Origin of the sequence: Kitasatospora sp. GAS204B, from assembly GCF_029892155.1 — a bacterium.
GTDB lineage: Bacteria > Actinomycetota > Actinomycetes > Streptomycetales > Streptomycetaceae > Kitasatospora.
In genome coordinates this window covers 1-113649 of the sequence record NZ_JARZAG010000024.1, presented here as the reverse complement: position 1 = coordinate 113649, position 113649 = coordinate 1, and the positions used below count along the sequence as shown (strand labels likewise).

102 protein-coding genes and 4 tRNA genes (1 of these 106 only partly in view) are annotated in these 113649 nt (G+C 71.2%); 72 read left to right on the top strand and 34 right to left on the bottom strand.

The genetic code is table 11. The features are described 5' to 3' along the window. Together P3T41_RS28185 and P3T41_RS28180 are read right to left on the bottom strand one after the other, a co-directional pair. Window positions 1-308 carry the 5' portion of a rodlet layer protein gene (locus P3T41_RS28185; protein ID WP_280693340.1) on the bottom strand. 31 nt of this gene lie to the left of the window's left edge, so 308 of the gene's 339 nt are visible here — the first part of the coding sequence; the start codon lies at window positions 306-308; the stop codon falls past the left edge of the window. A 94-nt stretch (window positions 309-402) separates the two neighbouring features. Then, a complete protein-coding gene (locus P3T41_RS28180; protein WP_280693339.1) occupies window positions 403-741 on the bottom strand; it encodes a rodlet layer protein in 339 nt (112 codons plus the stop codon). A 372-nt stretch (window positions 742-1113) separates the two neighbouring features. Between P3T41_RS28180 and P3T41_RS28175 the strand changes: the two genes are divergently transcribed. Continuing rightward, window positions 1114-1794 (top strand): hypothetical protein, encoded by a 681-nt coding sequence (locus tag P3T41_RS28175; protein ID WP_280693338.1) that lies wholly within the window; start codon window positions 1114-1116, stop codon window positions 1792-1794. An 89-nt stretch (window positions 1795-1883) separates the two neighbouring features. Here the strand turns inward: P3T41_RS28175 and P3T41_RS28170 are convergent, their stop codons facing one another. The 4 genes from P3T41_RS28170 to P3T41_RS28155 form a co-directional block, all read right to left on the bottom strand. Continuing rightward, window positions 1884-2258: a hypothetical protein gene (locus P3T41_RS28170; RefSeq protein ID WP_280693337.1), complete on the bottom strand. Its 375-nt coding sequence runs from the start codon at window positions 2256-2258 to the stop codon at window positions 1884-1886. A gap of 100 nt (window positions 2259-2358) precedes the next feature. Beyond that, window positions 2359-2625, bottom strand: coding sequence for a chaplin (locus P3T41_RS28165; RefSeq protein WP_280693336.1), 267 nt, complete (start codon window positions 2623-2625; stop codon window positions 2359-2361). Between the two features lie 32 nt (window positions 2626-2657). Next, a complete protein-coding gene (locus P3T41_RS28160) occupies window positions 2658-2900 on the bottom strand; it encodes a chaplin (RefSeq protein ID WP_280693335.1) in 243 nt (80 codons plus the stop codon). 166 nt (window positions 2901-3066) lie between these two features. Then, window positions 3067-3306, bottom strand: coding sequence for a chaplin (locus tag P3T41_RS28155; protein WP_280693334.1), 240 nt, complete (start codon window positions 3304-3306; stop codon window positions 3067-3069). Between the two features lie 254 nt (window positions 3307-3560). Between P3T41_RS28155 and P3T41_RS28150 the strand changes: the two genes are divergently transcribed. From P3T41_RS28150 to P3T41_RS28135, 4 genes are all read left to right on the top strand, one after another. Further along, entirely contained in the window at window positions 3561-3800 is a 240-nt protein-coding gene (locus P3T41_RS28150) for a chaplin (protein ID WP_280693333.1), read from the top strand. Window positions 3801-4018: 218 nt separating this feature from the next. Continuing rightward, window positions 4019-5662, top strand: coding sequence for an RICIN domain-containing protein (locus tag P3T41_RS28145; RefSeq protein WP_280693332.1), 1644 nt, complete (start codon window positions 4019-4021; stop codon window positions 5660-5662). A 634-nt stretch (window positions 5663-6296) separates the two neighbouring features. Further along, window positions 6297-10136, top strand: a complete 3840-nt coding sequence (locus P3T41_RS28140; RefSeq protein ID WP_280693331.1) for an amino acid adenylation domain-containing protein — start codon at window positions 6297-6299, stop codon at window positions 10134-10136. Between the two features lie 108 nt (window positions 10137-10244). Next, window positions 10245-10691, top strand: coding sequence for a luciferase family protein (locus P3T41_RS28135; RefSeq protein WP_280693330.1), 447 nt, complete (start codon window positions 10245-10247; stop codon window positions 10689-10691). Between the two features lie 59 nt (window positions 10692-10750). On the opposite strand, the gene P3T41_RS28130 is transcribed toward P3T41_RS28135, so the two are convergent. Continuing rightward, the gene (locus P3T41_RS28130; protein WP_280693329.1) at window positions 10751-11935 is read right to left on the bottom strand and encodes a low temperature requirement protein A; all 1185 of its coding nucleotides are present in this window, start codon (window positions 11933-11935) and stop codon (window positions 10751-10753) included. Between the two features lie 310 nt (window positions 11936-12245). Between P3T41_RS28130 and P3T41_RS28125 the strand changes: the two genes are divergently transcribed. Next, entirely contained in the window at window positions 12246-13256 is a 1011-nt protein-coding gene (locus tag P3T41_RS28125) for a zinc-binding dehydrogenase (protein ID WP_280693328.1), read from the top strand. 50 nt (window positions 13257-13306) lie between these two features. On the opposite strand, the gene P3T41_RS28120 is transcribed toward P3T41_RS28125, so the two are convergent. Beyond that, window positions 13307-13789 (bottom strand): hypothetical protein, encoded by a 483-nt coding sequence (locus tag P3T41_RS28120; protein WP_280693327.1) that lies wholly within the window; start codon window positions 13787-13789, stop codon window positions 13307-13309. A gap of 414 nt (window positions 13790-14203) precedes the next feature. Between P3T41_RS28120 and hemL the strand changes: the two genes are divergently transcribed. The 8 genes from hemL to P3T41_RS28080 all read left to right on the top strand — a co-directional run bounded on the left by hemL (window position 14204) and on the right by P3T41_RS28080 (window position 21882). Continuing rightward, entirely contained in the window at window positions 14204-15538 is a 1335-nt protein-coding gene (gene hemL / locus P3T41_RS28115; RefSeq protein WP_280693326.1) for a glutamate-1-semialdehyde 2,1-aminomutase, read from the top strand. Next, window positions 15535-16236, top strand: a complete 702-nt coding sequence (locus P3T41_RS28110) for a histidine phosphatase family protein (protein ID WP_280693325.1) — start codon at window positions 15535-15537, stop codon at window positions 16234-16236. The genes hemL and P3T41_RS28110 overlap by 4 nt, the downstream gene beginning before the upstream one ends. Before the next feature lie 116 nt (window positions 16237-16352). Next, window positions 16353-16955 carry a TlpA disulfide reductase family protein gene (locus tag P3T41_RS28105; protein ID WP_280693324.1) on the top strand — a complete coding sequence of 201 codons (603 nt, stop codon included), beginning with the start codon at window positions 16353-16355 and terminating at the stop codon, window positions 16953-16955. Next, entirely contained in the window at window positions 16952-17728 is a 777-nt protein-coding gene (locus tag P3T41_RS28100) for a cytochrome c biogenesis protein CcdA (RefSeq protein WP_280693323.1), read from the top strand. The genes P3T41_RS28105 and P3T41_RS28100 overlap by 4 nt, the downstream gene beginning before the upstream one ends. Window positions 17729-17730: 2 nt before the next feature. Continuing rightward, the gene (locus tag P3T41_RS28095; RefSeq protein WP_280693322.1) at window positions 17731-19515 is read left to right on the top strand and encodes a cytochrome c biogenesis protein ResB; all 1785 of its coding nucleotides are present in this window, start codon (window positions 17731-17733) and stop codon (window positions 19513-19515) included. A gap of 6 nt (window positions 19516-19521) precedes the next feature. After that, on the top strand, window positions 19522-20682 hold the full coding sequence (ccsB, locus tag P3T41_RS28090) for a c-type cytochrome biogenesis protein CcsB (protein WP_280693357.1): 1161 nt from the start codon (window positions 19522-19524) through the stop codon (window positions 20680-20682). Between the two features lie 223 nt (window positions 20683-20905). After that, window positions 20906-21310 carry a hypothetical protein gene (locus tag P3T41_RS28085; protein ID WP_280693321.1) on the top strand — a complete coding sequence of 135 codons (405 nt, stop codon included), beginning with the start codon at window positions 20906-20908 and terminating at the stop codon, window positions 21308-21310. A gap of 74 nt (window positions 21311-21384) precedes the next feature. Further along, window positions 21385-21882 (top strand): GNAT family N-acetyltransferase, encoded by a 498-nt coding sequence (locus P3T41_RS28080; protein WP_280693320.1) that lies wholly within the window; start codon window positions 21385-21387, stop codon window positions 21880-21882. Here the strand turns inward: P3T41_RS28080 and P3T41_RS28075 are convergent. The 3 genes from P3T41_RS28075 to P3T41_RS28065 all read right to left on the bottom strand — a co-directional run bounded on the left by P3T41_RS28075 (window position 21860) and on the right by P3T41_RS28065 (window position 24595). Further along, complete coding sequence (locus P3T41_RS28075; RefSeq protein WP_348533702.1) at window positions 21860-22069, bottom strand: acyl-CoA carboxylase epsilon subunit; 210 nt, start codon at window positions 22067-22069, stop codon at window positions 21860-21862. The two genes, P3T41_RS28080 and P3T41_RS28075, sit on opposite strands and share 23 nt — an antisense overlap. Before the next feature lie 62 nt (window positions 22070-22131). Then, the gene (locus P3T41_RS28070) at window positions 22132-23715 is read right to left on the bottom strand and encodes an acyl-CoA carboxylase subunit beta (RefSeq protein WP_280693319.1); all 1584 of its coding nucleotides are present in this window, start codon (window positions 23713-23715) and stop codon (window positions 22132-22134) included. Window positions 23716-24139: 424 nt separating this feature from the next. Next, window positions 24140-24595 (bottom strand): PLD nuclease N-terminal domain-containing protein, encoded by a 456-nt coding sequence (locus tag P3T41_RS28065; RefSeq protein WP_280693318.1) that lies wholly within the window; start codon window positions 24593-24595, stop codon window positions 24140-24142. Between P3T41_RS28065 and P3T41_RS28060 the strand changes: the two genes are divergently transcribed. The 3 genes from P3T41_RS28060 (at window position 24594) to P3T41_RS28050 (ending at window position 27436) form a co-directional block, all read left to right on the top strand. Then, entirely contained in the window at window positions 24594-26051 is a 1458-nt protein-coding gene (locus P3T41_RS28060; RefSeq protein ID WP_280693317.1) for a menaquinone biosynthesis decarboxylase, read from the top strand. The two genes, P3T41_RS28065 and P3T41_RS28060, sit on opposite strands and share 2 nt — an antisense overlap. Next, window positions 26048-26959 carry a menaquinone biosynthesis prenyltransferase MqnP gene (gene mqnP, locus P3T41_RS28055; RefSeq protein WP_280693315.1) on the top strand — a complete coding sequence of 304 codons (912 nt, stop codon included), beginning with the start codon at window positions 26048-26050 and terminating at the stop codon, window positions 26957-26959. The genes P3T41_RS28060 and mqnP overlap by 4 nt, the downstream gene beginning before the upstream one ends. A gap of 96 nt (window positions 26960-27055) precedes the next feature. Continuing rightward, complete coding sequence (locus P3T41_RS28050; protein ID WP_280693314.1) at window positions 27056-27436, top strand: VOC family protein; 381 nt, start codon at window positions 27056-27058, stop codon at window positions 27434-27436. A 7-nt stretch (window positions 27437-27443) separates the two neighbouring features. Here P3T41_RS28050 and P3T41_RS28045 read toward each other — a convergent pair whose 3' ends face one another. From P3T41_RS28045 to P3T41_RS28035, 3 genes are all read right to left on the bottom strand, one after another. Further along, a complete protein-coding gene (locus P3T41_RS28045) occupies window positions 27444-28154 on the bottom strand; it encodes an MOSC N-terminal beta barrel domain-containing protein (protein WP_280693313.1) in 711 nt (236 codons plus the stop codon). 69 nt (window positions 28155-28223) lie between these two features. Continuing rightward, the gene (locus P3T41_RS28040; protein ID WP_280693312.1) at window positions 28224-28655 is read right to left on the bottom strand and encodes a PH domain-containing protein; all 432 of its coding nucleotides are present in this window, start codon (window positions 28653-28655) and stop codon (window positions 28224-28226) included. 35 nt (window positions 28656-28690) lie between these two features. Continuing rightward, window positions 28691-29437, bottom strand: a complete 747-nt coding sequence (locus P3T41_RS28035) for a cyclase family protein (RefSeq protein ID WP_280693311.1) — start codon at window positions 29435-29437, stop codon at window positions 28691-28693. A 41-nt stretch (window positions 29438-29478) separates the two neighbouring features. On the opposite strand from P3T41_RS28035, the gene P3T41_RS28030 reads away from it, so the two are divergent. The 6 genes from P3T41_RS28030 to P3T41_RS28005 all read left to right on the top strand — a co-directional run bounded on the left by P3T41_RS28030 (window position 29479) and on the right by P3T41_RS28005 (window position 35257). Further along, on the top strand, window positions 29479-30138 hold the full coding sequence (locus P3T41_RS28030) for a UbiX family flavin prenyltransferase (protein ID WP_280693310.1): 660 nt from the start codon (window positions 29479-29481) through the stop codon (window positions 30136-30138). Between the two features lie 150 nt (window positions 30139-30288). Beyond that, a complete protein-coding gene (locus P3T41_RS28025; RefSeq protein ID WP_280693309.1) occupies window positions 30289-30750 on the top strand; it encodes an Lrp/AsnC family transcriptional regulator in 462 nt (153 codons plus the stop codon). 3 nt (window positions 30751-30753) lie between these two features. After that, complete coding sequence (locus P3T41_RS28020) at window positions 30754-31710, top strand: threonine/serine dehydratase (RefSeq protein WP_280693308.1); 957 nt, start codon at window positions 30754-30756, stop codon at window positions 31708-31710. Window positions 31711-31868: 158 nt separating this feature from the next. After that, entirely contained in the window at window positions 31869-33032 is a 1164-nt protein-coding gene (gene mqnE, locus P3T41_RS28015; RefSeq protein WP_280693307.1) for an aminofutalosine synthase MqnE, read from the top strand. Between the two features lie 118 nt (window positions 33033-33150). After that, the gene (locus P3T41_RS28010) at window positions 33151-34128 is read left to right on the top strand and encodes a L,D-transpeptidase family protein (RefSeq protein WP_348533701.1); all 978 of its coding nucleotides are present in this window, start codon (window positions 33151-33153) and stop codon (window positions 34126-34128) included. A gap of 184 nt (window positions 34129-34312) precedes the next feature. Next, window positions 34313-35257 carry a beta-ketoacyl-ACP synthase III gene (locus P3T41_RS28005; protein WP_280693306.1) on the top strand — a complete coding sequence of 315 codons (945 nt, stop codon included), beginning with the start codon at window positions 34313-34315 and terminating at the stop codon, window positions 35255-35257. A gap of 186 nt (window positions 35258-35443) precedes the next feature. On the opposite strand, the gene P3T41_RS28000 is transcribed toward P3T41_RS28005, so the two are convergent. Continuing rightward, window positions 35444-36091, bottom strand: a complete 648-nt coding sequence (locus P3T41_RS28000; RefSeq protein WP_266296667.1) for a TetR family transcriptional regulator — start codon at window positions 36089-36091, stop codon at window positions 35444-35446. Between the two features lie 426 nt (window positions 36092-36517). Between P3T41_RS28000 and P3T41_RS27995 the strand changes: the two genes are divergently transcribed. Beyond that, window positions 36518-39037 carry a PQQ-binding-like beta-propeller repeat protein gene (locus P3T41_RS27995; RefSeq protein WP_280693305.1) on the top strand — a complete coding sequence of 840 codons (2520 nt, stop codon included), beginning with the start codon at window positions 36518-36520 and terminating at the stop codon, window positions 39035-39037. Between the two features lie 221 nt (window positions 39038-39258). Continuing rightward, entirely contained in the window at window positions 39259-40296 is a 1038-nt protein-coding gene (locus P3T41_RS27990; RefSeq protein ID WP_280693354.1) for a trypsin-like peptidase domain-containing protein, read from the top strand. Between the two features lie 34 nt (window positions 40297-40330). On the opposite strand, the gene P3T41_RS27985 is transcribed toward P3T41_RS27990, so the two are convergent. Beyond that, window positions 40331-41542, bottom strand: a complete 1212-nt coding sequence (locus P3T41_RS27985; protein ID WP_280693304.1) for a sensor histidine kinase — start codon at window positions 41540-41542, stop codon at window positions 40331-40333. A gap of 230 nt (window positions 41543-41772) precedes the next feature. Here P3T41_RS27985 and P3T41_RS27980 point away from each other — a divergent pair, with 230 nt between their 5' ends. The 13 genes from P3T41_RS27980 to P3T41_RS27920 all read left to right on the top strand — a co-directional run bounded on the left by P3T41_RS27980 (window position 41773) and on the right by P3T41_RS27920 (window position 54470). Further along, window positions 41773-42189: an NADH-quinone oxidoreductase subunit A gene (locus tag P3T41_RS27980; RefSeq protein ID WP_280693303.1), complete on the top strand. Its 417-nt coding sequence runs from the start codon at window positions 41773-41775 to the stop codon at window positions 42187-42189. Then, window positions 42180-42806: an NADH-quinone oxidoreductase subunit B family protein gene (locus P3T41_RS27975; protein WP_280693302.1), complete on the top strand. Its 627-nt coding sequence runs from the start codon at window positions 42180-42182 to the stop codon at window positions 42804-42806. Before P3T41_RS27980 ends, P3T41_RS27975 begins: the two co-directional genes overlap by 10 nt. Next, the gene (locus P3T41_RS27970) at window positions 42803-43726 is read left to right on the top strand and encodes an NADH-quinone oxidoreductase subunit C (protein WP_348533700.1); all 924 of its coding nucleotides are present in this window, start codon (window positions 42803-42805) and stop codon (window positions 43724-43726) included. Before P3T41_RS27975 ends, P3T41_RS27970 begins: the two co-directional genes overlap by 4 nt. A gap of 2 nt (window positions 43727-43728) precedes the next feature. Continuing rightward, window positions 43729-44685 (top strand): NADH-quinone oxidoreductase subunit H, encoded by a 957-nt coding sequence (locus tag P3T41_RS27965; protein WP_280693353.1) that lies wholly within the window; start codon window positions 43729-43731, stop codon window positions 44683-44685. Window positions 44686-44735: 50 nt separating this feature from the next. Beyond that, the gene (locus P3T41_RS27960) at window positions 44736-45221 is read left to right on the top strand and encodes a 4Fe-4S binding protein (RefSeq protein WP_280693352.1); all 486 of its coding nucleotides are present in this window, start codon (window positions 44736-44738) and stop codon (window positions 45219-45221) included. Then, entirely contained in the window at window positions 45218-45859 is a 642-nt protein-coding gene (locus tag P3T41_RS27955; protein ID WP_280693301.1) for an NADH-quinone oxidoreductase subunit J, read from the top strand. Before P3T41_RS27960 ends, P3T41_RS27955 begins: the two co-directional genes overlap by 4 nt. Window positions 45860-45865: 6 nt before the next feature. Further along, the gene (gene nuoK, locus P3T41_RS27950) at window positions 45866-46243 is read left to right on the top strand and encodes an NADH-quinone oxidoreductase subunit NuoK (RefSeq protein ID WP_280693300.1); all 378 of its coding nucleotides are present in this window, start codon (window positions 45866-45868) and stop codon (window positions 46241-46243) included. After that, window positions 46240-48243, top strand: a complete 2004-nt coding sequence (locus P3T41_RS27945; RefSeq protein WP_280693299.1) for an NADH-quinone oxidoreductase subunit L — start codon at window positions 46240-46242, stop codon at window positions 48241-48243. Before nuoK ends, P3T41_RS27945 begins: the two co-directional genes overlap by 4 nt. 58 nt (window positions 48244-48301) lie before the next feature. Next, window positions 48302-49861 carry an NADH-quinone oxidoreductase subunit M gene (locus P3T41_RS27940; protein ID WP_280693298.1) on the top strand — a complete coding sequence of 520 codons (1560 nt, stop codon included), beginning with the start codon at window positions 48302-48304 and terminating at the stop codon, window positions 49859-49861. 3 nt (window positions 49862-49864) lie between these two features. Continuing rightward, entirely contained in the window at window positions 49865-51421 is a 1557-nt protein-coding gene (locus P3T41_RS27935) for an NADH-quinone oxidoreductase subunit N (protein ID WP_280693297.1), read from the top strand. Window positions 51422-51571: 150 nt separating this feature from the next. Continuing rightward, window positions 51572-52429 carry a zinc metalloprotease HtpX gene (gene htpX, locus P3T41_RS27930; protein ID WP_280693296.1) on the top strand — a complete coding sequence of 286 codons (858 nt, stop codon included), beginning with the start codon at window positions 51572-51574 and terminating at the stop codon, window positions 52427-52429. Between the two features lie 40 nt (window positions 52430-52469). After that, a complete protein-coding gene (locus tag P3T41_RS27925) occupies window positions 52470-52766 on the top strand; it encodes a YciI family protein (protein ID WP_280693295.1) in 297 nt (98 codons plus the stop codon). Between the two features lie 222 nt (window positions 52767-52988). Continuing rightward, the gene (locus P3T41_RS27920; RefSeq protein WP_280693351.1) at window positions 52989-54470 is read left to right on the top strand and encodes a CehA/McbA family metallohydrolase; all 1482 of its coding nucleotides are present in this window, start codon (window positions 52989-52991) and stop codon (window positions 54468-54470) included. A 16-nt stretch (window positions 54471-54486) separates the two neighbouring features. On the opposite strand, the gene P3T41_RS27915 is transcribed toward P3T41_RS27920, so the two are convergent. The 6 genes from P3T41_RS27915 to P3T41_RS27890 form a co-directional block, all read right to left on the bottom strand. After that, window positions 54487-55500 (bottom strand): MASE1 domain-containing protein, encoded by a 1014-nt coding sequence (locus P3T41_RS27915; RefSeq protein ID WP_280693294.1) that lies wholly within the window; start codon window positions 55498-55500, stop codon window positions 54487-54489. Window positions 55501-55548: 48 nt separating this feature from the next. After that, window positions 55549-56382 carry a PP2C family protein-serine/threonine phosphatase gene (locus P3T41_RS27910; protein ID WP_280693293.1) on the bottom strand — a complete coding sequence of 278 codons (834 nt, stop codon included), beginning with the start codon at window positions 56380-56382 and terminating at the stop codon, window positions 55549-55551. Window positions 56383-56493: 111 nt separating this feature from the next. Then, complete coding sequence (locus P3T41_RS27905) at window positions 56494-58110, bottom strand: LCP family protein (protein ID WP_280693292.1); 1617 nt, start codon at window positions 58108-58110, stop codon at window positions 56494-56496. Further along, window positions 58103-58567 carry a DUF6542 domain-containing protein gene (locus tag P3T41_RS27900; RefSeq protein WP_280693291.1) on the bottom strand — a complete coding sequence of 155 codons (465 nt, stop codon included), beginning with the start codon at window positions 58565-58567 and terminating at the stop codon, window positions 58103-58105. The genes P3T41_RS27905 and P3T41_RS27900 overlap by 8 nt, the downstream gene beginning before the upstream one ends. A 108-nt stretch (window positions 58568-58675) precedes the next feature. Further along, on the bottom strand, window positions 58676-60004 hold the full coding sequence (locus tag P3T41_RS27895; protein WP_280693290.1) for a nitrate/sulfonate/bicarbonate ABC transporter ATP-binding protein: 1329 nt from the start codon (window positions 60002-60004) through the stop codon (window positions 58676-58678). An 11-nt stretch (window positions 60005-60015) separates the two neighbouring features. After that, entirely contained in the window at window positions 60016-61752 is a 1737-nt protein-coding gene (locus tag P3T41_RS27890; protein ID WP_280693289.1) for an ABC transporter permease subunit, read from the bottom strand. Between the two features lie 266 nt (window positions 61753-62018). Between P3T41_RS27890 and P3T41_RS27885 the strand changes: the two genes are divergently transcribed. After that, a complete protein-coding gene (locus P3T41_RS27885; RefSeq protein WP_280693288.1) occupies window positions 62019-62543 on the top strand; it encodes a DUF4142 domain-containing protein in 525 nt (174 codons plus the stop codon). Window positions 62544-62644: 101 nt separating this feature from the next. Further along, window positions 62645-63049, top strand: a complete 405-nt coding sequence (locus tag P3T41_RS27880; RefSeq protein WP_280693287.1) for a YccF domain-containing protein — start codon at window positions 62645-62647, stop codon at window positions 63047-63049. 74 nt (window positions 63050-63123) lie between these two features. On the opposite strand, the gene P3T41_RS27875 is transcribed toward P3T41_RS27880, so the two are convergent. Beyond that, a complete protein-coding gene (locus tag P3T41_RS27875; RefSeq protein WP_280693286.1) occupies window positions 63124-64305 on the bottom strand; it encodes a citrate/2-methylcitrate synthase in 1182 nt (393 codons plus the stop codon). A 116-nt stretch (window positions 64306-64421) separates the two neighbouring features. On the opposite strand from P3T41_RS27875, the gene P3T41_RS27870 reads away from it, so the two are divergent. Then, window positions 64422-65666: a citrate synthase gene (locus tag P3T41_RS27870; protein WP_280693285.1), complete on the top strand. Its 1245-nt coding sequence runs from the start codon at window positions 64422-64424 to the stop codon at window positions 65664-65666. 23 nt (window positions 65667-65689) lie between these two features. On the opposite strand, the gene P3T41_RS27865 is transcribed toward P3T41_RS27870, so the two are convergent. The 5 genes from P3T41_RS27865 to P3T41_RS27845 all read right to left on the bottom strand — a co-directional run bounded on the left by P3T41_RS27865 (window position 65690) and on the right by P3T41_RS27845 (window position 70723). Beyond that, window positions 65690-66691 carry an NADP-dependent oxidoreductase gene (locus P3T41_RS27865; protein ID WP_280693284.1) on the bottom strand — a complete coding sequence of 334 codons (1002 nt, stop codon included), beginning with the start codon at window positions 66689-66691 and terminating at the stop codon, window positions 65690-65692. A 137-nt stretch (window positions 66692-66828) separates the two neighbouring features. After that, complete coding sequence (locus P3T41_RS27860) at window positions 66829-67950, bottom strand: aminopeptidase P family protein (protein ID WP_280693283.1); 1122 nt, start codon at window positions 67948-67950, stop codon at window positions 66829-66831. A gap of 98 nt (window positions 67951-68048) precedes the next feature. Next, window positions 68049-68618 (bottom strand): G/U mismatch-specific DNA glycosylase, encoded by a 570-nt coding sequence (gene mug, locus P3T41_RS27855; RefSeq protein WP_280693282.1) that lies wholly within the window; start codon window positions 68616-68618, stop codon window positions 68049-68051. A gap of 42 nt (window positions 68619-68660) precedes the next feature. Beyond that, entirely contained in the window at window positions 68661-69923 is a 1263-nt protein-coding gene (locus tag P3T41_RS27850) for a phosphatase PAP2 family protein (RefSeq protein ID WP_280693281.1), read from the bottom strand. A 311-nt stretch (window positions 69924-70234) separates the two neighbouring features. After that, window positions 70235-70723 (bottom strand): YajQ family cyclic di-GMP-binding protein, encoded by a 489-nt coding sequence (locus P3T41_RS27845; protein ID WP_280693280.1) that lies wholly within the window; start codon window positions 70721-70723, stop codon window positions 70235-70237. 192 nt (window positions 70724-70915) lie between these two features. On the opposite strand from P3T41_RS27845, the gene P3T41_RS27840 reads away from it, so the two are divergent. The 3 genes from P3T41_RS27840 to P3T41_RS27830 all read left to right on the top strand — a co-directional run bounded on the left by P3T41_RS27840 (window position 70916) and on the right by P3T41_RS27830 (window position 73342). Next, window positions 70916-70996, top strand: a tRNA-Tyr gene (locus P3T41_RS27840). Between the two features lie 354 nt (window positions 70997-71350). Continuing rightward, window positions 71351-72703 carry an EVE domain-containing protein gene (locus P3T41_RS27835; protein WP_280693279.1) on the top strand — a complete coding sequence of 451 codons (1353 nt, stop codon included), beginning with the start codon at window positions 71351-71353 and terminating at the stop codon, window positions 72701-72703. Window positions 72704-72826: 123 nt separating this feature from the next. Further along, a complete protein-coding gene (locus P3T41_RS27830; protein WP_280693278.1) occupies window positions 72827-73342 on the top strand; it encodes a universal stress protein in 516 nt (171 codons plus the stop codon). A gap of 6 nt (window positions 73343-73348) precedes the next feature. Here the strand turns inward: P3T41_RS27830 and P3T41_RS27825 are convergent, their stop codons facing one another. Both P3T41_RS27825 and P3T41_RS27820 read right to left on the bottom strand, forming a co-directional pair. After that, the gene (locus P3T41_RS27825; protein WP_280693277.1) at window positions 73349-73786 is read right to left on the bottom strand and encodes a hypothetical protein; all 438 of its coding nucleotides are present in this window, start codon (window positions 73784-73786) and stop codon (window positions 73349-73351) included. A 144-nt stretch (window positions 73787-73930) separates the two neighbouring features. Then, entirely contained in the window at window positions 73931-75916 is a 1986-nt protein-coding gene (locus tag P3T41_RS27820; RefSeq protein WP_280693276.1) for a putative Ig domain-containing protein, read from the bottom strand. Between the two features lie 558 nt (window positions 75917-76474). Here P3T41_RS27820 and P3T41_RS27815 point away from each other — a divergent pair. The 10 genes from P3T41_RS27815 to P3T41_RS27770 all read left to right on the top strand — a co-directional run bounded on the left by P3T41_RS27815 (window position 76475) and on the right by P3T41_RS27770 (window position 90658). Next, window positions 76475-78406, top strand: coding sequence for an APC family permease (locus P3T41_RS27815; protein ID WP_280693275.1), 1932 nt, complete (start codon window positions 76475-76477; stop codon window positions 78404-78406). A gap of 148 nt (window positions 78407-78554) precedes the next feature. Next, on the top strand, window positions 78555-80555 hold the full coding sequence (locus tag P3T41_RS27810; RefSeq protein WP_280693350.1) for an APC family permease: 2001 nt from the start codon (window positions 78555-78557) through the stop codon (window positions 80553-80555). Window positions 80556-80754: 199 nt separating this feature from the next. Next, window positions 80755-80967, top strand: a complete 213-nt coding sequence (locus P3T41_RS27805; RefSeq protein ID WP_280693274.1) for a hypothetical protein — start codon at window positions 80755-80757, stop codon at window positions 80965-80967. Further along, window positions 80964-81053 carry a K(+)-transporting ATPase subunit F gene (kdpF, locus tag P3T41_RS27800; protein ID WP_184937114.1) on the top strand — a complete coding sequence of 30 codons (90 nt, stop codon included), beginning with the start codon at window positions 80964-80966 and terminating at the stop codon, window positions 81051-81053. The genes P3T41_RS27805 and kdpF overlap by 4 nt, the downstream gene beginning before the upstream one ends. Window position 81054: 1 nt before the next feature. Continuing rightward, window positions 81055-82716 carry a potassium-transporting ATPase subunit KdpA gene (gene kdpA, locus P3T41_RS27795; RefSeq protein ID WP_280693273.1) on the top strand — a complete coding sequence of 554 codons (1662 nt, stop codon included), beginning with the start codon at window positions 81055-81057 and terminating at the stop codon, window positions 82714-82716. Next, entirely contained in the window at window positions 82716-84830 is a 2115-nt protein-coding gene (gene kdpB, locus P3T41_RS27790; protein WP_280693272.1) for a potassium-transporting ATPase subunit KdpB, read from the top strand. The genes kdpA and kdpB overlap by 1 nt, the downstream gene beginning before the upstream one ends. A 20-nt stretch (window positions 84831-84850) precedes the next feature. Then, a complete protein-coding gene (gene kdpC, locus P3T41_RS27785; protein ID WP_280693271.1) occupies window positions 84851-85492 on the top strand; it encodes a K(+)-transporting ATPase subunit C in 642 nt (213 codons plus the stop codon). 109 nt (window positions 85493-85601) lie between these two features. After that, window positions 85602-88157, top strand: coding sequence for a sensor histidine kinase KdpD (locus P3T41_RS27780; protein WP_280693270.1), 2556 nt, complete (start codon window positions 85602-85604; stop codon window positions 88155-88157). Continuing rightward, a complete protein-coding gene (locus P3T41_RS27775; protein WP_280693269.1) occupies window positions 88154-88837 on the top strand; it encodes a response regulator in 684 nt (227 codons plus the stop codon). The genes P3T41_RS27780 and P3T41_RS27775 overlap by 4 nt, the downstream gene beginning before the upstream one ends. A gap of 315 nt (window positions 88838-89152) precedes the next feature. Beyond that, window positions 89153-90658: a hypothetical protein gene (locus P3T41_RS27770; protein WP_280693268.1), complete on the top strand. Its 1506-nt coding sequence runs from the start codon at window positions 89153-89155 to the stop codon at window positions 90656-90658. Between the two features lie 38 nt (window positions 90659-90696). On the opposite strand, the gene P3T41_RS27765 is transcribed toward P3T41_RS27770, so the two are convergent. After that, window positions 90697-91962: a hydrolase gene (locus tag P3T41_RS27765; RefSeq protein ID WP_280693267.1), complete on the bottom strand. Its 1266-nt coding sequence runs from the start codon at window positions 91960-91962 to the stop codon at window positions 90697-90699. Between the two features lie 231 nt (window positions 91963-92193). Here P3T41_RS27765 and P3T41_RS27760 point away from each other — a divergent pair. The 6 genes from P3T41_RS27760 to P3T41_RS27735 all read left to right on the top strand — a co-directional run bounded on the left by P3T41_RS27760 (window position 92194) and on the right by P3T41_RS27735 (window position 94721). Further along, window positions 92194-92266 (top strand) — tRNA-Thr (locus P3T41_RS27760). A gap of 40 nt (window positions 92267-92306) precedes the next feature. Then, window positions 92307-92379: transfer RNA gene (locus P3T41_RS27755), tRNA-Met, on the top strand. An 87-nt stretch (window positions 92380-92466) separates the two neighbouring features. Continuing rightward, a complete protein-coding gene (rpmG, locus tag P3T41_RS27750) occupies window positions 92467-92631 on the top strand; it encodes a 50S ribosomal protein L33 (protein WP_006604855.1) in 165 nt (54 codons plus the stop codon). Window positions 92632-92744: 113 nt separating this feature from the next. After that, entirely contained in the window at window positions 92745-93206 is a 462-nt protein-coding gene (locus tag P3T41_RS27745; protein WP_280693266.1) for a MaoC family dehydratase N-terminal domain-containing protein, read from the top strand. Between the two features lie 4 nt (window positions 93207-93210). Then, window positions 93211-93633 carry a MaoC family dehydratase gene (locus P3T41_RS27740; RefSeq protein WP_280693265.1) on the top strand — a complete coding sequence of 141 codons (423 nt, stop codon included), beginning with the start codon at window positions 93211-93213 and terminating at the stop codon, window positions 93631-93633. Between the two features lie 32 nt (window positions 93634-93665). Continuing rightward, on the top strand, window positions 93666-94721 hold the full coding sequence (locus P3T41_RS27735) for a UDP-N-acetylmuramate dehydrogenase (RefSeq protein WP_280693264.1): 1056 nt from the start codon (window positions 93666-93668) through the stop codon (window positions 94719-94721). Window positions 94722-94733: 12 nt separating this feature from the next. Here the strand turns inward: P3T41_RS27735 and P3T41_RS27730 are convergent, their stop codons facing one another. The 3 genes from P3T41_RS27730 to P3T41_RS27720 form a co-directional block, all read right to left on the bottom strand. Beyond that, the gene (locus P3T41_RS27730) at window positions 94734-94934 is read right to left on the bottom strand and encodes a hypothetical protein (RefSeq protein ID WP_280693263.1); all 201 of its coding nucleotides are present in this window, start codon (window positions 94932-94934) and stop codon (window positions 94734-94736) included. Between the two features lie 6 nt (window positions 94935-94940). After that, window positions 94941-96011, bottom strand: coding sequence for an adenosine deaminase (locus P3T41_RS27725; RefSeq protein ID WP_280693262.1), 1071 nt, complete (start codon window positions 96009-96011; stop codon window positions 94941-94943). Window positions 96012-96083: 72 nt separating this feature from the next. Beyond that, entirely contained in the window at window positions 96084-97322 is a 1239-nt protein-coding gene (locus P3T41_RS27720; RefSeq protein ID WP_280693261.1) for a pyridoxal phosphate-dependent aminotransferase, read from the bottom strand. 217 nt (window positions 97323-97539) lie between these two features. Here P3T41_RS27720 and P3T41_RS27715 point away from each other — a divergent pair. The 12 genes from P3T41_RS27715 (at window position 97540) to galE (ending at window position 113534) form a co-directional block, all read left to right on the top strand. Beyond that, window positions 97540-97612: transfer RNA gene (locus tag P3T41_RS27715), tRNA-Trp, on the top strand. Window positions 97613-97788: 176 nt separating this feature from the next. Further along, window positions 97789-98172, top strand: coding sequence for a preprotein translocase subunit SecE (gene secE / locus P3T41_RS27710; RefSeq protein WP_280693260.1), 384 nt, complete (start codon window positions 97789-97791; stop codon window positions 98170-98172). 287 nt (window positions 98173-98459) lie between these two features. Then, window positions 98460-99326 carry a transcription termination/antitermination protein NusG gene (gene nusG, locus P3T41_RS27705; RefSeq protein WP_280693349.1) on the top strand — a complete coding sequence of 289 codons (867 nt, stop codon included), beginning with the start codon at window positions 98460-98462 and terminating at the stop codon, window positions 99324-99326. A gap of 157 nt (window positions 99327-99483) precedes the next feature. Beyond that, window positions 99484-99918 (top strand): 50S ribosomal protein L11, encoded by a 435-nt coding sequence (gene rplK, locus P3T41_RS27700; protein ID WP_280693259.1) that lies wholly within the window; start codon window positions 99484-99486, stop codon window positions 99916-99918. A gap of 73 nt (window positions 99919-99991) precedes the next feature. Then, window positions 99992-100714 carry a 50S ribosomal protein L1 gene (rplA, locus tag P3T41_RS27695; protein WP_280693258.1) on the top strand — a complete coding sequence of 241 codons (723 nt, stop codon included), beginning with the start codon at window positions 99992-99994 and terminating at the stop codon, window positions 100712-100714. Window positions 100715-100959: 245 nt separating this feature from the next. Further along, on the top strand, window positions 100960-101823 hold the full coding sequence (locus P3T41_RS27690) for a hypothetical protein (protein ID WP_280693257.1): 864 nt from the start codon (window positions 100960-100962) through the stop codon (window positions 101821-101823). Between the two features lie 95 nt (window positions 101824-101918). Beyond that, complete coding sequence (locus tag P3T41_RS27685) at window positions 101919-102776, top strand: hypothetical protein (protein WP_280693256.1); 858 nt, start codon at window positions 101919-101921, stop codon at window positions 102774-102776. A gap of 349 nt (window positions 102777-103125) precedes the next feature. Continuing rightward, window positions 103126-103689 carry a 50S ribosomal protein L10 gene (gene rplJ / locus P3T41_RS27680; RefSeq protein WP_280693255.1) on the top strand — a complete coding sequence of 188 codons (564 nt, stop codon included), beginning with the start codon at window positions 103126-103128 and terminating at the stop codon, window positions 103687-103689. Window positions 103690-103781: 92 nt separating this feature from the next. Then, complete coding sequence (gene rplL, locus P3T41_RS27675) at window positions 103782-104162, top strand: 50S ribosomal protein L7/L12 (RefSeq protein ID WP_280693254.1); 381 nt, start codon at window positions 103782-103784, stop codon at window positions 104160-104162. A gap of 662 nt (window positions 104163-104824) precedes the next feature. Next, a complete protein-coding gene (gene rpoB, locus P3T41_RS27670; protein ID WP_280693253.1) occupies window positions 104825-108298 on the top strand; it encodes a DNA-directed RNA polymerase subunit beta in 3474 nt (1157 codons plus the stop codon). A 101-nt stretch (window positions 108299-108399) separates the two neighbouring features. After that, on the top strand, window positions 108400-112305 hold the full coding sequence (locus tag P3T41_RS27665) for a DNA-directed RNA polymerase subunit beta' (RefSeq protein WP_280693252.1): 3906 nt from the start codon (window positions 108400-108402) through the stop codon (window positions 112303-112305). Window positions 112306-112514: 209 nt separating this feature from the next. Further along, window positions 112515-113534 carry a UDP-glucose 4-epimerase GalE gene (gene galE, locus P3T41_RS27660; protein ID WP_280693251.1) on the top strand — a complete coding sequence of 340 codons (1020 nt, stop codon included), beginning with the start codon at window positions 112515-112517 and terminating at the stop codon, window positions 113532-113534. Window positions 113535-113649 lie beyond the last annotated feature (115 nt).

The window sequence follows — 113649 nt, the reverse complement described above, 5'->3', positions numbered from 1 at the left end:
CCGTTGGACTGGGTGGTCTGGCCCACGTTGCAGATCTGGTGCTGCTGCTGGTTGAGGACCGGCACGTCGACCTGGACCGGCACGAGGCCGACCTGGACGTGGTGCACCTCGGGCAGGCAGATGTTCGGGTTGTCCAGGGTGTGGAAGTTCGGGCTGTGGTCGCCGTGGGTGCCCGTGGCGTTGGTGCCACCGTTGCCCTGGACCGAGGCGGCGGAGCCGTCCGCGTCGCCGATCGCCATCGAGGGGGCGGCGGACATCGCGATGGCGGCGGTGGCCAGGCCGGCGGTGGCGAGGACCTTCTTCAGCATGGGGTGCTCTCTCTTGCTACTGGGTTGGGACTGCAGACGGGTGGAACGGGTGAAACGGGTGGAGCGGATGGAACGGGGGCGAGCCGAGGGCTCGTCAGCCGATCAGGTGCGAGGCGGCGCCGTCGCCGTTCGTCTGGGTCGGCTGGCCGACGTTGCAGACCTGGTGCAGCTGCTGGTTGCCGACCGGGATGTCCGCCTGGACCGGCACGAGGCCGACCTGCACGTGGTGGATCTCCGGCAGGCAGATGTTCGGGTTGTCCAGGAAGTGGAAGTTCGGGCTGTGGTTGCCCCAGGTGCCGGTGTTGTTGGTGCCACCGTTGCCCTGCAGCGAAGCGCCGGAACCGTCCGCGTTGCCGATGGCCATCGCGGGCGTCACACCGGCGGCCATGGCGGCGGCCACCAGGCCGACGGAGGCCAGGGTCTTCTTGATCATGGGAATTCCTCTCTGGATTGCTGCGTCCGCTGCGTCTGGGTGCAATCCGTGCAACGAATTGACCTGGTCTGCTGGTCACCATGACTTGTGCGGCGTATTCAGGAATCGATCACATCCGGCAGTTCTCCGGCTGCGGAGCGATCGGGCGTCCGATCCGGCCGTTGTCGTGCTCGTCCTGCGGTGACACCGGTATCAAAGAACGGCGGGCAGGAAAGTTACGCGAGGCGTGCCGGGAAAAATTCGGTACGACCGGATGCCACAGCGTGTCGGTCTTATTAATACGCCGTTCCGGTTAATCCGTGCCCACTCCTGTGGTGCCGGGTCGTTGAAACGGATGACCCACTGCCTCAAGAGATCGGATCAGGGAAGACGATGAAGCTCTCCAAGCGGACCGGTGCACTGCTGCTGGCGGTTGGCGCCTCGGCGATCGCGGGCCAGGGGGTGGCGGCCGCGGCCGGCCCCCAGACGATGACGCCCGACCAGGTGGCCTCGCTGGAGAACGGGCTGGCGACCAAGACCGTGCCGCTCCGGGTCCCGCTGGAGACGGTCACCCAGCACGCGCCGATGCTCGGCGGCCTGGGCGGCGACGTGACCGGTGCGCTGCCCGCCTCGCCGGTGCTGCCCCCGGTGCCGACCGCGCAGGACAAGCACCAGCTGGTGCCGGACCGGGTGGTGCCGTCGCTCAACTTCAGCAAGGTCGGGCCGAGCCTGGACTCCAACGTGCCGGTGCCGGCGCTGGCCGACGGGGTGCGGCCCGGCAACCTGGACCTGACCGCGCCCGAGGCGCCGCTGAAGGCGGTCGGCCCGGCGGTGGGCCTCGGGCACCCGCTGGGCTTCGTGGAGGGCGCCGACGGCCAGCTGAAGGACGGCGCCCTGTCCACCGGCGACCTGGACCCGCGGATCGTGCCCGGCGCGGTCTCGGCGGTGCCTGGGGCCAAGGCCAGCCTCGGCGGTCCCGACCAGCACGCCCCGCTGACGAAGACCGCGCAGGACCTGCTCACCACCACCATGGCCACCACCGACGAGGCGCTGGGGAACAGCTCGCAGAGCTGAGGCGGGGCCGCCGGCCCGCGCTGCGCCGAGGCCCGGTGCGTTCACCCGCACCGGGCCTCGCGCTGTCCGCCTGCCGGCCTGACGGGTGCTCAGTGGCCCGGCACCGCGCCCATCAGCAGCTTCAGGACCGGCAGGTCCTTCGCCCCGCCGCCGTCGCTGAGCGCGCCGGTGACGGCCGAGGAACTGACCGGTCGCATGCCCGGGTTGTCGGGCTTGACGGCGACCGCGTTGTTCAACGGGTCGGCGCTGGACTGGGCGAACGGGTCCAGCCGCAGGTCCTTGACCGGCCCGGTGACGTAGCCGGTGGTGCTGCCCAGGGCGCCGATCGCAGGGGCGACGTCGGTCGGCTGCAACTGGGCGGTGGGTTCCTTGGCGGCGGCCGCGGCGGTGCCGGCGACGGCCGGGCTGAGCAGCAGCGCGGCCCCGAGCGCGGCCAGCGCGCCACTGGTGGTGGTGAGGCTCATGGGGGTCCTTCTCAGTCGAGAACCGGTCCGGTTCCGGGAAAGGCGTCGGCCCCCGGACGGGGAAGTCCGGGGGCCGACACTCACACGCGACTTCTTCTGCTCAGCAGTCGTCGTCGTGGTGGTGCTCGGGCTCGGCGTTGACGCAGGTGTTGCCGAACGCCGGGTTCAGCAGGCCGATCACGTTGACGCTGTTGCCGCAGAGGTTGACCGGGATGTGCACCGGCACCTGGATGGCGTTGCCGGAGCCGACGCCGGGGGAGTGGGCGGCGACACCCTCGGCACCCGCGCTGGCGTTGGCGGCACCCGCGGCACCGAGCACCAGGCCGGCGGCCGCGGTGGTCAGGATGGCGATCTTCTTGGTCTGCATGGAGGTCTCCTACTCAGCCGTGACTGGGGCTGTCAGCCGTTGTTGACGCAGGTGTTGCCGAACGCCGGGTTCAGCGCACCGATCACGTCGACGGTGTTGCCGCAGAGGTTGACCGGGACGTGCACCGGAACCTGGATCAGGTTGCCGGAGAGCACGCCGGGCGAACCGACCGCAGCACCCTCGGCACCCGAGCTGGCGGCAGCCAGGCCGGCGCCGCCGAGCAGCAGGCCAGCGGCGGCGGTGGTCAGGACGAGGGTCTTCGAGAGCTTGCGCATGGGTAATCCTCCGTTGATTTCTCGGGGCCGGTTCTGAACATCCCGGGGCACCCGGCGAAACAGGAATGGCGATCGGAAGGTTCCGGTCAACTGCCCGGAATCACTCCGCCGGGCGAAAGTCGGCCGAGCCGACCGAGCCCGCCGGATGGGTACTTCAGGCGGTACGTCAGACGTTGGCGCAGGTGTTGCCGAACGCCGGGTTCAGCAGGCCGATCACGTCGACGGTGTTGCCGCAGAGGTTGACCGGGATGTGCACGGGAACCTGGATCAGGTTGCCGGAGAGCACGCCGGGGGAGCCGGCCGCGACGCCCTCGGCACCAGCGTGGGCGGAGGCGATGGAGGCGCCACCGAGGATCAGGGCAGCGGCGGCGGCCGCGCCGAACGCGCTGTGGACGAGCTTGCGCATGACGGAATTCTCTTTCTGCCTACGGTTGCTGACGGTGTGAAGCGGCTTCCCGAGCTAGAACGACCGGCGGCACGGGCGGAAACGGGCACCCGGCGGGATCACCCGATCGCCTGGCGGCGCCAGGTGGCCGGGGGCGGGCCGGTGCCGGCCCGATGCGTACGAATGGGTGATTCGTGGCCGATGCCCACAACTGGTCGGCAAAGAGGTCGTTGCTGATCATGCACGCATCGTGCTCAGCAACAAGGAGACTCAATATGAGCGTCAAGAAGGCTGCCGCTGTCGGCGCCGCCGTGGTCGGCATCGTCGCCGCGGGTGCCGGGACCGCCCTGGCCAGCTCCGGCGCCGAGGGCGTCGCGGCCGGCTCCCCCGGTGTGCTCTCCGGCAACGCCATCCAGGTTCCGATCCACATCCCGGTCAACGCTTGCGGCAACAGCGTCGACGTGATCGGCCTGCTGAACCCGGCGTTCGGCAACACCTGCGTCAACGAGGGCTGATCACGCCCCGCGGAGCCGCCGTCCATCGCCTCTCCTCCTGGGGCGATCGGCGGCGGCTTCGGCATGCCTGGCGCCGCGTTGGCTGGACATCTTCGGCCCAGCGGGACGTGAGGATGACTCAAGTTTCGCTGTCACGAGCCTTGTTGCACTACTTGTCAGTACCTACGATGTGAACCCGCTCACCGCACCACTCCGCACCCCCCACCTAGGAGTCATGCGTGATCAGGAGACTCACCGCAGGTCCGCCCACCGCCCTGCTGGCCGTGGCCGCACTGGTCGCCACCCTCGGCCTGGCCGCCGGCGCCCCACCGGCGCACGCCGCCGCCGCGAGCCCGCGAGCCGCCCTGCCGGGCGCGATCGTCTCGCTCGGCGACAGCGCGATATCCGGCGAGGGCGCCGGGACCGACACCAACGACGGCTACTTCCCCGGCACCGACGGGCCGACGAACTACTGTCACCGCCACTCCCAGTCGGTGATCTTCGACACCGGCCTGTCCGGCCTCACCCCTGTCGACCTGGCCTGCTCCGGCGCCCAGACCGGCGACCTGACCAGCGACCCGACCCTGGCGAAGATCACCGGCGGCGGCTTCGGCGACTTCGGCGAGCCCAAGCAGGACGTCCAACTCGCCCAGACCGCGGCCAAGTACGACGTCAAGATGGTCGTCGTCACGATCGGCGCCAACGACGACTTCGACTTCAGCGGGATCATGGAGAGCTGCCTCGCTCAGTACTTCCCGATCCCCAAGTCCCAGGGCTGCCGGGACACCATCGGCAACGCCACGATCACCCAGCGGGCCGCCAAGATCATCCCCAAGGTGACCGCCGCGATCACCGACATCCGCCAGACCATGCGGGCCGCCGGCTACGCGGACGGCTCCTACCAGCTGGTCTACCAGTCGTACTACACGCCGATCACCCCCGACATCCGCAGCAACGACCCCGCGACCAAGCTGGCCCAGGGCTGCCCCGCGTTCCCCGAGGACCTCGCCTGGGGCCACAACTGGGTGGTGCCGACCTTCGACGACGCGCTGCGGCAGGCCGCCGAGGCCGTCCCCGGCGTGCGCTTCCTGGACCAGCGCCGGGTCTCCTACGGCCACGAGGTCTGCGCCGAGTGGACCAGCTCGCCGTACGAGTACACCAACGGCGACGTGATCGACCTCTCCGAGAACACCCGCAACGGCTGCGACTACTCGATCGGCATCCTCTCGCTCTGCGAGAACGAGATCCGGCAGTCGTACCACCCGCGGGTCGCCGGCTACCACGGCGAGGGGACCTGCCTCGGCGAGTTCTACAACGCGCCCGGCCAGCAGGAGGCGTACTGCACCCTCGACCAGGCCGACGGCACCACGATCATGCCGCTGACGGCCCATCAGCCCTTCGGTGACGTGCCGGAGGACGGCGCCTGGTACCAGCTGACCAACGCGGCCACCGGTCAGGTGCTCGACCTCTCCGGCGGCGGCACCTACGGTGACAGCACCAACGGCCGACCCGCCATCAACTATCCGGCGGACGGCAGCCTCAACCAGTCCTTCGTGCTGGAGGCCAAGTCCGGCGGCAGCTACGAGATGGACTTCACCGGCAACCGCGCCATGTGCCTGGACGCCACCGGCGCCGTCACCACCGCCGGCACCCAGCTTGAGCAGTGGAGCTGCAACGGCGGCGCCAACCAGCACTGGATCTTCGAGCCGGACGGCAACGGGCACTACAAGCTCGCCGACTCGCAGAGCACCGGCATGGTCGCCACCGCCGGCGCGGCCCACGACGCCCAGGGCAACCCGCTCGTCGAGCTGGCCGCCGACACCGGTGCGCCGGCCCAGCTCTGGCAGCTCACCAAGCTCGGGATCGTGTACCTGCACGGCTGATCAGTTCCCTTGCGCCGGTGGGAAGTCGGCTCGGCCGACTTCCCACCGGCGTCTGCGTGCTGTCCCGGATCACCGCACCGCCTCGACTTCCTCCTCTATGGATGACCTGTTCGAATTTGATTGACACGGTGATTGACAGTCTGAAAGATGGTCAGTCGAATGAGGGGTGTCGGCAGCGGGTGGCTAGCCGCCTGTCGGGCCGGCACCGGCGGCACCGCCGGGTCGCGAGCACGCGCCGCGGCCTGATGTCGCCCAGGGCGATCTGGAGCAGGGGGGACCATGTCATCCGTGCGAGCGCGGTGGAGCCGTGTGCCGAGCGGCTTGATCGACATCTCCGGAGCGCCGGCCGGCCGCCCGGTGATCCCGCACGGTCGTGGCCGCCCGCGAAGCCGCCGGACAGCTTACTGAAGAACTGACAAAGAGTCAGCAGGCAGGCCCGGGTGGACCGCCTGCGCGGCGCTGCCCGCCGGGCCGCTCCTCCTCGCGCTCGGCCGGGCCTTGGTCCGCCATGCGCCGAGCCCCGGCGCCGGCCGCCACCCTCCCCCCAGCCTCCGGCCGGCAGCGGGCCCACCCATCGACTGACGTCCCGTCAGCAGAGCGCCACGACCAGTCTCAGTAAGCGAAGGAGGGAACCTTGAACAGCACCCAGTTCAGCCCGCGAATACAGGACACCCACCTGGGCAGGAGCCTGCCCGACCTGCTCACCGAGCGGGCAGCGGTACAGCCCGACGCCATCGCGGTCAGCTTCGACGACCAGGACCTCTCGTACCAAGGGCTGGAGCAGGCCAGCAGACGGCTCGCCTGCTACCTCCACCGGCAGGGCGTCGGAGCCGACGACTGCGTGGGCCTGTACGTCGAACCGTCCCTGGACCTGATGGTCGGCGCGTGGGGCATCCTGCACGCGGGAGCCGCCTACCTGCCGCTCTCCCCGGAGTACCCGGAGGAGCGGCTGCGCTACATGCTCGAGGACAGCCGCACCCGGGTCGTCGTCACCCACGACCACCTGGTCTCCCGGCTCACCGAACTCGCCCCCCAGGGTACCCGGATCGTCACCCTGGCCGACTCGCACACCTGCGTCGAGGGCGGCTGTGACGAGGTGAGCCAGGAGTCGGTGAAGCCGGACGCGCTGGCCTACGTCATCTACACCTCGGGCAGCACGGGCCGGCCCAAGGGCGTGATGATCGAGCACCGCAGCATCATGTCCCAGATGCGCTGGATGCAGGACTGCGGGCACCTGGGCGTCGGTACCACGGTGCTGCAGAAGACGCCGATGAGCTTCGACGCGGCGCAGTGGGAGATCCTCGCGCCCGCGCTGGGCGGGCGGGTCGTGATGGGCGCGCCCGGCATCTTCCGGGACCCGGAGGCGCTGATCCAGACGGTCATCAAGCACGACGTCACCACGCTGCAGTGCGTCCCCACCCTGCTGCAGGCGATGCTGGACACCGAGGAGTTCCGCCGCTGCGACACGCTCACCCGGGTCTTCTCCGGTGGTGAGGCGCTGTCGCGGCAGCTGGCCCGGGCCATCCTGGACGAGCTGCCGTGGGTGTCGCTGGTCAACCTCTACGGACCGACCGAGTGCACCATCAACGCGACCGCCCACCTGGTCGATCCCGAGGCGATCGAGCAGGGCCCCGGGAGCATCCCGATCGGCGTTCCGGTCGACAACACCCAGTGCTACATCCTCGACGAGAACCGCGCGCCGGTGGGCATCGGGGAGACCGGCGAGCTCTACATCGGCGGCGTCCAGCTGGCCCGCGGCTACATGCACCGCGAGGAGCAGACCTGCGAGCGGTTCGTTCCCTCGCCCTTCGTGCCGACCGACCGGCTGTACCGGACCGGCGACCTCGCGCAGTGGAACCCGGACGGCTCGATCCAGTTCGCCGGCCGGGTGGACAACCAGATCAAGCTGCGCGGCTACCGCGTGGAGCTGGACGAGATCGCGCTGGCGATCGAGGAGCACAGCTGGGCCAAGCGGGCGGCGGCGATCGTCGTCGACGACCCGCGCACCGGCTTCCAGAACCTGGTGGCGTGCATCGAGCTGAACCCCAAGGAAGCCGCGCTGATGGACCAGGGGAACGCCGGCGGCCACCACCAGTCCAAGGCGAGCAAGCTCCAGGTGAAGGCCCAGCTGTCCAACCCCGGCCTGCGCGAACCCGAGGAGCTGGCCGGCCTGCCCGTGGTGGAGCTGGCCGGCAAGCAGGAGTCCGAGCGGCAGCGGCGCGAGACCTTCGCCCGCAAGACCTACCGCTTCTACGACGGCGGCCAGGTCAGCCGCGCCGACCTGCTGGAACTGCTCGCCCCCCAGCCGGTGAGCAGCCTCTCGCGCGGCCTCGACGAGCTGATGTCCGCCGAACTCGGCGAGATCCTGCGCTGGTTCGGCCAGTTCCACAGCGAGGAACGGCTGCTGCCCAAGTACTCCTACGCCTCGCCCGGCGCGTTGTACGCCACGCAGCTGTACCTGGAGACCGGCGGCATCGCCGGCCTGGAGTCGGGGGTGTACTACTACCACCCGCTGGAGCACACCCTGGTGCGGATCGGCCCGGCCACGGCCGGCTCAGGCCGGTACCTGGAGGCCCACTTCGTTGGCAAGAAGCGGGCGATCGAGCCGGTCTACAAGAACAACATCCAGGAGGTGCTGGAGTTCGAGACCGGCCACATGCTGGGCGTCTTCGAGGAGATCCTGCCCGAGTACGGACTGAACATCCGTCCCTCCGCCTACCACCCGTCCGTCAAGAGCAGCCTCGGCGTCGCCGAGGAGGACTACTACCTGGGCACGTTCGAGATCTACTCCAACGACGGCGACCCGCGGCCCGACCCGACCGAGGTCTACCTGCAGGCCCACCCCGGCCGGGTGGACGGCCTGTCCGCCGGCCTGTACCGCTATGCCGACGGCGAGTTGGAGCCCATCTCGCCCGACCTGCTGCAGCCCAAGCACGTGATCGCGATCAACCAGCAGGTCTACGACCGGTCGAGCTTCGGCATCAGCGCCGTCAGCCGGACCGACCAGGACTGGCTCGCCTATATCGACCTGGGCCGCAAGCTGCACCAGCTGCAGCGCAACGGCATCGGACTGGGCTTCATGTCCTCGGGCTACAGCTCGAAGACCGGCCACCCGCTGCCCGCCGCGCGCCGGCTCGACGAGATCCTGGCCTCGCGCGGGATCGCCACCGGCCCGTCGTACTTCTTCCTCGGCGGCAAGGTCAGCGAGGAGCAGATCCGCAGCGAGGGCATGTACGAGGACACGGTCCACATGAAGGGCCCCGCGGAGATCATCAAGGACGAACTCGCCCAGCTCCTGCCCGACTACATGCTCCCCAACCGGGTGCTGGTGCTCGACGCGCTGCCGCTGACCGCCAACGGGAAGGTCGACGCCAAGGCGCTGGCCGCCTCCGAGCAGGTGCGTTCGGCGAACACCGGCGGCACCTTCGTCGCGCCCGCCACGGCGACCGAACGCTGGCTCGCCGAGGTCTGGGGGCATGCGCTCAAGTACGAGGACGTGTCGGTGGAGGACGAGTTCTTCGCCTCCGGCGGCAACTCGCTGATCGCCGTCGCCCTGGTCAACCGGATCAACCGGGAGCGGGGCACCCAACTGCCGCTCCAGGTGCTCTTCGAGGCACCGAAGCTGGTCGACCTGGCGGCCCGGATCGACAGCGGCGGCACCGAGGCGGCCTCCCGGCTGGTGCTGCTGCACAACGGCGGCGCCGACACCCCGGTGTTCTGCTGGCCGGGTCTGGGCGGCTACCCGATGAACCTGCGGCTGCTCGGCCGTGAGATCGGCCTGGACCGGCCCTTCTACGGTGTCCAGGCGCACGGCATCAACGCCCAGGAGGTCCCCTACTCGACCATCCGGGAGATGGCCGCCGCCGACGTGGCGGAGATCCGGCGGGTGCAGCACGACGGCCCGTACATGCTGTGGGGCTACTCCTTCGGCGCCCGGGTCGCGTTCGAGGCGGCCTGGCAGCTGGAGCAGTTGGGCGAGCGGGTCGAGGACCTGCTGCTGATCTGCCCCGGGAACCCGAAGGTCCGCCAGGCCGACGGCGCGCAGTACGGCCGCGAGTCCTCGTACCGCAACCCGGCCTACGTGACGATCCTGTTCTCCGTCTTCGCCGGCTCCATCAGCGGCCCCGACCTGCAGCGCTGCCTCGAGGTGACGCGCGACGAGGACAGCTTCGTGGCCTTCGTGCACGCCCTGCTGCCCAGCCTCGGCGAGCCGATGATCCGCCGGATCACCCGGATCGTCCAGGAGACCTACGAATTCGAGTACAGCTTCCGTGAATTGTCGCAGCGTCAGCTCGACGCACCGGTCACCATGTTCAAGGCGACCGGTGACGACTACTCGTTCATCGAGGGCAGCTCCGGCTACTCCGCCACCCCGCCGACCGTGGTGACCCTGAAGGGCGACCACTACAGCGTGCTGAAGGAGGCCGGCGTCGCCGAACTGGTGGCCGCGATCCGCGAACGCCTGGCTCGCTGACAGTTCCGCATCCCGAGGTTCCGGGGCGGCCCGCCACACGGCGGGCCCCCGGAACCTCCCGGCATTTCCCGACAACTCGACACTGCTCCCGAACGAAGGACCGTCACCATGCTCGACCTTCCCACCCGCCCCGGCCCGGCCCCGGAGGTCTTCGGCCCCGCCCCGCACGCCCAGCGCTCGCAGACGGCCCCCGTGATGCTGCAGGAGGAGCTGTGGCAGCGCATGCGCGCCCTCTCCTACGTCTACATGGCGCCCACCCTGGTCTCCGTCTCGCACTCCCGCTCGCTCTTCCTGCCCGAAGGCATCGGCACCGGCCCGCGGGCCGCCTTCCAGAAGGGCCGGGAGTGGGCCCACATCCATCCCCACCACGACGGCAGCCTCCACCTCACGCTGCCCGAGCCGGCCAAGGACGACGTGGAGAAGGCCGGTTGGGGCGTCCGCCACCCCGAGCAGAACGTGATCATGGTCTACGGACCGCGCAACCGCGGCGAACTGGAGCTCGTCTGGCAGCTGGTCCAGCTCTCCTACGCCTACGCCCTGGGCGACCTGGTCTGACCCGCGACACGGCGGTGGCCGGTGCGCCAGGCACCGGCCACCGCCCAACCATCGCCCAACTACCGCCCGGCACGCGGTCGGTGGACCGGAACTCGGCGATCACCAGGCGATCGCTGCTGCTGCCCGCGCCGCTTCTCGCGCCGTTTCTCGCGCCGCTTCTCCAGGACATCGCGGACCGCGACGGCGATCAGTACGGTGGTGATGGCCGCGGCGAGCGCCAGTGGGGGCAGCAGACGGCCGGCCGGTACCAGGAGCGCGAGGGCCAGGACCGCCGCGACGCGGGACCGGGGCACGCGGCCGAGCATCACCCGCCGGTCCAGGGCGTTGCCGATCAGGAACAGCGCGGGTCCGGCGGTGAGCACCACCGCGGTCGTCGTGGCGGTATGGCCGGTGGGGTGCGCGATCACCAACTCGTCGCCGACCGCGCAGGCGATGACACCGGCGACGGTCACCACGTGGATGTAGGTGGCCAGCATGCCGAGCAATCCGGCGTCACTGGCCGACTCGACCGCGGCGTCCGCCGCCTCGATGCCCAGGCCGAAGTAGATCCACCACAGCGTGACCGCGCAGATGAACGCGACCACGAAGGCGGCCGTCCTGCCCGTGTCGAAGGCCCCGGCGCCGAACGTCGCGCCGGTGACCAGGATCGACTCGCCCAGGGCGATGATCAGGAAGAGCCGGAAGCGCTCCACCAGGTGTTCGCCGGAGATCGTCCACGCATCGGTACGGCCGCGGCCGAGACCGGGGACCGGAAAGCCCACCAGCACGGACCCGTACTCCAGGGCAAGCGCCAAGGCCCACAGGCCGGTTCGCGCCCAACCCGCCACCAGGGCCCCGGCGGTCCAGGGCACCGCGCTGAGACAGAACCAGACGAGCGCCCGTTCGAACTCCCGCGACAGCGACTGACCGCGCAGCGAGATCACCACGAACAGATGCCGCCCCATCTGGATGGCCAGGTACGCGACGACGAAGACCAGCCCCCGCTCGCCGAACGCCTGGGGCAGCGCCGCCGACATCACCAGACTGGCCAGCATGATCGTGACGAGCACGAGGCGCACCGCGGGATGGTCCGGGTCAAGGAAGTTGGTGAACCACGCCGTGTAGTTCCAGGCCCACCACACGGCCAGGAGCAGCAGGAACAGCTGCCCCGCGGTGGCCCAACTCAGGTGTTGGAGCAGCCCGTGCGAGAGCTGGGTGACGGCGAACACGTAGACCAGGTCGAAGAACAGCTCCAGGAACGACACGCGCTGCGCGCCACTGCGGTCGCGCAACAGCGCGGGGCCCGAGGGCGGTGTTGGCGGCCCGTCAGCTCTCCGCGCTGTCCTGGTGACCGGGTCATCGGCTGACACCTGTTCCTCCCAACCAACGTCACCAAGGAAGCGGATCACGCCGTACGGGTAGATGATCGCATGAGCGGCACGGCGCGAGTCAGGCCCGCGCCCCGTCCAGGACCAGGTCGACCAGGTGCCGGGAGCGCCGTGTCGCGGACGTACGTCGGAGAGCAGGACGACGTGCGATAACCACAGGCCACCGACCGGAACGGACGACCCCGCCATGGACCTCATGCGTGCCGCGCGGCTCCACCTCCCCTCCCACGCACTGACGATCGAGGACGTGCCACGGCCCGTGCCCGGCGTGGGGCAGGTGCTGGTGAAGGTCGAGGCGGCCGGCGTCTGCCTGTCCGACGTCCACCTGATCGACGGCACCCTCACGCCGACCTATCCGCCGGGCGACTGCGTCACCCTCGGGCACGAGGTCGCCGGGACGATCGCCGAGCTCGGACCGGAGGTGACCGGCTGGACGGCCGGGCAGCGGGTCGTGCTGCAGGCGGGCGAGGTCCGCGACGGCCGCCTCCTGACGCGAGGCGTCGACTACGACGGCGGCTGGGCCGAGTACGCGCTGGCCAGTGTCGGCACGCTGTTCGCGCTGCCCGACTCGATCCCGATCGAGCAGGCCGCGATCATCCCGGACGCGGTCTCCACCCCCTGGGGAGCCATCACCACCACCGCCCAGGTCCGGCCGGCCCAGGCCGTGGGTGTCTGGGGCATCGGCGGGCTCGGCGCCCACGGCGTCCAGCTGCTGCGCGCCGTCGGGGCCTGTCCGATCATCGCGGTCGACCCCGTCCCGGCCGCCCGCCGGCGCGCCCTGGACTTCGGCGCCGACCTGGCCCTGGACCCGGCCGATCCCCGGCTGCGCGAGCAGGTCCTGGCGGCCACCGGCAACCAGGGCCTGGCGGCCGCCTTCGACTTCGCCGGCGTCGCCGCCGTCCGCGAACAGGCGCTGACCGTCCTCGCCCCCAAGGGACGCCTCGTCCTGGTCGGACTGACCGACAAACCGCTGACCGTCACCGACGGCACCCGCTTCAGCTACCTCCGGCACCAGATCCTCGGCCACTACGGCTCCGAGGAGAACGCCGTCGCGCAGCTGGTCGCCCTGACCGAAGGCGGTCGGCTGGACTTCTCACGCTCGATCACCGACGTGCTGCCACTCGCCGACGCCGCCAAGGCCGTCCAGCGCCTGCACGCCAAGGAAGGCGACCCGATCCGCCTGATCCTGCGCCCCTGACCCCCCGTACGGCCTGCTGACGGACCCTCAGCAGGCCGTACGGCTGCCGCTCACGGCCACACCAGGCAGTACAGCTGGTGCCCCGCGTCGTGCAGCCGGTTCGCGAAGTCCTGCCACTCGTGCAGCATCGTGTAGATCACGAACGCGTCCCGCGGCCCCCGCCGGTCCGGCACGGTGGACCAGATGAACGCCGCCGCGCCCAGCTCGGTGTCGTCGGCCTTGCGCAGGGGTTCGACCACCGTGTGGGGGAGCTGGACGACCGCGTAGTCGGGGTGCAGGACGACGAGCTCCAGCGGCGGGACCTGGTGGAGGGGGACGCCCTCGATGCCGGTGAGCACCATGGCGCTCATGGTCTCGGGTTTGATCTTGGTGGAGAGGTGGCCGGTGGGGGAGCCGCTGGTCTCCATCAGGTCGCCGAGGCGGCCGAGCGAGCCGAGCTCGCCGGCGTCCAGGCCGAGACCGCCGGGGCCGAGAGCGGTGGGGACTCTCGCAGCGGTCGCGCGGTCGGGTGCGCCGAAGTACTTGTACGTCACCCCCACGCGTCCTTCACCCCGCCTTCCCCTTCCCGCGCGGGCAGCCTTGCGGCCGGCCCCCGTGGCCTCCTCGAAGCCGTCCTGCTCCTCGGACACTCGGACCATCCTCACCGGAATTCGCCGGAATCGACAGACCCCCGGACCTCCGGTGTCCCGCCGGATGTCCTGTATTACCGTTTTTGTCATCCTCAGTGCGGCCGCAATCGGCCAGGCTCGACCGAATCACGTCACCTTGAGCCCGTGTTGAGCCCGCGCCCGCACCGGGGCGCGCACCGCGCGCTCTCCAGTGTGCGGGATGAACGTACCCGTAGCCGCACACGGATCATCGTTCCAGATGATCGGGTCCGACATGCAGAGGTAAAGGACACGATTTGAGAGCGGAGCCGTTCGAGCCGTTTGAGAGGATGTGGTCTCGTGAGCTACCCCTATGAAGCACCCCAGTCCCAGTCGCTCTTCGAGCGCGCCTCGGCGGTCACCCCCGGCGGCGTGAACTCACCGGTGCGCGCCTTCCGTGCGGTGGGCGGCACCCCGCGCTTCATGGTCTCGGGCACCGGCCCGTACCTGACCGACGCCGACGGCCGCGAGTACGTCGACCTGGTCTGCTCGTGGGGCCCGATGATCCTCGGCCACGCGTACCCGGCCGTGCTGGACGCGGTCCGGGAGGCCGTCGGCCGCGGCACCTCCTTCGGCACCCCGGGGCAGGGCGAGGTGGAGCTGGCCGAGGAGATCGTCTCCCGGGTGGCCCCGGTCGAGCAGGTCCGGCTGGTCTCCTCCGGCACCGAGGCCACCATGTCCGCGATCCGGCTGGCCCGCGGCTTCACCGGCCGGGCCAAGGTGGTCAAGTTCGCCGGCTGCTACCACGGCCACGTGGACGCGCTGCTGGCCGCCGCCGGGTCGGGCGTGGCCACCTTCGCGCTGCCGGACACCCCGGGGGTGACGGGGGCTCAGGCCGGCGACACCATCGTGCTGCCGTACAACGACCTGGCGGCGGTCGAGGAGGCCTTCAAGCTGCACAGCGGCGAGATCGCCTGCGTGATCACCGAGGCGGCCCCCGGCAACATGGGCGTGGTGCCGCCGAAGCCCGGCTTCAACGCGGGCCTGGCCAAGCTCTGCCGGGAGAACGGCGCGCTCTTCGTCTCCGACGAGGTGATGACCGGCTTCCGGGTCTCCAAGGCGGGCTGGTACGGCCTGGAGGCGGCGCACGAGGGCTGGGCCCCGGACCTGCTGACCTTCGGCAAGGTGATGGGCGGCGGCTTCCCGGCCGCGGCCTTCGGCGGGCGGGCCGACGTGATGGCCCACCTCGCGCCGGCCGGCCCGGTCTACCAGGCGGGCACCCTGTCCGGGAACCCGGTCGCCACCGCCGCCGGCCTGGCCCAGCTGCGGGCCTGCACCGACGAGGTCTACGCGACCCTCGGCAAGGTGGCCGAGACCGTGTCGAGCCTGGTCGGCGACGCGCTGACCAAGGAGGGTGTGGCGCACCGGCTGCAGAAGGCGGGCACCATGTTCTCGGTCTTCTTCACCGACGAGCCGGTCACCGACTACGCCGCGGCCAAGCGCCAGGAGGCCTTCCGCTTCACCGACTTCTTCCACAGCCTGCTGGCCGACGGGGTCTACCTGCCGCCGTCCGCCTTCGAGTCCTGGTTCGTCTCGGCCGCGCACGACGAGCGCGCACTCGAGAAGATCGCGGCCGCACTGCCGGCCGCCGCCCGCGCCGCCGCGCTGGCCAAGCCCGCGGAGGAGCTGCGATGAGCACGAACACCCCGGGGACGACCCCCGAGATCACCGTCGTCCACCTGGTCCGGCACGGCGAGGTGCACAACCCGCAGGGCGTGCTCTACGGCCGGCTGCCCGACTACCACCTCTCCGAGCTGGGCCGGCAGATGGCCGACCGGGTCGCCGAGCACCTGGCCGACCGCGACATCACCTATGTGGTCGCCTCGCCGCTGGAGCGCGCCCAGGAGACGGCCGAGCCGACCGCCAAGGAGCACGGCCTGACCGTCGCGGTGGACGACCGGCTGATCGAGGCCGACAACGTCTTCGAGGGGAAGACCTTCGGGGTCGGCGACGGCTCGCTGCGCAACCCGCGCTACTGGAAGCACCTGACCAACCCGTTCCGCCCCTCCTGGGGCGAGCCGTACGTCGAGATCGCGGTGCGGATGATGGGCGCGCTGGCCGCCGCCCGGGACGCGGCGCGCGGGCACGAGGCCGTGGCGGTCAGCCACCAGCTGCCGGTCTGGACCGCCCGCTCGTTCGCCGAGAAGCGCCGGCTCTGGCACGACCCGCGCAAGCGGCAGTGCTCGCTCGCCTCGGTGACCAGCTTCACGTACGAGGGCGACAAGCTGGTCTCGGTCGGCTACCGCGAGCCGGCCCGCGACCTGCTGCCGGCCCACCTGCTGGGGCAGGGCAAGAAGGGCGACAAGCCGGTCGGAAAAAGCTTCGGGGCCTAACTTCTCATCTCCGCCGAGGCGTTTAAAGGATCTTTACAACGCCAGTTCAGCGGGGGGTCGACACGCAACTGCCGACCCCCCGCAAAGCCTCTGAACTGCCATGCGAAACTTTTCACATGTCTGGTACGCCCCGCTTCCGTCTGGCCGCGCTCCTCACCGCTGCGGCGGCCGTCCTCACGCTCGCCGGATGCAGTTCGACGGGGTCGGGCGGCAGCGGTGACGCCCAGGCCGGGTTCGTCACCGGCACCAGCGGGTTCGACACCGTGCCGACGGCCTCCCGCAAGCCGGCCCCGGCGATCGCGGGCAAGGACCTGGAGGGCCAGCAGGTCGGGCTCTCCGACTACGCGGGCAAGATCGTGGTGGTCAACATCTGGGGCTCCTGGTGCTCGCCGTGCCGCGAGGAGGCCAAGGGCCTGGAGCAGTCCTACGAGAAGTACAAGGACCAGGGCGTGCAGTTCCTGGGCATCAACACCCGGGACACCGACCCGACCAACGCCCGCCAGTTCGAGGTGAACCAGGGCATCAGCTACCCGAGCATCTACGACCCGGACGGCACCCAGATCCTCAAGTTCCCCAAGGGCAGCCTCAATCCGCAGTCCGTCCCGACCACGATGGTGATCGACCGCCAGGGCCGGCTGGCCGCCCGCGCGATGAAGCCGATGTCGGTCTACGACCTGGACACGATGCTCACGCCGCTGCTGGCGGAGCAGCACTCGTGACCAGCGCGCTGCTCGCCTTCGGGGAGAACAATCAGACGGTGCAGAGCGGCCCGCTGCTGCTCGCCGTTCCGGTGGCCGTCGCGGCCGGGCTGCTCTCCTTCTTCTCGCCCTGCGTGCTGCCGCTGGTGCCCGGCTACCTCTCCTACGTCACCGGTTTCTCAGCCGCCGACCTGGCGGACGCCCAGGGCCGGCAGCGCGGGCGGATCCTGGCCGGCTCGCTGCTCTTCATCCTCGGCTTCTCCGCCGTCTTCGTCTCCGGCGGCGCGCTCTTCGGCTACTTCGGCCGCACCATGCAGGAGCACAGCCGCGGCATCAGCGAGGTGCTCGGCGCGCTGACCGTGCTGATGGGCCTGGCCTTCATGGGCCTGCTGCCCGGCTTCAGTACCCGGGAGATCCGCTCGCACCGCCGTCCGGTGGTCGGGCTGCTCGGCGCCCCGGCACTGGGCGTGGTCTTCGGGATCGGCTGGACGCCGTGCATCGGACCGACCATGGGCTCGCTGCAGGCGCTCTCCTTCACCCAGGCCAGTGCCGGGCGCGGCGCGTTCCTGATGGCCGTGTACTGCTTCGGACTCGGCATACCGTTCGTGGTGGCGGCGCTGGCCTTCCGCCGGGCGATCGGCGCCTTCGGCTTCGTCAAGCGGCACTACCAGTGGGTGATGCGGATCGGTGGCGGCATGCTGGTCGCCGTCGGCGTGCTGCTGATCACCGGTGGCTGGACCTACCTGGTCAACCAGCTGCAGTACCTGACCGGCAACTTCTCGATCGGAATCTGACCGTGAGCGACACCGACCTCAAGGCCACCCCCGGAAACGGGCAGCCGCCGGCCGACGAGGCGTCAGCCGAGCGGCTCACCTCCGCTCCGGTCGAGTCCGAGGCGCCCACCGGCATAGGGGTGTTCGGCTGGCTGCGCTGGACCTGGCGCCAGCTCACCTCGATGCGGGTCGCGCTGATCCTGCTCTTCCTGCTCTCGGTCGCCGCGATTCCGGGCTCGCTGATCCCGCAGACCGCCGAGAACGCCTTCCAGGTGCAGACCTGGCAGGCGGCGCACAAGGACCTGACCCCGATCTACCAGAAGCTGCAGCTGTTCAACGTCTACAGCTCGGTCTGGTTCTCGGCGATCTACATCCTGCTCTTCGTCTCGCTGGCAGGCTGCATCATCCCGCGCACCTGGCAGTTCGTCGGCGTGCTGCGGGCCAAGCCGCCGGCCGCGCCCGCCAACCTGACCCGGATGCCGGTCTACGCGGCCTGGCACACCGACGCCGACCCGGCCACCGCGGTGGCGGCCGCGCAGCGGCTGCTGCGCCGGCGCCGGTTCCGGGTGCACGGCTCGGGCAGTGCGGTGGCCGGCGAGAAGGGCTACCTGCGCGAGGTCGGCAACCTGCTCTTCCACCTCTCGCTCTTCGCCCTGCTGGCCGGTTTCGCCTGGGCCAGCCTGGCCAGCGGCACCGGCGGCAAGCTGGTGATCGAGGGCGACGGCTACACCAACACGCTGACCCAGATGGACGACTTCAACGGCTCGGCCTTCTACGGGCCGAACGACCTGGACCCGTTCGGCTTCCACCTGGACAACTTCACCGCGACCTACCAGCTGACCGGTGACCAGATGGGCCAGCCGCGCACCTTCGACGCGAACGTCCACTACTGGACGGGCTCCGACCCGACCAGGACCAAGGGCGGCGTCATCTCGGTCAACCACCCGCTGGAGATCGGCGGCAGCAAGGTCTTCCTGATCGGCCACGGCTACGCCCCGGTGATCACGGTCAAGGACGGCAGCGGCAAGGTCGTCTACCACGACGCGGTGCCGTTCCTGCCGCAGGACCCCAACCTGACCTCGACCGGTGTGGTCAAGGTCGGCGACTACGGGCAGAAGGACGGCAAGAAGGTCCAGCTCGGCTTCTCGGGCTTCTTCCTGCCGACCGCACCGGACAGCTTCGGCCCGACCACCGGCCCGCGCTCGCTCTTCCCCGGCGACGCGAACCCGGCGATGGTGCTCACCGCCTACGAGGGCGACCTGGGCACCGACTCCGGTGTGCCGCAGAACATCTACCAGCTCGACCTCAGCCACCTGACCCAGCTGCAGCAGGACGGGCAGCCGGCCAGGACCAAGCTGACGCCGGGTCAGGGCTGGACGCTGCCGGACGGCTACGGCTCGATCAGCTTCGACGGCTACAAGCAGTGGGCCAGCTTCAGCGTCTCGCACCGCCCGGGCAACACGGTCGCGCTCACCGGCGCGATGCTGGCGATCCTGGGCCTGATCGGCTCGCTGCTGGTGCAGCGCCGCCGGATCTGGGTGCGCGCGGTCACCACGCCGGACGGCCGGACCCTGGTGGAGCTGGCGGGTCTGGCACGCAGCGAGTCGGCGAAGATCGCCGAGGAGCTGGCCGACCTCGCGGTCGACCTGCAGGACGACGCACCGGCCCTCGACGAACCCGAGGAGCCCGAGGAGACCGACGCCTCAGGCGCCTCAGCGGAACCGGACGAACCCGACGGCCCGTCAGAATCCGCCGCGCCTGACACCCCAGCAGACGCCACCCCTTCCGCCCCGGAAACCAAGGAGTAGACGGTGATTCTCGCCATCGGGGTCAATACCCAACTGTCGGGCCTGTCCGACAAGTTGATCTACTCGGCCATGTTCGTCTACGCGCTCGCCATGTTCGCGCACATGTTCGAGTGGACCTTCGGCAGCAAGGGCGGGGTCGCCCGCCGCTCCGCCGAGCAGGCCTCGCTGGCCGCCGCGGCGGCCCAGGTCAGCGTCACCGAGCAGGTGCGCGCGGCCAAGGAGGCGAAGGCGGCCAAGAAGGTGACCGTCACGGTCGCCTCGGCCGACGGCGGCACCACCACGCTGACCCGCACCGCGCTGGCCGGCGAGGGCGCCATCGTGGTCACCAGCGGCCGTGGCGAGGAGCGGGAGATCGACGGCCCGGGTGCGGCCGGCACCAGCGAGAAGGGCGACCTGGCGGGCCGGATCGCCATCTCGCTCACCATCCTCGGCTTCGCGTGCAACTTCGGCGGCGTGCTGCTGCGCGGCCTGTCGGTGATGCGGTTCCCGTGGGGGAACATGTACGAGTTCTCCTGCGCCTTCGGCGTCACCATGATCGGCACCTACCTGCTGCTGCTCGCGCTCGGCAAGCCGGTGCGCTGGATGGGCCTGCCGGCGGTGGTCGCCGCCACCCTGACCCTGGGCCTGGCCACCACGGTGCTCTACACCGCCGACGAGCAGCTGGTCCCGGCGCTGCACTCGTACTGGCTGGGGATCCACGTCACCACCGCGATCATCTGCGGCGGCGCCTTCTACGCGGCCTTCGCCTCCACCGCGCTCTACCTGGGCCGTGAGGCCTACGACAAGCGGCTGGCGGCCGGTCTGCCGGGCGGCCCGTTCCGGACCTCGGCCTCGGTCTGGGAGCGGCTGCCCGCCACCGCCACCCTGGACAAGCTCTCCTACCGGATCAACGCCCTGGTCTTCCCGCTCTGGACGTTCACCATCATCGCGGGCGCGATCTGGGCCGAGTCGGCCTGGGGCAAGTACTGGGAGTGGGACCCGAAGGAGACCTGGTCCTTCATCACCTGGGTGGTCTACGCCTGCTACCTGCACGCCCGGGCCACCGCCGGCTGGCGCGGCCGCAAGGCGGGGTACCTGGCGCTGCTGGCCTTCGCCTGCTTCCTCTTCAACTACTACGGCGTCAACATCTTCATCACCGGCAAGCACTCGTACGCCGGCGTGGGATAGCCGGGCCCGCAGCAAACGGCCCGCAGCAAACGGCCTGCGGCCGACGGCCGTTCGCGGGACGCCCCGCGAACGGCCCGAGCCCGACCTGACGTTGGCTGGATCACGTGTCCGGCGAGGTGTCATGACCCGCGCGGTGGGCAGGTGTCAGAGCGGGTGATCCGCTGTGACAAAGTAGGACGTACCAGTACCAAATCCGTTGTGCCGAAGGCGAGGAGGCCGCGTCATGGACAGCGAGGAGCTCATGCTGACGGTGCGCATCACGGTCGCCGAGCGCGCGCTGCTGCGGCGCCTGGCGCAGGGGCACCGCAGTGACCTCTCCGAGGTGGTCGCCGACGGGCTGCTCGACGTCCTGCCGACGCTGCAGGGCACCGCGCGGGCCTACCGGCTGCTGGCCGCGCTGGCCGAGCCGGCGCCCTGCGCGCTGACCGTCTGGCTGCCGGCGCCGCTGGCCGACCTGCTGGTGCCCGCCGCCGAGCAGGTGGCGCGGGCGACCGGGGTACGGCTCGGTTCGGGGTGCGCGATGCTCGGGGCCGCGCTGCGGCTCTGGCTGGCCCAGGACCCGCAGGTGCTGGCCGACCACCTGGACCTGATGCACGCCGGCCGATCCTCGGCCCTGGTGGCCGCGTAAGGCCGTCACGGCTGAGGCCTCCGGACCCGGGTAATTCAGGTGCCCGCCCGGCCCGTGGCGGCCACGATGGCCGGATGACCATCTGGACCTTCGAGGCCACCCCGATCGACCGGCCGGACGCCGTCGCGCTGCTCCGCGCCTACCGGGCCGAACTGATCAGCCGCTACCACCGCCGCCCGGCCACCGAGGCGGAGGTCGACCAACTCGGCGAGTGGGAGCCCGATACCGGCCTGGCCGCCTTCCTGGTGGCCCGTCGGCACGGCCTGCCGGTGGGCTGCGTCGGGTTGCGCCGACTGACGCCCGCCCTGGGCGAGCTGACCAAGGTCTACCTCGACCCGGCGGCCCGCGGCCAGGGCGGCGGGGCCAGGCTGATCACCGCCATCGAGGCGGCGGCCGCCGAGCTGGGGATGACCACCGTGCGCCTGGACACCCGCGCCGACCTGGTGGAGGCGCGGGCGCTCTACGCCCGGCAGGGCTACCGCGAGATCCCGCGGTACAACGACAGCGCGTTCTCGGACCACTGGTTCGAGAAGAGCCTGCCGGCGCGGACTACGCCGCCCACTGCCAGCTGACCGGCGAGTAGTACGCCGGGCGGCGCTCCAGGCGCTGCCAGCGGGCGATCGGCTCGACGGCCGGCAGTGCCGCGGTGGCCTGCTGGGCGGCGGCGCGGGCCAGCAGCACGGCGGTGAGGGCGGCCAGCTCCTCGTCGGACAGGGTGCCGCGGGTGACGCGGACGAGCGATTCGGTGGACCTGGTCATGATCGGGTTTCTCTCCCCCGGAAGCTGCGGATGACGAGTGGTCGGACGGCTGCGCGCAGCCGCTACATCGGCGGGTTGCCGTGCTTGCGGGAGGGCAGGTCGGCGTGCTTGGTGCGGAGCATGGCGAGCGCGGCGGCGAGCACGGAGCGGGTCTCGGCCGGGTCGATGACGTCGTCCACCAGGCCGCGCTCGGCCGCGTAGTACGGGTGCATCAGCTCGCTCTTGTACTCCTTGATCTTCTGCGCGCGCATCGCCTCGGGGTCCTCGGCCCCGTTGATGTCGCGGCGGAAGATCACGTTGGCGGCACCCTCGGCGCCCATCACGGCGATCTCGTTGGTGGGCCAGGCGTAGGTCAGGTCGGCGCCGATGGACTGGGAGTCCATCACGATGTAGGCGCCGCCGTAGGCCTTGCGCAGGATCAGCGAGATCCGCGGCACGGTGGCGTTGCAGTAGGCGTAGAGCAGCTTGGCGCCGTGCCGGATGATGCCGCCGTGCTCCTGGTCCACGCCGGGCAGGAAGCCGGGGACGTCGAGCAGGGTGACCAGCGGGATGTTGAAGGCGTCGCACATCTGCACGAAGCGGGCGGCCTTCTCCGACGCGTTGATGTCGAGCACGCCGGCCAGCGACTGCGGCTGGTTGGCGATCAGGCCGACCACGTGGCCGTCGATCCGGGCCAGCGCGACGATCACGTTGGTGGCCCAGCGCTCGTGGACCTCCAGGTACTCGCCGTGGTCGACGATCTCCTCGATCACCTTGCGCATGTCGTACGGGCGGTTGCCGTCGGCGGGCACCAGGTCGAGCAGCGAGTCGTTGCGCCGCTCGATCGGGTCGTCGCTCGGGGTGGCCGGCGGCATCTCGCGGTTGTTCTGCGGGAGCAGCGACAGCAGGAAGCGGACCTCCTCGATGCAGGACTGCTCGTCGTCGTAGGCGAAGTGGGAGACGCCCGAGACGGCGGAGTGGACGTCGGCGCCGCCCAGGCCGTTCTGGCTGATCTTCTCGCCGGTGACGGCCTGGACCACGTCGGGTCCCGTGATGAACATCTGCGAGGTCTCGCGGACCATGAAGATGAAGTCGGTCAGCGCGGGGCTGTAGGCGGCGCCGCCGGCGCACGGGCCGAGCATCACGGAGATCTGCGGGATCACGCCGGAGGCGCGGGTGTTGCGCTGGAAGATGCCGCCGTAGCCGGCCAGCGCGGTGACGCCCTCCTGGATCCGGGCGCCGGCGCCGTCGTTGAGCGAGACCAGCGGAGCGCCGGCCGCGATGGCCATGTCCATGATCTTGTGGATCTTCTGCGCGTGGGCCTCGCCCAGCGCGCCGCCGAAGATCCGGAAGTCGTGCGCGTAGGTGAAGACCGTGCGGCCGTGCACGGTGCCCCAGCCGACGATCACACCGTCGGTGTGCGGCTTCTTGGCCTCCAGGCCGAAGCCCTGCGCGCGGTGCCGGCGCAGCGGCTCCACCTCGTGGAACGAGCCCTCGTCCAGCAGCAGCTCGATCCGCTCGCGCGCGGTCAGCTTGCCCTTGGCGTGCTGCGCCTCGGTCGCCTTCTCGCTCGGACCGCGCCGCACCTGCTCGCGCAGTTCGTGCAGCTCCGCGACCCGGCCGCGCGCGTCGGCGGGTTCCCCCGCGGCCTGCTGCAACACCGTCATCTCGAACTCCCAGATAGATGAGCGACCGAGCAGTCGGTGTCGGCTGTGGGCTCCGGCTGCGATTTCCTGCTTCCCCTACGACACTACGAGGCCGGACCACTCGGTTTCGGCGTTGGTTCTGTACAAGGTCCTAGGGCTTTACCTGTCGAGGATGTACAGAAAATCGGCTCAGGGCCTGCTGGAGCCGGTGGCCGGACGCCCCGCCCTGCCCATCCGTGCCTGGAGCACGCCAAGATCGGCGCTGGGCCGTCCGGTCGGACGACTGCCCAGCTCAGCGTGGGTCTGCGGCGGTGCGCACTGAGGGGTTGTAGGGGGCCGCTAGGGGGTCTCGGCGGGTAGGCCGGTGATACCGACCACGGACCGTCAGTCGTAGGGATTTACCAAAAGGCAAAGTCCTAGGTCAGTGGCGGCAACCGGGGCCTGCTCAGGCGGATCCGTCCTCCGGCTCCTCGCGCCGGCGCCGCTCCATCTCGCGGCCGAGCGCGGCCAGGAACTCGGGGTCGTCGTCCGGCGCCACCGGCCGCCGGGGCGACTGGGGCTCGGCAGCGGACCGGGCGGTGGGCCGGGCGGGCCCGAGCGGCAGCAGGCTGCGGCGCCGGCCGACGAGCAGCCAGGCCAGCGGCCCGAGCAGCACCTCGCCGAAGAACAGGATGATCAGGATCCAGACCACCTTCGGCAGCAGCCTGACCTCGTGCTCCGGCGTGGTCAGGCAGTCGATGAACGCCCAGATCCAGAGCACCAGGACGAGAAGAACGGGCACGATATCCAGCACGGTGGCGATCTCCCCCAAGGCCGGGCGGCGGCCGGGCCGGCGCCGAGCGGGCTGCGGCGGGCCCTGTTGACCGGGCCAGGCTATCGGGTAGCCGATACTGACAGGCATGGCATACGACGATCTCCGCTCCTTCCTGCGGGCCCTCGAACGCGAAGGCGACCTCAAGCGCATCAAGGTCGAGGTCGACCCCCATCTGGAGATCGGCGAGATCGTCGACCGGGTGCAGAAGGCGAAGGGCCCGGCCCTGCTCTTCGAGAACGTCAAGGGCTGCGCGATGCCGCTGGCGATGAACGTCTTCGGCACCGAGCGCCGGCTGGCCAAGTCGCTCGGCCTCAAGTCGCCCGAGGACATCGCCGAGAAGATCGCGGGCCTGCTCAAGCCCGAGCTGCCGCACGGTTTCACCGGCGTCCGGGACGCCTTCGGCAAGCTCGCCTCGATGGCCCACGTGCCGCCGCGCAAGGTCAAGTCGACCGAGGCGCCGGTGCAGGAGGTGGTGCTCACCGGGGACCAGGTCGACCTGGAGCAGCTGCCCGCGCTCTTCACCTGGCCCAGGGACGGCGGCTCGTTCTTCAACCTGGGCCTGACCCACACCAAGGACCCCGACAGCGGGGTGCGCAACCTGGGCCTGTACCGCCTGCAGCGGCACGACAAGCGGACCATCGGCATGCACTGGCAGATCCACAAGGACAGCCGCAACCACGCCGCGGTGGCCGCCCGGCGCGGCGAGCGGCTGCCGGTCGCGATCGCCTTCGGCTGCCCGCCGGTGGTCACCTACGCCGCCACCGCCCCGCTGCCCGGCGACATCGACGAGTACCTGTTCGCGGGCTTCGTGGCCGGCGAGCGGGTCAGGATGGTCGACTGCAAGACCGTCCCGCTGCAGGTCCCGGCCGACGCCGAGGTGGTCCTGGAGGGCTGGCTGGAGCCCGACCAGCTGCTCCCGGAGGGCCCGTTCGGCGACCACACCGGCTTCTACACCCCGCAGGAGCTCTTCCCCGCCCTCACCATCGACTGCCTGACGATGCGTCGGCGCCCGCTGCTGCAGTCCATCGTGGTCGGCCGCCCGCCGACCGAGGACGGTCCGCTGGGCAAGTTCACCGAGCGCTTCTTCCTGCCGCTGCTCAAGGTGATCGTGCCGGACATCGTCGACTACGACCTGCCCGAGGCCGGCGGCTTCCACAACTGCGTGATCGTCTCGATCGACAAGAAGTACCCCAAGCACGCCCAGAAGGTGATGCACGCCATCTGGGGCGCCCACATGATGTCGCTGACCAAGCTGATCATCGTGGTGGACGCCGACTGCGACGTGCACGACTACCAGGAGGTCGCCTGGCGGGCCCTGGGCAACACCGACTACAGCCGCGACCTGAGCGTGGTCGAGGGCCCGGTGGACCACCTCGACCACGCCTCGTACCAGAAGTTCTGGGGCGGCAAGGCGGGCATCGACGCGACCCGTAAGCTCCCGGAGGAGGGCTACACCCGCGACGGCGGATGGCCCGAGATGATCACCTCGGACCCGGCCACCGCCGAACGGGTGACCAAGCGCTGGAAGGAATACGGGCTGTGACCACTGCCGCCGATCTCTTCGAGGCACCGCCCCCGAACCGGGTCAAGGCCTTCCTGCGCCTGGTCCTGATCGAGCACTCGGTCTTCGCCCTCCCGTTCGCGTACATCGCCACCCTCACCGCGATGTTCCTGGCCGACCGGCGGGTGCACTGGGGCGAGCTGCTGATCGTCACGATCGCCATGGTGAGCCTGCGCACCTTCGCGATGGCGGCGAACCGGATCATCGACCGCGAGATCGACGCCCGCAACCCGCGCACCGCGGGCCGCGAGCTGGTCACCGGCGCGGTCTCGCTGCGCACCGTCTACACCGGCTCGGCCCTCGCGCTGCTGGTCTTCCTCGGCGCCGCCGCCTCGCTCAACACGCTCTGCCTGGTGCTCGCGCCGGTCGCGGTGGTGCCGATGGTGGTCTATCCGTACGGCAAGCGGTTCACCGACTTCCCGCACGCGATCCTCGGGCTGGCCCAGGCGATGGGGCCGATCGGCGCCTGGCTGGCGGTCACCGGGAGCTGGTCGTGGGACGCCGTGGTGCTGGGCCTGGCGGTCGGGATCTGGATCGGCGGCTTCGACCTGATCTTCGGCTGCCAGGACGTGGCCGCCGACCGCGCCGAGGGGGTGCGCTCGGTGCCGGCCCGGTTCGGCATCGCCGGGGCGCTCTACGGAGCCCGGGTCTGCCACCTGCTCACCACCGGCCTGCTGGCCTGGTACGGCGTCCTGACCCACGCCGGTCCGGCCTTCTTCGTCGGCCTGGTCGTGGTCTGCGCCGCCTTCCTGTACGAGCACCGCATCGTCAGGCCGGGCGACCTCTCGCGCCTCAACCGCGCCTTCTTCACCACCAACGGGTTCGTCGGCGTCTCGCTCTTCGGCTTCGCGCTGCTCGACCTGATCCTGCGCGGGCTGCACTTCAGCTGAGGCCCACCGGCACCGGGGTGGCGCGCCCGGGGCGCCCGGGCGGCTGCGGGATGATCGGAGCCCCAGCCCGAAGCCGGCCCGAAGGAGGTGGCCACGATGCTCGGCACCCTGCAGTGCGTGGTCCTGGACTGTCACTACCCGGCCGCGCTGGCCCGCTTCTACGCGGTGCTGCTCGGCGGCGAGGTGGACCGTCCGGACCCGCGCTGGTCGCTGGACGAGGGGTGGTCCACCCTGCACACGCCGGGCGGCCTGGTGCTGGCCTTCCAGCGGGTCGAGGACTTCCACCCGCCGCAGTGGCCCGACCCGCTGCACCCGCAGCAGCTCCACCTGGACGTCGAGGTGGCGGACCTGGCCGCCGCCGAGCGCGAGGTGACGGCGCACGGAGCGGCCTTCCTGCGCCGCGAGGGCGGCTGGGCGATCTACGCCGACCCGGCCGGGCACCCGTTCTGCCTGCTGCCGGCCCACCAGCGGTCCTGACGTACCGTCAGAGCAGCCGCAGCCGGTCGCCGACCCGCAGCAGTCCGGGCGCGCTCACGGTCGCGAGCGCGTCCAGCCGGTTGGCGTGCTCCCCGGCCAGCACCCGCAGGATCTCGGGGGCGTACGGCAGGCCCGGCTGGGCCGCGGTGGCCATCACGCAGCGCTCGCTGGAGCGCACGAAGGCCAGCCGGGCGCCGGACTTCAGCTCGCCCTCCCGGCCGAACCAGTCGTCCTCGACGAACGGCCTGGTGCCCGGCGGGGTGCGCAGCAGGATGTTGGGGCGGAACCGCCGCTCGTCGACCAGCGCGGTCGGCACGGCCTCGCGGACCCAGTCCAGGGTGGCGGTGGTCAGCAGGCTGACCGGGAGCTGGTCGAAGTGCGAGACGGCGTCCTCGCGGGCCAGCGTGACGTCGTCCCGCTGCAGGTAGGCGCGGAGGAAGGCGGCGGGGTCGGCGACGGTCCGGCCGAGCGGGTCGAGCAGCTCGGGGCCGTCCAGCAGGTGCCCGAGCCGCGAGCCGAGCCGCAGCAGCCCGTCCATCCGCCGCAAGCGGCGGGTGTTCTTGCCCGAGCCGAGCCTGCCCTCCCCGTCCCGGACCGCGTAGAGCCGGTCCCCGGCCAGGCCGCGATCGTCGACGGCGACCTGGGTCAGGCGCTCCCCGGCGGTGGATTTCACGGGGTAGCGCCAGAGTCGCTCGACCACACCGACGATCTCTGCCATGGCCGGTCAGCCTATCGGGGGTGCCCGGGGATGGTCTAGACCAAGGTGCGAGCTGCGGCCGGGTCCGGCCTAGCGACGGCCGGAGCGCCGCTTGCGGTAGGCGAGCAACTGGTCACGCTCGGTGGCGTAGTCGGGGTTGGGGGACAGCGCGCTGTGCGTGGGGGCGGGCAGTGGGAAGCTGCGGCCGCCGGTCAGCTCGACCCGCAGCAGCCGGGTGCCGCCCCGCTGCTCGTCGCGGATCTCCTTGACCTGCTTCCAGTCGACGAGCTGCCGCGGGCCGAGCGGGCGCCGGATCTCGATGCCGGTGCGGCTCAGCGTGGTGCGGCCGCGCGCGGCGCCCAGCCAGAGCGTGACCAGCACCACGACGGCGCCGACCCCGGTGGCCACGGCGTTGTGCGTGACCAGGACGGTGACGCCGCAGACCACGGCCAGCAGCAGGATCAGACGAACCAGGTAGTTCGAGAGCTGGCGTCTCGACAAGCTGAAGATCACATTTTCCATCGGCAGTTTCTCCACCTGCGGACAGTACCTGCCCACTACCCCACCCGCGCCACCGCGCGCACCGGCGCCCCGTCCGCCGCCGCCAGCCGCAGCGGGAAGAGGCTCACGCTGATCGGCTTCTCCCGGGCCTGCGCCTCCAGCAGCGCGGTCAGGTCGGTCAGGTTCTCCGCGATCACACCGCCGCCCTCGGCGCCGAGCAGGATCCGGTGCGCGGCCAGCTCCGGCGCCGCGGCCGGCGGCTCGCCGTCGTGCTCGTCGCTCAGGCCCGCCAGCAGCGCCGCCACCGCCGGGTCGGCCGGACCGGGGTCGGGCGTGGGGTCCACGCTCAGCGCGTCCACCCCGACCGTGCGGACCCCGGCCGCGACGATCACCTCGGCCGCCGCCGCCGTCAGGTACGGGTGCGCCAGGTACCGCTCGGTGCCCCAGAACCGGGGCCAGCCGGTGGCCAGCAGCAGCACCGCGCCCGGCGTCAGGCGGGCCAGCGCGGGGGCCAGCTGATCGGGCGTCACCGCACTGCGGGCGGGCAGCGCGCGCAGGTCGGCGACCACGGCGGGGCCGGTGAACCGGTCCAGCGGCAGGCCGTCCAGGGTCGGCCAGGTGACGTCCACGTGGTAGGGCGCGTCCACGTGGGTGCCCGACTGCGAGCCCAGGTGCACCGAGAGCACGTTCACCCCGGCGGTGTCGGTGGTCAGCGCGGGGCGCAGGGCCACCTCGGGATCGCCGGGGTAGACGGGCATGCCGGTGGTGACCTGGTGGGTGAGGTCGATCATTATCGGCGCCATGCCGACCATCCTCCCGCGTCGCACGCTCTAGGGTGCGAGGTATGCGCAACGAACAACAGGCGGCGGTACGACGGCCCTGGGTGGTCGGGGTGACGGGAGCCTCCGGCACGCCGTACGCGGCCTCGGTGATCCGCGCCCTGCTGGCCGCCGGCGAGGCGGTCGACCTGGTGGTCAGCCGGGCGGCTCGGCTGACCATCCTGGACGAGACCGGGATCTCCTTCCGGGACGCGCGGTGGCGCGCCGACCTGGCCGACTGGCTGGGCTCCGAGGAGGGCCTGGCGGAGGTCAGGTACTGGCCGGCGGGCGACTTCGCGGCCGGCCCGTCCAGCGGCTCCTACCCGGCCAAGGGGATGCTGGTGGTGCCGGCCACCACCGGCGCGGTGGCCGGGATCGCGCTCGGATTGAGCAAGGACCTGATCCAGCGCGCCGCCGCCGTCACCCTCAAGGAGCGCCGCCCGCTGGTGGTCTGCGTCCGCGAGACACCGCTCGACGGGGTGACACTGCGTCACTTGGTGGAGCTGGACGCGGCCGGCGCCGTGGTGCTGCCCGCGGCCCCCGGTTTCTACGCGGGCGGCTCCACCGGCCAGGAGCTGGTGGACTTCGTCGCGGGGCGGGTCCTGGACGCCGCCGGGGTGCCGCACCGGCTCTACCGCCGCTGGGCGGGCGAGCTGGGCGCGGCCCGCGGTGCCGAGGGGGCGTAAGAAGGGTCCTCCCGGGAGAGTATGTTCTCTGCGATATCTGGCAGCCGACATCTGACGTCTGTGATTTCCGGGTTGCGCGGCAAGCGTGACCTTGGAACTGCGGATAATGCTCTCGGGGTCTGGCTCGGTTCGGAAGGACGCGGACGGTACATGGACACGGTGGACAGACAGCTCATCCAGGCACTGCGGGAGAACGGCCGCGCCTCCTACGCGGAACTCGGCCGCCTGGTGGGCCTGTCGGGGCCGAGCGTCACTGACCGGATCAACCGGCTGGAGCAGGCCGGGGTGATCACCGGCTATCGGGCCACCGTCAACCCGGCCTCGCTCGGCTTCGGGGTCACCGCGCTGATCGGCCTTCAGCTCACCGACGCCGCCGACCACGAGGACGTGGCGCACCGGTTGAAGGACCTCGGCGAGGTCGAGGACTGCTGGTTCATCGCGGGTGACGACTCGTACATGCTCAAGGCCCGGGTCTCCGACGTGGAGGGCCTGGAGTCGGTGGTGAAGCGGCTGTCGGGGACCAAGGGCGTGGCCCGGACCCGGACCACGGTCGTGCTCTCCACCAAGTGGGAGAACCGGGTCAGCGAACTGCCGCTGGGCACGGGGGAGTAGGCGATGGCACTGGTCGGGCTGGACGAGCTGCGCGCCGCCCAACGGCGGATAGCCGGCGTGGCGGTGCGCACGCCGCTGATGCCGGCGCCCTGGGCCGAGGACGGCCACCGCCGCCTCTGGCTCAAGCCCGAGAACCTCCAGCCGACCGGTGCCTTCAAGATCCGCGGCGCCCACAACCGGCTGGCCCAGCTGAGCGCCGCGGAGCGGGCCCGCGGCGTGGTCGCCCAGTCCAGCGGCAACCACGCCCAGGCGGTCGCCTACGCGGCCCGGCAGCTCGGCATCGAGGCCGTCATCGTGATGCCGGACACCTCGCCCGAGGTCAAGGTGGCGGCTACCCGCTCCTACGGCGCCGAGGTGCTGCTGGTGCCGGCCGAGGAGCGGGACAGCCGGCCGGCCGAGCTGGCCCGGCGGCACGGCTACGTCTGGGTACCGCCGTATGACGATCCGTTCATCATCGCCGGGCAGGGCACGGTCGGCCTGGAGATCGGCGAGGACGCCCCGGACGAGCTGGACACCGTGCTGGTGCCGGTCAGCGGCGGCGGGCTGATCAGCGGCACCGCGGCGGCGATCAAGCTGACCACCCCGGGCGTGCGGGTGATCGGCGTCGAGCCGGAACTCGCCGCCGACGCGCGCGACAGCCTGCGCTCCGGCGAACTGCGGCCGTGGTCGGTCGAGGAGCGGTACCGGACCGTCGCGGACGGCCTGCGCAGCCCGCTCGGAGTGCTCAACTTCGAGCACCTCCAGGCCTATGTGGACGACATCGTGACGGTCACCGAGCAGGAGATCCGGGACACCGTGGCGGTGCTCGCCCGGCGCGGGCGGCTGGTCGCCGAGCCCTCGGGCGCGGTGGCCACCGCCGCCTACCTGCACCGCGCGGGCGAGCTGCGCGGGAGGGTCTTCGCGGCCGTGGTGAGCGGCGGCAACCTGGAACCGAAGCTGCTGTCCGAACTCCTGATGTGAGACCGACCGTCGGATGATGGGCGGCGTCGCGACGCCCGGGCTGTCGCCTGGACGGCTTCTCCTTGACCCACCCATCATCCGACGGTCGGTCTTAGGCGTAGTCTCGGTTCCGGCGCGAAACGGCCATTGGATCGAAGACGTAGGAGGCGGTTCACCGCATGGACGCAGGGCTGAAGCGGGAGCTGGAGGCAAAGGTCTACGCGGGCGAGCGGCTCACCCGCGAGGACGGCATCGCGCTCTACGAGAGCGACGACCTGGCCTGGCTGGGCGGCCTGGCGCACCACGTGCGGACGCGCAAGAACGGCGACGTCGTCCACTTCAACGTGAACCGCCACCTCAACATGACCAACGTCTGCGCCGCCTCCTGCGCCTACTGCTCGTTCCAGCGCAAGCCGGGCGAGAAGGACGCGTACACCATGCGGATCGAGGAGGCGGTGCGCCTGGCCAAGACGATGGAGTCGGACTCGCTGACCGAGCTGCACATCGTCAACGGCCTGCACCCGACCCTGCCGTGGCGCTACTACCCGCGCTCGCTGCGCGAGTTGAAGGCCGCGCTGCCGAACGTCTCGCTGAAGGCCTTCACCGCCACCGAGATCCACTGGTTCGAGAAGATCAGCGGCCTGCCGGCCTCCGAGATCCTCGACGAGCTGATCGACGCCGGCCTGGAGTCGCTGACCGGCGGCGGCGCGGAGATCTTCGACTGGGAGGTCCGCCAGCACATCGTCGACCACGAGACCCACTGGGAGGACTGGTCGCGGATCCACCGCCTCGCGCACTCCAAGGGCCTCAAGACCCCGTGCACCATGCTGTACGGGCACATCGAGGAGCCCCGGCACCGGGTCGACCACGTGCTGCGGCTGCGCGAACTGCAGGACGAGACCGGCGGCTTCCAGGTCTTCATCCCGCTGCGCTACCAGCACGACTTCCACGACTCCAAGGACGGCGTGGTCCGCAACCGGCTGATGGCCCGCACCGAGATGGCCACCGGCGCCGAGGCGCTGAAGACCTTCGCGGTCTCCCGGCTGCTCTTCGACAACGTCCCGCACGTCAAGGTCTTCTGGGTGATGCACGGCGTCACCACCGCCCAGCTGGCGCTCAGCCACGGCGCGGACGACATGGACGGCTCGGTGGTCGAGTACAAGATCACCCACGACGCGGACAACTTCGGCACCCCGAACAAGCTCGGCCGCCAGGACCTGCTCGACCTGATCCGGGACGCCGGTTTCCGGCCGGTCGAGCGCAACACCCGCTACGAGGTCATCCGCGAGTACGACGGCCCGGACCCGCTGCGCCGCGAGACCCCGCAGGCGATGCGCCTGTGACGCTCAGGTCTGTCTGACGGGTCGGCCGCACCCGCTCCACCAGCCCTGACGCCTCTTCAGGCGGATTTAGGGTGGCCCGGGTTTACCGTCCGTGGCCGCCTTTGGCAGGATCGACCGCATGTCCGGATCCCATCGGGCCGTGCGAACCAAGCCGCCGCGGCCGACCAACGCGGAACCCAGCGCCGCCGGGCCCGCGTCCGGCGGCCGAGCCCAGGCCCGCCGTGGCCGGCGGCGCAAGGCGCGTCGCCGGCGCCGCGTGGCCAGCGCGGGCACCACGGTGCTGCTGATCGCCGCGGCCGTCGGCTGGCTCGGTTTCGGCCCCGGCGGCGCGTTCGCCGCGCACCGCGGCGCCGGCACGGCGCTGGGCCAGGACCTCGTCCCGCTGCCCGCCCCCGTGCCGTCCACCGCGGCCACACCGTCCGGCTCACCCCAGCCGAGTGGCAGTGCCGCCGCCGATCACACCGAGGCGCCCACCGCCGACCGCTCGGACCGGGCGGACGGCAGCTTCGCCGCGATACCCGGCCTCGGCCCCGGCTTCGCCGCCCGGATACCGGCCGGCAGCACCCAGGTGGTGCTGGCCACCGGCGCCGGCAAGGACGCCACCAGCTCCACCGTCACGCTGTGGAGCCGCACCCCCGACGGCCGCTGGCGCCCGGGCACCAGCTGGAGCGGGCACAACGGCGACGCGGGCTGGACCACCGACCACAGCTCGGGCGACCTGCGCAGCCCGATCGGCGTCTTCACGCTGAGTGACGCGGGCGGCCTCAAGCCGGACCCGGGCAGCAAGCTGCCGTACCACCAGGACAGCGGCTTCGTGGCGACCGGCACCGGGTTCAACGGCGAGCAGCTGGCCGGGTCCTTCGACTACGTGGTGGCGATCGACTACAACCGGGTGATCGGCAGCTCGCCGCTGGACACCCGGGAACCGCTCGGCGAGGCCAAGGGCGGCGGCATCTGGCTGCACGTCGACCACGGCGGCCCGACCCACGCCTGCGTCTCGGTCTCCGAGGACGACATGACCCAGCTGATCCGCACCCTGGACCCGGCCGCCCAGCCGGTGATCGTGATGGGCGACGCGGCCTCGCTGGCCACCTGAGGATCGGGGCCGGCTTGCGCTCGAACGTCCTGCCGTCAACCTGAGATTTCTCTTTATGTCACCAAATGGCGGCTGGTCCGCGTTGCGGCACAAGGGCTGTTGTTCGCCTCCTACAGCTTCGGAGGCCGGATCCTGTCACCGGTGGTGAGCAGTTGACGCACCGGTAACCGGGTTGAGTGGCAACATGACCGGTTCCCGCATCGTGGCGCTCGGCCACTACCAGCCTCCCAAGGTCCTCACCAACGACGACCTGAGCGCACTGGTCGACACTGACGACGAGTGGATCCGCAGCCGGGTGGGCATCCGGCAGCGGCACATCGCCGAAGACGAGACACTCGTCGACCTCGCCACCGAGGCGGCGCAGAAGGCGCTGGCCAACAGTGGTCTGGCGGCACGCGACATCGACCTGGTGGTGGTGGCCACCTGCACCGCGATCGAGCGCAGCCCCAACACCGCCTGCGCGGTCGCGGCCCGGCTCGGCATCCCCAGCCCCGCCGCCTACGACATCAACACCGTCTGCTCGGGCTTCTCCTACGCGCTGGCCACCGCCGACCACGCGATCCGGGCCGGTGCGGCGAGCCGGGCGCTGGTGATCGGCGCCGAGCGGATGTCCGACACCATCGACTGGACCGACCGGTCCACCTGCGTGATCTTCGCGGACGGCGCCGGGGCGGCCGTGGTCGAGGCCCAGCCGGAGGGCGCCGAGCCCGGCATCGGCCCGGTGGTCTGGGGATCGGAACCGGAGAAGACCGACGCGGTGACCATCACCGGCTGGAAGCCGGTGATCAGCCAGCAGGGCCAGGCGGTCTTCCGCTGGGCCACCACCCAGATCGCCCCGCTGGCCCGGCGGACCTGCGAGCGGGCCGGGATCGAGCCGAGCGAGCTCAAGGGCTTCGTCGCCCACCAGGCGAACCTGCGGATCATCGACGCGATCGCCGGCAAGCTGGGCGCCACCGACGCCGTCATCGCCCGCGACGTGGTCGACTCCGGCAACACCTCGGCCGCCTCGATCCCGCTGGCGCTCAGCAAGCTGGTCGAGCGCGGGGAGCTCGTCAGCGGCGACCCGGTGCTGCTCTTCGGCTTCGGCGGCGGGCTGGCCTACGCCGGCCAGGTGGTGCGCTGCCCCTGAGGGCAAGAAGAAACGGTGGGCGGGATCCCGATCGGGATCCCGCCCACCGTCATGTGTCGGCCAGCGCGCTGCGGTACGTCGGCGAACCTCCCCCGAGGACACGGCCGCCGCCCGACGTCCACCGGACAGGAGGCCGGGGCCACGCGCGAGCACACGATATGGAGAACTGCTGGGTGGAAGGACGGTCTACTTGGGAGGTTTCTTGCCGGTGACACCCAAGTACACCAGGGGAGCGAGGGTGGGCTTCAGGTCCTTGACCTTGACCCCCCACGAGGTGAAGGCCTTCTGATGCTCGGCCGCCGAGGCGAGCAACGAGATCAGCGAGCCGGCCACCGCCGCGGCGTCTTGCGCCTTGTCGGCCTGGCCCTTGGCCTGAAGGTCCTTGACGGCATCCGCGAGCGGCTTGGCCACCGAGTTGAGGACAGTCATGCGGATCTTGAAGAACCGCTTGTCCCCTTCCGCGGCGCCAAGCGTGACCACACGCAGAATGGCGTCGTTCTTGCGCCAGAAGGCGAGGAATCCGTCCACCAGTTCTTCAGACGTGGTGGCGCCGGACTTTCCTGCCCAGGACTTTCCGTCGATCAGCTCTTTGAGCTCGACGGAGTCCTTGGCCATTTCCTCGGCGATCTCGAGGACAGCGCCCTCGACATCCGGGAAGTACTGGTAGAAGGTCGCGGGGGAGGTACCCGCCATACGGGCGACGTCGATGACCTTGACGTCCCGGTACGGCGACGTGCTGAGCATCTCGCGGAGGCAGTCGAGCAGCTTCTGCCGCGTCTCCTGTCCGCGTCGCCCGGCGACGCGACCGTCGACGGTGCGAACTTGTCCTGTCATGCCGTCAGCTTACCGCGCACCGATCATGGCGCGATTCGGTGATGCGACTATTAGTCCGCACGGGCGGGTATTGAGGGCCGGGATAGCGATATTCGAAGCCCCCCCGTGTGCTGATGACGGCACAGAGTGACGGCGAGTGGGCTGAAGGCCTCTCGGGTCGCTCTGCGTAGCCCCACGCATGAATGCGGTGACTTCCGAGTCGGCGTCAGATCCGCTGGCCGGTCGCGGATTCGACGGGCCGTCGGGCTCGACGGGGGCCGCGCTGGCCGGAAGCCGTCGGTGCGGCGCGACACGACCGGGATGCTGAGGCGGGGGGAGATTGGCTCAAGGGGCGGACGCATTGGAGAATCAACTCCGGCCCCATGGGGGTACCTCCCGGCCGAAGGCTGGGGGAGGGTGGCGTGCGGACGGGGAGGTGGCAGCCGAGTGGACCAGCTGACGGCGCAGGATCCGAGACGGATCGGGCCCTTCGAGGTGCTCGGGCGGCTGGGCGCCGGTGGGATGGGGCTGGTGTACCTGGCACGGTCGACCTCCGGCCGGCGGGTGGCGATCAAGACGGTGCGCGGCGAACTCGCCGAGGACGAGCTGTTCCGGGTGCGCTTCGCCCGCGAGATCGAGGCGGCCAAGACGGTCGGCGGCTTCTACACCGCGGCCGTGGTCGACGCGGACGCCGAGGCCCGGGTGCCGTGGTTGGCCACCGCGTACGTGCCGGCGCCCTCGCTGGAGGACCTGGTCGGCGAGTGCGGACCGCTGCCGGTGGACGCGGTGCGCTGGCTGATCGCGGGGATCGCCGAGGCCCTGCAGTCCATCCACGCGGCCGGTCTGGTGCACCGTGACCTCAAGCCGTCCAACGTGCTGGTGGTCGAGGACGGCCCGCGGGTGATCGACTTCGGGATCGCCGCCGGGGTCTCGCACACCCGGCTCACCATGACCAACGTGGCGGTGGGCACGCCCGCCTACATGTCGCCGGAGCAGGCCAAGGACAGTCGCAGCGTCACCGGCGCGAGCGACGTCTTCTCGCTCGGCTCGCTGCTGGTCTTCTGTGCCACCGGGCACGCTCCGTACCACGGTGGCAATCCGGTGGAGACGGTCTTCAAGCTGCTGCGCGAGCAGGCGGACCTGTCCGGGCTGCCGGTGGAACTGGTCGACCTGGTCCGGGCCTGCATGCGGCCGGCGCCCGAGCACCGGCCCACCCCCGCGCAGATCCAGGCGGAGCTGGCACCGCACCTCTTCTCCCGGGACGACGCGGGGGAGGAGGGCGGGGACTGGCTGCCGCCGAACGCGCTGGAGCTGATCGAGCGCAAGCGGGGGCGGCGCAACCTGCCAGGGCCCCGGGCCACGGCGCCCGCGCAGCCGTCCGTGCCCGCCGTGCCGCCGGTCCCGCCCGCGGTGCCGCCGGTGCCGGTGGGACCGCCGCCGGTGCCCGCGCCCTACCTGGCGGGTCGCCAGAGCGGGCCCGCCGGGCCCGAGGGGCACTGGGGGCCGCCGCCGGTGGACCCGCGCACCGGGGCACTCGGGCCGCTGGGGCAGGCGGCGGTCGCGCAGGCCGCGGGCCGGTCGGCGGTGGGTCAGCCCGCCGGCACGGCCGGGGCGGAGGTGGAGGCGGCCACCGCCAAGCTGGGCGCCGGGCGCCGGCACCGGCGCGAGCCGGCCCAGGAGATCCAGCTGCCCGGCGCCTCGGTACGGATAGGGCCGGGGCCGCAGGTGCACGCCGCCGAGCAGGAGCGGCCGGCCACCGGGCCGACGCCCGCCGGGACCGAGTGGGTGCGCCGCTCGGGCGGCATCGCCGTGCCCGTCGCCGCGCCCGCCGGCCAGGCCGCGCCGGCCGAGCAGCAGGGCCAGGGCCGGTGGCGGCCGTGGCGGTTCCGGATGTCCAACGACGTCTGGGGCACGCCGGTGGTCGCCGACGGCACCCTGTTCATCTCCAGCTTCGAGGTGCACGCCCTCGACATCGCCTCCGGCCGGCGCCGCTACAAGACCCGCGACGTGGCCTGGGCGGTCGCGGTGGACGCGGGTCGGCTGCACGCCGCCGACGGTCCGCACCTCTACACCGTGGACGTGGCCGACGGCACCGAGCGCTGGCGCACCTCGCTGGACGGCTGGGTCTACTCGCTGGACGCCGCCGACGGGGTGCTCTGCTGCGGGCTGCGCGGTGGCGGGGTGCAGGTGCGCTCGACCGCCAACGGCGCGGAGCTGTGGCGGGCCGAGGACGCCCAGCAGGACTACGAGAACCCGCAGTCCGGGCCGGCGCTGCTGGCCGGCTCCGTCTACTACTACGGCGGCGGGCGGCTGCGCTGCGTGGACGCCCGGGGCGGGCTGCCGCGCTGGACCTTCCCGGTCGGCGAGGACGTGCCGTCCCGGCCCGCGGTGCGCGGCGGCCTGGTCTACGTGACGGCGGGGACCTCGGTGTACGCGCTGGACGCGGCCAGCGGGGCGCAGCGCTGGCGGTTCGAGGCGCCGGTGGTGCTCTTCACCCCGCCGACGCTGGACGACTCGGCCACTCCGGCCGTCTACGTGGCCGACTACCTGGGCACCCTCTACGCGCTGGACGGCGCGAGCGGCCGGGTGCGCTGGCAGGGCCGCACCGCGAGCCGGCAGGGCGCCGAGCCGGTGGTGCTGGCCGGGCGCAGCGCGCTGATCGCCAGCGGCGACACGCTCTTCGCGTTCGACACCACGAGCGGCCAGGAGCAGTGGCGGTACGCGGCGCGCGGCGAGATCGTCGGGGCCCCGGCGGCCGCCGACGGGCTGGTCCACCTGGGCAGCCGGGACCACTCGCTGCACACCCTGGAGCTGGCCAGCGGGCGGCTGCGCTGGGAGCTGGGCACCAAGGGGGAGCTGACGGGCTCTCCGGTGGCGGTGGGCGGCCGGGTCTTCGTGAGCAGCAAGGACCGCTGCGTGTACGCGCTGGACGCGGTCTTCGGGACGGCGGTGCCCGAGCAGCGATAGCCGGGCGGCCCGGGCGGGGGCGCGGCGCGCCGATGACGGGGATTCGGACATAGCGGTGAAATGCTGACAAAGCCTGGCGAAAGTCGGGCAGCAGTCCCGCATGTACGGAACCGGAGGCAGCCCAGGTGCACCCCACGAAGGATCACACCCGCCCGTGCCCGTCCGGCCCGCGACCCACCGGGCCCAAGGCCGTCGCCGCCCGGCTGGCCGGGCCGGGGGCGGTGGTGCTCTGTGCGGCACTGGCCGTCAGCGGCTGCACCAGCAGCGGCACGAAGAGCTCCTCGGCCTCGGCCGCGAGCGCCACCGGCGCGACCGCCGCGCCCTCGGTGACCAACCAGCTGCAGGACGAGTACCAGCAGGTGATCTCGAACGTGCTGCCCTCGGTGGTGCAGATCACCACCACCAGCGGGCTCGGCTCGGGGATCGTCTACGACGACAAGGGCGACATCGTCACCAACGCGCACGTGGTGGGCACCGCGACCACCTTCCAGGTGAGCCTGGCGAACAGCACCAACCTGCTGGACGCCACCCTGGTCGCCAGCTACCCCGACGACGACCTCGCGGTGATCAAGCTCAGCAGCCCGCCCGGCGGCCTGCGCCCGGCCACCTTCGGGGACAGCGGCAAGGTGGCGGTCGGGCAGATCACGCTGGCGATGGGCAGCCCGCTCGGGCTCTCCAGCAGCGTGACCCAGGGCATCGTCTCGGCCACCGGGCGGACCGTCACCGAGCCGCAGGGCGGCGGCTCGCCGGGCGCGACCATCGCCAACATGGTGCAGACCTCGGCCGCGATCAACCCCGGCAACAGCGGCGGCGCGCTGGTCAACCTCTCCAGCCAGGTGATCGGCATCAACACGCTGGCCGCCGTCGACCCCGAGTTGAACGGCTCGGCCGCCAGCGGGATCGGCTTCGCGATCCCGAGCGCCACCATCACCAACATCGCCGACCAGCTGATCGCCAGCGGCAAGGTGACCAACTCGGGTCGGGCCGCGCTGGGCGTCGTGGTCCGCCCGTACTTCACCGCCAGCTACCAGCCGGCCGGCGTGGTGATCGTCAGCCTGACCGCCGGCGGCCCGGCGGCCTCGGCCGGACTGCAGGCGGGCGATGTGATCACCCAGGTGGGCAGCACCCAGATCACCACGGTCAACTCGCTCACCACGGCGCTCGCCTCGCTCTCACCGGGCAACAAGGTCACCGTGACCTACACCCGCGCCGGGGCGACCAAGACCGCCGACGTGACGCTGGGGACGCTCGGCGCCTGAGCCGGACCACCGGCTCGGCCCCCGGGGCAGGGCGTCAGAGCGGCCGGGCGGTCCGGGTGCGCCAGGGGAGTTCCACGGTCACCGTGGTCGGGCCGCCGGCCGGGCTCTCCACCAGGAAGACGCCGTCCACCGCGCCGATCCGCTCGGCCAGGCCCGCCAGGCCGCCGCCCGGACGGAAACCGCCGCCGGGCACGGTGGCGCCGCCCCGGCCGTCGTCGCCCACCTGGACCATCAGGCGCTCGGCCGAGCGCCAGACGTCGACGCTGGCACTGCGGGCCCCGGCGTGCTTCGAGGTGTTGGTGAGCAGCTCGCTGACGGTGAAGTACGCGATGCCCTCGACCGCCGAGTCCGGGCGCTCCTGGACGCCGCCGGGGCCGGCCAGGTCCACGTTGACCCGCACCCCGCCGGGGACGGTGCAGCGGGCGGCGACCGAGGAGAGCGCCGCGTCCAGCCCGCGGTCGGTGAGCACGGCGGGGTGGATGCCCCGGGCCAGGTCGCGCAGCTCCTGCAGGGCCAGCTTGACCTCGCCGTGCGCGGCGTCGACCATCCGGGCGGCCGAGGCCTGCTCCCGCGTCAGCTCGGTGTCCAGCAGCTTCTCCTTGGCCAGGCCCAGGTCCATCGCCAGGGCGACCAGCCGGGCCTGGGCGCCGTCGTGCAGGTCGCGCTCGATCCGGCGCAGGTCGGCGGCGGCGGTGTCGACCACGGCACCGCGGTCCTCCTCCAGCTCGCGCACCCGTACCGAGAGCCGGCCCGGGCCGAGCAGCGCCTCCACCATCACGCGGTGCACGACGGCCAGGTAGCGCACCACGAACGGCAGCAGCGGCCAGCCGGCTACCAGGAAGACCAGGGTCAGCGTGAAGGTGATGATGCCCCAGGGCAGCATCAGCAGGCAGTAGAGCACCGAGCGCCAGCACAGCCCGTCGGTGACGGCGGCCAGCACCTGGCTCATGACCCCCGGCCGGGTGGGCGTGAGCGGCTCCGGCTCCTCGATCCGGGCGCCCAGCGAGGCCCTGGCCCGGCTGCGGGCCAGGGCGCCGAACCAGCGGGCCTGGCGCAGCCCGAGCGCCAGCACCGGCAGCCCGATCACCGTCACGCTCAGCCCCACGCCCACCGACAGCAGGACCACCGTGACGACGAAGACCAGGATGCCGAACGGCAGCCCGACCAGGTGGTGCCGGGCCTCGCGCCACATCTGGGCGCCGTACAACGCTCTGGCCTCGGGTCGGCGGTCGCCGCGGAGCTTCATCGGTAGGTCCGTTCCGTTCGTGGTCGGGGCGCTGGGGAGTACCAGCTTGGCGGGTGGCGGGGGCCCAGCGCACGGGGGCCAGGACGAGTTCTCGGCGGGGGATAACCCCACCCCCGTGGTCCAGGAGTCGTCTTAAGGGTCGGGCGGGGTGCCGGGGTCGCACAGCGGTGGCCATAGACTCACGTCCATAACGAGGTTATGGACGGGTAAAGACCGCTGGAGGCGAACGCATGCAGGGCCCCCGGGCCACCGCTCTCGCGGCAAACCCCGCGCTGGGCAGCGGCTACTTCGACGCGTACGCGGCCGTCGGCCTGCTCGCGGTTGTCGGCATGCTCTTCCTGGTGGTCGGATTCACGGCCAACCGCCTGCTGCGCCCGGTCGTCTGGTCCCCGGAGAAGCTGCTCACCTACGAGTGCGGGGTCGACCCGGTCGGTGAGGGCTGGGCGCAGACCCAGGTCCGGTACTACATCTACGCGTTCCTCTACGTGATCTTCGCGGTCGACGCGATCTACCTCTTCCCGTGGGCGACGGTCTTCGCCGCCGCGGGATACGGCATGGCGACGCTGGTGGAGATGTTCGTCTTCCTCGGCTTCCTCGCGATCGGACTGCTCTACGCCTGGAAGAAGGGGGTCCTGGAATGGACGTGACCCACAGCCACGGCTCCGGTGGACCGGTCCCGCTCGGTCTGCCCGACCCCGCCAACCCCGGTCCGGGGGCACTGGAGGCGCGCCGGCTCGGCCCGCTGGCCCGGCTCGCCCCGGACCCGGTCAAGGTGGTGCTCAACTGGGGCCGCCGGTACAGCCTGTGGTGCTTCAACTTCGGGCTGGCCTGCTGCGCGATCGAGTTCATCGCGGCCTCGATGGCCAAGCACGACTTCATCCGGATGGGAGTCATCCCGTTCGCGCCCGGGCCGCGCCAGGCCGATCTGATGATCGTCTCGGGCACCGTGACGGACAAGATGGCACCGGCCGTCCGGCGGCTCTACGAGCAGATGCCGGAGCCCAAGTACGTCATCTCCTTCGGCGCCTGCTCCAACTCGGGCGGGCCCTACTGGGACTCGTACTCGGTGACCAAGGGTGTGGACCAGATCATCCCGGTCGACGTCTACGTGCCCGGCTGCCCGCCGCGCCCCGAGGCATTGCTGCAGGGCATCCTCAAGTTGCAGGAGAAGATCGCGGCCGAGTCGCTGCCGGAGCGCTACAGCGGCCCGTCGGCCGGTGCGCTGCGCCGGCCGCTGGTGCCGGGGCCCGGAGGCGCGCAGTGAACGCGGTGGATCCCGAGCAGACCGCCGCCGCGATCGGCCCCTGGGCGAGCGCGGCCCAGGCCTATGAGCTGCTCACCGTGGACGTCCCCGCCGAGCACTGGATCGAGGCGCTGACCGCCGCCCGGGACGGGCTCGGCCTGCGCTTCTTCGACTGGCTGAGCGCGGTGGACGAGCTCGCCGAGGGCTTCTCGGTCTGCGTCCACCTGGCCACCGTCGGGGACGGCGCCGCGGTGCGCCACCTGCTGCTGCGCACCCGGGTGCCGCGGGCCGGCGCCGCGCTGCCGAGCGCCGCCGGGGTCTACCCGGGGGCCGGCTGGCACGAGCGCGAGACGCACGAGATGTTCGGGATCGACTTCACCGGCCACCCGCACCTGGTGCCGCTGCTGCTGCCCGACGGCTTCGAGGGGCATCCGCTGCGTAAGGAGTTCGTGCTCGCCGCCCGGGTCGCCAAGGCCTGGCCGGGCGCGAAGGAGCCGGGCGAGAGCGACCACGACCACGCGGGGCCGGCCCGGCGCAAGATGCAGCCGCCCGGCGTGCCGGATCCGAACGAGTGGGGTCCGCTCAAGGGCACCCTGCCGCCGGTGGCGGAGCGTCCGGGCCGCGCGGCCCGCGGTCCGCGGGCGGCGGCGGCCGGGGCGGAAGGCGCGCCCGCGGTGCGGGCCGACCGGCCGCGCCGGACCCGCAGCATCACCGAGGGGTCGGCCAGCCAGTCGGCGCCGCAGGGCGAGACACCGGCCGAGACGCAGGCCGAGGCGCCGGAGCGTCCCGCGCGTACCCGCGGCGCCGACGCGCCGTGGCACGCCCCGGTGCCGGCGCACGACCCCGAGCCCGAGAAGTCGGCCGAACCGACGTCCGACGCACCCGCCCCCGAGGCCCCGGACCCCGAGACACCCGACAGCCAGAACGGAGAGCGCGCGTGAACCTGCTCGACACGCTGCTGCGCTGCCTCGCCGCGCTGGTGGTCCTGCTCACCTTCCCGCTGATCATCGGTCAGACCGAGCACAAGGTGATGGCCCACATGCAGGGCCGGCTCGGCCCGATGTACGCCGGCGGCTTCCACGGCTGGGCCCAACTGGTCGCGGACGGCGTCAAGTTCGCGCAGAAGGAGGAGATCGTCCCGGCCGGCGCCGACCGGCGGGTCTTCCAACTGGCCCCGGCCGTCGCGCTGCTGCCGTACCTGCTGGTGCTGCTGGCCGTCCCGGTCGGCCCTGGCGGCTTCGTCGGGGAGGCGATCGACGCGGGCATCTTCTTCGTGCTCGCGGTCATGGGCATCGGAGTGCTCGGCTCGCTGATGGCCGGCTGGGCCTCGGCGAACAAGTTCTCGCTGCTCGGCGGCCTGCGCTCGGCGGCCCAGCTGATGTCCTACGAGCTGCCGATGCTGCTGGCCGGCGCCTCGGTGGCGATGGCGGCGGGCACCGTCTCGCTGCCCGGGATCCTGGGCCAGTTCCACTGGTGGTGGATCCCGTGGCAGGCGATCGGCGCCTTCGTCTTCTTCACGGCGGGCCTCGCGGAGCTGCAGCGCCCGCCCTTCGACATGCCGGTGGCCGACTCCGAGATCATCTTCGGTGCCTACACCGAGTACACCGGGCTGCGCTTCGCGCTCTTCCTGCTCTCCGAGTTCGCCGGCATCCTGGTGCTCTGCGCGCTGACCACGGTGCTCTTCCTCGGCGGCTGGCACGGCCCGCTGCCGCACACCCTCGGCTGGCTCTGGACGCTGCTGAAGACCTTCGCGCTCGCCTTCGTGGTGATCTGGGCCCGGGTGACCTTCCCGCGGCTGCGCGAGGACCAGCTGATGCGCTTCGCCTGGACCGTGCTGATCCCGCTCGCACTCCTCCAGCTCGCCCTCACCGGCATCATCAAGGTGGCGATCTCCCAGTGAACCTTCCCGGCTCCGGCCTGGCCAAGGGCCTCGCCGTCACCCTGCGGACCATGACCCGCAAGTCCGTCACCGCGCAGTACCCCGAGGTGCAGCCGCAACTGCCGCCGCGCAGCCGGGGCGTGATCGGGCTGCTGGAGGAGAACTGCACCGTCTGCATGCTCTGCGCCCGGGAGTGCCCGGACTGGTGCATCTACATCGACTCGCACAAGGAGACCCTGCCGGCGGTCGAGCCGAACGCGCGGGCCCGCACCCGCAACGTGCTGGACCGTTTCGCCATCGACTTCTCGCTCTGCATGTACTGCGGGATCTGCATCGAGGTCTGCCCGTTCGACGCGCTCTTCTGGTCGCCCGAGTTCGAGTACGCGGAGACCGACATCCTCGAGCTGACCCACGAGCGGGAGAAGCTGCGCGAGTGGATGTGGACCGTGCCGGCCCCGCCGGCCCTGGACCCGGCCGCCGAGGAGCCCAAGGAGATCGCCGGCGCCCGCAAGGCCGCCGAGAAGCTGGCGGCCGCCGCCGGGGGTGACGGCGCATGAGCTCCGCCCTGCTCGCCGCGACCGGCTCGCTGAGCCCCGCGGCCCGCGGCTTCCTCTCGCCGACCGGCGTGGAGATCGTCTTCGTGCTGGTCGGCCTCGCCGTGCTCGGCTCCGCGCTGATCTCGGTGACCACCAAGCAACTGGTGCACGCCGCACTCTGGCTGGTCGTCACGCTCGGCGGCCTGGCGATCGAGTTCCTGCTGCTCACCGCCGAGTTCGTGGCCTGGGTGCAGGTGCTGATCTACCTCGGCTCGGTGGTCGTCCTGGTGCTCTTCGGCCTGATGCTCACCCGGGCGCCGATCGGCCGCTCGCCGGACGCCGACTCGGGCAACCGTTGGATCGCCCTCGGCGTCGCGCTGGCCTCGGCCGGCACCCTGGTGACCCTGGTGGTCGACGCCTTCCGGACCTCCTGGATCGACCTGGGCGCGGGCGGCGGCAGCACCGCCGTGACCGGCGCCAGCCTGTTCCGGTACTGGGTGCTGCCCTTCGAGGCGCTCTCGGTGCTGCTGCTGGCCGCGCTGGTCGGCGCGATCGTGATCTCCCGGACCGGCAAGGGCGACGCCAAGCCCCGCCCGGGCAAGCTGCGCACCCGGCGCCCCGCCGGCGCCACCGCCGCCCCCCAGCAGCAGGAGCGCTGACAGCCGATGCACCTCGCCTACCCCGCCGTGCTCGCCGCGCTGCTCTTCAGCATCGGCGTCTACGGCCTGCTCGCCCGGCGCAACGCCATCCTGGTGCTGATGTCGGTCGAGCTGATGCTCAACGCCGTCAACCTCAACCTGATCGCCTTCGACGCCTGGCTGCGCGACGCGCTGCACGCCGGGCAGGCGCTCACCCTCTTCGCCATCACCATCGCCGCCGCCGAGATCGGCCTCGGCCTGGCGATCGTGCTGCTGGTCTTCCGGACCCGCGGCACCGCGGACGTGGACCGGCTGCGGGCGCTCGGCGACCGCGCCGCCGAGGTCCCGGCCCAGTTCGACGGCGCGGCCACCGACAACGCGGCGAAGGGTCAGGCCGTCAAGTGAACATCGCCCTCCCCGCGCTGGTCCCGGCGCTGCCAGCGCTCGGCGCTGCCGCCACGTTCGCCACCGGGCGCCGGGCCCCCGGCTACGCCCGGCCGCTGGCGATCCTGCCGGTGGCCGCCGCCGCCGTGCTGGCCCTGGTCACCGCGCTGCAGCTGGGCACCGGCGCCACGCTGGACGTGGCCACCCGGCTCACCCCCACCGGCGGCCCGGAGATCTGGCTCGGCCTGCACCTGGACGGCTACACCTCGCTGATCTCGGTGCTGGTCGGCGTGGTCGCCACCTGCGTCCAGATCTACTCCACGGCCTACCTGCGCACCGACCCGCGCTACCCGTCCTACGCCGCGCTGGTCTCGCTCTTCACCGCCGCGATGTTCCTGGTGGTCTACTCGGGCGACCTGATCCTGCTGCTGGTCGGCTGGGAGATCATGGGCATCTGCTCGTACTTCCTGATCGGCCACCACTGGGAGACCGCGGACGCCAGGGCCGCCTCGCTCAAGGCCTTCCTGGTCACCAAGCTGGGCGACGTGCCGTTCCTGTTCGGCATCTTCCTGCTCGGTGCCGACGCCGGGACCTTCCGGATCCAGGGCGTGCTGGCGGCCGCCGCGCACGGGCAGCTGCACCACCCGACGCTGATCGCGCTGCTGCTGCTGGCCGGTGTGGCCGGCAAGAGCGCGCAGTTCCCGCTGCACACCTGGCTCCCGGACGCGATGGCCGGCCCCACCCCGGTCTCCGCGCTGATCCACGCGGCCACCATGGTCGCGGCCGGCATCTACCTGGTGGCCCGGCTGCTGCCGGTCTTCCTGCTCTCCGGCGCCGCGCTGGTGGTGCTGGCGGTGATGGCCGGGGTGACCATGGTCGGCTCGGCGCTCTGCGCGCTGGCCCAGGACGACATCAAGCGGGTGCTCGCCTACTCCACGGTCGGCCAGCTCGGCTACATGGCCGGCGCGCTGGCCAGCGGCGACCGTGAGGCGGCGGTCTTCCACCTGGTCAGCCACGGCGCCTTCAAGGCGCTGCTGTTCCTGGCCGCCGGCGTGCTGATCCACGCCGCGCACACCAACTCGCTCTCCGCGATGTCCCGGCTGCCCGGGCTGCGCGACCGGGTGCCGGACGCCCGCTGGACGCTGGGCATCGGCCTGGTCGCGCTGGTCGGCCTGCCGCCGTTCTCGGGGTTCTTCAGCAAGGAGTCGGTGCTCACGGCCGCCGAGCACGCGGCCACCGGGGACGCGCTGACCAACGGCGTCGGCCCCGCCGCCGCGGTGCCGCAGGTGGCCGGCTGGATCGTGCTGGTCACGGGACTGCTGACCGCGCTGCTCACCGCCGTCTACGCGACCCGGCTCTGGCTGCTCGCCTTCCCGAGCCGCCGGGCGGCTCAGGCGGCCAAGGCCCAGGCAACTGCTGCGGCGCCCGTCGCCGAGCCGGGCGCACCCTACTCGCCCGAGCTCGACGAGGCCGACCCCGGGCAGAGCGAGCCGGCCGCGATGCGCTGGCCGCTCTGGGTGCTGGCGGTGCCCACGATCGGCTTCGGCGTGAGCAGCCTGCGCACCGACTGGCTGCCCAAGCTGCTGGACGGCGGCTCGCTGCGGCCGAGCCTGCCCACCGCCGTGCTCGGCACCGGGGTCGCGCTGGCCGGTGTGCTGATCGGCTACGCGGCCTGGCGCACCGCCACCGCCAAGGCCCGGCGGAGTCCGGCCGAGGCGGCCGCGCCGGTGCCCGACCCGGGCCGGGTGCTGCTCGGCCCGCTGCACGGCCCGGCGCAGCACGGCTTCCACCTGGACCGGCTCTACAGCCTGGCCTTCGTGCGCCCGACGGTGGCCGCCGCCGAACTGGTCAAGTTCCTGGACCGCGAGGTGGTCGAGGGCTACGTCCAGGCCTCCGGCGGGACGGCCAAGCTGCTCGGCTGGGTGGTGCGGCGCAGCCAGACCGGCAACGCGCAGACCTATCTGAGCGCGCTGCTGGCCGGCGTGGTGCTGATCGCGGTCTTCGTGGCGGTCGGTACATGAGGCACCTTCAGCTGATCACCCGTCACCCGTCCGCCCCGGCCCGCTCAGGGAGTCCCCGATGAACGCGCTCCTCATCGCCCTCCTGGTGCTGCCGCTGCTCGGCGCCGCCGTCACGCTGGCCCCGGCCGGCCTCTTCGGCCCGGACGCCGAGACCCAGGACCGCCGCGCGCTGCGCTTCAACGCCGTGGTCACCGGGCTGGTGCTGGCGCTGGCCGTGGCGCTGACCGCCGTCTTCGACCACGTCCACCCGAGCCGGATGCAGGGCACGGTGAACCTGCCCTGGATCCCGGCCCTCGGAGTCCGCTTCCACCTCGGCGTGGACGGCATCTCGCTGCCGCTGGTGGTGCTGACCGCGCTGCTCACCTTCCTCTGCGCGCTCTACTCGACCAAGCGGCTTCCGAGTGGCGAAGGCACCCCGTCGGCGCGGGTCTTCACCGGGCTCTTCCTGCTGCTCGAAGTGGGCATGCTGGGCACCTTCCTGGTGCTCGACCTGCTGCTCTTCTTCGTCGCCTTCGAGATCGTGCTGATCCCGATGTTCTTCCTGATCGCGCGCTGGGGCAGCGGCGCCCGGACGGCCTCGGCCAACCGGTTCATCCTCTACACCCTGCTCGGCTCCGCGGTGATGCTGCTCGGCTTCCTGCTGATCGGCCTCAAGGCGGGCACCTTCGACATGACGGCGCTGGCCGCCGCGCACGGCCACGGGCTCTCGCACAGCACCCAGGTGCTGGCCGCGCTGGCGATCGGTCTGGGCCTGCTGGTCAAGGCGCCGGCCTGGCCGCTGCACAGCTGGCTGCCGGACGCGCACACCTCGGCGCCCACCGTCGGCTCGGTGCTGCTGGCCGGCGTGCTGCTCAAGATGGGCACCTACGGCCTGGTCCGGGTGCTGCTGCCGGTGGTGCCGCAGGGCGCCCACACGCTGGCCCCCTACCTCGGGGCGCTGGCCGCGGTCGGCATCGTCTACGGCTCGCTGGCCTGCCTCGCGCTCGCCCGGCCGGGCCGCAAGGGCGACCTGAAGCGGCTGATCGCCTTCTCCTCGGTGGGCCACATGGGCTTCGTGCTGCTGGGCATCGCCTCGCTCACCCCGGTGGGGGTGAACGGCGCGCTCTTCGCCAACATCGCCCACGGCCTGATCACCGGCCTGCTCTTCTTCATCGTCGGCGCGCTGAAGGACCGCTACGGGACGGCGGACCTGGACACCCTGGCCGGGGCCACCGGCGCCGCGCTCTACGGGCGCGCGCCGCGACTGGGCGCGCTGCTCGCCTTCGCCGCGGTGGCCAGCCTCGGCCTGCCGGGGCTGGCCGGCTTCTGGGGCGAGGTGCTGGCGATGTTCGGCGCCTTCGATCCGGCCGCGGGTCTCTCCCGGCGGGCCTTCGTCACCTTCATGGTGCTGGCGGGTCTGGGCACCCTGCTGACCGCCGCCTACCTGCTGACCATGGTGCGCCGGGTCTGCATGGGCGATCCGGCCCAGCCGGCCGTCGCCGAGCCGGCCGAGCTGCGCCCGTACGAGGCGGTCAGCTGGACCCCGCTGGCCGCGCTGACCCTGGCGGCCGGGCTCTGGCCGGCGCTGCTGCTCGGGCTCTTCGATCCGGCCGTCAAGCAGCTGCTGGCAGGTGGCTGACCGATGATCAGCACCCTTCACCCCCTGGGGCCCTCCGCCGTGAACCCGACCTCGCTGCTCGCCGTCGCCCACCCCGGCGCGCTGATCCAGTCCATCGACTGGGTGGCGATCGCCCCGCCGCTGATCGCCGCGGTGGCCGCGCTGCTGGTGCTGCTCGCCGACCTGCTGCTGCCGGAATCCGGCAAGCGGCTGCTCGGCCCGCTCAGCATCGGGGGCCTGGCCCTCGCGCTGCTCGCGCTGCTGCCGCTGACCGGCGGCGCGCCGCGTGCGACCTTCTGCCTGCCGGGCGGCCTCGGCAGCTGCTCCTACGTGGCCGACCACTTCGCACTGGTCTTCCAGCTGCTCGCGCTCGGCGGCGCGCTGATCGCCGCGCTGCTCTCGCTGCACGCGGTCGACGAGGACCGGCTGCCGGCCGGCGAGTACTGGTTCCTGCTGCTCAGCAGCGCCGCCGGGGCCGCGCTGCTGCCCGCCGCCCGGGACCTGGCCACCCTGGTGATCGCGCTCGAGGTGGTCTCGCTGCCCTCGTTCGCGCTGGTCGCCTTCAAGCGCGACGGGCGCGGTGGCGAGGCCGCGCTGAAGTTCTTCCTCTCCTCGGTCACCGCGACCGCCGTGATGCTGCTCGGCGTCAGCTTCGTCTACGCCGCCACCGGCAGCCTGCACCTGGCCGCCATCAACGAGGGCCTGGGGCACGTCCCGGGCCGGCTCGGGCCGCTGGCCGAGGTGGGCGCCGCGCTGACCCTGGTCGGCTTCGCCTTCAAGGTCGCCGCCGTCCCGTTCCACTTCTGGGTGCCCGACACCTACGCCGGCGCCCCGCTGCCGGTGGCCGGCTACCTGTCGGTGGTCGGCAAGGCGGCCGGCTTCGCGGGCCTGGCGCTGGTCACCAACCTCGCCTTCCGCCCCTACGGCCACACCTGGGGCCTGCTGCTCGCGGTGGTCGCCGCCGTCACCATGACGACCGGCAACGTGGCCGCGCTGCGCCAGCGGTCCGACTCGGCGCAGGGCGCGGTGCGCCTGCTGGCCTGGTCCTCGGTGGCCCAGGCGGGCTACCTGCTGGTCCCGCTGGCCGCCGCCGGCTACGCGGGGACGGCCCATCCGCTGGGCGCCACGGCGGCCTACGCGCTGATCTACGGCCTGGTCAACCTGGGTGCCTTCGGGGTGGCGGCGGTGGTGGCCAGGACCAGCCCGGCCAACCGGCTGGACGACTACCGGGGCCTGTTCGCCCGCAACCGCTGGGCCGCGCTGGCGCTGGCCTTCTTCCTGCTCTGCCTGGCCGGACTGCCGCCGGGCGTGGTCGGACTGTTCGGCAAGGTGGTGGTCTTCCAGGCCGCCGTGAACGCGGGTCTGGGCTGGCTCGCGGTGCTGATGGCGGTCAATGTGGTGATCGCCCTGTACTACTACCTGTTCTGGCTGGCGAAGCTCTTCGTGCCCGGCACCGAGGCCGCCACGAGCCGGGTGCCCAGGCCGCTGGCCGCCACCCTCGGGCTGACCGCGGCGGCCGCCGTGGTGCTCTCGGCGGCGCCGCAGCTGGTGCTCCAGGTGGTCTCGGGGAGCCTCTTCTAGCTGGCGTCCAGCTCGTGCGTGCGAATCGTCGGGATGCGCACGGCCCGCTGCCGTGCGAGGAAGGGAACCTGGGCCCCGACGTCCACCGTTGACCAAGCACAGAGGGATGTGAACAGAGGGCTTCCCACCGCACCACTTGGAGGGGCTGCCGTGCACCGCCAGCACAACGGACTGAGGACGGCCGTCCTCCTCGGTGGACTGTCGGCACTGATCCTGCTGATCGGCAGCTTCTTCGGTCGCACGGGCCTGCTCATCGGCCTGTTCGTCGCCCTGGCGACCAACGGCTACGCCTACTGGAACAGCGACAGGCTGGCACTGCGCGCGATGCGGGCCCGCCCGGTCAGCGAGATCGAGGCCCCCGGGCTCTACCGGATCGTCCGCGAGCTCTCCACCGCCGCCCGGCAGCCGATGCCCCGCCTCTACCTCTCGCCGACCGAGGCCCCCAACGCCTTCGCCACCGGCCGCAACCCGCGCAACGCGGCCGTCTGCTGCACCGACGGCATCCTGCGCCTGCTGGACGAGCGGGAGCTGCGCGGGGTGATCGGCCATGAACTCAGCCACGTCTACAGTCGCGACATCCTGATCTCCTCGGTGGCCGGAGCGCTGGCCTCGGTGATCATGTTCCTGGTGAATTTCGCCTGGCTGATCCCGTTCGGCCGCAGCGAGGACGACGACGGACCCGGGCTCCTTGGCGTCCTCGCCATCATGATCCTGGGCCCGCTCGCCGCGACCATGATCCAGCTGGCCGTCAGCCGCTCCCGCGAGTACCAGGCCGACGCCGACGGTGCCCGGATCACCGGCGACCCGCTCGCCCTGGCCGGCGCGCTGCGCAAGCTGGAGACCGGCACCCAACGCCTCCCGCTGCCCCCCGAGCCCCAGCTGCAGACGGCCAGCCACATGATGATCGCCAGCCCGTTCCGCACCGGCGACGCCGGCACCCGGCTGTTCGCCACCCACCCGCCGATGGGCGAGCGGATCGCCAGGCTGGAGCGGATGGCCGGGCGGTAACGTGGCCCCGACCGCACCCCGAGCCGCCGGAGGCCCGCTCATGTTCGTCGTCACCCTGACCTACACCGCCTCGCTGGAGCGGATCGACGAGCTGATCCCGGCTCATGTGGAGTGGCTGGACCGGAACTACGCGACGGGCGCCTTCCTCGCCTCCGGCCGCCGGGTCCCGCGCACCGGCGGGGTGATCCTGGCGCAGGCGGCGAGCCCGGCGGCGCTGGACGCGGTGCTGGCCGAGGACCCGTTCAAGAAGGCGGGCGCTGCCGAGTACCAGGTGGTGGAGTTCCTGCCGACCAAGACGGCGCCCGCGCTGGAGTCGCTGGCGGTGCACCCGAACTGACGGCGGGCCGGGGCCAACTGGTTGCCCGTCGGTTGCCCGTCGGTCGTGCCCCGCTCGTCATGGCGTCACCGGGCGGGGAAGGCAGCGGAGAAGGACCCGTCGAGGGAGGACCGCACCGTGTGCAACGACGAGAGTTGCCGGCACCACACCGCCGATGACGACCCGGACCCCGGCCGCCGCGCGCTGCTGCGGACCGGCCTGATAGCCGGGGCGGCCACCGCGCTGACCCTGGCACCGATCTCCTTCGCCGCCGCCGACGCACCGGCCCCGACCTCCGGCACCGACAGCCGGACCATCACCGGGCACCTGGACACCGGGGCCGCCGACTTCGTCCACCTGCCGGTCGAGGTGCCGCACGGCGTCCAGCAGATCGCCGTCTCCTACAGCTACGACAAGCCCACCGTGCCGGCCGGCGTCCCGGGCAACTCCTGCGACATCGGGATCTTCGACGAGCGCGGCACCGAGCTCGGCGGGGCGGGCTTCCGCGGCTGGTCCGGCGGGTTCCGCACCTCCTTCGCGATCAGCAACGGCGCGGCGACCCCCGGCTACCTGCCGGGGCCGGTCCGGGCCGGGACCTGGCATGTGGTGCTCGGCCCGTACCAGGTGGCGCCGCAGGGACTCGACTACTCCGTCCAGGTGCTGCTGACCTACGGCGACCCCGGACCGGCCTTCACCCCGCAGTACCCGGCCGACCGGGCCAAGGGGCGCGGGCGGGCCTGGTACCGCGGGGACTGCCACCTGCACACGGTGTACTCGGACGGGCGCCGGCTGCCCGAGGAGGTGGCGGCGGGGGCCCGCGCGGCCGGGCTGGACTTCATGGTCAGCACCGACCACAACACGCCCGCCTCGCACGGGATCTGGGGCCCGCTGGCCGGCCCCGACCTGCTGATCATCACGGGCGAGGAGGTCACCACCCGCAACGGCCACTGGCTCGCGCTCGGCCTGCGGCCCGGGGAGTGGATCGACTGGCGCTACCGGTCCCGGGACAACGCCTACGCCCGGTTCGTCCGCCAGGTGCACGGCGCCGGGGGCCTGGTGGTGCCCGCGCACCCGTACTGCCCGTACGGGGCCTGCCAGTTCAAGTTCGGCTACCAGGGCGCGGACGCGGTCGAGGTGTGGAACGGGCCGTGGACCTACGACGACGAGTCCGCGGTCGACACCTGGGACTCCCGGCTGGCCGAGGACCTGCGGGCCGGCCGGCCCTGGCTGCCCGCGATGGGCAACAGCGACGCGCACAGCGTGCCGCAGGTCATCGGCTCGCCGCAGAACGTGGTGCTGGCCGACGACCTGACCCGCGATCAGATCCTGGCCGGGCTGAAGGCCGGCCGCAGCTGGCTGGCCGAATCCCAGGCGGTGCGGCTCGACTTCAGCGCCGCCGGGCACGGCCGCCAGGCCGGCATCGGCGAGCGGCTGACCGTGCCGGTGGACGCGCCGGTGGACGTCACGGTCACCGTCGCCGGGGTGCCGCACGGCACCGTGCGGCTGATCACCGACGAGGGCCAGCTGCACCAGGAGTCGCTGCCCGCCGACGGCTCCGGCACCGTGGTCTGGCGCACCACCGCCTCGCTCGCGAGCTACGTGCGGGCCGAGGTGCGCCACCCGCTGGCGGACGGCACCGCCGGGCAGGGCAACGCCATGGGCCCCGCGCTGCCCTGGGGCCCGATGGCGGCGCTGACCAACCCGATCCTGCTGTCGGTCGGCTGACGGGGCAGGCCCGGGCCTACTGGCCGCCGTCCTCGGGCGGCGGCCAGTGCGTCCCGTTCTCGCCCGGCGCCAGCCGGGCCACCACCCGGGTCAGCCCGATGCAGGCCTGCTCGATCCTGCGGTACATCGCCTGCTGCTCCGTGATGATGGCGGAGAGCAGCAGGCCGGTCAGCGCGGCCGAGCCGTTCAGCGCCTGAAGGATCGTCATGGTGGCGAGCACGCCGTGGTGGGCGAACGGGCCGCGGTGGTCGACGGCGGCTCCGATGGTGAGCACCGAGACCACCAGCACGCAGGGTGTGGCGCCGATCAGCTGGAAGCGCAGCGCCGCCCAGATGAGCACCGGGAAGACCAGGAAGAGCAGGCCCAGCGAGCTGTTGGTGGCGACCAGGGTGACCCCCACCGTGCCGGCCAGCAGGGCCAGCGGCTCCACCCAGTCGAACGGCCCCCGCTCCTCGGGCGGCCGGAAGGCGCGCAGCGCCAGCAGCAGCGGGGTGACCACCAGCACGCCCATCGCGTCCCCGGTCCACCAGGCCGACCAGGTCGCCAGGAACTCCTTGCCGGGCACCGACCCGCTCAGCCAGAGCACGCCGCTGCCCACGGTGGCGCTGATCAGCATTCCGGCCAGCGCGCCGAGGAAGACCAGGGCCAGGCCGTCGCGCAGCCGGTCCAGCTCCAGCCGGAAGGCGGCCCGGCGCAGCATCAGGTAGGCGGCGACCGGGGCCAGCGTGTTGCCCGCGACGATCCCGAAGGAGGCCGGGTGCAGCGGGCTGATCGAGACGATCACCAGGAAGGCACCGAGCGCGATGCCCGGCCAGATGCCGACGCCGAGCAGCAGCAGGCAGGTCAGCGCGATGCCGGTGGGCGGCCAGAGCGGGGTGACCTTGGCGTCCGCCACCACGATCTGCTGGAGCAGGCCGAGCCGCCCGGACACGAAGTAGGCCGCCGCGACGGCGAGCATCCGCAGGACCGCGGCGGCCGAACGCCTCAGGTCCCAGGACAGCTGCACACCGTTTCGCACCACAGCAGCCATCAGACAACGCCGGAGTGGCCCGGGCGGCCGTGACACGCTCGGAGGCCGTCAGCGTCCGCCGGTCGGTGGCTCGTCGTGGCGCAGCACCAGGACGGCGGCGTCGTCCTGGTGCCCGGTGAGGTCGGCCACCTTGATCACCTCGGCGGCGAGCTCCGCCGGGTCGGCCCAGACCCCCGCCCGGGTGACCCTGGCCACCTGTTCCAGGCCGGCCTCGAGCGGGAACGCCGGGCCCTCGATCACCCCGTCGGTGACCAGGACGAACGCGCACACCGGCGGCAGCCGGCGGCGGGTCACCGGGTAGCGCTCGTCGGGCAGCACGCCGAGCGGCAGGCCGCCCTCGTCCTCGGTGAGGCCCCAGCGGCCGTCGGGGGTGGCCCAGACCCAGGGCACATGGCCGGCCCGGGCGTGCGAGAGCTCCCGGGTGACCGGGTCGAAGCGCAGGAAGCTGCAGGTCGCGAAGAGCCGGGTGTCCATCGAGAGCAGCAGGTTGTTGGCCCGGCTGAGCACCTCGCCCGGGTCGGCCGCGGTCGCCGCCACCGCGCGCAGGCCCACCCTGACCTGGCCCATGAAGGCCGCGGCCTCCACGTCGTGGCCCTGCACGTCGCCGATCGAGAAGGCCAGCGAACCGTCCGGCAGCCGGAAGCCGTCGTACCAGTCGCCGCCGATGTTCAGGCCGTGCCGGGCGGGCGCGTAGCAGGCGGCGGCGCGCAGTCCGGGCAGCTCGGGCAGTACGGCGGGCAGCAGCTCGTGTTGCAGGGCCTCGGCCAGTTCCACCCGGGCCTGCTGCAGTTCGGCGCGCTCCAGCACCTGCTCGGTGAGCCGGCCGAGCTCGGTCAGCAGCTCATCGGCGCTCGCGTGGCGGGTGGGGCGGCGTCGGGTCATCGACCCTCCGAGGTGCTGCGTCGGGTCCCGGCGGAGGCGGGGCGGACATAGGGCAAACTCATCCTATTTCCGCCCCGCCCGGTCGGCCCAGTTCACCTCGGGCCGGCCGGCTCAGTTCACGCAGGGAATGCCGCCCATCTTGACCGGCGGCCCCTGCATCGGCAGACTCGCCGCCGGATCCGCGCTCGCACCGCCGCCGGCGCCCGGGCTGCTCGCGGCGGGCGGCGCGGCGGCCGGGCCGCCCGGCGGGGTGTAGCCGGTGCCCAGGATCACCTGGATGTGCCCGGCGGCCACCGCCGAGGAGGGGCTCGCGCTCACCCCGTAGCGGGCGGCCACGGCGTCGGCGCTGTCCTTCTCACCGGCGCCGTAGCTGACCGTGGTCGTCTTCGGGTGGCTGCTCGCCTCGGTGACGCGCCCGGCCCTGAGGCCCATGCCGACCAGCGCCTTGGACTCGTCGGCGGCGGCTCCGGTGACCGTGGAGGCGTTGTACACGTCCACCGTCCCGCTCAGCTGGGCCGCCGGCGCCGCGCTGCTGGGGGCGGCGGCCGAGGCGGGCGCGGGCGAGGAGGTGTCGGCGGGGGCGGGCGCCGGGTCATGGCCGAACAGGGTCTGGATGATCTGCTTGATCTGCACCGGGTTGACCTTGTTGACGTCCTCGCCGCCGACGGTCTCGAAGCCGGCGATCGGCAGGGTGTTGAACTCGACGTTGCCGCCGGTCAGGTTGGGTGCCTGCTGGGCGAAGTCCAGTATGTTCCACTGGTCGTCGATGACCACGTCCTTCTTCACCACGTTGAAGAGGTTCTGCATCTTGCCGAGGTCGCCGAAGACGCCCTCCTGCTTGAGCTTGTACTCGGCGGAGGAGATGAAGGCCTGCTGGCGGTGGGTGCGGTCGAGGTCGCCGCCCGGCAGGTTGTGGCGCTGGCGGACGAAGGCGAGCGCCTGCGAGGCGTTCAGCGTGTTGATCCCGGCCGTGCCGGAGAAGCCGGAGCCCTGACCGGTCTCGGCAGGGTCGCTGGTGGCGTGGTTCAGGCAGACCTGGATCGGGCCGAGGGCCTGCGCGATGTCGTAGAAGCCGAGCAGGTTGACCTCGGCGAAGTGGTCGATCGGGATCCCGAGGAAGTTCTGCACGGTCGCCAGGGTCGCCGCCCGGCCCGCCTCACGGCTCTGCTGCTCCTCCTGCGCCTTGGAGAGCCCCTTGTTCGCCAGCTTGGCGTCGGCGGCGGCCTTGGCGATGCCGTAGGCCTCCTTGATCTTGTGCATCCTGCCGTCCGCGCCCTGGGTCTGGACGTAGTCGTCGCGCGGGATGGAGAGCGCGGTGACCTTGCCGCCGTTGGCGGGTATGTGCAGCACGATCAGGGTGTTGGTGTTGTAGCCGCCGATGCTGCTGGAGCCGGCGTTCAGCTCGTCCTGGACGAACTGCTTGGGCAGGTCGTTGCCGTTCATGTCCTTGCGGCTGTCCAGGCCGATCAGCAGGATGTTGACCGAGTTGTCCAGGTGCGGCGGCGCGGACTTCTTGACGGCGCTCAGCGCGGTCGAGGTGGTCAGGCCGGTGGTCAGCGAGGTGTAGGCGTACCAGGAGAAGCCGCTGCCGCACAGCACCGCGAGCGAGGTGGCGCAGGCGATCGTGCGGCCGGCCACCACCAGCGGCGAGGTGCGCCGGGGCTTGGCCGGTGCGGCGGCCTGGCGGCGGGCGGCGCGGCCCGGGTCGGCGGGGGAGTGGTCAGCCACGACGGTTCCTCTTCTCCAACATGATCCGGACCACGATGACGACCAGGGCAGCGATGATCGACTCCGCCATCACCGGGAAGCCGTGCACCAGCCAGCGCACGGATCCGGTGGCCAGCGCCTTGGACCCCTGGTACTTGGCGGAATCGCCGAGCAGTTCGCCGCCGGCCCAGGCGACCAGCACCACCACCGGTGGCGCCGCCAGCACCCACCACCAGCCCGCGCGGGTGGCCAGGGCGGCCGCCCCGGCCGTGCCGAGCACGGCGCAGAGCTGGAAGAGCAGGCCAAGACCCGGGCCCATCGCCTCGTCGCCCAGCGCGCCCACCAGCGGCAGGACGACCAGCAGCAGGGCGACGGCGCCGCTGTGCCGGGCCGCCGGCGCGGGCTTCGAGCGGCGTCTGCCGGCCCGCGGTGACGCCGCTATCTCATCGTCGGGCCGCTCGGCCCACTGCTCTGCCACCTGCTTCGCACTCCCTCGCTACTTGCTTGGTTGCGCAATCTAGCAAGTGTTCCTTGAGGTCGTGCCAGGGGCCACCCGGAAGCCTTACCCGGGCGCGCTACCGGCGGCTCACAGCGCCGCCTCGGCGCCGGGCTCCAGGGTGAACTCGCCGTCGTCGGCGTCGTAGTCGTAGAGCTCGCCGTAGCGGCCCCAGTCGATCGCGATCTCCAGCTGGCGCCTGGCGTCCTCGGAGTCGTAACCGCGGCGCAGCAGGTCGAGGAAGAGGTCCTCGCGCAGCTTGTGCTCCTTGGTGGCCGCCAGCGCCTGCACGATGGCGCGCACCAGCGGGGCCCGGCGGGCCGCGTTGCGGGCGAACAGCTGCTTGCTGGTGAGGATGTCGGCGGCGGTGAACTCGCGCCCGGCCTCGGTGAGCGCGATCCGGGCCCGGGCGGTGTCGGCGAAGCCCAGCAGCACGACGGCGTCGACCAGCGGCAGCAGGTCGTCGATCTCGAAGTTCAGCTCGTCCGCGATCTCCGCCAGGCCCTCCTCGCCGCCCATCGACTGCAGGATCTCCAGCAGACCGGCCAGCCCGCCGACGCTGGCCACCGGCAGCGGGGTGGTGATCGGGGTCGCGGGCGGCCGGCTCGCCGCCGCCTCGGTGGCCGCGGCCGCCTCGCGCTCCTCGCGACCGGTCAGGATGCCGTAGACGGTGTCCACCAGGGCCTCGAACTGCGGGGTGCGGCGATCGCGCGGGCGCGGCAGGTCGACGGGCAGCTCGGCCATGATCCGGCCCGGATTGGAGGAGAGCACCAGGATCCGGTCGGCCAGCAGCACCGCTTCCTCGATGTTGTGTGTGACGATCAGGATCGACTTCACCGGCGCCTCGTGCCCGTCCCACAGGCCGACCAGCTCGTTGCGCAGGTTCTCGGCGGTCAGCACGTCCAGCGCGGAGAACGGCTCGTCCATGAAGAGCGAGTCCGGCTCGACCACCAGCGCCCGGGCGAAACCGACCCGCTGGCGCATGCCGCCGGAGAGCTCCTTGGGGTAGGCGCCCTCGAAGCCGTCCAGGCCGATCAGGTCGATCGCCTTCAGCGCCCGCTCCCGCCGCTCGGCCTCGCCCACGCCGCGGGCCTGCAGGCTCAGCTCCACGTTCTGCTGCACCGTAAGCCAAGGGAGCAGCGCGAAGGACTGGAAGACCATCGCCACCCCGGGGTTGGCGGCGAGCAGCGGGGTGTCGCGGTAGGAGACGGTGCCCGAGGACGGGGCGATCAGCCCGGCCAGGCAGCGCAGCAGGGTCGACTTGCCGGAGCCGGACTTGCCCAGCAGCGCGACGATCTCGCCCTCGACCAGCCGCAGGCTGATGTCGTCCAGCACCGGCAGCGCGCGGCCGTCGGGGGTGCTGAAGGTCTTGGTGACGCCGTCGGCCTCGACGATGGTGGCCCGGGCAGGGGTGCTCATCAGGTTCTCCGTCACAGTGCGTAGCGGGTCTCGGCGAGGCGGTACAGGCGCCGCCACAGCAGGCGGTTCAGCGCGACCACGTAGAGGCTCATCACGCTCACCCCGACCAGGATCTTCGGGAACTCGCCGGTCCCGGTGGCGTCCGCGATGTAGGCGCCGAGGCCGAACGCGGTCAGGTGGTGCGAGCCGTAGCTGACCACCTCCGCGACGATCGAGGCGTTCCAGGCGCCGCCGGCCGCCGTGATCCCGCCGGTCACGTAGTACGGGAAGATCGCCGGCAGGATGAACGCCCGCCAGCGCAGCCAGCCGCCCACCTGGAAGCCGGTCATCGCCTCGCGCAGGTCGGACGGGACGGCCGAGGCCCCCGCGATCACATTGAACAGGATGTACCACTGGGCGCCCAGGGCCATCAGCAGCACCGCACCGATGTTCAGCGAGATGCCGATCGCGATGAAGGCGGCGGTGGCGAACGGGAAGACGAAGTTCGCCGGGAAGCTGGCCAGCACCTGCACCACCGGCTGGGCCAACCGCAGGACCTTCGGGTTCATCCCGATCCACACCCCGATCGGCACCCAGACCACGGTCGCCAGGATCAGCAGCAGCACCACCCGCCCGAAGGTGGCGGCCCCGAGGTAGAACGCGTGCACGAACTCGCCGAGCCCCACCGTGGTGCGCACGTAGTCGAAGGCCTCCCAGGCGCCGAACAGCGAGACCGCGCTCACCGCGCCGGCGAAGAACACGTCTCCGGTGCGCTCCCGGACCGCCGGCGTCGCCAGCGGGTGCTCGGCCAGCCCGAAGATCCGCATCCCGTGGTCCAGCGCAGCCCCGACCGGGCGCAGCGGCCGCCCCAGCCGGGCCGGCACGCTGGAGCGGCGCAGCAGGTCGAGCACCACGCTGCGCGGCCGGTCGGCGGCCTCCGACTCCTCCACCCGGAACCGCTCCGACCAGGCCGTCAGCGGCCGCCAGAAGATCACGTTGACGCCGATCACCATGACCACCATGACGGCGATCGCGATGCCCACCTGCCCGAGGTTGCCGGCGGCGATCGCCGCGGCCGCGTAGGACCCCATGCCGGGCAGCGCGTAGTGGTGGTTGAGCACGCTGATCGACTCGGAGGCGGCCAGGAAGAACCAGGCGCCGCCGAAGCTCATCATCCCGTTCCAGACCAGCGGGATCATCCCGCTGGGCACGTCCAGGCGCCAGAACCGCTGCCACTTGGTCAGCCGCATCACCCGCGCCGCCTCGTCCAGCTCGCGCGGTTGGCTGGTCAGCGAGGCGTAGAAGGCGAAGGTCATGTTCCAGGCCATCGCGGTGAAGATGGCGAAGATCGAGGCGCACTCCAGGCCCAGCGTGGAGCCGGGGAAGAGCGCGATGAACGCCGTCACGGTGACCGAGAGGAAGCCGAGCACCGGCACCGACTGCAGGATGTCGAGCACCGGCAGCAGCACCTTCTCCAGCCGCCGCATCCGGGCCGCCGCGGTCGCGTAGACGAAGGTGAAGAGCACCGAGGCGATCAGCGCCACGAACATCCGCAGCAGCGAACGGACTGCGTAGTACGGCAGGTTGACCGGATCGGTGGAGACCGTCTCCGGCGCCTGGTTCGGCAGGAACGGCGCGTTCAGTTCCGGTGCCAGCAGCAGCAGCCCGTACAACAGCGCCAGGATCGCCGCCGCGACCAGCACGTCCGCCCAGCGCAGCGCCGGCCGGCGCCAGACTCCCCGGGACGGGAACCCGCCGTTACCCGCCACCCGCACCACCGCCCGCCGCGCGCCACTCCTCGGTCACCGGGCCACTCAACCACCGGCGCCCCACCGTGACACCACGCCGGGATGGCCGTGTTCCGAACACTCACCGACACGGCCCAACGGGCCCGGCCGGTCCGCGATGCCGCCGCATCCGTCACCCGTTCGGGTTGACCGGCCACGGATGGTAACGGAATGCGTGTGTGATCACGGCAGACTCTGATCTTGTGAGGGCCATCGGGTGCCCTTGACCAAGGAATTGGAGCAGAAGCGTGCGAATTCGACTCTGGGTAGCTGCCCTCGCTGTGACCGGGGCCGGCGTCGGCGTCGGGCTGTCGGCAGGACAGGCACCCGCGGCTGAGCCCCCGACTGACGCGGTCTTCCTGAAGACCTTCCACCAGGGCAGCCTGACCGCCATCGCGATGGGCGACGAGGCGTCGAAGCGTGCGGTCTCGCGGTGCGTGAAGGACACCGCGGCGGTGCTCGTGCGGGACAACACCCGGCTGGACAAGCAGACCACCGACCTGGCCCGCCGGCTGGATGTGACCCTGCCGACGTCCCCGACCGTCAAGCAGCAGAACACGCTGAAGGACCTGGCGAAGAGCGCGGGCACGAAGAGCTATGACGCGGGCTGGCTCAAGGACGAGAAGGCGGGCAACACGCAGGCGCTGAAGCTGCTCGACAACGAGATCGCCAACGGCAGGAACAGTGACGCCCGGGAGCTCGCCAAGGCCGCCCGTCCGCTCCTCGCGGACCACCTCGCCAAGGTCAACGACTGCCTGGCCAACGCCCGCTGACAGCAGCGGAACGGCACCGGTGGGAGTCTCGGGGCGTTGCCCCGGGGTTCCCACCGCGCGTTGCGGGGGCCATCGAACGGGGGGCGTGCAAGGCTGAAAGCATGAAGGTCGTCAACCTGATCCTCAATGTCCTCTGGCTGATCTTCTGCGGCCTCTGGATGGCTATCGCCTATGCGATCGCGGGCGTCATCTGCTGCGTGCTGATCATCACCATTCCCTTCGGCATCGCGGCCTTCCGCCTTGCCTCCTACATGCTGTGGCCGTTCGGCCGGACCACGGTGCAGCGCCCGGACGCGGGGGCGCCGTCCTGCGTCGGCAACGTGATCTGGCTCGTCTTCGCGGGCTGGTGGCTGGCGCTGGCCCACCTGGCCACCAGCATCCCGCTCTTCCTCTCGATCATCGGGATCCCGTTCGGCTGGGCGAACCTGAAGATGATCCCGGTCTCGCTGATGCCGCTCGGCCGCGAGATCGTCTCCACCGACGAGGGGTTCGGGCACCGCTACTGACGTTCGCCCTGCCGCTGGGTCGGGTGGCCGTTCGGCCGCCCGACGGTGGAGCGCCCGCAGGCGGGGGCGGCGGCTCAGGCGCTCGGCACCGGCTGCGGGACCGGGGGGCCGACGTAGCGGGCGGCGGGGCGGATGATCTTGCTGTCGGCGGCCTGCTCCAGGATGTTGGCGCTCCAGCCGATGGCGCGGGCGGCGGCGAAGGTGGGGGTGAACATCTCGCGCGGCAGGCCGCAGAGGTGCATCACCACGCCCGCGTAGAACTCGACGTTGGTGTGCAGCTCCCGGCCCGGCTTGAGTTCGGCGAGGATCGCCAGCACCTGGCGCTCCACCTCGACGGCGAAGTCCACCAGCTCGCCGCCGAAGCCCTCGGCGACGCCGCGCAGCATCCGCGAGCGCGGGTCGTCGGTGCGGTAGACGGGGTGGCCGAAGCCCATGATCCGGTCGCCGGCCAGCACCCGGGCGCGGATCCAGGGGTCGATCCGGTCGAGGGTGCCGATCTCGTCCAGGGTGTCCAGGGCCCGGCTGGGGGCGCCGCCGTGCAGTGGGCCGGAGAGCGCGCCGAGGCCGCCGACCAGGCAGGCGACCAGGTCGGCGCCGGTGGAGGCGATCACCCGGGCGGTGAAGGTGGAGGCGTTGAAGCCGTGGTCGACGGTGGCGATCAGGTAGCGCTCGATCGCCCGGGCCTCGGCCGCCGCCGGCTCCCGGCCGGTCAGCATGTAGAGGTGGTTGGCGGCGTACGGCAGGTCCTCGCGCGGCTCGACGGGCTGCTCGCCGTGCTGCAGGCGGTGCAGCGCGGTGAGGATGGTGGGCACCAGCGCGGTGGCGAAGAGCGCGTCCTCGATCCGCTGCTCGGGTGCGGTGTCGTAGAGCGGGCGGATGCCGCGGTCGGCGGCCGCGATGGAGAGCGCGGGGCCGAGCGCGGCCAGCGGTCCGGCCTCCTTGGTGGCGGCGGCGAGCGCGGGCAGCAGCGGGCGCAGCGCCTCGGGCAGCCGGCGCAGCGGGGCGGTGCGGGCGTGGAAGGCGGCCCGGGCGGCGGCGTCCGGCAGCTCGCCGAGCAGCATCAGGTGCCAGACGTCCTCCAGGCTGCGCCGCTCGGCCAGCTCGATCGCCGAGTACTGCCGGTAGTGGTAGAAGCCCTCGAGTCCGCGCACGTCACTCAGCGCGGTCTCGGTGACGACGACGCCCTTGAGGCCGCGGGGCACCTCGATGCCCGGCGACTGCGCGGGGGCCTGGGGTGGGGTTATCGCGGTCGACATGACTACCTCCTCGGAACGGCTGACAGTCAGAACTCTGCGAGCATTGATCGATGTTGTCAATGTTGACTGAAATCAATGTGAGATACTGCCGACGGGGCGACTGAGGAGGTCACGGGATGAGCGATGGCAGGTTGACGACGCAGCAGGTCGCCGAGATCCTCGGGGTCAAGGTGGAGACCGTCTACGCGTACGCCAGTCGGGGCCTGCTGAGCAGCGAGCGGGTGCCCGGCGGCAAGGGCAGCACCTTCGACGCCCGCGAGGTGGACGCGCTGGCCGTCGGTCAGCGCCGCCGCCCGCCCCGTGGCGCGTCCCCAACTGCGGCCGACGGCCTGCCGTCGGTAGCGCCAGTCACCGTCCGCACCGCGCTCACCCTGATCGAGGACGGCCGGCTCTACTACCGCGGCCGCGACGCCGTCCAACTCGCTGAGCGGTACGGCTTCGAGTCGGCGGTCGGCTGGCTCTGGGGCGTCGGCGCCGAGCCGGGCGTGGAACTGCGCGCGCCCGCCGAGCTGGTCGCCGCGCTGCGCCGCAGTGCGGGGACGCTGCCCGCCGCGACCCGGCTGCCCGACCGGCTGCGGGTCTCGGCGGCGGTGGCCGCCTCGCTGGACCCGCTCCGCTTCGACCTGCGCGAGGCGAACGTGCGGGCCACCGGCGCGGCGCTGATCGCCGCCCTGGTGGAGGCGCTGCCGGGCCCGCCGACCGCGCCGGACGCCTCGCTCGCCGCCCGGCTGTGGACCCGGCTGGCGCCCGCCGCGCCGACCCCCGCGGCGGTGGCCTGCCTGGACCGCGCGCTGGTGCTGCTCGCCGACCACGAGCTGGCGGTCTCCACCGTCGCCGCCCGGGTCGCCGCCTCCGCGCGGGCCCACCCGTACGCGGTGGTCTCGGCCGGCCTCGGCGCGTCCGACGGTCCGCTGCACGGCGCCGCCAGCGCGCTCGCGTACCGGATGCTCGCCGAGGTGCTGGCGGCCGGGGACGCCGTGCCGGTGGTCTCCGAGTACCTGCGCACCGGCCGGTCGATCCCGGGTCTTGGCCACCGGCTCTACCCACAGGGCGACCCGCGGAGCGTGGCCCTGCTCGATGCCATGCGGCAACTGCCAGGATACGAGCCGGTGTTGGCGGCCGTTGACGCGGTGGTTCGGGCGGCCGGCGGCCAGCACGCGCCGGCCGCCGAGGCGGCCAACGTGGACCTGGCGCTGGCCGCGTTCGCGCACCTGGGCGAGATGGCCGCCGAGGCCGGCGAGGTGGTCTTCTCGGTTGCCAGGACGGCGGGTTGGCTCGCCCACGCGATGGAGGAGTACCGCGAGGCGCCGCTGCGGATGCGGGCCCGCGCCGACTACGTCGGCCCGCGACCGGAGAACTGACGATGCGTCAAGTTGACTTCGGGTCAACCGAGGTCGGCGACCTGGACCAGCATCTTGCCGATGTTCGCGCCGTCCAGCATGCCGAGGAACGCCCCCACCACGTTCTCGAAGCCGGCCACCACCGTCTCGTCCGCGCGCACCCGTCCGGCCCGCAGGTGCGGCACCAGGAAGTCGGTCAACTCCTGCTGGGCGTCCAGGTGTTGGCGGACCAGGAAGCCCTCCATCCGGAGCGCCTTGTGTACCACGTTGTAGAGGTTGCGCGGGGCGGGGGGCGGCTCGGTGCTGTACTGGGCGATCGCGCCGCACCAGGCGATCCGGCCGTGGTCGCGCAGCACCTCCAGGGCGCCTTCGAGGTGGTCGCCGCCGACGTTGTCGAGGAAGGTGTCGATCCCCTCCGGTGCGGCCGCGCCCAGCAGTTCGGCCACCGGCCCGTCGTGGTAGTCGAAGGCGGCGTCGAAGCCGGCCCGTTCGGTGAGGTGGGCGACCTTGGCCGCCGAGCCGGCGCTGCCGATGATCCGCCCGGCGCCGAGCAGCCGGGCGAACTGCCCGGCCGCGCTGCCGACTCCGCCGGCCGCGGCCGAGATGAAGATCGACTCGCCGGGCTGCAGCCGCAGCACCCGGGTCAGGCCGACGTACGCGCTCAGGCCGGTGCCACCGAGCAGGCTCAGGTGGGTGCTCAGCGGCACGCCGTCGATGGCCGGCAGCAGTCGGGCCTCGGACGGGGTGAGCACCGCGTGGGTGCGCCAGGCGTGCCGGTGGAAGACCAGGTCGCCGACCGCGAGTTCGGGCGTCCTGGACTCGATCACCCGCCCGATCGCACGGCCCTCCAGCGGGGCGTTCAGCTCCCAGTGCCCTTCGTCCATCGCCTCGCGCATATAGGGGTCGACCGAGAGGTAGACGTTCTCGACCAGCGCGGTGCCGGCGGCCGGCGGCGGGAACTCGCCCTCGACGAAGGCGAAGTTCTCCGCGACGGCGCGCCCGGTGGGGCGGGAGACCTGGTGGACGGCCTGGTACTGACGGGACATCGACTGCTCCTGGCGTGATCGGTGGGTGTGCTGATCACGCTAGGAGTCGGGGGCGGCCGGAAGCAGGGGCCGCGGTCGATGGAACGGGGGCAGCCATGAATGCCGCTCATGGATCCCACTCGCCCACTCATGCCGCCTCAGGCCACCGTGGCCAGCTCCCGCGAGGTGCTGTTGAACCGCTCGCCGCCCGTCGCGGTCACCGTGACGATGTCCTCGATCCGCACCCCGAACCGCCCCGGCAGGTAGATGCCCGGCTCGATCGAGAAGCACATCCCGGGCACCAGCGGGAGCTCCTCGCCCTCGATCATGTACGGCGGCTCGTGGGTGGTGGTGCCGATCCCGTGCCCTGTGCGGTGGATGAAGTACTCGCCGTACCCCGCCTCGGTGATCACCCGGCGGGCCACCCGGTCGATCTCCTGGCAGGCAACCCCGGGCCGGACCGCCTCGAAGGCCGCCTGCTGCGCCAGCCGCACCACCTCGTGCACCTCGCGCACCTCGGCCGGCGCCGACTGCCCGACGTGCACGGTGCGGGTGGTGTCCGAGCCGTAGCCGTCCTTCAGGCCGCCGAAGTCCAGCACCACCGTGTCGCCGACCTCGATCGTCCGCTCGCCCGCCTCGTGGTGCGGGTTGGCGCCGTTCGGGCCGGAGCCGACCACGGTGAAGTCCACCTGCTCGTGCCCGTGCGCCCGCAGCAGCGCGGCCAGATCAGCGGCCACCTCGCGCTCGCGGCGCCCGGCGAAGGCGACCTGGAGGATCTCCTGGTACGTGGCGTCGGCGGCGGCCCCGGCGGCGGCCAGCCGGGCCAGCTCCTCGGCGTCCTTGACCCCGCGCAGCATCGGCAGCACGGCGGTCAGCGACCCGAAGGCGGCGCCGGGCAGCGCCTGCTGGAGGCCCAGCAGGTGCATCGCCCAGGCGGAGTCGGAGATCCCGTACCGTCCGTCGGCCGGGCCCAGCAGCGGCGCGGTGACGGCGTACGGGTCCACGCCGTCCACCCAGTCCACCAGGCGCAGCGCGCTCGCTCCCGGGGCCGCCGCCGCGTCCGGGCGCTCCAGGCGGGGGACCACCAGGGCCGGCTCCCGCTCCGGGGCCAGCACCAGCGCGGTGAGCCGCTCGGTGGCGGCCGTCGGGCGGTAGCCGCACAGGTGCACCAGGTCCGGGCCCGGCGCGATCACCAGCCCGGCCAGGCCCGCGGCGGAAGCCGCCTCGACGGCCTGGGCCATCCGGGTCGCGTACTGCTCACTGGTGAACGGACGGGGCATGGGTGAGCCACCTGCTTCCGGGAGTCGCCGCGCGTTGGTGGGGCGAGCCTAGTGCGGTGGGGGCCCGGGCGGCGTGCTGTCAGCCCAGAACCTCGCTGTCAGCCCAGAGCCTCGCGCAAGGTGCGGAACTCCGCCGCCAGCGCGTCCAGCGAGTAGTGCGCGTTCAGGCCGCTCGGATTGGGCAGCACCCAGACCTCCGTTGCGCCCACCCCCTCGGGCTGCCGCCCGACCGCAGCGCGCGGGTGGCCGAAAGCCGTGCGGTACGCGCCGATCCCGAGCACCGCCAGCACCCTGGGGCGCAGCCGGTCCACCCGCTCGACCAGGGCCGCGCCGCCCTCCTTCAGCTCGGCGCGGGTCAGCTCATCGGCCTTCGCGCTGGCCCGGGCCACCACATTGGTGATGCCCAGGCCCAGCGCGAGCAGCTCGCCCTGCTCGTCCGGGCGCAGCAGCCGGGGCGTGAAGCCGGAGCGGTGCAGGGCCGGCCAGAACCGGTTGCCCGGGCGGGCGAAGTGGTGGCCGGTGGCGCCGGACCAGAGCCCGGGATTGATCCCGCAGAACAGCACCCGCAGCCCGGGGCCTGACACATCGGGGATGGTCACGTCCTGGGCCGCGGCGAGCTGCGCGGCGTTCGGGCGGAACGGGGCGGGGGTGGCGGGGGAGTTCGGCACGGGGCCAGTCTGCCGTCCTGCCGTTCCCCGTAGGTACCCGCGTTACGCGGTCATCGCGGTGGCGCCGACGGGCTCGAGTGCCGGGTCCCGCTGCGACTCCTGTGCCAGGGCCAGTTCCCGGTCGGCCAGCCGGGTCGCCCGCTTCGCCGCCCGCCGGTCCAGCAGCCGCCCGAGGCCGTAGTACACGGCGGCGGTGTAGAGCCAGCCCATCAGCACGTCGATCACGAAGTGCTCGGCGCCGTAGACCAGGGTGAAGGCCATCAGCAGCGGATAGGCGGCCAGCAGCACCCGCATCTTGCGTCCGGCGGTCGGCCAGAAGAAGAGCGCCAGCAGCATCGGGTAGGAGGCGTGCAGCGAGGGCATCGCCGCCACGTCGTTGTCGAACTGGCTGCCGTTCTCGAAGATCGATCCGGCCTCCGGCAGGTGGCTCTGGGCCAGCACGTCCGAGACCACCCGGGTCAGGCCCGGCAGGTGCCCGTTCTGCGCGGCCAGCCACGGCGGGTCGGCCGGGTAGAGCATGTAGGTCGCGAAGCCCGCGAAGGTGAGCGCCAGGTAGAACACCAGCAGCCGGGTGAAGCGGTCGTGCCGCCGCTGCCAGAGCGCGGCCAGCACGATGAAGATCGCGAAGAAGTGCGACATGTAGACGACGGTGAACAGGTAGTCGTACCAGTGCGGGTGCCCCGGCGTGTACAGCCAGTGCTGCAGCCGCACGCTCCAGACCTGCCCGAACCCGAGCACCTTGTCGATCTCCAGCTGCGGCCGCCAGTGCACGGCCCAGGGCGTGTGCGCGCCGTAGCCGCGCAGCAGCGAGTAGGCGTAGACGGCGCCCATCACCGGGAGCCAGTCGCGCAGCACCCGCAGCCAGCCGAACCGGTGGCCGCTCTGCACGGCAGCGGCGATCAGCGCGCCGATCAGCCAGCAGAAGACCACGTCGTTCTGGTAGGGCAGCCCGTTGTCCGCGATGTACCGCCAGAGCAGCAGGAAGTACACCGGCCAGGCCAGCAGCCGCACGTACCGGGCTCTGCGCCGCACCCCCGCGAGGCCGTCCCAGGTCGCGGCGAGCCGATCACGCCAGCCGCTGGGGGGTCCCTGCCTCTTCCCGCTGAGCCCGGAGGCGCCGCGCGGCCCCGTGCTCTCGTCGGCGCCCGCGCCCGCGCCCGCATCCGCGCCCGTTCCCGAACCCGTGTTCTCGCTCGGGCGTAGGGTCGGGCTCGCATTCGAGGTCTGGGCGGTCGACGGGGTGCGGACCGGCGCCGAACGGCTCGTGTCGGCGGCGGGACGGACGAGGTGGAGCGGGCTGGTCACCGGTGGCGTCCCCTTCGAGAGTTCTGGTGGGGCAAGCCGGGTCAACGTAATGCTCAACTTTTAAGAATTGCTGAGCCCGGGCGCGGGCCTGTGGCCCGCGCGCCCCCGATCCTGCCCCGGCGCATGGCATCGCGCATACCCCCCCGGTGCCGCCAAGCTTGGACTGGACCGGTTATCACCTCTTTGCGGAGGTGCACCTACGTCCAGCGGACATACATCAAATTCTCAGGAAACTTCTCCACTCGCGACCGGAACGCCCGAGGGGCCCCGCTTGCGCGGAGCCCCTCGGGTGTCACCCTCGACCGGTTGGGTCAGCGGTAGTTGACGTACTGGATCGCGAAGTCCAGGTCCTTGCCCTTGAGCAGCGCCTGAACGGCCTGCAGGTCGTCCCGGCTCTTCGAGGAGACCCGCAGCTCCTCGCCCTGGACCTGCGCCTTCACACCCTTCGGACCCTCGTCGCGGATGATCTTGGAGATCTTCTTGGCGTTCTCCTGGGAGATGCCCTCCTTGATCGTCGCGAAGATCTTGTACTCCTTGCCGGACAGCTGCGGCTCGTCCGCTTCCAGCGCCTTCAGCGAGATCTTGCGCGCGATCAGCTTGCTCTGCAGCACGTCGAGGATGGCCTTCACCCGCTCCTCGCCGTCAGCCTTCATCTCGATCCGCTCGCCGGACCAGCCGATGGTCGCGCCGACGTTCTTGAAGTCGTAGCGGGTGGCGATCTCACGCGAGGTCTGGTTGATCGCGTTGTCGACCTCCTGCTTCTCGACCTGCGAGACGATGTCGAAACTGGAGTCGGCCATCTGTGGTGGTCTCCTTGCGATGTCGGCAGCACAGCCCCACCCAAGCGGGGCACTCACGCCCCCAGCCTATCCAGCGCCACCCCGCCCGACCCCCTTGATCATCACGTGACCAATCAAGTGGCGGAGCACCCCCTGCCATCAGGTAAGGTTTATCCAGTCGAACGGGGCGCAGCCCCGCGAGACGAACATCCTGGCTGGTTGCCCGAGCGGCCAAAGGGAGCAGACTGTAAATCTGTCGCGCAAGCTACGCAGGTTCGAACCCTGCACCAGCCACAGGATAGAGAAACAACCCCCGATCTGCGGAAACGCAGGTCGGGGGTTGTTTCGTTGTGCTTCCGCCGCGCGAGCGCTGGGTGGTGAGGAATCGGCGTCTGTCTCACGCTGCATCACCCGACCCAGAGGCAGGCACCGGCTGGGTGGCTGAGGGAGCGTCGGGTCACGGGCGTCGCAGTCTGGGGGCAGGTCGGGAAGCTTCTGCGATCCGTGCTGCCCTGGCGCGCAGGCTGGTCGGGTAGCCCGCACTCCCTTGAACGGCAGGGGTGCCTGAACCAGTCGATATCCCGTTCGATTGCCCGCGCTGCGTGACTACGCTGTGGCTCTACGACAGTGGGGGAAGGGGTGGGTGTCATGACGGCGTGGGTGCTGGTGTGCGACCCGGCGAGGTTCCGGATCGATGATCTTCGGGCGGAGGGTGGTGAGTTGGACTCATGGACGGTCCAGCGCAACCTGACGGAGATGCGGACGGGTGATCCGTTCGCACTGTGGGTGAGTGGTCCAGGCGGGGGTGTCGTTGCGGTTGGTGAGCTCACGGGAGAGCCGTCTTGGGTCGATGGCGCGGGGGCGGACGATCGGTACTGGGATGAGCCGCCAGAGGCGCGGGATGTGGTGCCGCTGACGGTCGAGACGTGGCTGGAGTCTCCGATCTCGCGCGAGTGGTTCAGGGACAATGGCGCCTTTGTCGGAGCTGGGATCCTGTCCCAGTCGTTGGAGGGGAGCCCGCACCGCCTGACCGATGAGCAGTGGGAGGTACTGGCCGCCGAAGCTCAGCGGGTGGTGGCTACGAGGCCGGGGAGCGCGCTGTCGGTGGATGAGGACTGGCACCTCGAACCCGGGGAAGAGATACGCCGAGTTGAGCTCCATGACCGCTACGGGGGTAGCCGGCAGGGAGGCATCAGTCCGTCGGTGCGGTCCAAGAACGTCCTGTTCTTCACTGACGCCAGCACCGGCGAGCAGCACGGCTACGACGACCTCTGGGAGTCCGACGACCACTTCCGGTATACCGGTGAGGGGCAGAACGGCGATCAGGTCTTCACCAAGGGCAATAAGGCCATCCGGGATCACCTTGAGGACGGTCGGCACCTTCGACTCTTCATCGGCAGTCGCGGCACGGTTCGCTATGCAGGTGAGTGGATCCTTGACCCCAGTGAGCCGCACTCGTGGGGGCGAGCCAAATCCACGAACGGCGGACCCGAGCGGAAGGTTATCCACTTCCACCTGATCCGAGTGGGAGCCGCGGTAACCGCTCCGGGTGTGCCCGTGGGTTGTGACTATCGGGTCGAGGACGAGACCACGGTGCCGGCGCCAGCTAAGCCGAGCGCCCCGGACCCCGAGCTGATGGGGCAGAACCTCAGCACGCACCGGCACCTTCAGAACGCGCTTGCCAGGCAGGTGCGAGCACGGGGCATGAAGCCGTTGTCGCCGACACCCGCCGACCCTGCCTTTGATATCGCGTGGCACGACGGGGACACGCTGACGGTGACTGAGGTGAAGTCCTTGCGGCCCGAGAACGAATCGCATCAACTGCGGACTGGAATAGGGCAGTTGCTGGACTATATGGATCAGCTCAGTGCGCGGGCACCGCAGGTGCGCGGAGTGCTGTGGCTCGAGCGGACGCCGTTGGAGGAGCGCTGGTTGGGCATCTGCGAACGGGCCGGGGTGATGCTCGCGTGGCCGGGAGCAGACGCCGACGTCTGGGGGTAGCAAGCGCGCAGCCGTCAGAGGGCCGTTGGGATGGGCGGTAGGGGCGTCAGGGAAGCGTCAGGGCCCTGGAGCCGCGCGTGACGGTCCCGTTTGCTGGGGTGAGGTGACCCAGAGGGAGAAGGGGTGGGCGTGGTGGAGCGGCGGCGGGTCGTGGTGGGGGTGAGCGGGTCGCTGGGGAGTCTGGCGGCGTTGCACCGGGGGGTGGGGGAGGCTCGGCGGAGCGGGGCGGAGGTGCTCGCGGTGCTGGTCTGGATGCCGCCGGGTGGGGAGTACAGCTTCCGCCGCGCGCCCTGCCCGCCGCTGATGTCGGCCTTCCGGGAGGCCGCCGTGGAGCGACTGACGACGGCGCTGACGGAGGCGTTCCCGGCCGGGTTGGCGGACGTGCCGCTGCGTGCGGTCGCGGTGCGCGGGGAGCCGGGGGCGGCGCTGGTCGCGGCGGCGGACGGGCCGGATGACGTGTTGATCGTGGGTGCGGGGGAGCGGCGCTGGTGGCGACGGCTGGGTCCGTCGGTGAGCGGCTACTGCGTGCGGCGGGCCGAGTGCCCGGTGCTGGCGGTGCCTCGGCCGCTGCTGCAGCGTGAACTCGCGGTGATCCAGCGGCGCAACGCCTACCACCTGCCGCTGGAGCCCGTCGGCTGAGCCGGCTCAGCCGACCTGCACCGTGACGGTGTAGCTCTGCTGGCCGGGTGCGCACGGCTTGGCCTCGCCGCAGGAGGTGCGGGTGGCGGTCAGTTGGGCGCTGCCGGCCGTGCGGGCCTGAAAGGTGGTCAGCACGGTGCCGCAGCCGCCGCCCGGGTGGCAACTGGCGGGGGCCGGCGCGGTGGTGGCGCCGGTGGGCGCGAGCACCTGAGGCGCCGAACTGGTGAGTGGGGACCAGAAGGTGCTGTGCAGGGTGACCTGGACGGTGGCACCGACGGCGGCGTGGACGGTGCTGTGGTCGGCGTTGTCGTCGAGGCTGAGGACGACGGGGGTGCTGGCGGGGGTGCTGACGTGCTGGGTGCTACTGCCACAGGCCGTCAGGGCAAGGGGGAGGGCGAGGGCGAGCCCGATGAGCAGGTGGCGAGGGTGCGCAAGGTGGGCCATGTCGGTTCCTCCGTAAGACGGCTGCTTCGGACAGGGATCGGACGCACGAGGGGACGGTTCGGATCCCGGCACACACGAAAAGACCGGGGCGGGCCAGCTGGCCCGCCCCGGTCGTGGTGCTGGAAGACGCTGGAAGGTGCTACATCAGCCGACGTTCAGCGCAGCGTCGTCGAGGACGAAGCTGGTCTGGCCGTTGCCGCTCTCGCTACCGGTGAACTTCAGCGTGATGCTCTGCCCGGCGTAGGCCGACAGGTCGACGGTGCGCTGGGTGTAGCCGGTGGCCGCGTTCAGGTTCGAGAAGGTCTGCAGCGTGGTGCTGCCGGCCTTCAGGACCAGGGTGTCGTCAGCGGTCGAGTTCGTGTTGGCGGTGTCCACGTGCAGCCAGAAGCTGAAGGCGGCCTTGCAGCCGGCCGGGATCTTGACGGTCTGCGACACGGTGTCGGTGTGGACGCTGCCGTAACCGTCCAGCCAGGCGTCGTAGCTGCCCGAGTGCGAGGGCTCGCTGCTCATGTCGCTGTTGATCACGCCGGAGGTCGCGGTCCACGGGGCCGCGCTGCCGGTCTCGAAGCCGCCGTTGCCGATCAGCTGCGCCGGGGTGCAGCTGGAGGCGGCCGCGACCGTGAAGCCGAAGGTCGCGGTGCCGGTGGCGCCGGTGGTGTCCTTGGCGGTGACGGTCACCGAGGAGGTGCCGGCGGCGGTCGGGGTGCCGGTGATCAGGCCCGAGGTGCTGATCGACAGGCCGGCCGGCAGGCCGGTGGCCGAGTAGGTCAGGCTCTGGCCCGAGGCGCTGTCAGTCGCCTTGACCTGCAGCGAGACGGCGGTGCCGACGGTGCCGCTCTGCGCGCCGGGGCTGGTCACCGTGACGGTGTTGCCGCCGGTCGAGCCGCCGCCGTTCACGATCGGGTGCGAGATGGAGCAGGCGTTGGTGTCGTTGGACCAGCTGGCCTGCTCGGCGAAGGTGCCGGTGGCGAAGCTGACCATGGCGGCGCCGCCGGCGGTGCCGGGCTTCAGCCAGGCGCACTCGTCGGAGTTCTCCTGGCCGTTGTAGGTGGCGTCACCGGTGTGGTTGGTCCAGCCGCCGGCCGGGTTCTGGTCCGACATCATCTCGTGCCACTCGTGGCCGAGGGTCATCGTGTAACCGTCGAGGGTGCCGGGCGAGTTGACGAAGCCCACGCCGCAGTTGGCGCCCTGGTCGATGTTGTACGGCTGGTTGCTGAACGCGATGTCGCCGTAGGGCGAGGACGCCGCGCCACCGGTCAGGGTGGTGTCGCCGTTCCAGTCGTGCCAGGCGCAGTACCCGGTGTTCGGGTCCTGGTAGTTGTCCGGGTCGGTGCCGTGCGGCGACAGCACGATGTAGTACGCGTCGCGGTTCGCGGCGGCCGTGGTGTTGCCGAAGTGGCCGGCGGCCTTGATGGCCTCCTGGGCCAGCTGGTTGCCGGTCGCGGCGCTCGGCGAGGCGGCCGAGTTGTCGTAGTAGACACCGGAGAGCACGCCACCGGCCTGGTACGGGATGAAGTTGGCGTTCGAGGGGCAGCTGGTGGCGCCGGAGGCCACGTTCGGGCCGTCGCACCACTGCGTCAGGTCGGCCGACCACAGCTCGTTGTTGGTGCCGATGCCCTTGAACATCTGCTGGGTGGCGCCCGCGGCGCCGGCCGAGTCGCCGGAGAACTTCGCGTTCCCGTTGCTGTCGGTGGTCTGCGAACCCCACTGCGAGCCGTAGAACACCAAGTAGACCTTGGAGTGGCCGCTCTGGACGCCGATGCCGTCCACGCCGCCGCCGTACGACAGCGTCTCCGCGCCGGTCGCGGCCGCCGAAGCCTGGTTCGCGATGGTGGCCCGGCGCTTGGCCTCGTACTGCTGGATGCCCGGGAGCTTGCTGGCGTTGATCGAGGAGCTGAACGGGTTGAACTCGTTCTTGATGGCGGAGCCGGCCAGGGCAGCGTTGTGGTGGGCCTGGCCCGAGACGGCCGGGACGGCGCCGTTGGCCGCGTTGCTGCTGGCCATGGCCGGGGCGGCCGCGGCGGTCAGACCGGCGGTGGCCAGGGCCAGTGAAGCGAGACCGGCGAGGGCGCTGTACCGCGCGGACCGGGTGGTGGGGGAAAGACCCATGTGGAGGGTTGCCTCTCTCATGCCGATCGGCTCACCGCCTCTTGGGCGGCTGGGCGATCTGTTGCGTGGACAGGAGCCGACGGCATTCCTCGGCCACGCACCGGCTCGGGGCGGCCGACCGGAATGCGGCGGCGGTCGCCGGAATTCGACACGAATTCCGCTCGAGCGCTGCCGGAAATGCCGGAAAAGCCGAAAAAGAACTGCCACCGATCTGGTACGGACCAAGGAAACTGATGGAGAGTCACCTTGTGGGGGGTGGTCCGCCGTCTGCCGGGCTGAAGCCAACCAGAGCTGATGAACGCGGGTCAACGGATTCGGTGGGGCAGTTCGTTCAATTAGATATTCCACTGAATACAGTGAATAGAAAGATGGCAGGTGGGCGCTGGTTTACGCGGGTAGTCGCTTGATCAAACTGTGACCCCTGACACTGAGTCAGCGCGGGCCCGACATCGAGTCAGGGGACGTCAACGGAGTGTCAGAATCACTGAAAGTACCGTTAGGAACGCGTATAGAACACGGATGGTTCGCCGCCGCTCCGGGGACGATGCGTAACGCAGCCGAGCACACAGGAGCCAGCCGATGTCCGTCACTCCAGACGCCGTTCAGGCCGAACCCCCGCATACCGGGGCGGTCGAGCCGGGCGCCCACGACGCCGATGCCCACGACGCCGATGCCCACGACGCCGACATCCACGAGGCCGCCGACCGCGCCCACGACCGGGACAAGCTGACCGCCCTCGGCGGTCTGGCCGCGCTCTCGCTGGACGCGATGGCCTCGGTCGCGTACGGGCCCGAGTCGATCGTCCTGGTGCTCGCCGCGGCCGGCAGCTACGGCCTCGGTTTCACGCTGCCGGTCACCGCCGCCATCGCGCTGCTGCTCGCGGTGCTCACCGCCTCCTACCGCCAGGTGATCGCGGCCTTCCCGGACGGCGGCGGCTCGTACGCGGTGGCCAAGACCCACCTGGGCCGGCGCACCGCGCTGACCGCCGCGGCCTCGCTGGTGATCGACTACATCCTCAACGTCGCCGTATCGGTCACCGCCGGCGTGGCTGCGCTCACCTCCGCCTTCCCTTCGCTCTACCCGGACCGGGTCTGGCTCTGCCTGGGCGTGCTGGTCCTGGTCACGGCGGTGAACCTGCGCGGCATCGCCGAGTCGGCCCGCTGGTTCATGCTGCCGACCGCGGTCTTCGTGCTCTCGATCATGGCGATCATCCTGATCGGCCTGTTCCGCTCGACCCCGGCCAGCACCGCGGCCGCCGCCGGGCACGCCTCCGCGCTGGCCGCCAACGCGACCTCGGTGGGCGCGCTGCTGCTGCTCAAGGCCTTCGCCTCCGGCTGCTCGGCGCTGACCGGCGTCGAGGCGGTGGCCAACGCGGTGCCCTCCTTCCGGGCTCCCCGGGTCAAGCGGGCCCAGCACACCGAGGTGGCCCTCGGCGCCGTGCTCGGCGTGATGCTGATCGGTCTGGCCGTGCTGATCGGCCGCTTCCACCTGCAGCCGGTGGCGGGTGTCACCGTGCTGGCCCAGCTGGCCGACGCCTCGCTCGGCCACGGATTCGGCTTCTACGTGGTCCAGTTCGCCACCGTGATCCTGCTGGCGCTGGCCGCCAACACCTCGTTCGGCGGCCTGCCGGTGCTGATGCGCCTGCTGGCCCGGGACAACCACCTGCCGCACGTCTTCGCGCTGCGTGCCGACCACCAGGTGCACCGGCACGGCGTGCTCTTCCTGGCCGTGGTCTCGGCCGGCCTGCTGGTGGCCTCCGGCGGGGACGTGAACAGCCTGGTGCCGCTCTTCTCGATCGGCGTCTTCGTCGGCTTCACCATCTGCCAGATCGGCATGGTCAAGCACTGGTGGCTGTGCCGCTGTCCCGGGTGGCGCGGCAAGGCGGCGCTGAACGGCTTCGGCGCGCTGCTGACCGGCGTCGCCACCCTGGTGGTCACCGGGACCAAGTTCACCGAGGGCGCCTGGGGCATCGTGGTCGCGCTGCCGCTGCTGGTGCTGCTCTTCGAGCTGGTGCACCGGGCGTACGCGCGGATCGGCGAGCGGCTGGAGCTGGGCCGGATCCCGGGGCCGCTGACCCCGCAGCGCTCGCTGGTCGTGGTACCCGTCCACTCGCTCACCCGGATGACCCGGGAAGCGCTCTCCGCCGCCCTCTCGCTCGGCGACGAGGTGCTCGCGGTGACCGTGGTGCCCACGGAGCCGGACGCCGAGGACCGGCAGTCGGCCGAGGCGCTGCGCCGGGACTGGGAGCTGTGGCAGCCGGGCGTGCCGCTGGTCGAGGTGCGGGACGCGCACCGGCGGCTCGGCCGGCCGCTGGTCGGCTTCGTCAACGGGCTGGCCGAGCAGCCGCGCGCCGAGGACGGCGGATTCGACCGGATCACGGTGCTGATCGCCGAGGTCGAACCGGTGCACTTCTGGCAGCGGGCGCTGCAGAACCAGCGCGGGGTGCTGATGGACCGGGCGCTGCGCCGCGGCACCGACGCGGTGGTCTGCCGGCTGCGGCTGCGGATGTAGCGCGAGGGTCGGCAAGGCAGCGAAGCCGGGACGGGTCGGGAGACCGCCGGCCCCGCGAGTCGCCCGTGGCCGATACGCAGCGGACGCATACGCTCACGCTGTGTTCAACCTGCCCCAGGCGCTCAAACGCCTCGTGATCGGTAAGGCCATGCGCAGCGAGGAGCTGGGCGAGACCCTGCTGCCCAAGCGGGTGGCACTGCCGATCTTCGCGTCCGACCCGCTCTCCTCGGTGGCCTACGCGACCGAGGAGATCCTGCTGGTGCTCACGGTCGGCGGCACCGCCTTCCTCTACCTGACGCCGTGGATCGCGGCCGCCGTGGTGGCCCTGATGGCGGTCGTGGTGCTCTCCTACCGGCAGGTGGTGCACGCCTACCCGGGCGGCGGCGGCTCGTACGAGGTGGTGACGCAGAACCTCGGCGACCGGTTGGGCCTGGTGGTGGCCGCCTCGCTGATGGTCGACTACGTGATGACCGTCGCGGTCTCGGTCGCCTCGGGGGTGGACAACATCATCTCGGCGTTCCCGGCGATCGGCGACCTCCGGGTCCCGATGGCCTGCGGGTTCGTCGCGCTGCTGGCCGCGGTGAACCTGCGCGGGGTCCGCGAGTCGGGCAAGGCCTTCGCGGCGCCGACGTACCTGTTCATCTTCGGCATCATGCTGATGGTGATCACCGGCCTCCTCAAGACGGCCTTCGGTCACAAGCCGGTGGCCTCCAGTGCCCAGTACGCGATCCTCCCGACCGACCACAACGGCACGCTGGCCGGCATCGCCCTGATCATGCTGGGCCTCAAGGCCTTCGCCTCCGGCTGCACCGCGCTGACCGGCGTCGAGGCGATCTCCAACGGCGTGCCGGCCTTCCGAAAGCCCAAGTCGAAGAACGCCGCCACCACGCTGGCCGCCATGGGCATCACGGCCGTGGTGATGTTCGTCGGAATCACCGCCCTGGCGCTGATCACCAAGGTGCACAAGACCAACGACACCTGCCAGCTGGTCGGCTACCCGGGCGACTGCCACACGGCGTCCCAGCCGACCGTCATCGCGCAGCTGGCCGCCGCGATCTTCGGCGGCGACCACAGCTTCCTCTTCTACTTCATCCAGGCCGTCACCGCCCTGGTGCTGATCCTGGCCGCCAACACCGCCTTCAACGGGTTCCCGCTGCTCGCCTCGATCCTGGCCCAACACAGCTACCTGCCAAGGCAGTTCCACACCCGCGGCGACCGGCTCGCGTTCTCCAACGGCATCATCGCGCTGGCCGTGGTGAACATCCTGCTGCTGTGGGGCTACAAGGCGAACGTCTCCAACCTGATCCACCTGTACATCCTGGGCGTGTTCACCTCCTTCACGCTCTCCCAGATCGGCATGGTCCGGCACTGGAACGAGGTGCTCGGCAACGAGAGCGACCCCGCGGTGCGGGCCCGCGCCCGGCGCTCCCGGGTGATCAACGCGTTCGGCGCCTGCACCACGGCCCTGGTCTTCGTGATCGTCATGGCCACCAAGTTCCTGGAGGGCGCCTGGCTCGCGGTGCTCGCCGCGATCGTGCTCTTCACGATGATGCGCGGCATCCGCAGGCACTACGACGCGGTCGCCGAGGAGTTGACGGTGGACGATCCGCACGCGGAGGCGGTGCGCCCGTCCAAGGTGCGCGGCATCGTGCTGGTCTCCAAGCTGCACAAGGCGACGCTGCGGGCACTGGGGTACGCCGAGGCGTTCCGCCCGGACTCGCTGGAGGCGCTCAGCGTCGCGGTGGAGAAGGACGACGTCGAGGAACTCAGGCGGCAGTGGAACGAGTTCGACATCCGGGTGCCGCTCAAGGTGCTGGACTCGCCCTACCGCGAGATCACCAAGCCGGTGGTGGCCTACGTCCGCTCGGTGCGCCGCACCAGCCCCCGGGACGCCGTCGCGGTCTTCATCCCGGAGTACGTGGTCGGCCACTGGTGGGAGCACCTGCTGCACAACCAGTCCGCGCTCTGGCTGAAGAGCCGGCTGCTCTTCACACCCGGCGTGATGGTGATCAGCGTGCCCTGGCAGCTCTCCTCGGCACCGCGCGCCGACCACCCGGCCCGCCGGGGCCCCGGCTCGATGCGCCGCGGTGAGCCGGGCGGCGGCCAGCAGGAGAAGCGCGAGCGGATCGAGGCACCGGAGAACGTGTGACCCGAGAACGTGTGACCCGAGAACGTGTGACCGGGGACGTCTGACCGGGGACGTCTGACCTGACCGATCATCACGAACGAGTGACGGGAGCCCGGGCGGATCATCCGCCCGGGCCCCGCGCCGTTGCCGCCGTGTTATCGCCCCGTGACCGGCCCTCGATACGGCGTATGGAGGCCGTCAACAGGGCGATGGTCGCCGTATGGAGGCCGTCAAGAACGGCCGGTACGGCTCGAACACACGATTTGCTACTCCAGCCGGTCTGCCGCCGGTGTCGTGTGGAGCCGTTCGGCCGCCCACGGCCAGGTTCCTGAAGCAACTGGTGGAGCTCATGCTCGATCTCGTCTTCGTCGGCATCACGGTCGCCGTGTTCGCCGTCCTTGCTCTGATCGCGCGGGGGGTGGAGAAGCTGTGAGTGTCGAGAATCTCGCAGGTCTCATCGTCGCTGTCGTCCTCGTCGGCTACCTCGTCGTGGCGTTGATCTACCCGGAGAAGTTCTGACATGAGCTCCACTCTCGCGGGCTGGCTGCAGGCCCTCGCCCTGGTGGGCGCGCTCGCACTCTGCTACCGGCCGCTCGGCGACTACATCGCCAAGCTGCTCACTACGACCAAGCACCTCGCGGCCGAGCGCGGCCTCTACAAGGTCATCGGGGTCGACGGCGACGCCGACCAGCGCTGGCCCTCCTACCTCCGCTCGCTGCTGGCCTTCTCGGCCGTCAGCGTGCTCTTCCTCTACCTGCTCCAGCGGGTCCAGAGCCACCTGATGCTCAGCCTCGGGTTCAAGGCGGTCAACCCGCACGGCGCCTGGAACACCGCGATCTCGTTCGTGACCAACACGAACTGGCAGGACTACAGCGGCGAAGCGACCATGGGCCACGTCGTCCAGATGGTCGGCCTCACGGTGCAGAACTTCCTGTCCGCCGCCGTCGGCATCGCGGTCGTCGCCACCCTGATCCGCGGCTTCACGCGCAGCAAGACCGACCGGGTCGGCAACTTCTGGGTGGACATCACCCGGATCAGCTTCCGCCTGCTGCTGCCGGTCTCGATCGTGCTGGCCCTGGTCCTGGTGGCCAACGGCGCGATCCAGAACTTCCACGGCTTCCACGAGCTCAGCACCCTCACCGGCGACAGCCAGTCGATCCCCGGTGGTCCGGTGGCCTCGCAGGAGGTCATCAAGGAGCTGGGCACCAACGGTGGTGGCTTCTTCAACGCCAACTCGGCGCACCCGTTCGAGAACCCGACCGGTTTCACCAACTGGCTGGAGATCTTCCTGCTGCTGGTGATCTCGTTCTCGCTGCCCCGCACCTTCGGCAAGATGGTCGGCGACAACCGCCAGGGCTACGCGATCGTCTCGGTCATGGCCTCGTTCTGGGTGGCCTCGGCCGCGCTGATGACCTTCTTCGAGACCCACCCGGCGGGTGTGGCGCTCAAGGCGGCCGGCGGCGCGATGGAGGGCAAGGAGGTCCGGTTCGGCCTCTGGGGCACCAGCCTCTTCGCCACCTCCACCACGCTGACCTCCACCGGTGCGGTCAACGGCATGCACGACTCGCTCACCCCCGGCGGTGGCGGTGTCGCGATGTTCGACATGATGCTCGGCGAGATCGCGCCCGGCGGTACCGGTTCGGGCCTCTACGGCATGCTGATCCTGGCCATCGTGGCGGTCTTCGTCGCCGGCCTGATGGTCGGCCGCACCCCCGAGTACCTGGGCAAGAAGCTCGGCGGCCGGGAGATGAAGTTCGCCTCCCTCTACATCCTGACCACCCCGCTGATCGTCCTGATCGGCACCGGCGTCGCGATGGCGCTGGGCGGTGAACGGGCCAACATGCTCAACACCGGGGCGCACGGGTTCTCCGAAGTGCTCTACGCCTTCACCTCAGCGGCGAACAACAACGGTTCCGCCTTCGCGGGCATCACCGTGACCTCGCCCTGGTGGGACACCGCGCTCGGCCTCGCGATGGTCTTCGGCCGCTTCCTGCCGATCGTCTTCGTGCTGGCGCTGGCGGGCTCGCTCGCCCAGCAGCAGCCGGTCCCCGCCACCAAGGGCACCCTGCCCACTCACAAGCCGCTTTTCGTGGGGCTGCTGTCGGGCGTCGTCCTGATCGTGGTCGGCCTCACCTACTTCCCGGCCCTGGCTCTCGGGCCGATCGCGGAAGGTCTGCACTGATGTCGTCCACCCTTACTCCCGTCCCCGTCGAGCAGACGGAGACCGCCCAGCAGCCGCACCGCGTTCAGTCCGGCCTGCTCGATCCCAAGCTGATCGTCGCCGCCCTCCCGGACGCGTGCAAGAAGCTCGATCCGCGGGTCATGATCAAGAACCCGGTCATGTTCGTGGTCGAGGTCGGTTCGGTGGTCACCACCATCGACGCGATCGCCAAGCCGTCGGTCTTCGCCTGGGCGATCACCGTCTGGCTCTGGCTCACGGTGATCTTCGCCAACCTGGCCGAGGCCGTCGCCGAGGGCCGTGGCAAGGCGCAGGCCGACACGCTGCGCCGCACCAAGACCGAGACCATGGCCCGGCGCCTGGTCGACTGGCCCGCCTCGCAGAACGAGGAGGAGGTGGCCGGCACCGAGCTGCGGCTCGGCGACCACGTGGTGATCGAGGCCGGCCAGATCATCCCCGGCGACGGCGACGTCGTCGAGGGTGTGGCGAGCGTCGACGAGTCGGCGATCACCGGTGAGTCCGCGCCGGTGATCCGCGAGTCCGGTGGTGACCGCAGCGCGGTCACCGGTGGCACCAAGGTGCTCTCCGACCGGATCGTGGTGAAGATCGCCTCCGAGCCCGGCAAGTCCTTCATCGACCGGATGATCGCCCTGGTCGAGGGCGCCTCGCGGCAGAAGACGCCGAACGAGATCGCGCTCAACATCCTGCTGGCCTCGCTGACCATCGTCTTCCTGGTCACCGTCGCCGCGCTGCAGCCGATGGCCGCCTTCGCCGGCGCCCCGCAGACCCTGATCGTCCTGGTCTCGCTGGTCGTCGCGCTGATCCCGACCACGATCGGCGCGCTGCTCTCCGCGATCGGCATCGCCGGTATGGACCGCCTGGTGCAGCGCAACGTGCTCGCCATGTCGGGCCGCGCGGTCGAGGCCGCCGGTGACGTCAACACCCTGCTGCTGGACAAGACCGGCACCATCACCCTGGGCAACCGCCAGGCCGCCGAGTTCCTGCCCGCCCAGGGCGTGGACACCGGCGAGCTCGCCGACGCCGCGCAGCTGTCCAGCCTGGCCGACGAGACCCCCGAGGGCCGCTCGATCGTGGTGCTCGCCAAGACCGAGTACGGCCTGCGGGCCCGCGCTCAGGGCGAGTTGGAGCACGCCACCTGGGTCCCGTTCACCGCCCAGACCCGGATGTCCGGTGTCGACCTCGACGAGGCCGACGGCGTGCACCAGGTCCGCAAGGGTGCGGCCGGCTCGATCACCCGCTGGGTCACCGAGAACGGCGGCACGGTCGGCGCCGACGTCGCCGAGCTGGTCGACGGCATCTCCGCCGCGGGTGGTACCCCGCTGGTGGTCGCCAGCAAGATCGGCAACGCGCCCGCCCGCGCCCTCGGGGTCATCTACCTCAAGGACGTGGTCAAGGAGGGCATGAAGGAGCGCTTCGACGAGCTCCGCCGGATGGGCATCAAGACCATCATGATCACGGGTGACAACCCGCTGACCGCCAAGGCGATCGCGGAGGAGGCGGGCGTGGACGACTTCCTCGCCGAGGCCACCCCCGAGGACAAGATGGCGCTGATCAAGAAGGAGCAGGAGGGTGGCAAGCTGGTCGCGATGACCGGTGACGGCACCAACGACGCTCCGGCCCTCGCGCAGGCCGACGTGGGTGTGGCGATGAACACGGGCACCATGGCGGCCAAGGAGGCCGGCAACATGGTGGACCTGGACTCCAACCCCACCAAGCTGATCGAGATCGTCGAGATCGGCAAGCAGCTGCTGATCACCCGTGGTGCGCTGACCACCTTCTCGATCGCCAACGACGTCGCGAAGTACTTCGCGATCATCCCGGCGATGTTCGCCAGCGTGTACCCGGGCCTGGGCCACCTCAACATCATGGCCCTGCACAGCCCGAAGTCCGCGATCACCTCGGCGATCATCTTCAACGCCCTGGTCATCATCGGCCTCATCCCGCTCGCCCTGCGCGGCGTGAAGTACCGTCCTTCCGACGCCAGCTCGCTGCTCCGCCGGAACATCGGGATCTACGGCATCGGCGGTCTGATCGTCCCGTTCATCGGGATCAAGCTGATCGACCTGATCGTCCAGTTCATCCCCGGCCTGCGCTGAGAAACGGAGGAAAAGCTCTCATGTCCAAGCCACTGCCCACCTCCGTCCGTACCCACTTCACCGCCCTGCGGTTCCTGCTGGTGATGACGGTGATCCTCGGGATCGCCTACCCGCTGCTGGTCACCGGGATCAGCCAGGTCGCCTTCAGCCAGAAGGCCAACGGCTCGATCATCAAGTCGGCCGACGGCAAGGAGATCGGTTCCAGCCTGATCGGCCAGAACTTCAACCTGCCGAAGAAGAACCCGAACGACCCCAACGAGCAGGCCCAGCCGGACCCGAAGTTCTTCCAGCCGCGGCCCTCCGCGGCGGGCAGCACCGGGTACGACCCGACCTCCTCGTCCGGCACCAACCTCGGCCCGAACAGCGACGTGCTGCTGAAGAGCGTCAACGCCGCCCGCGCCTCGGTCGCCGCCTTCGACGGCGTCGACCCGGCCACCGTGCCGGCCGACGCGGTCACCTCCTCGGGCTCGGGCCTGGACCCGAACATCTCGGTGGCCTACGCCGACGAGCAGGTCAACCGGGTCGCCAAGGCCCGCAACCTGACGGTGGACCAGGTCAACGCGCTGGTCGCCAAGTACACCGAGAGCCGCTCGCTCGGCTTCCTCGGTGACCCGGGCGTCAACGTCCTGGAGCTCAACAACGCACTGAACGAGTTGAAGTGACGTACCGTCAGACCGAGTGAAACCGGACCGGCCCGTGCGGGGGAGAGCCCCGCACGGGCCGGTCCGGCCTGTCTCTGCCCACCTTTCGCGAAGAGAGAAGAAGCCCCCCATGGCTCGCGATCTCGCCTCCGCCGCCCCGCCCCGGCGCGGCCGGCTGCGGGTGTACCTCGGCTCGGCCCCCGGCGTCGGCAAGACCTACCGGATGCTGGACGAGGCCCGGCGCAGACAAGAGCGCGGCGCCGACGTCGTGGTGGGCTACATCGAGTGCCACGGGCGCAAGCACACCGAGTCGATGCTGGCGGGCCTGGACGTCATCCCCCGGCTGCACCGCACCTACCGGGGCACCGAGTTCACCGAGATGGACGTCGAGGCGGTGCTGGCGCGCCGCCCGTCCGTGGTCCTGGTGGACGAGCTGGCGCACACCAACATCCCCGGTGGCAAGAACGCCAAGCGCTGGCAGGACGTCGACGACCTGCTGGCGGCCGGCCTGGACGTGATCACCACGGTGAACATCCAGCACCTGGAGAGCCTCAACGACGTCGTCCAGAAGATCACCGGCACCCCCCAGCGGGAGACCGTCCCGGACGAGGTGGTGCGCCGGGCCGACCAGATCGAGCTCGTCGACATGGCGCCGCAGGCCCTGCGCCGCCGGATGGCCCATGGCAACGTCTACAAGGCCGAGAAGGTGGACGCCGCGCTCACCAACTACTTCCGCGTCGGCAATCTGACGGCGCTTCGGGAACTCGCCCTGCTCTGGGTGGCCGGCCGGGTCGACGAGGGACTGCGCGACTACCGGGCCGAGCACAACATCGACCGGGTCTGGGAGACCCGCGAGCGGGTGGTCGTCGCGCTCACCGGCGGCCCGGAGGGCGAGACGCTGATCCGGCGCGCCGCCCGGATCGCCGACCGCACCGCCGCGGGCCAGGTGCTGGCCGTGCACGTCACCCGCAGCGACGGCCTGGCCGGTGCCTCACCCGGCGCGCTGGCCAACCAGCGCCGCCTGGTGGAGACCCTCGGCGGCAGCTACCACGTGGTGGTCGGCGACGACATCCCCACCGCGCTGCTCGGCTTCGCCCGCGCCAACGACGCCACCCAGCTGGTGCTCGGCACCAGCCGGCGCGGCCGGATCAACCGCTTCCTGACCGGCCCGGGCATCGGCGAGACCACCGTCGACGCGTCCGAGGACATCGACGTCCACATGGTCACCCACGAGTTCACCGGGCGCGGCCGGCTGCCCAAGCTCGGGCGGCGGCACTCCAAGCGGCGCACCGTGGCCGGCTTCACCTCGGGCCTGGTGCTGCCGTTCGCACTCACCGGCATGCTCTCCCAGCTGCACCACACCCTCAACCTGACCACCGACGCGCTGCTCTTCCAGCTCGGCGTGGTGGCGGTGGCGCTGCTCGGCGGCTCGGCCTCGGCGCTGGTCGCCTCGCTGATCGCCTCGCTGCTGCTGAACTACTACTTCATCCCGCCGGTGCACACCTTCACCATCGGCGAGCCCAACAACGTGATCGCGCTGGTGGTCTTCGCGATGGTCGCGCTCACCGTCTCCACCGTGGTCGACCGGGCCACCCGGCTGACCGGACGGGCGGCCAGAGCGACCGCCGAGGCCGAGACGCTCTCCGCGCTGGCCGGCACCGTGCTGCGCAGCCAGGACGCCGGCCAGGGCGGCGGCTCGGCCATACCGACCCTGCTGGAGCACTCCCGCAACACCTTCGGCCTGGACTCGGTCGCGCTGCTCTCCCGGGCGAACGGCGAGGTGATCGCCCGCAGCGACTCCGCCGGGGACAGCGCCGTCGATTCCGAGAGCACCGAGGTGCCGGTCGGCTCGGACGCGCTGCTGATCATGACCGGGCGCCGGCTGCCGGCCGACCAACTGCGCCTGCTCACCGCCTTCTCGGCGCACGTGGCCGCCGCGCTGGAGCGCGACCGGCTGGCCGCGGTCGCGGCCGAGGTCGAGCCGATCAAGGCCGCCGACAAGATGCGCACCGCGCTGCTCGCCGCCGTCAGCCACGACCTGCGCACCCCGCTGGCCGCGGCGCTGGCCTCGGTCGGCTCGCTGCGCAGCCCCGACGTCGAGTTCTCGCCCGAGGACCAGGCGGAACTGCTGGCCACCGCCGACGAGTCGCTGGTGCGGCTGAACCGCCTGGTCGACAACCTGCTCGACATGAGCCGCCTGCAGGCCGGCGCCCTCACCCTGCACCTCGGTCCGGTGCACGTCGACGAGGTGCTGCCCCGGGCGCTGGACTCGCTGGCCGACCCGGACGCCCCGGTGCAGCCGCTCGACCTGGAGCTGGTGCCCGCCGTGCTGGCCGACGCGCCGCTGCTGGAGCGGGTGCTGGCCAACGTGATCACCAACGCGCTGCGCTACAACGCGCCCGGCGCGCCGGTGCTGGTCAGTGCCAGCGCCCACCGCGACCAGGTGCAGATCCGGATCGCCGACCGCGGCCCGGGCATCCCGGCCGCCGACCGGGACCGGGTCTTCCTGCCCTTCCAGCGGCTGGGCGACACCGACAACACCACCGGCGTGGGCCTGGGCCTGGCGCTCTCCCGCGGCCTGGCCGAGGCCATGGGCGGCACCTTGGAGGTCGAGGACACCCCCGGGGGCGGCACCACCATGCTGCTCACCCTGCCGACCGCGGCCGAGGAGGACGAGTCGCCGTGAGCAACATCCTGATCGTCGACGACGAGCCGCAGCTGCTGCGCGCGCTGCGGATCAACCTGCGGGCCCGCCAGTACCAGGTGACCACAGCTGCCACCGCGAGCGCCGCACTGGAGGCCGCCGAGCAGAGCCGGCCCGACGCGGTACTGCTCGACCTCGGCCTGCCGGACCTGGACGGGGTCGAGGTGATCCACCGGCTGCGCGGGCGCGGCCCGGTGCCGATCATCGTGCTCTCCGGCCGCAGCGGTGCGGACGACAAGATCCAGGCGCTGGACGCCGGCGCCGACGACTACGTCACCAAGCCGTTCCTGATGGACGAGCTGTTCGCCCGGCTGCGCGCCGTGCTGCGCCGCCCGGTGGCCAGCACGGCCGTCGACCTGGCGGTGCTGGGGGACTGGGCGATCGACCTGACGGCCGGCACCGTCCACCGGGCCGACGGCAGCGCGCGGCCGCTTCGGCTGACCCCGACCGAGTGGAAGATCCTCACCATGCTGCTGGCCAACCCGGGCCGGCTGCTGCCCGGGCGGCAGATCCTGCGCGCGGTCTGGGGACCGGGTCACGAGGAGCGCGGCAACTACCTGCGGGTCTACTTCGCCGGCCTGCGCCGCAAGCTGGAGCGCGACCCGGCCAGGCCCCGGCACCTGATCACCGAGCCGGGGATCGGCTACCGCTACGAGCCGTAGCGAGGTGGCCTGACACACCGGGTGCTAATGATCCGTCAAGACGGGCACCCCGGGTGCCAAGGGTGCGTCAGTACGGAGCAGAATCGTCAGGCCCAGGAGCTAGCGTCAGCCGTGCGGAAACGGTTCCGCTCCGCTCCGACGGGGGAGCCCGGCCTGACGCCGGGACAGGAGCTGGACCGCGCCGGACGCCGGCGGCCCCTCACGGGGACCGCCGGCCGGTGGCGGCCAGGTAACGGGGAGGGACGCGCGGCCATGGCAGCGGGAGTAAGACCACCGGTTGCACCGGGGGAGAGCTCGTCCGAGCGGACGGGTTCGGTGGCCACCGACGGGACTTCCGTGCCGCGCGATCCCCGTACCGCCGGCGCGCCGGGCGCCGCGGCGTCGGCCGCGCGGCCGCGGCCCACCGGGCTCGCCCGGCTCCGCAGCCGGGCCTACTGGACCACCCCGCGCCGGGTCCGCGCGCTGACCGCGGCCGCGCTGGCCGCCGTGCTGCTCTTCGCCGGCGTGGCCTACACCGTGCTCAGCGGCGGCCGGGACAGCGTGGACACGATCGGCCACCACACCGCCCCGCAGGCCGAACGGGCCTCGGACCTGTACTTCGCGCTCAGCGACCTGGACGCCCAGGCGGCCAACCTGCTGCTGGTCGGTGCCGACGAGCCCGACTTCGCCAAGCGCAAGGCCGTCCACGACACCTACGACCAGCGCCGGGCCCAGGCCGACGCCGACCTGGAGCAGGCCGCCGAGGCGCTCTCCGGCGACCCGGTGGGCCGCAAGGCCGTCCAGGACGAGCTGGACGCGCTCGGCCAGTACGAGGCCCTGGTGGCCCGCTCCGACCTCCAGGAGTCCAACGCCAAGTCGCTGCCCGGCAAGCCGTCGTCCGACGCGCTCAGCTCCTACCAGCAGGCCACCGACCTGCTGCGCAGCCGGCTGCTGCCGGACGCCGACCAGGTGGCCAGCTCCAACGCGGCCAAGGTGGACGGCACTTACACCACGCAGTCCGCCGCGCTCGACTCCGGCTGGTGGTGGCTGCTGGTCACCGGCCTGCTCGCGCTGGGCGTCCTGGCCGCGCTGCAGCGCACCCTGACGGTCCGTTACCGGCGGCTGATCAGCCCGCCGCTGGTCGCGGCCCTGCTGCTGACCGCGATCGGCCTGGGCTACGGCCTCTCGCTGGTCTCCGGCACCAAGGACCGGCTGCACAACGCCAAGGCCAACGCCTACGACTCGGTGATCGCGCTGAGCCGGGCCAAGGCGATCGCCTACGACAGCAACGCCGACGAGAGCCGCTGGCTGAGCGACCCGAGCCGGGGCGACGGCTACCAGCAGTCCTTCCTCGACAAGAGCCGGCAGATCGCCAAGCTGGACGGCAGCACGCTCGCCGCCTACGACACCGCGCTGGACACGGCGATCGCCGCCCACCAGAGCTCGCCGGCCGACGTGACGTTCGGCGGCTACCTCGGCGACGAGGAGCGCAACATCACCTTCCCCGGTGAGCAGCAGGCCGCCGACCAGGTGCTGGCCGACTTCCGGACCTACCAGCAGGACGACCGCAAGATCCGCCAGTTCGTCCAGCAGGGCCACCTCGCGGACGCCATCGCGTTCGACACCGGCACCGCGACCGGGCAGTCGGACGGGGACTTCAGCCAGCTGAGCGACGCCTTCGACAAGGTGGTGGCGATCAACCAGCAGGCCTTCGACTCCTCGATCCAGCAGAGCGACTCCGCGCTCGGCACCGGCGCCGCCGTGGCCGCCGCGCTGCTGCTGGCGGGCGCCCTGGCGCTGACCGTGCTGGCGGTCCGGCCCCGGCTGCGCGAGTACCGCTGATCAGCCCAGGGCCGCACGGACTCTGCCCGGTCAGGCCCTCACGGGTGCCCGCCCTGCCGCGGCAGGGCGAGCGCCACGGTGTCCGCGAACTCCCGCACCGCGCTGGTGCGGGAGACCACCCGGCCGGCGTGCACCACCAGCCGGCTGTGGCCGCCGGACAGCGCACCCGCCAGGCTGTCCCCGCGCACCGCGAGCAGCTCGGCCGGGAACCCGGCGTCCACCCGGACCGACGGCAGTCCCATCAGCAGCCTGGCCTGCCCGCTGATCGCCTCGTAGGCCTCGGTCACGCTCAACGCGCCGCCGGCCGCCAGCAGGTAGGCGGCCTCCAGCGGATCGGCCCGGCCGACCGGGTTGACCGCGTCCCGCAGCGCGCCGCTGCCCGCCGCCAGCGGGATCTGTCGACCGGTCAGCTCCCGGACCACCGCCGGGCTCAGGCCGTACGGCGGCCCCTCCACCGCGCCGCAGGCGCCGCTCTGCGGCAGGCAGACCACCCGCAGCCCGGCCGCCCGCAGCCCCGCCGCGCCGTCCGGCGCCAGCCGGTCGCACGGGCCCACCGCTACCCGGGGGCGCAGCGGTGCCAGCAGCGCGGTGATCCGGGCCAGCCGGGCCGGGTCGGCGCCGCGCAGGTGCAGGTCGACGGGGCAGTCGAAGTCGGTCGCCGCGGCCACCACGGCCTGCACGTAGCCGACCGGATCGGGGTCCAGCTCGGGGCAGCCGCCCACCGCGTCCGCGCCCATCCGCAGCGCCTCGCGCAGCTGCGCCCGCCCGTCCGCGCCCGCCGTCCCGGTGAGCAGCCGGGGCACCGCCACCGCCTGCAGGCCCGCCAGCCCGCGCAGCGCCTGGCGCGCCGTGAGGACGGCCTCCAGCCGGCCGAGCCCGGGCGGACCACCGATCCGCACATGGGTGCGCTGGGCGGTGGCGCCGTAGCCGAGCGAGGTGAGCGCGGCCTCGGTGACCCGGCGGATCAGCTCCCCGGGCGCCTCCGTACCCGGGCCGCGCGGGTCGGGCGGGCGACCGGTGAAGGCGGTGTCGTGGTGCGCGTGCGGCTCGGCGGGGGCCGGCAGCAGCAGATAGCCCGTCAGATCGATCCGGGCGCCCTCGGCGACGGCCGGTTCGGAGCCGCTGACCGCGCCGGCCGGCAGCGCCGACTGCGGCAGCGGGCCCAGGCTCCCGGCGGTGCCGACGGCCTGGATCCGGTCGCCGCTGATCCGCACGTCGACCACCCGGCCGTCGACCAGCCGGGCGCCGCTGAGCAGCAGCACCGGGCCGTGGTCGAGCGGGTTGCAGCCGCCGTCCGGGCTCATCGGTCGGCTCCTCCCAGTCCGGAAGATCACTGGCGGTCGAGCCTATGGTCAGCGCGCGCCCGGGGCGGGGAGGCTCGCGGCACGGCCGACCAGTCGCCGAGCAGCCGATCGCCGAACGGCAGGCCTCAGCTCGCCAGTCCGTGCGAGCCGCCGACCTGCGATCTTGCGCTCGGCATACGGATTTCACCTCTGGCCCCGAACCGTGTAATCTCTTCCTCGTTCAACCGGTTCGCCCCTATAGCTCAGTCGGTAGAGCGTCTCCATGGTAAGGAGAAGGTCTGCGGTTCGATTCCGCATGGGGGCTCTGGTGAACAGGATTCCGCTAGTTGGATTCTGATCACCAAAGCGGTGTAGCTCAGTTGGTAGAGCAAGCGGCTCATAATCGCTGTGTCACCGGTTCAAGTCCGGTCACCGCTACCCCGCGTAGTCGGTCGGGAGATCGCACTCCCGATCGGCTACTCTTGTTGTGTCATCACCCCATTGTTGTCCAAGGAAGGCACTCCCGTGGCTGCCACCGACGTCCGCCCGAAGATCACGCTGGCCTGCGTGGAGTGCAAGGAGCGGAACTACATCACCAAGAAGAACCGGCGTAACGACCCGGACCGCCTGGAGATGAAGAAGCACTGCCCCCGCTGCAACTCGCACACCGCTCACCGCGAGACCCGCTGACCCCGTAGGGCGTCGCCGGGCCTGGCTGTGACAGGTCCTTAGGCCTCAGGCCGCATCCCTTCGGGGGTGCGGCCTGAAGTCGTTTTCGCACACGCCGACTTGAGGAGTAGTCCATGGCGCTCGACCCCTCCTTCATCGGGCGGTCGTACCCGCCCACCGAGCCGTACGAGGTGGGCCGGGAGAAGATCCGGGAGTTCGCCGTCGCGATCGGCGACGCCAACCCGGTGTACACCGACCCGGAGGCGGCCAAGGCGCTCGGGCACCCGGACGTGATCGCTCCGCTGACCTTCCCGTTCGTGCTCAGCTACGCGGCCGCCGCGCAGGTGGTGGCCGATCCGGAGCTGGGGCTGGACTTCAGCCGGGTGGTGCACGGGGACCAGAAGTTCGAGTACACCCGCCCGCTGCGGGCCGGTGACCGGGTCCGGGTGGCGATCAGCATCGCCAACATCAAGTCGCTGGCCGGCAACGACGTGCTCACGGTGAAGGGCGAGATCGCCGACGAGAGCGGTGAGCACGTGGTGACGTCCATCATGACCCTGGTCGCCCGGGCGGCCGACGACGCGGCAGGGGAGTAGCACGATGGCTGTGAACTTCGACGAGGTCGAGGTCGGGACCGAGCTGCCCGCCCAGTCCTTCCCGGTGACCCGCGCCACGCTGGTGCGCTACGCCGGCGCCTCGGGGGACTTCAACCCGATCCACTGGAACGAGCGGTTCGCCCACCAGGTCGGCCTGCCCGACGTCATCGCGCACGGCATGTTCACCATGGCCGAGGCGCTGCGGGTGGTCACCGACTGGACCGGGGACCCCGGCGCGGTGGTGGAGTACGGCGTGCGGTTCACCAAGCCCGTGGTGGTGCCCGACGACGACCGCGGCGCCGTGATCGAGGTCACCGGCACGGTGGCCAAGCTGCTGGAGGACCGCCGGGTGCGGGTGGACCTGCTGGCCACCAGTGCCGGTCAGAAGGTGCTCGGGATGTCCCGCGCCGTGGTCCAGCTGGCGTGAGCGAGCCGGGGGCGGACCGGGCATCCACTACCGTGGAGCGCGTGCACGTGACCGAGAACGCCCCCCTCGCCCCGCTGACCACGCTGCGGCTCGGCGGCCCGGCCCGCCGTCTGGTGACCGCGCGCACCGACGCCGAGGTGGTCGCCGCCGTCCAGGCCGCCGACGCGGCGGGCGAGCCGCTGCTGGTGCTCGGCGGCGGCAGCAACCTGGTGATCGGCGACGCCGGCTTCCCCGGCACCGTGCTGAGGATCGCCACCACCGGTTTCGAGCTGACCGGCACCGAGCTGGAGTTGGCGGCCGGCGAGGTCTGGTCCGAGGCGGTGGCCCGCACCGTCGAGGCCGGCCTGGCGGGCATCGAGTTCCTGGCCGGCATCCCCGGCTCGGCCGGCGCCACGCCGGTGCAGAACGTCGGCGCGTACGGCCAGGAGGTCGCGCAGACCATCACCGAGGTGGTCGCCTACGACCGGCAGGCCCGTGAGACGGTCACCCTGCCCGCCGCCGACTGCGCCTTCTCCTACCGGCACAGCCGCTTCAAGGCCGATCCCGAGCGCTACGTGGTGCTCCGGGTCAGGTTCGCCCTGGAGGAGGCCGGCGGTGACTCCAGCCCGGTCCGGTACGCCGAGGTGGCCAGGACCCTGGGCGTCGAGGCCGGGCAGCGGGTGCCGCTGAGCACCGCGTACCGGACGGTGCTGGGGCTGCGGGCCGGCAAGGGCATGGTGCTGGACCCGGCGGACCACGACACCTGGTCGGCCGGCTCCTTCTTCACCAATCCGGTGCTGACGCCCGAGCAGTACCGGGCCTTCCAGGACCGGCTGGCCGAGCGGTCGATGACGGCCCCGGCCTACCCGGCGCCGGACGGCCACACCAAGACCTCCGCCGCCTGGCTGATCGACAAGGCCGGCTTCACCAAGGGCTACGGCAGCGGTCCGGCCACCCTCTCCACCAAGCACACCCTGGCCCTGACCAACCGGGGCCGGGCCACCACCGAGGACCTGCTCGTGCTGGCCCGTGAGGTCCGGGACGGCGTGCACGCGGCCTTCGGGGTGCGGCTGGTCAACGAGCCGGTGATGGTGGGCGTCCGGCTCTGAGGCGCGCGGCGGTCAGCGGCGCGCTCGGCGGGTCGCCGCCCACAGCACCAGCCCGAGGAGTATCAGCACCACCACCAAGGTCAGGCCCAGCCCGGCCCCGTGGGTGCTGCGGTAGTAGTAGCTGTGGTGGACCACGACCACGTGGTGCACCACCACGTGGTGCGTCGTCGTACTGGTGTGCGTGATGTGGCTCGTCGTGTGATGAGAACTCATGGGGCGTCAGCTTTCCATGCGCGCCACGGGCTTGGTCAGCCAGGTGTCGATCTCCGCGAGCAGCTCCTTGCGCACCCCCTCCGGCGCGCGCGAGCCGCGGACCGACTGGCGGGCCAGTTCGGCCAGTTCGGGGTCGGAGAAACCGTGCACCGTCCGGGCCAGCTCGTACTGGGCGGCCAGCCGGGAGCCGAACAGCAACGGATCGTCGGCGCCGAGCGCGAGCGGCACCCCGGCGTCGAAGAGCGCGCGCAGCGGCACGGCGCCGGCCCGCTCGTAGACCCCGAGCGCGACGTTGGAGGCCGGGCAGACCTCGCAGGTGATCTGACGGTCCGCCAGCCGCTGCAGCAGCCGCGGGTCCTCGGCGGCCCGCACCCCGTGGCCGATCCGGCCGGCGCCCAGGTCGTCCAGGCAGTCGCGCACCGACTCGGGCCCGGCGAGCTCCCCGCCGTGCGGGGCGGCCAGCAGACCGGCCTTGCGGACGATCGCGAAGGCCCGGTCGAAGTCCCTGGCCAGCCCGCGCCGCTCGTCGTTGGAGAGCCCGAAGCCGACCACGCCGTCCTCCGCGTAGCGGACCGCGAGTCGGGCCAGCGTGCGGGCGTCCATCGGCGACTTCATCCGGTTCGCGGCGACCAGCACCCGGATCCCCACCCCGGTGGCCGCCGAGGCCTCCCGCACGGCGTCCAGGATCAGCTCCAGCGCGGGGATCAGCCCGCCGAGCCGCGGTGCGTAGGAGGTCGGGTCGACCTGGATCTCCAGCCAGCGCGAGCCGTCCGCCACCTCGTCCTCGGCGGTCTCCCGGACCAGCCGCCGGATGTCCTGCTCGTCGCGCAGCACCGAGCGGGCGGTGTCGTAGAGACGCTGGAACCGGAACCAGCCACGCTCGTCGGTGGCCCGCAACTTGGGCGGCGCGGCGGAACTGAGTGCCTCCGGCAGCCGGACCCGGTGCTTCTCGGCCAGCTCCAGCAGCGTGGTCGGGCGCATCGAACCGGTGAAGTGCAGGTGCAGATGGGCCTTCGGCAGCGCCCGGACATCTCGCTGTTCCACTGCGTGCTGTTCCATTGGCGAATCCTGCCGCATCGACCTCGGATACGGGAACCGCCCCTGGCACATCCCTCGAAGGAGTGACAGGGGCGGTGCGCCGCAAGCTGATCAGTCCTGCGCCTCGCCCAGCAGCTTCTGCATCCGGCTCACGCCCTCGGCCAGGTCGGCATCGCCCAGCGCGTAGGAGAGCCGCAGGTAGCCGGGGGTGCCGAAGGCCTCGCCGGGGACCACCGCGACCTCGGCCTCGTCCAGGATCAGCGCGGCCAGCTCGGCGGAGGTCTGCGGGCGCTTGCCGCGGATCTCCTTGCCCAGCAGGCCCTTGACCGACGGGTAGACGTAGAAGGCGCCGAGCGGCTCGGGGCAGATCAGACCGTCGATCTCGTTGAGCATCCGCACGATGGTCTGCCGGCGCCGGTCGAAGGCGACCTTCATCTCCTCGACGGCCGTCAGGTCACCGCTGACCGCGGCCAGCGCGGCCCGCTGGGCGACGTTGCTGACGTTCGAGGTGGCGTGCGACTGCAGGTTGGCGGCGGCGGCCACCACGTCCTTGGGGCCGATCATCCAGCCGACCCGCCAGCCGGTCATCGCGTAGGTCTTGGCCACCCCGTTGACCACGATGCACTTGTCGGCCAGCTGCGGCAGCAGCGCGGGCAGCGAGGTGAAGGTGGCGTCGCCGTAGACCAGGTGCTGGTAGATCTCGTCGGTCAGCACCCACAGGCCGTGCTCCAGCGCCCAGCGGCCGATCGCCTCCGCCTCGGCCTCGGTGTAGACCGAGCCGGTCGGGTTGGACGGCGAGACGAAGAGCACCACCTTGGTGTTCTCGGTGCGGGCCGCCTCCAGCTGGGCCACCGAGACCTTGTAGTCGGTGGTCTCGTCGGCCACCACCTCGACCGGCACCCCGCCGGCCAGCTGGATCGACTCGGGGTAGGTGGTCCAGTACGGAGCGGGGACGATCACCTCGTCACCCGGGTCCAGGATCGCGGCGAAGGCCTCGTAGATGGCCTGCTTGCCGCCGTTGGTCACCAGCACCTGGGAGGCGTCGACCTGGTAGCCGGAGTCCCGCAGGGTCTTCGCCGCGATCGCCGCCTTGAGCTCGGGCAGGCCGCCGGCGGGGGTGTACCGGTGGTTCTTCGGGTCCCGGCAGGCCTCGACGGCGGCCTCGACGATGTAGCCGGGGGTGGGGAAGTCGGGTTCCCCGGCCCCGAAGCCGATCACCGGGCGGCCGGCCGCCTTCAGGGCCTTGGCCTTGGCATCGACCGCGAGGGTGGCGGACTCGGCGATGGCGCCGATCCGGGCGGAGACCCGGCGGTCGGCGGGGCGGACGTTGGCGGGGGTGAAGTCGCTCATACCTGCATCGTCGCAGAAGCGGCCGGGCCGGTGGTGCGGCGTTTCACGATCCGTACGGGTCGGGTCCGCATGGTGAAGAGGTTCGACCAAACGCCGCCGAACCCGTACACTCACTGATCGACGGCAGCGCCCGCCACCACACGGATCCGAAGCGTTCACCACGTGGGCTCCGGGATGGGGTAGGTTAAGCGTCGACTCCGGCACCGCGAGGCGCCGAAGGGCACTAGCTCAATTGGTAGAGCACCGGTCTCCAAAACCGGCGGTTGGGGGTTCAAGTCCCTCGTGCCCTGCTGCCAGATCCTCGTCCAGCCCGTTCGCTCCACAAGAGCGAGCGGGCTTGATGCGGAGAGGGCGCCAATGTTTTTTGCTGTACATTTGTTCGATTTTGCCAGCACTGCGCCGGATCGCCCGTGCTTCCATGGCACGTCAGTGACCTTCGGCAGGACCCGGATTCAGGTGAGGACGAGTGACGGAGACCACGGGCTCCACCGCAACGCCTGAGAGCGGCAACCCCGAGGGTGCCGAGGACACGGCGCCGATCGAGGATGCCGTAGAGGGCGCCGCGACCGAGGACGGCAAGACGCTCTCGCGCCGCGACCGCAAGCGCGCCAACCGCGCGGCGGGCGGCGACGGCAAGAGCGGCGGCAAGCGTGCCAGGCAGGGCGTCTTCGCCCGGATCGGCCTGTACTACCGGCAGATCATCGCCGAGCTGCGCAAGGTCGTCTGGCCGACCAAGAGCGAGCTGATGAACTACACCAGCGTCGTGGTGGTCTTCGTGGCCGTCATGATCGGTCTGGTCGCGACCCTCGACTGGGGCTTCGCCAAGGCCAGCTTCTGGATCTTCGGCTGATCCAGCCCCCACAGCTTCACCCCCGACCCGGGTCGGCCCCTCACGAGCACCAACGGGGGACCGCCCGGGTCGAGCTGTCGCCGCCGCGCGGACGAGCCCGCTACCGTTGAGTCGGTACTGTTGGGACTTCGAGTCACCGCCGCTCCGCGCCCGCGCATCGGGCCGGCGACCGGTGTGGCCCGGAGCCGTACCATCTCCACCCCTCCAGGAAAGAAGCAGCCACCGTGTCTGAGTCCCCTCTGTACGACGCCGACGAGCCCGTCCGCGAGGCGGATGTCGCCGCCGAGCTGGATGCGGCTGAGGCTGCCGACGCCGAGGCCGCCACCGTCGAGGCCGACGCTGTCGAGGCCGCTGAGGACGGGGACTTCTCCGAGGACGCCGAGCAGATCGTCGACGGCGTGGACGCTGACGAGGACGAGGTCGAGGCGGCGGAGGCCGAGGCCGGCCTGTCCGCCGAGGAGGCCGCGCTGCACGAGGTGGGCGACGCCGAGGCGGCCGCCGACGAGGCGTTCACCGAGGTCGCCGTCGAGGAGGAGCCGGCCGAGGAGGTCGACCCGGTCGCCAAGTTCCGTGAGGAGCTGCGCACCCTGCCCGGCGAGTGGTACGTGATCCACACCTACGCCGGCTACGAGAACCGGGTGAAGCAGAACCTGGAGCAGCGCGCCGTCTCGCTGAACGTCGAGGAGTACATCTTCCAGGCCGAGGTGCCGCAGGAAGAGGTCGTCCAGATCAAGAACGGCGACCGCAAGACGATCCGGCAGAACAAGCTCCCCGGCTACGTGCTGGTCCGCCTCGACCTGACCGCCGAGTCCTGGGGCGTGGTGCGCAACACCCCGGGTGTCACCGGCTTCGTCGGCAACGCCTACGACCCGTACCCGCTGACCCTGGACGAGGTCGTCAAGATGCTGGCCCCCGACGTCGAGCGTGCGGCGGCCAAGGAGGCCGGCCGGCCCTCGCAGGTCCGCCCGGCCGAGATCCAGGTGCTCGACTTCGAGGTCGGCGACTCGGTCACCGTCACCGACGGTCCGTTCGCCACCCTGCAGGCGACCATCAACGAGATCAACCCCGACTCGAAGAAGGTCAAGGGCCTGGTCGAGATCTTCGGTCGCGAGACCCCGGTCGAGCTGTCGTTCGACCAGATCCAGAAGAACTGACCGCAGAGCCTTCTCGGGGGCGGGGCCCAGGCCCCGCCCCCGAACCCGTTTTGGCCGGGCGACGTATCCGCGTTAGCCTGGTCCGCTGTGTGTACGCATACCCGGGTGTCGCCCCGGAGCCGTGCACACGTCCATCGAAGGAAGGACCCGGAGAGACATGCCTCCCAAGAAGAAGAAGGTCACGGGGCTTATCAAGCTCCAGATCAACGCCGGTGCGGCCAACCCGGCCCCGCCGGTCGGCCCCGCGCTGGGTCAGCACGGCGTCAACATCATGGAGTTCTGCAAGGCCTACAACGCCGCGACCGAGTCGCAGCGTGGCATGGTCGTGCCGGTGGAGATCACGGTCTACGACGACCGCAGCTTCACCTTCATCACCAAGACTCCGCCGGCCGCGCGCCTCATCCTGAAGGCCGCGGGCGTGGAGAAGGGCTCCGGCGAGCCGCACAAGACCAAGGTCGCCAAGCTGACCTCGGCCCAGGTGCGCGAGATCGCCACCACCAAGCTCCCCGACCTGAACGCCAACGACCTGGACGCCGCCGCGAAGATCATCGCGGGTACCGCCCGGTCCATGGGCATCACGGTCGAGGGCTGAACCCCTTCTTTCGTCGTTCAGTGGTAGGGCCAGCGCGGCCCGTACACCACGACTCCACAACTCAGGAGCAGCAGTGAAGCGCAGCAAGGCTCTCAAGGCCGCGGACCTCAAGGTCGACAGCGACCGCCTGTACGCCCCGCTCGAGGCCATCCGCCTCGCCCGGGAGACCTCCACCAGCAAGTTCGACGCGACCGTCGAGGTTGCCATGCGTCTGGGTGTCGACCCGCGCAAGGCCGACCAGATGGTCCGCAGCACCGTCAACCTGCCGCACGGTACCGGTAAGACCGCCCGGGTCCTGGTCTTCGCGACCGGTGACCGTGCCGCGGCTGCGGAGGCTGCGGGCGCCGACATCGTCGGCTCCGACGAGCTGATCGACGAGGTCGCCAAGGGTCGCCTGGACTTCGACGCCGTCGTCGCCACCCCGGACCTGATGGGCAAGGTCGGCCGCCTGGGCCGCGTGCTCGGTCCGCGTGGTCTGATGCCGAACCCGAAGACCGGCACCGTCACCCCGGACGTGGCGAAGGCTGTCACCGACATCAAGGGTGGCAAGATCGAGTTCCGCGTGGACAAGCACTCGAACCTGCACTTCATCATCGGGAAGGCCTCCTTCACCGACGAGCAGCTGGTCGAGAACTACGCCGCGGCGCTGGACGAGGTCCTGCGGGCCAAGCCGTCCGCCGCCAAGGGTCGCTACATCAAGAAGACCGCGATCTCCACCACGATCGGCCCCGGCATCCAGGTCGACCCGAACCGCACCCGGAACCTCCTCGTCGAGGAAGACCCGGCGTCGGTCTGACGCCGAGCGAGCTTGCGAGTGAGGTGGCAGGACCAGCCCATTCGCACAGCGTCGGTCTGATCCACCTGATGTGATCCATCTGGTCGGACCGATCTGGTCTGACGCACCGTCAGGGCCCGTGCTCCACAGGGAGCACGGGCCCTGACCCGTTCTCGCCCCGGGAACCGAAACCCCCTCTCGCCCTGTCCTCATGGTCGGTTAGAGTCCGCAGGTCATCAGAGAGACGTACAAAAGGGGGAATCACCGTGCGCATCGTGCGGATCGCGGCGGCGTTGACCGGGTCGGCCCTGCTGATCGGGTCGCTGGCGGCCTGCGGGAGCAGCGCCAAGTCGAGCACCGGCGCCACTGGCGGGAACGCGGGTGCGCCCGCCCTGCCGGACCTCGGGCCGAAGGCTGAGCTGGTCGCGGCGGCCGCCGTGATGCAGAAGGCCGGCAGCGCCGACGTCGCCCTCACCTCCGCCGGCGGCTCCTCGGGCAGCGGCAGTGGCGTCTACGCCTGGAGCGGCAAGCCGGCCCTGGACCTGTCCGAGCAGCAGTCCGGCAAGACGATCAAGTTCCGGGCGGTGGACGGCAGCTCCTACCTCGGCGTGGACGACACCCAGGCCGCCACCGTCGGTGGCAAGCACTGGCTCGACCTCACCACGTCGTCCGGCGCCGCCGGCATGGGCGATCCGTTCACCGCGCTGGCCGTGCTGATGAACCCGGCCGCCGAGCTCACCGTCGCCGCGCAGAACGGCACGCTCAGCAAGGTCGGCTCGGAGCAGTTGGCGGGCACCGGCACCACGCACTACCGCAGCTCGATGCCGGCCCAGAGCCTGGTCGACCAGCTGCCCAACCTCACCGACGCGCAGCGCAAGGCCGCCCTGCAAGTGGCCACCTCCGGCGGCGCCACGGTGATCACCGACTTCTGGGTGGACGGCAAGCACCAGCTGGTCCAGATGCAGGAGCAGACCTCCGACGGCTCCTCACCGAGCAGTGGCGCCGGCGGCTCCAGCGCCAGCACCGTCAAGTACTCCAACCTCGGCGTGAAGGTCAGCGTCAGCCCGCCAGCCGCGAGCGACCAGGCCGCCCCGGCCGACGCCCTCAAGCTGCTCAGCAGCCTCGGCTGAATCCCGGCGAGGGGACTCGCATGACCTGACCCCCAGGGGAGCGGTCAACGAACACATGGCACTCTGAGCTGATCGGACCGGAGCAGGAGGCGGGCGTGGCGGGAGCGCACAGGACAGCGGGCGCGGCGGTGGTCGCCGTCGCGCTGGCCGCTGCCCTGGCGGCCTGTGGCGGGGGCGGTGGCCGGCCGGTGGTCGGCGCCACGCCCTCCCCGTCCGTCACCGCCTCCGCCTCGCCCTCCAAGCCGGCCGACCGCTCCCCGCAGGGCGTCCTGCTCTCCGCCGAGCAGGTGCTGCAGACCGCCCGCCGGGCCAAGCTCAGTTACCGCTTCGACAACCCGGACGGCACCAGCGACAGCGCCGACGGGGTGCTCTACTGGGCGCCGCGGACGATCATGCAGCTGACCAAGACCACCCCGGGCGCCACCGATCAGCTGATCGTCATGGACACCATCAGCTACCAGGGGGGCGACGCGGCCACCGCGGCCCGGCTGGGTGGCAAGCACTGGCAGAAGAGCGCCGAGGTGTTGGGCCCCGACGGCCGCCCCGAGACGCCGTTCGCCGCGCTGGTCGACCAGCTCAACCCGCTGCAGGCGGTCACCGCCGCGGCGAACGCCGGCGACCTGCAGAAGGTGGGGGAGGAGAAGGTGGGCGATCAGACCGCGGAGCACTACACCGCCACCGTCACGGTCGCCGGCTACGCGGCCGCCCAGCTCAACCTGCTGACCGCCGACCGCCGCACCCAGCTGGCGGCGACGCTCGGCCAGGGCGGGGTGGGCGCGCTGAGCCTGGACCTCTGGCTCAACGACAAGGACCAGCTGGTCCAGCTCCAGCGTTCCGGCGCCGGCAGCAAGGGCGAGCTGGTGCAGGTGGTGCAGTACAGCGACTTCGGCAGCAGCCAGCTGGCCGTCACCGCGCCGGCCGAGGGCGACACCCAGGACCTCGGCAGCTCCTGAGCCCGCGCACCGGATTTGGTGTCCGTACGCCTCAACCCGTACGCTGGGCTCTGCCAAAGACCGCTGGTTGTCGTGCCGTGTCCGTGAGGAGACGCTCGACCGAAGGATCTGCGCTTCGTCGCAGGCAGCCCGCGCAGGAGTGTCTGGAGCTTGGACTTCCGTCCGTACGGTTTCCCCGTTCGGCCGTCGAGGTCCGTCACGAGCCCCGAGCGCCCTGTGCGCCGGGGCTCTTCTCGTTCTCGCGACGAGTTCTCCGCGAGGGCTTCCTTCCCTTCCATGGTCCGACGGCACAGTAGGTCGACTTGTCCAGGTCGGCCGACCTCGACATCACGGAAGGAGGCGTAAGCCTATGGCAAGGCCCGACAAGGCTGCTGCCGTCGCGGAGATCGCGGACAAGTTCCGTTCCTCCAACGCGGCCGTGCTGACCGAGTACCGCGGTCTGACGGTGAAGCAGGTCAAGACCCTGCGTCGCTCGCTGGGTGCTAACGCCCAGTACGCCGTGGTGAAGAACACGCTGACCAAGATTGCGGCCAATGAGGCCGGGATCACGGAGCTCGACGACCAGTTCACCGGTCCGACGGCTGTCGCCTTCGTCACCGGTGACCCGGTGGAGTCGGCGAAGGCTCTGCGTGACTTCGCCAAGGAGAACCCGGCTCTCATCATCAAGGGCGGTGTCCTTGACGGTAAGGCGCTGACCGCCGATGAGATCAAGAAGCTCGCGGACCTCGAGTCCCGCGAGGTGCTGCTCGCCAAGCTGGCGGGTGCCATGAAGGCCAAGCCCTCGCAGGCTGCCGCGGTCTTCCAGGCCCTGCCCTCGAAGCTCGTCCGCACCGTGGACGCGCTGCGCGAGAAGAAGGCCGAGCAGGGCGGTGCCGGTACGCCGGCTCCCGCCGAGGACGCCGCCGCCGAGTAATCGGCGACGGGCTGACGCCCTCGCAGCGGGCCCGCGCCCGCCAACCCCGTACATCCCGGCACCACCTGCCGAATTAGTGGAAGGACGCCATCATGGCGAAGCTGTCCCAGGACGACCTGCTCGCGCAGTTCGAGGAGATGACCCTCATCGAGCTCTCCGAGTTCGTGAAGGCGTTCGAGGAGAAGTTCGACGTCACCGCGGCCGTCGCCGTCGCCGCCGGCCCGGCCGGCCCGGCCGCTGCCGTCGAGGCCGTCGAGGAGCAGGACGAGTTCGACGTCATCCTCGAGGGTGCCGGCGACAAGAAGATCCAGGTCATCAAGGAGGTGCGCACCCTGACCTCCCTCGGCCTGAAGGAGGCCAAGGACCTCGTTGACACCGCCGGCGCCAAGGTGCTGGAGAAGGTCGCCAAGGACGTTGCCGAGAAGGCCAAGGCTGCCCTCGAGGCCGCTGGCGCCAAGGTCACCGTCAAGTGACTTCTCGCTCCTGAGCGAGCTCTTCGGGCCGGGCCGGCCACCCCTCGCGGGTGGCCGGCCCGGCCTTTTGCTGTCAGCCTTCTGTCAGCCCCGCCGGGTAAGGTGATCACGTTCCGCTCGCCCACCGCGGCGGGGGCCCCGGCGGCACTTGTGCCGGGTCCGCTGTAACGCGTCGGGTGCCCGGAGCGATGGAGAGTGCGAGGTCCGCGCTTCGGCAGGGCCTTGACGAACGGCACGCGGCGCGCGATTCTCGAGGCGCGCGCCGACACCGCGAGAGCGGTCGGCCGTTAGTTTGAGTGGCCCCTGGATGCATAACCAGGGGGCGCGGCGGGAAATGACTCCACGTGAGTCGCGGTGTCTGCCTCAGGCGAGGTTGGGCACCGCTGCGGTGCGCAGGGGCTGCCCAGGGCAGTAGCAGTGGCAGTAGTAGCGGCAGTAGTAGGCAGTGGCAGGTCGAGCAGTAGGGAGTGTCCGATTCGGTCTCCGAATCAGGGCTGGACAGCAGTGTCGCCTTTGGCTACACTGTCCCTTTGCGCTGCCTGTTAGCTGCTCCGTGACTCGTCGCCCGGAGTCTGCGCTGCCCTGACCTGGGGTTTCCCCCCTCGGCAAGGCCCGGCCGGTACGCGCGTAGTGAGCTCCGAGCCCTCGGAAGGACCCCCCTCTTGGCCGCGCCGCGCAACGCCTCGAACAACGCCAATTCCACCGCCCCGCTCCGCGTCTCCTTCGCGAAGATCAAGGAGCCCCTCGAGGTCCCGAACCTCCTGGCCCTGCAGACCGAGAGCTTTGACTGGCTGCTCGGCAACGCGGCCTGGAAGTCCCGGGTCGAGGCGGCCCTGGAGAGTGGTCAGGACGTCCCCACGAAGTCCGGTCTGGAGGAGATCTTCGAAGAGATCTCCCCGATCGAGGACTTCAGCGGGTCGATGTCCCTGACCTTCCGCGACCACCGTTTCGAGCCGCCGAAGAACTCCATTGACGAGTGCAAGGACCGCGACTTCACCTTCGCGGCCCCGCTCTTCGTCACCGCCGAGTTCACGAACAACGAGACCGGTGAGATCAAGTCTCAGACGGTCTTCATGGGCGACTTCCCGCTCATGACCCACAAGGGCACGTTCGTGATCAACGGCACCGAGCGTGTCGTCGTCTCCCAGCTCGTCCGCTCGCCGGGCGTGTACTTCGACTCCACCCTGGACAAGGTGTCCGACAAGGACATCTACTCCTGCAAGGTCATCCCCTCGCGTGGTGCCTGGCTGGAGATGGAGATCGACAAGCGCGACATGGTCGGTGTCCGCATCGACCGCAAGCGCAAGCAGTCGGTCACCGTGCTGCTCAAGGCTCTCGGCTGGACCAACGAGATGATTCTCGAGGAGTTCGGCGAGTACGAGTCGATGCGCGCCACCCTGGAGAAGGACCACACCCAGGGCCAGGACGACGCGCTGCTCGACATCTACCGCAAGCTGCGTCCCGGCGAGCCGCCGACCCGTGAGGCCGCGCAGACCCTGCTCGAGAACCTCTACTTCAACCCCAAGCGCTACGACCTCGCCAAGGTCGGCCGCTACAAGGTCAACCGCAAGCTGGGCAACGCCGAGTCGCTGGACTCCGGCGTGCTCACCGAGCCCGACATCATCGGTGCGATCAAGTACCTGGTGAAGCTGCACGCGGGCGAGACCGAGTGGCGTGACAACGAGGGTCGCGACATCGTCGTCGAGGTCGATGACATCGACCACTTCGGCAACCGTCGCCTGCGCAACGTCGGCGAGCTCATCCAGAACCAGGTCCGTACCGGCCTGGCCCGGATGGAGCGCGTCGTGCGCGAGCGCATGACCACCCAGGACGTCGAGGCGATCACGCCGCAGACCCTGATCAACATCCGGCCGGTCGTCGCCTCCATCAAGGAGTTCTTCGGCACCAGCCAGCTGTCCCAGTTCATGGACCAGACGAACCCGCTGTCGGGCCTGACCCACAAGCGTCGTCTGTCCGCGCTGGGCCCCGGTGGTCTGTCCCGTGAGCGGGCCGGCTTCGAGGTCCGTGACGTGCACCCCTCGCACTACGGCCGCATGTGTCCGATCGAGACCCCCGAAGGCCCGAACATCGGTCTGATCGGGTCGCTGGCCTCGTACGGCCGGGTGAACGCCTTCGGCTTCATCGAGACCCCGTACCGCAAGGTCGTCGAGGGCATCGTCACCGAGCAGGTGGACTACCTGACCGCTGACGAGGAGGACCGCTTCGTCATCGCGCAGGCCAACGCGCCGCTGACCGAGGACCTGCACTTCGCCGAGCCGCGCGTGCTGGTGCGTCGCCGTGGCGGCGAGATCGACTACATCCCCGGCACCGAGATCGACTACATGGACGTCTCGCCGCGCCAGATGGTGTCGGTCGCGACCGCCATGATCCCCTTCCTCGAGCACGACGACGCCAACCGCGCGCTGATGGGCTCGAACATGATGCGCCAGGCGGTGCCGCTGCTGAAGAGCGAGGCTCCGCTGGTCGGCACCGGCATGGAGTACCGCTGCGCCGTCGACGCCGCGGACGTCATCACCGCCGAGAAGGCCGGTGTGGTGCAGGAGGTCTCGGCCGACTACGTCACCGTGGCCAACGACGACGGCACGTACAACACGTACCGCGCCGCCAAGTTCACCCGTTCCAACCAGGGCACCGCCTTCAACCAGAAGGTGCTCGTGGACGAGGGCGCCCGGGTCGAGGCCGGCCAGGTGCTGGCCGACGGCCCGTGCACCGACGAGGGCGAGATGGCGCTGGGCAAGAACCTGCTCGTCGCCTTCATGTCCTGGGAGGGTCACAACTACGAGGACGCGATCATCCTGTCGCAGCGCCTCGTGCAGGACGACGTCCTCTCCTCGATCCACATCGAGGAGCACGAGGTCGACGCCCGTGACACCAAGCTGGGTCCGGAGGAGATCACCCGGGACATCCCGAACGTCTCCGAGGAGGTCCTCGCCGACCTCGACGAGCGCGGCATCATCCGGATCGGCGCGGACGTCGTCACCGGCGACATCCTGGTCGGCAAGGTCACGCCCAAGGGTGAGACCGAGCTGACCCCGGAGGAGCGCCTGCTCCGCGCGATCTTCGGTGAGAAGGCCCGTGAGGTCCGCGACACCTCGCTGAAGGTGCCGCACGGTGAGTCCGGCAAGGTCATCGGCGTGCGCGTCTTCGACCGCGAAGAGGGCGACGAGCTGCCCCCGGGCGTCAACCAGCTGGTCCGGGTCTACGTGGCCCAGAAGCGCAAGATCACCAACGGTGACAAGCTGGCCGGCCGACACGGCAACAAGGGTGTCATCTCCAAGATCCTCCCCGTCGAGGACATGCCGTTCCTCGAGGACGGCACCCCGGTCGACATCATCCTCAACCCGCTGGGTGTCCCGTCCCGAATGAACCCGGGACAGGTCCTGGAGATCCACCTCGGCTGGCTCGCCCAGCAGGGCTGGGACGTCTCCGGTCTGGCCGACGAGTGGGCCCGCCGCCTGCAGGCGATCGGCGCGGACAAGGTCGAGGGTGGCACCAACCTCGCCACCCCGGTCTTCGACGGCGCCCGCGAGGACGAGATCACCGGTCTGCTGGACCACACCACGCTCACCCGTGACGGCGAGCGCCTGGTGAACTCCACCGGTAAGGCCCGGCTGTTCGACGGCCGCTCCGGCGAGCCGTTCCCGATGCCGATCTCGGTCGGCTACATGTACATCCTCAAGCTGCACCACCTGGTCGACGACAAGCTGCACGCTCGTTCGACCGGTCCGTACTCGATGATCACCCAGCAGCCGCTGGGTGGTAAGGCGCAGTTCGGTGGTCAGCGCTTCGGTGAGATGGAGGTGTGGGCACTCGAGGCTTATGGCGCGGCGTACGCCCTCCAGGAGCTGCTCACCATCAAGTCCGACGACGTCCTGGGCCGCGTGAAGGTCTACGAGGCGATCGTCAAGGGCGAGAACATCCCCGAGCCCGGCATTCCCGAGTCCTTCAAGGTGCTCATCAAGGAAATGCAGTCGCTCTGCCTCAACGTGGAGGTGCTGTCCTCGGACGGTTCCAACATCGAGCTGCGGGACTCCGACGAGGATGTCTTCCGCGCCGCCGAGGAGCTCGGTATTGACCTGTCCCGGCGCGAGCCGAGCAGCGTCGAAGAGGTCTGACGGAGGTTGGGCCGGCTGCGCGATCAGCAGCCGGCCCGCCCCCAGGCCCCCCTCAGACCAGATGAACGACTTTCGACTTACGAAAGAGGGCTTGACGACCAGTGCTTGACGTCAACTTCTTCGACGAGCTCCGCATCGGCCTCGCGACCGCCGACGACATCCGCCAGTGGTCGCACGGCGAGGTCAAGAAGCCGGAGACCATCAACTACCGCACGCTGAAGCCGGAAAAGGACGGCCTTTTCTGCGAGAAGATCTTCGGTCCCACCCGGGACTGGGAGTGCTACTGCGGTAAGTACAAGCGTGTCCGCTTCAAGGGCATCATCTGCGAGCGCTGCGGCGTCGAGGTGACCCGCGCCAAGGTGCGTCGTGAGCGGATGGGCCACATCGAGCTGGCCGCCCCGGTCACCCACATCTGGTACTTCAAGGGTGTCCCCAGCCGTCTGGGCTACCTGCTCGACCTGGCGCCGAAGGACCTCGAGAAGGTCATCTACTTCGCCGCCTACATGATCACCTGGGTGGACGACGAGCGTCGCCAGCGCGACCTCCCGTCCCTGGAGGCGCACGTCTCCGTCGAGCGCCAGCAGATCGAGAACCGCCGTGACGCGGACCTCGAGGCTCGGGCCAAGAAGGCCGAGACCGACCTGGCCGAGCTGGAGGCCGAGGGCGCCAAGGCCGACGTGCGCCGCAAGGTGCGCGAGGGTGCCGAGCGTGAGATGAAGCAGCTGCGCGACCGTGCGCAGCGCGAGATCGACCGCCTGGACGAGGTGTGGGCCCGGTTCAAGAACCTCAAGGTCCAGGACCTCGAGGGTGACGAGCTGCTCTACCGCGAGCTGCGCGACCGGTTCGGCACCTACTTCTCCGGCTCGATGGGCGCGGCGGCCCTCAAGGACCGCCTGGAGACCTTCGACCTGGCCGAGGAGTCCGAGCGGCTGCGCGAGATCATCCGCACCGGCAAGGGCCAGAAGAAGACCCGTGCGCTCAAGCGCCTCAAGGTCGTCTCCGCCTTCCTGCAGACCACCAACAAGCCCAACGGCATGGTGCTGGACTGCGTCCCGGTGATCCCGCCGGACCTGCGTCCGATGGTGCAGCTGGACGGTGGCCGCTTCGCGACCTCCGACCTGAACGACCTGTACCGCCGCGTGATCAACCGCAACAACCGCCTGAAGCGGCTGCTCGACCTCGGCGCGCCCGAGATCATCGTGAACAACGAGAAGCGGATGCTCCAGGAGGCGGTCGACGCCCTCTTCGACAACGGCCGTCGTGGTCGCCCGGTGACGGGCCCCGGCAACCGTCCGCTGAAGTCCCTCAGCGACATGCTGAAGGGCAAGCAGGGTCGTTTCCGTCAGAACCTGCTCGGCAAGCGCGTCGACTACTCGGCCCGTTCGGTCATCGTCGTCGGCCCGCAGCTCAAGCTGCACCAGTGCGGTCTGCCCAAGGCCATGGCGCTGGAGCTCTTCAAGCCGTTCGTGATGAAGCGCCTGGTCGACCTGAACCACGCGCAGAACATCAAGTCGGCCAAGCGCATGGTCGAGCGCGCGCGCCCGGTGGTGTGGGACGTCCTCGAAGAGGTCATCGCCGAGCACCCGGTGCTGCTGAACCGTGCGCCCACCCTGCACCGCCTCGGCATCCAGGCCTTCGAGCCGCAGCTGGTCGAGGGCAAGGCCATCCAGATCCACCCGCTCGTCTGCACCGCGTTCAACGCGGACTTCGACGGTGACCAGATGGCCGTCCACCTGCCGCTCTCCGCGGAGGCGCAGGCCGAGGCCCGCATCCTGATGCTGTCCTCGAACAACATCCTGAAGCCGGCCGACGGTCGCCCCGTCACCATGCCGACCCAGGACATGGTGCTCGGTCTCTTCTTCCTCACCTCGGACCGCGAGGAGGTGAAGGGCGGTGGCCGCTCCTTCTCCTCGACCGCCGAGGCGATCATGGCCTTCGACGCCCGCGAGCTGGACGTCCAGGCCCCGATCGAGCTGCGGCTGCCGATCGGCACCGTGCCGCCGCGCGGCTGGACCCCGCCGGTGGTGGACGCCGAGTGGACCGACGGCCGGCCGAGCTGGACCGAGGGCGAGCCGTTCCGCCTGAACACCACCCTGGGCCGCGCGCTCTTCAACGAGCTGCTGCCCGAGGACTACCCGTTCGTCGACTACGAGGTGGGCAAGAAGCAGCTCTCCGCGATCGTCAACGACCTGGCGGAGCGCTACCCCAAGGTCATCGTCGCGGCGACCCTGGACAACCTGAAGGCGGCCGGCTTCCACTGGTCGACCCGGTCCGGTGTCACCGTCTCGATCTCGGACGTCGTCGTGCCGCCGAGCAAGCCGCAGATTCTCGAGGGCTACGAGGCGCAGGCCGAGAAGGTCCAGAAGAACTACGAGCGCGGTCTGATGACCAACGACGAGCGCAAGCAGGAAATGGTCAACATCTGGACCAAGGCGACCAACGAGGTCGCCGAGGCCATGAACGCGAACTTCCCGAAGACCAACCCCATCTTCATGATGGTCGACTCGGGTGCTCGCGGAAACATGATGCAGATGCGTCAGATCGCCGGTATGCGTGGTCTGGTGTCGAACGCCAAGAACGAGACGATCCCGCGTCCCATCAAGGCGTCGTTCCGTGAGGGCCTGTCGGTGCTGGAGTACTTCATCTCCACCCACGGTGCCCGTAAGGGTCTGGCCGACACCGCGCTGCGTACCGCCGACTCGGGTTACCTGACCCGTCGTCTGGTGGACGTCTCGCAGGACGTGATCATCCGCGAGGAGGACTGCGGCACCGAGCGCGGCCTCAAGCTGGCGATCGGTTCGGTCGGCGAGGACGGCGTGCTGCGCAAGGCCGACGACGTCGAGACCAGCGTCTACGCCCGCATGCTGGCCGAGGACATCACCGTCGACGGCAAGCTCATCGCGACCGCCAACACCGACCTCGGTGACGTGCTGATCGACGAGCTGATCCGCCACGGCATCGGCGAGGTCAAGACCCGTTCGATCCTGACCTGTGAGTCGGCCGTCGGCACCTGTGCCTTCTGCTACGGCCGTTCGCTGGCCACCGGCAAGCTGGTCGACATCGGTGAGGCGGTCGGCATCATCGCCGCCCAGTCCATCGGTGAGCCCGGCACCCAGCTGACCATGCGTACCTTCCACACCGGTGGTGTGGCCGGTGACGACATCACCCAGGGTCTGCCGCGTGTCGTCGAGCTCTTCGAGGCCCGTACCCCCAAGGGTGTGGCCCCGATCTCGGAGGCCTCCGGCCGGGTCCGGATCGAGGACACCGAGAAGACCCGCAAGCTCGTCGTCACCCCGGACGACGGCACCGAGGAGATCGCCTACCCGGTCTCCAAGCGTGTCAAGCTGCTGGTCAGCGAGGGCGAGGCGGTCGAGGTCGGCCAGAAGCTGACCCAGGGCGCCACCAACCCGCACGACGTGCTGCGGATCATGGGCCAGCGTGCCGTCCAGATTCACCTGGTCGCCGAGGTCCAGAAGGTCTACAACTCGCAGGGTGTGTCGATCCACGACAAGCACATCGAGATCATCATCCGGCAGATGCTCCGCCGCGTGACGATCATCGAGTCGGGCGACGCCGAGCTGCTCCCGGGCGAGCTCGTCGAGCGCGGCCGCTTCGAGACCGAGAACCGTCGGGTGGTCTCCGAGGGCGGTCACCCCGCCTCCGGTCGTCCGCAGCTGATGGGTATCACCAAGGCCTCGCTGGCCACCGAGTCCTGGCTGTCGGCCGCCTCCTTCCAGGAGACGACCCGGGTGCTCACCGACGCGGCGATCCACGCCAAGTCGGACCCGCTGCTGGGCCTCAAGGAGAACGTCATCCTCGGCAAGCTCATCCCGGCCGGTACGGGTCTGCCCCGCTACCGCAACATCCGGGTCGAGCCGACCGAGGAGGCCAAGGCCGCGATGTACTCGGCCGTCGGCTACGACGACTACGACCTGTCGCCCTTCGGCGCCGGCTCCGGCCAGGCGGTTCCGCTGGACGACTACGACTACGGGCCGTACACCGGCTGAGTCGGTCGCTGAACCGCAGGGCGGTCACCCCACCGGGGTGGCCGCCCTGCGGCGTCCCCAGGCGTCCCCAGGCGTCCCCAGGCGTCCCCAGGCGTCGTCCAGTCCGGCTCGCGACGGGCGGCCATGCCGCCGAGCGAGCGTGCGAGGACGTGGCTGCCGCGATTCCGGCAGCCTCAGGCCCGGCGAAAGTCGGCTGGTAGTGTGCCGCCATGCGAATCTTGGTCACCGGTGGCAGCGGTTACATCGGCTCTCACACCACGCTCCAGCTCATCGCGGCGGGCCACGAGGTGGTGATCGCGGACAACTTCAGCAGGAGCAAGCCGTCGGTCCTCGGCCGCCTCGAGTCGCTGTCGGGCGTGCCGATCAAGCACCACGTCATCGACCTCACCGACCAGGACGAGACCGACCGTCTCTTCGCCCAGGGGGCGTTCGACGCGGTGATCCACTTCGCCGGGCTGAAGGCGGTCGGGGAGTCCGTCGCGATGCCGCTCGAGTACTACGCGAACAACCTCGGTTCGACCCTCTCCGTGCTGGCCGCGATGCGTGCGCACGGTGTCAAGAAGCTGGTCTTCTCCTCCTCCGCCACCGTCTACGGCGAGGACGCGCCGGCGCCGATGCGGGAGCCCTTCCCCACCTCGGCGACCAACCCCTACGGCTGGACCAAGGTGATGCAGGAGCAGATGCTGCGCGACCTCGGCGTGGCCGACCCGGAGATGCGGATCGCGCTGCTGCGCTACTTCAACCCGGTCGGCGCCCACCAGTCCGGGACGATCGGCGAGGACCCGCACGGGGTGCCCAACAACCTGATGCCGCTGGTCGCCCAGGTCGCCGTCGGGCGACGCGACGGCCTCCAGGTCTTCGGCACCGACTACCCCACGCCCGATGGCACCGCGCGGCGTGACTACCTGCACGTCGAGGACCTGGCCGCCGGCCACGTCGCCGCCCTGAAGAAGCTGGGCGAGACGCAGGAGCCGGTCTCGACCTGGAACCTGGGCACCGGGAGGCCGACTTCGGTCCGCGAGATGGTGTCGGCGTTCGCCAAGGCGAGTGGCCGGGAGATCCCGACCGTCGACGCGCCGCGCCGCCCCGGCGACATCGCGGACTCCTACGCGGACCCGGCCAAGGCCCAGGCCGAGCTCGGCTGGGTGGCCACCCGCACCATCGACGACATGTGCGCGGACACCTGGCGCTGGCAGTCGCAGAACCCGGACGGTTTCCCGGAAGCCTGACGTCCCGGGTACTACGGGCACTAGGAGCTGTTCGGGGTTCGGATCATGTGGTTGAGGTGAGGTGCTTCAGCCACATGATCGAGCCTCGGAGGTGGAGTGCGGCCTCGAAGCTCTC

What these genes read in the sequence shown, in the direction of transcription:
- P3T41_RS27720 (WP_280693261.1), bottom strand. Translation starts at nt 97,322, where the DNA reads ATGAGCGACTTCACCCCCGCCAACGTCCGCCCCGCCGACCGCCGGGTC.
- kdpB (WP_280693272.1), top strand. Translation starts at nt 82,716, where the DNA reads ATGTCGTCCACCCTTACTCCCGTCCCCGTCGAGCAGACGGAGACCGCC.
- P3T41_RS28070 (WP_280693319.1), bottom strand. Translation starts at nt 23,715, where the DNA reads ATGACGGTGTTGCAGCAGGCCGCGGGGGAACCCGCCGACGCGCGCGGC.
- P3T41_RS28030 (WP_280693310.1), top strand. Translation starts at nt 29,479, where the DNA reads ATGCGCAACGAACAACAGGCGGCGGTACGACGGCCCTGGGTGGTCGGG.
- nuoK (WP_280693300.1), top strand. Translation starts at nt 45,866, where the DNA reads ATGCACCTCGCCTACCCCGCCGTGCTCGCCGCGCTGCTCTTCAGCATC.
- P3T41_RS27780 (WP_280693270.1), top strand. Translation starts at nt 85,602, where the DNA reads ATGGCTCGCGATCTCGCCTCCGCCGCCCCGCCCCGGCGCGGCCGGCTG.
- P3T41_RS27765 (WP_280693267.1), bottom strand. Translation starts at nt 91,962, where the DNA reads ATGAGCCCGGACGGCGGCTGCAACCCGCTCGACCACGGCCCGGTGCTG.
- P3T41_RS28040 (WP_280693312.1), bottom strand. Translation starts at nt 28,655, where the DNA reads ATGGAAAATGTGATCTTCAGCTTGTCGAGACGCCAGCTCTCGAACTAC.
- P3T41_RS28160 (WP_280693335.1), bottom strand. Translation starts at nt 2,900, where the DNA reads ATGCGCAAGCTCTCGAAGACCCTCGTCCTGACCACCGCCGCCGCTGGC.
- P3T41_RS28005 (WP_280693306.1), top strand. Translation starts at nt 34,313, where the DNA reads ATGACCGGTTCCCGCATCGTGGCGCTCGGCCACTACCAGCCTCCCAAG.
- P3T41_RS27805 (WP_280693274.1), top strand. Translation starts at nt 80,755, where the DNA reads ATGGAGGCCGTCAAGAACGGCCGGTACGGCTCGAACACACGATTTGCT.
- P3T41_RS27960 (WP_280693352.1), top strand. Translation starts at nt 44,736, where the DNA reads ATGACCCGCAAGTCCGTCACCGCGCAGTACCCCGAGGTGCAGCCGCAA.
- P3T41_RS28000 (WP_266296667.1), bottom strand. Translation starts at nt 36,091, where the DNA reads ATGACAGGACAAGTTCGCACCGTCGACGGTCGCGTCGCCGGGCGACGC.
- P3T41_RS27910 (WP_280693293.1), bottom strand. Translation starts at nt 56,382, where the DNA reads ATGACCCGACGCCGCCCCACCCGCCACGCGAGCGCCGATGAGCTGCTG.
- galE (WP_280693251.1), top strand. Translation starts at nt 112,515, where the DNA reads ATGCGAATCTTGGTCACCGGTGGCAGCGGTTACATCGGCTCTCACACC.
- P3T41_RS28150 (WP_280693333.1), top strand. Translation starts at nt 3,561, where the DNA reads ATGAGCGTCAAGAAGGCTGCCGCTGTCGGCGCCGCCGTGGTCGGCATC.
- P3T41_RS27730 (WP_280693263.1), bottom strand. Translation starts at nt 94,934, where the DNA reads ATGAGTTCTCATCACACGACGAGCCACATCACGCACACCAGTACGACG.
- P3T41_RS28155 (WP_280693334.1), bottom strand. Translation starts at nt 3,306, where the DNA reads ATGCGCAAGCTCGTCCACAGCGCGTTCGGCGCGGCCGCCGCCGCTGCC.
- P3T41_RS27745 (WP_280693266.1), top strand. Translation starts at nt 92,745, where the DNA reads ATGGCGCTCGACCCCTCCTTCATCGGGCGGTCGTACCCGCCCACCGAG.
- P3T41_RS28180 (WP_280693339.1), bottom strand. Translation starts at nt 741, where the DNA reads ATGATCAAGAAGACCCTGGCCTCCGTCGGCCTGGTGGCCGCCGCCATG.
- P3T41_RS27975 (WP_280693302.1), top strand. Translation starts at nt 42,180, where the DNA reads ATGGACGTGACCCACAGCCACGGCTCCGGTGGACCGGTCCCGCTCGGT.
- P3T41_RS27845 (WP_280693280.1), bottom strand. Translation starts at nt 70,723, where the DNA reads ATGGCCGACTCCAGTTTCGACATCGTCTCGCAGGTCGAGAAGCAGGAG.
- kdpC (WP_280693271.1), top strand. Translation starts at nt 84,851, where the DNA reads ATGTCCAAGCCACTGCCCACCTCCGTCCGTACCCACTTCACCGCCCTG.
- P3T41_RS27835 (WP_280693279.1), top strand. Translation starts at nt 71,351, where the DNA reads ATGACGGCGTGGGTGCTGGTGTGCGACCCGGCGAGGTTCCGGATCGAT.
- P3T41_RS27815 (WP_280693275.1), top strand. Translation starts at nt 76,475, where the DNA reads ATGTCCGTCACTCCAGACGCCGTTCAGGCCGAACCCCCGCATACCGGG.
- P3T41_RS28175 (WP_280693338.1), top strand. Translation starts at nt 1,114, where the DNA reads ATGAAGCTCTCCAAGCGGACCGGTGCACTGCTGCTGGCGGTTGGCGCC.
- P3T41_RS28065 (WP_280693318.1), bottom strand. Translation starts at nt 24,595, where the DNA reads ATGCCTGTCAGTATCGGCTACCCGATAGCCTGGCCCGGTCAACAGGGC.
- P3T41_RS28085 (WP_280693321.1), top strand. Translation starts at nt 20,906, where the DNA reads ATGGACAGCGAGGAGCTCATGCTGACGGTGCGCATCACGGTCGCCGAG.
- P3T41_RS27865 (WP_280693284.1), bottom strand. Translation starts at nt 66,691, where the DNA reads ATGTCCCGTCAGTACCAGGCCGTCCACCAGGTCTCCCGCCCCACCGGG.
- P3T41_RS28060 (WP_280693317.1), top strand. Translation starts at nt 24,594, where the DNA reads ATGGCATACGACGATCTCCGCTCCTTCCTGCGGGCCCTCGAACGCGAA.
- P3T41_RS27895 (WP_280693290.1), bottom strand. Translation starts at nt 60,004, where the DNA reads ATGAGCACCCCTGCCCGGGCCACCATCGTCGAGGCCGACGGCGTCACC.
- P3T41_RS27820 (WP_280693276.1), bottom strand. Translation starts at nt 75,916, where the DNA reads ATGAGAGAGGCAACCCTCCACATGGGTCTTTCCCCCACCACCCGGTCC.
- P3T41_RS27740 (WP_280693265.1), top strand. Translation starts at nt 93,211, where the DNA reads ATGGCTGTGAACTTCGACGAGGTCGAGGTCGGGACCGAGCTGCCCGCC.
- P3T41_RS27980 (WP_280693303.1), top strand. Translation starts at nt 41,773, where the DNA reads ATGCAGGGCCCCCGGGCCACCGCTCTCGCGGCAAACCCCGCGCTGGGC.
- P3T41_RS28050 (WP_280693314.1), top strand. Translation starts at nt 27,056, where the DNA reads ATGCTCGGCACCCTGCAGTGCGTGGTCCTGGACTGTCACTACCCGGCC.
- P3T41_RS28165 (WP_280693336.1), bottom strand. Translation starts at nt 2,625, where the DNA reads ATGCAGACCAAGAAGATCGCCATCCTGACCACCGCGGCCGCCGGCCTG.
- P3T41_RS27725 (WP_280693262.1), bottom strand. Translation starts at nt 96,011, where the DNA reads ATGCGGCAGGATTCGCCAATGGAACAGCACGCAGTGGAACAGCGAGAT.
- P3T41_RS27860 (WP_280693283.1), bottom strand. Translation starts at nt 67,950, where the DNA reads ATGCCCCGTCCGTTCACCAGTGAGCAGTACGCGACCCGGATGGCCCAG.
- P3T41_RS28010 (WP_348533701.1), top strand. Translation starts at nt 33,151, where the DNA reads ATGTCCGGATCCCATCGGGCCGTGCGAACCAAGCCGCCGCGGCCGACC.
- rplJ (WP_280693255.1), top strand. Translation starts at nt 103,126, where the DNA reads ATGGCAAGGCCCGACAAGGCTGCTGCCGTCGCGGAGATCGCGGACAAG.
- P3T41_RS28170 (WP_280693337.1), bottom strand. Translation starts at nt 2,258, where the DNA reads ATGAGCCTCACCACCACCAGTGGCGCGCTGGCCGCGCTCGGGGCCGCG.
- rplK (WP_280693259.1), top strand. Translation starts at nt 99,484, where the DNA reads ATGCCTCCCAAGAAGAAGAAGGTCACGGGGCTTATCAAGCTCCAGATC.
- P3T41_RS28125 (WP_280693328.1), top strand. Translation starts at nt 12,246, where the DNA reads ATGGACCTCATGCGTGCCGCGCGGCTCCACCTCCCCTCCCACGCACTG.
- P3T41_RS28075 (WP_348533702.1), bottom strand. Translation starts at nt 22,069, where the DNA reads ATGACCAGGTCCACCGAATCGCTCGTCCGCGTCACCCGCGGCACCCTG.
- P3T41_RS27915 (WP_280693294.1), bottom strand. Translation starts at nt 55,500, where the DNA reads ATGGCTGCTGTGGTGCGAAACGGTGTGCAGCTGTCCTGGGACCTGAGG.
- P3T41_RS28025 (WP_280693309.1), top strand. Translation starts at nt 30,289, where the DNA reads ATGGACACGGTGGACAGACAGCTCATCCAGGCACTGCGGGAGAACGGC.
- P3T41_RS27925 (WP_280693295.1), top strand. Translation starts at nt 52,470, where the DNA reads ATGTTCGTCGTCACCCTGACCTACACCGCCTCGCTGGAGCGGATCGAC.
- P3T41_RS27940 (WP_280693298.1), top strand. Translation starts at nt 48,302, where the DNA reads ATGAACGCGCTCCTCATCGCCCTCCTGGTGCTGCCGCTGCTCGGCGCC.
- P3T41_RS27985 (WP_280693304.1), bottom strand. Translation starts at nt 41,542, where the DNA reads ATGAAGCTCCGCGGCGACCGCCGACCCGAGGCCAGAGCGTTGTACGGC.
- rplL (WP_280693254.1), top strand. Translation starts at nt 103,782, where the DNA reads ATGGCGAAGCTGTCCCAGGACGACCTGCTCGCGCAGTTCGAGGAGATG.
- P3T41_RS27880 (WP_280693287.1), top strand. Translation starts at nt 62,645, where the DNA reads ATGAAGGTCGTCAACCTGATCCTCAATGTCCTCTGGCTGATCTTCTGC.
- P3T41_RS28045 (WP_280693313.1), bottom strand. Translation starts at nt 28,154, where the DNA reads ATGGCAGAGATCGTCGGTGTGGTCGAGCGACTCTGGCGCTACCCCGTG.
- P3T41_RS28020 (WP_280693308.1), top strand. Translation starts at nt 30,754, where the DNA reads ATGGCACTGGTCGGGCTGGACGAGCTGCGCGCCGCCCAACGGCGGATA.
- P3T41_RS27875 (WP_280693286.1), bottom strand. Translation starts at nt 64,305, where the DNA reads ATGTCGACCGCGATAACCCCACCCCAGGCCCCCGCGCAGTCGCCGGGC.
- P3T41_RS27810 (WP_280693350.1), top strand. Translation starts at nt 78,555, where the DNA reads ATGCGCAGCGAGGAGCTGGGCGAGACCCTGCTGCCCAAGCGGGTGGCA.
- P3T41_RS28035 (WP_280693311.1), bottom strand. Translation starts at nt 29,437, where the DNA reads ATGGCGCCGATAATGATCGACCTCACCCACCAGGTCACCACCGGCATG.
- P3T41_RS28110 (WP_280693325.1), top strand. Translation starts at nt 15,535, where the DNA reads ATGAGCACGAACACCCCGGGGACGACCCCCGAGATCACCGTCGTCCAC.
- P3T41_RS28080 (WP_280693320.1), top strand. Translation starts at nt 21,385, where the DNA reads ATGACCATCTGGACCTTCGAGGCCACCCCGATCGACCGGCCGGACGCC.
- P3T41_RS27935 (WP_280693297.1), top strand. Translation starts at nt 49,865, where the DNA reads ATGATCAGCACCCTTCACCCCCTGGGGCCCTCCGCCGTGAACCCGACC.
- P3T41_RS28105 (WP_280693324.1), top strand. Translation starts at nt 16,353, where the DNA reads ATGTCTGGTACGCCCCGCTTCCGTCTGGCCGCGCTCCTCACCGCTGCG.
- P3T41_RS27955 (WP_280693301.1), top strand. Translation starts at nt 45,218, where the DNA reads ATGAGCTCCGCCCTGCTCGCCGCGACCGGCTCGCTGAGCCCCGCGGCC.
- kdpA (WP_280693273.1), top strand. Translation starts at nt 81,055, where the DNA reads ATGAGCTCCACTCTCGCGGGCTGGCTGCAGGCCCTCGCCCTGGTGGGC.
- mqnE (WP_280693307.1), top strand. Translation starts at nt 31,869, where the DNA reads ATGGACGCAGGGCTGAAGCGGGAGCTGGAGGCAAAGGTCTACGCGGGC.
- P3T41_RS27825 (WP_280693277.1), bottom strand. Translation starts at nt 73,786, where the DNA reads ATGGCCCACCTTGCGCACCCTCGCCACCTGCTCATCGGGCTCGCCCTC.
- P3T41_RS27870 (WP_280693285.1), top strand. Translation starts at nt 64,422, where the DNA reads ATGAGCGATGGCAGGTTGACGACGCAGCAGGTCGCCGAGATCCTCGGG.
- P3T41_RS28135 (WP_280693330.1), top strand. Translation starts at nt 10,245, where the DNA reads ATGCTCGACCTTCCCACCCGCCCCGGCCCGGCCCCGGAGGTCTTCGGC.